This is a genomic window from Arcticibacter eurypsychrophilus, assembly GCF_001730525.1.
Classification (GTDB): Bacteria; Bacteroidota; Bacteroidia; order Sphingobacteriales; family Sphingobacteriaceae; genus Arcticibacter; species Arcticibacter eurypsychrophilus.
The window spans coordinates 1-115,343 of sequence record NZ_MDFN01000014.1; the positions used below are offsets into that span (position 1 = coordinate 1).

Sequence of the window (115,343 nt, forward strand, 5' to 3'; positions counted from 1 at the left end):
TAATCCCGGTTTTACCGGACAACAATAATTAATTTATTTCAGGTGACGCAAAAATAAGCGTATTTAGCGTTTTAAAACAATCTATGACTAAATATATCTTACCTGTTTGGCTTTTTTCTTGTCTTTTTTACTGTGGATGTTCCTCAAATCCGTATGCCAGCACCAACCGTTTATATAGGAAACAAGCTAAAGATTTGGTAAAACAGCTTACCCAGGTGCCCCTCGTATCGAATTATGGAGGCAAAGTTCCTCCTTATAGTATTGGAACGGTCAACTTAAATTTAAGAAAACCGAATTACGTCATCATTCATCATACGGCACAAAACTCATGCGAGCAAACTCTTAAAACATTTACATTACAACGGACACAGGTGAGCGCCCACTACGTGATTTGTAAAGACGGAACCGTTCATCACATGCTCAATGATTATTTTAGAGCATGGCATGCAGGAAATAGTAAATGGGGTTCAGAAACCGATATTAATTCGGCCTCTATTGGGATTGAGCTGGATAATAATGGCACGGAAGCATTTTCGGAAAGCCAGATCAGCAGTCTGATGCAGCTTCTGGCAGTGCTTAAAACAAATTATAAAATTCCAACGGCTAACTTTATTGGCCATTCGGATATCGCACCAGGAAGAAAAGTGGATCCCAATGCCTTTTTTCCATGGCAGGAGCTTTCGAAGAATGGCTATGGAAACTGGCCGGACTCGCTCCTCGATACCGTACCCACTGGGTTTAATGGAGTCGCTGCATTGCGCCTGATTGGTTATAATGTAAGTGATTCTTTAGCTGCAATCCGGTCTTTTAAATTGCATTTCATACCAACGGATCAGTCCCCTGGGCTTACTATTGATGATAAAGCGGTGTTAAATAACCTGTTAAAGAAGTATTAGTAATAGTACTATAGATTTTGTTTATAACCTATTGATAATACGTATAGCATATTAATCTAAAATTGTTGCTTTGGCAACAAAAGCGAGGTATCTTTGAAATATAATTAAAAACTAAGACAATTGATATGATAACAATAGGTCAAAAATTTCCATCATTCGAAAAAAAAGCAGTAGTTAGTATAGAAAAAGGTAAGGAATTTGATACCATTACATCGGAATATCTCACAAACGATGATAACGTATGGTCCGTTATATTCTGGTGGCCAAAGGATTTTACATTTGTATGCCCAACAGAAATAGCTGAATTTAATAAATCATATAGCGAATTCCGTGACAGAGATGCTCGTTTAATAGGAGCTTCTACAGATTCAGAATTTGTACACCTTGCCTGGAGAAACAATCATGATGATCTTCGTGACTTGAAATTCCCGATGCTTGCTGATACATCAAAATCTCTTGCAGAAGAATTAGGCATTTTAGAGCCAACTGAAAAAGTTGCATACCGTGCTACATTTATTATTGATCCTCAAGGAGTTGTTCGTTGGGTATGTGTAAATGATTTAAATGTGGGTAGAAACGTGAAAGAAGTTTTACGTGTTCTTGATGGTTTGCAAACAGATGAACTTTGTCCTTGTAACTGGGAAAAAGGTCAGGAAACAATTGGTGCTTAATTCGTTTTTAGCGTGACAGTATCTACTAATATAGATCCCTTATTAAAATAATACAGATCCCCGCTTTACGGGGATTTTTTATAAAACATAAAATTAATAAAATGAGTGAAACTACTGAAGTAATAGATGAATTGTTAAAAACAATTCAATTAGATACAACCTACCGTACACCTGCTTTAGATTTGCTTGAAAAGGCTGATTCAAGATATCTTCGTGACTTAAAAGTGAACTTTACCAGTACACTTGAATCTGAATATTTGTCTGCGAAAGAAATTGGCCTGATCGGGATCTCTATTTCCGTAAACAACAACAATAAACCTTTAACGGATTTCTACACTGCTTTTGCTGAGAAAAACGAAGCCACTGAAGCAGAAATTGCTGAAGCGGTATCTTGCGCTTCTTTGCTAGCATCCAATAATGTTTTTTATCGGTTCAGACACTTTACACAGAAAGAAAAGTATACGCAAATCCCTGCACGAATCAGAATGCAGATTATGATGAAGCCAATCACGGGTAAGGAATTCTTTGAGTTAATGAGTCTTGCTGTTTCTGCTGTAAACGGATGCGAGATGTGTGTTAATTCGCACGAGGATTCCCTAATGAAGCTAGGGGCTAAGGAGGAAAGGGTTTTTGATGCGGTTCGTATTGCATCGCTGATTACTGCAACAGGTAAAATTATTTACTAAACCTTGCCGATTTTTTGTAATAAAATTATTACTAGTTGTTGCAACATTCTATATATAAAAATAAAATACTTAATTTTACTATAAGGTTAACCGCTTTCGAATTGATTTTACCCCTTTAGAGACAGCACGAAGGATGAATCGTCTGTCTTAGATTCGGAGGATAAAGGTTTTTAATTGTAATCAGTAAAGACCGTCTTGTGGGTAACCATAAGACGGTCTTTTTGTTAATGCGCGTCTACCGGCATCGTTACATTTTTATTAAATTTTTGTAAAAACAATAATGGAATGGAACAGAGCAATACAAATCCGACTACCCAATACGTATCTGTATAAGTAAGAAGTAACGACTGTTTAATTACATTCCCGTTCATGGCTTTAAGTGCCACGTTTTGTGCATCCAGATTGGAATAGCCCTTCGACATAAAATTATGTACCATTTGATTGAACCGTTCTGTAAAAGCTGGATTGTAATTGCTGATATTCTCAATCAGCACATTCCGGTGAAAGCTTTGTCTGATATGGATAAAAGTTGTCAGTGCCGCAATTCCAAAGGAACCTCCAAGCTGACGCATCATATTATTTAACCCGGTACCTTGTCCTAGTTCTGGCCCTTTAAGATCCTGTATGGCCAGTGTAGTTAGCGGTACGAACAGCAGTGACATCCCCAACCCTCGTATTGCCAGAGGCCAGAAGAAATCGGATGTCCCTGATGCGAGCGTTGATTTACTCAGCATATGCGAAAATAAAAAGAAAAGTAACATGCCACCTGCAGCCATAAACTGGGCCGGTACTTTATTCTTTAACATAATCCCAACAAATGGCATCATGACAATGGTAAATAATCCCCCAGGAAAAAGTATTTCCCCTGTTTGCTGTGCCGAAAAGCCCAGCAACTGCTGACAGAATATGGGAAATATAAACACCGATCCATATAACCCGAAGCCTAAAATAAAGGAGGTAATCATCCCTACACTAAAACTTCGGTGCCGCATGATCTTAAAGTTCACAATAGGGTGGTCTGTGCTTTGCTCTCTCCAGATAAATAACAGGAGTCCTACAACAGCCGAAACCGACAATATTGTAATGTAACCGGTTGCAAACCAATCTTCACTTTCGCCTTTTTCAAGTACAGTTTGTAAACTGCCCACGGCAACCGCCAGTAGACCAATTCCCCACCAGTCGATCGGTTTGTCCTTCCCATCTTTAGGCGTGATCCGTACAAATGTGTACGTACAATAGGCCGCTATAATTCCTACAGGTATGTTTACGTAAAAGATCCAGGGCCATGAAAAATGATCTGTGATATACCCTCCGATAGTTGGTCCTACTGTAGGGCCTACCACGGCTCCCAATCCAAACAAGGCTGTTGCAATACCAACCTCCTCCCTGGGCCAGGTTTCAAGTAATATAGCCTGTGCCGTTGAGATCAGTCCCCCTCCGGCAAGTCCCTGTAGAATTCTGAAGGCTATTAGTTCATCTAAAGTTTTTGCATTACCACAAAGAAAAGAAGCAATTGTAAAGAGGATAATGGAGGTTAAAAAGTAGTTTTTCCGTCCGAAACGACTACCCAGCCAACCTGACATAGGCAATATAATTACGTTCGCTACCCCATATCCTGTTGTAACCCAGGCAACATCTTCCAGTGTCGCACCCAGGTTTCCCTGAATCTGGGGCATGGATACGTTTACAATAGTGGTATCGATTAATTCCAACAGTGAAGCGGTAATGACTGTAATAGTAATTACCCACTTCTTTAATCCTACTTCTGCCATTATTTATCGTCTGTGTGTACAGAAACTTTTACACTCATTCCAGGGCGCAATCTCTTCATGAATTGCTCCTCTGTTTGAATTTTAATTTTAACAGGGATCCGCTGAACAACCTTGACAAAGTTTCCGGTCGCATTATCAGGAGGAAGTAAGGAGAATTTAGCTCCGGTAGCTGGAGCAAAATTGTAAACCTGTCCTTTTATGATATGATCAGGGAATGCATCCACTTCCACTTCCACATTGGATCCACTTTTAAGATCTTCCATTTGTGTCTCCTTAAAATTCGCTGTGATATAAATGCTATTATCATTCACGACAGAAAATAAGGTTTGTCCGGCTTGTATAAGTTGTCCGGGTTGGATGCTCTTCTTGGAGATAATTCCTGATGCAGGAGCTTTAATTGTGGTATAGGATAACTGCAAATTAGCAAAGTCTACATCTGCCTGTTTCTGATCCACACCAGTATTTGTTACCTGTAACTGAGAGCGTGTTGTTCCAACTTGTCCTTGTGCGGCACGATATTGATCTTGTGCAGCCTGGTAGGCGGCTTCTGCGGCTTCTTTTTCTGCTTTTGCTGAGTCAAATTGTTGTTGGGTTACTGCACCTTCTTTGACCAGGTTGGCATAACGGGTGTAATTTTGACTGGCCCTCTATAGACGTACTTTCGCTGAAACGGCATTGGATCGTGCTGTAGCCGAACTAGCTGAAGTCGTATTAATTTGCGATTCTGGTACATCTATACCAGCACGTGCGCCTTTTTGTGCAGCAAGTGCTTGCTCCAGCTTAATTTGATAATCCCGCTGGTCTAGTTTAACCAATACCTGTCCTTTTTCCACATGTTGATTATCCTCAAAAAGAATTGTGTCTACATAGCCGCCTACGCGGGATACAACCGGACTGATATCTCCATCCACCTGCGCATCATCTGTATCCACATGGTTTTGCAGATATAGATATTCTCTGATACCAACTATTGCTCCAATGAGTATAACAACTGCAAGAATAATGGGTACTATTTTAATTGATTTTTTACTGTTCTCTTTCATTACCGTGATATCGATGTATTATTTTATTAATCCAGTTGATTTTTGTAAAGTATACCAAGCCAGGCCTTCATCTGCTTTTGCCAGTTCCAGGTTAATCTGTGATTGGAAAAGCTGTGTTTGAGCATCTATTCGGTCGGTTACAGATGCGATATTATTTCGGTATTTAGATTCCAGAATCCGGTCATTTTCCGAAGCCTGTTCAATAGAATTCTGCAAAATACTAATCCGGGATAATGAGCGTGTCAAATTTTGATAATCCCTATTCACCTCTGTTTTAACTAGATCTATAGTAATGTTCCTGGTATTTTCTACTTCTACTTTCTGAATTCTGGCTTCCGAAATCTTATTCTTATTCGTCCAGAGGCGGTCTATATTCCAGGCAACCGTTGCTCCAATACTTACAGGAGCTAGAAAGGTATTGGCGGGAGGAATAAATTTGCCGCTTGGATTGATGTAGTATAGATTAGCTGCGGCACTCAGTGTAGGACTCAAATCAGCCTTAATGGTCTTGATATTCGTTTCCGCCAGTGTATTCCGTAGCTCATATTCTTTTATTTCCTCCCTGGAAGCGATTGCCGTATCAATCAGACTAGTTAAGATCAAGTCACTGGAAGAAGGGGTTTTAAACTCACTCACTTCCAATTCAGTGTTTTCGGGAAGACCTAAGAGGATATCCAGATTATAATTTACAATCTTTTTGTTCGTTTCCAAATCAACACCGGTAAGCTCAATCGTGTTGTGCTGTAACTGGAAGCGTAAAACGTCATTTTTAGTCACTAGCCCCTGACTGAAAAACTGTTGTGCCTGCTTCAGTTGTTGGTCAATCGATTTCAGGTTCTGCACCACAACCTGTTCACTTTGTTGAACCTTGTACAGGTTATAATAAGAATTAATCACTGCGTAAACCACATTGTCTTCCTCTTGGGTAGCACCTAGTTTCGCGATCTCCGTTAAAAGATTAGTGGACTGTTTTGCATACCGCAATTTGTTACCGGCAAAAATAAGTTCCTGTACAGAGACGGTGCCAATAAAAGCATCCGCTTTGGAAGGCAAATCAAAAGCATTACTATCCGCAGTTCCTGGAAGCGCAAATCGACTGCTTAAAAAGTTTGCGTGACTATAGGTATAACTTGCAGATGCCTTAGGAAGAGCCTCATCCAGCGTTTGATTGTAGCGTGAAACCGCTTCATCAATCCTGGATTGTGACAGCTTCAGTTGTTTACTGTTTTGTTTTCCTAGTTCAATTGCTTCTGTAATCGTTATTGCCCTCTTGGTTTGAGCAAAGGATACCTCACTTAAACTGAGAAGTAACAATGCGGTAATAGTAACTCTTGCATATCCGAGTAGCTTGTTTTGCATAAGGTGATAGATATAGTGATTCATGATTATACTTTCAGATGGGCTTCTAATAATGCAGCTAAGTGTTTTTTTATTCGGGGTTTAATATCGTTTATAACGACTTCAGGATTGTGCATATCTACATCAAGTAAGGCTGATGTAATATTCTTTAAATGGACCACATAATACATAGAGCCGAAAATAGTGGCTATGGTCATTTCTGGATCTACTTTCCTGAACACGCCTTCTTTAATCCCTTCTTCTATTATTGATTTGCCAATGTTTATATTCTTCAAAAGATGGTCAACGATGATGTTTGTCATATCTGACCGTTGCTGTATGGATAACTCATAAGTCATCAGGCGATGAAAACAATTATGCTTCACAATCCGATCTGCATATATATCTACATACCGGGTAATTTTTTCCCATGATGAAAATGGACAACTGATAATCTGTAAAAGAGACTCATGAAAACCAGAAAACTTTCGTACGAAAACTGCTTTATATAAACCTTCTTTCGAACCGAAATAATAGTTGAGCATAGCCATATTTACACCCGCGTCTTTAGCTATGGCTCTGGTAGATGCTCCATCGTATCCGTTCTCCGAAAACAGTCTTTCGGCATGATTTAAAATGATCTCTTTTTTATCTTCTTTTATCATTGTTACAATTAATCAATCGATTGATTAATTGTAACAATGATATACCCATTTTAATATTTATGACTAAAGGATGATTTTTAAGCAATTGTTTCAACCGCGAATGAGATTGTGTATCAATCTGATAAATTGTACGCATTAGGATTAAAAAAAAACCTAAATATTTTCTATTTTTGATAAAAGCATTATATGGAAAATTCAAAGCAAGAAAATACAAACGGATATTATTTTATTATCGCAATGGTTTTTGGCGTATTAACGGGATGGGTGACAACTTCTTCACTCCTTTATGCCTTTTTTGGGGCTATTGTAGGTTTATTATTTGCAGGTCTGTTTACGAGCGCTTTTGTAAAAGGAAGACATAATTAAAAAATAAAGCGTCACGAAAAATATCGCAACGCTCTAACCTAAACCTTATCACAATTAAGCCAACAATCACATTGACCTATTACGCAATCAATAACGTTTAATCATTTAAATTGTTATTTAAAAAAGGGAAATAGTCTTTTAATCAGGACAGACTCTCATGATAACGTTTTACTCTTTGATAAGCATGATTAATGGAATCACTAATAATCGTAATCAGCTCTCCTGGATGTCGTTCATTCAGTACAGCTTCCCACGCTTGATCACTTGTACCCGTTATTTGAACCGATTTATCAGGCGCAACTTCTTTGATCCCTTCGAGGAGCAAAGCAGCAATTTCTTCCTTGGTTCGTCCCCGAAGATACTTTTCCTGACAAATAATGATGTGATCAAAGATGCCTGCAGCAATGCGCCCCATTTGCCGGATATCGTCATCTCTCCTGTCGCCTGTTCCTGAAATAACCCCTGTTCTTCTGGATGCTTTCATGCTCATAATGAAATGCTTAATTCCCATTAAACCGTCCGGATTATGCGCATAATCAACCAGGATCTTAAAGTCACTGAACTCAAATAAGTTCATTCTTCCAGGCGTTTGTTCGGTGGAAGGATAAAATGATTCAATAGAAGTACGGATCTCCGCGACTTGAAATCCCCAGAGATAGGCCGCCAAACTTGCTGCCATCGCGTTTTGTACCATGAATGCCACAGACCCATTATAAGTAATCGGAACATTCTGCAGACTGCTCAGCGTTATTTTCAAACTGCCTTTCATCAAAACGATGTTCCCGTTCTCTAAAATAGCAGCAGATCCACCATTCTGGCAATGCGCTATGATAACCGGATTGTCAGCATACATGCTAAAATAAGCAACTTGGCAATGCGTGGTATCCGTGCCAATATTGACACAATACGGATTATCCGCATTTAAAACCGCCCAGCCATTTTTCCATACAGTATCTACCAATACACTCTTTACGCGTTGTAAATCTTTTAAGGTATGGATGTCTGAAATTCCGAGATGATCCTCCTGGATATTCGTAATCACTGCAATATCACAAAAATCAAACCCGATACCGGAACGTAAGATCCCACCACGGGCAGTTTCCAAAACGGCGAATTCAACCGTTGGATCCTGTAGAACAAAAGCTGCACTAGTGGGACCAGTCATGTCACCTTTTTTGTGCATCATATCCTGTATGTAGATGCCATCTGATGTGGTATATCCAACCTTATAACCGCAGTTCTTAATAATATGAGCAATCAATCGGGTGGTCGTAGTTTTGCCGTTAGTGCCGGTAATTGCGATAATTGGAATTCTTGACGACTTACCCTCTGGATAGAGCATGTCTATAAATGGGGCAGCCACGTTTCTAGGTTTGCCTTCCGTTGGTGCTAAATGCATCCTGAATCCTGGAGCTGCATTCACTTCTAATACCACCCCGTTGGTTTGCTGTAAAGGCCGCGAAATGTCCCCTGCCATAATATCTATTCCACAAATATCGAGGCCGATCACTTTTGCTATCCGCTGACAGGTAAATACAGTTAAAGCGTGGATTTCATCTGTCATATCTACTGCCGTACCACCAGTACTTATATTTGCCGTAGATTTAAGGTTAACCGTTTTTCCTTCCGCCGGAACATAATCTAATGTCAAGTCTGCCTTGCGCAGCATCTCATTTGTATCCTGGTCGATCAGAATATTGGTCAGCACATTTTCGTGACCATTACCGCGCTTTGGATTTTTATTCTCTTCTTCAATAAGCTGCTGGATCGTATCTCTTCCATTCCCGATCACATGAGCCGGTTTTCGTAGTGCAGCAGCCACTACTTTATAATTAATAACCAGTACACGGAAATCAGATCCTCTAATAAAACGTTCTACAATTACTTTTGGAGATATCTTTCGTGCCAGTTCAAATGCAACAGTAGCTTCTTCTTCCGAATTCACGTTAATGGTAGCACCCCGCCCATGATTTCCATTGAGCGGTTTAAATACCAATGGAAAGCCAATCTCTTTGATCGCTTTTTTTAAGCCCTCCAGGGTCGTGATTGTACTTCCATCCGCTACAGGAATGGCATGTTCTTTCAGTAAACGCTTGGTCTCTTCTTTATTGCCGGCAATATCGACCGCAATACTACTAGTTTTATCCGTCATCGTTGCGCGGAACCTGACTTGATTTTTCCCTTGTCCCAATTGTACTAGTGATGCTGTATTCAACCGTGTAAAAGGAATCTTTCTTTTTACGGCCTCGTCAATGATTGCACCTGTACTTGGTCCGAAACGATCCGCATCCCGGTATCTTTCCAGTTGCCTGATGTCGGCTTTGAGATCATATTCCTCCCCAACAACCAAAGCCTCAGCAATCCGTACAGCCGCCTGGGCAGCATAGATTCCTGCTTGCTCGGCCACGTAGGTGAACACAACATTGTAAATACCTGTTGTACTGGTGCTTCTTGTCCGGCCAAATCCGGCAAACATACCAGCGAGTGTTTGAATCTCCAGCGCAATATGTTCTACAATGTGACCCATCCAGGTACCATCATGCACCCGCTCAAAAAAACCTCCTTCGTGCCCTTCAGAGCAGTGGTGCTTTTTTAAACTTGGAATGAGTTCCTGTAAGCGCTCCTTGAATCCGGAAATAGTATCGCTTGGCCTATATTCCATTTCCCCCAGGTCAAGGCGCATTTGTATTAATTTCTTTCTTTTTACCGACCAAATATTTGGTCCCTTGAGCACCTGGATACTCTGAATTTGCATAATGTAGAATCTATATTAACGCACGTGTAACCTTAAACAAGTATAAAAGTTTTTTTAATGCCCTCAAAAAAAACTAAATGGTCATTTTTTTGATATATTTAATAGGTACGCATTAAAAAAATTCGAAGTATGGTCCCGAAAGGTAAATTAGTTATCATTGGCGGTGCAGTTGATTTAGGTAGTTACCTGAGTTACAATGAAGATATTAGTCACCCTCACTATATTAAATTCTTTGAACGAGGCATACTTAAAAGAATGATCACGGAATCTGCCAAAGGCGAAGATTCTAGAGTGGAAGTGATTACTACCGCATCTAAGATTCCGGAGATTGTAGGAAAAGAATACATCAAGTCGTTTAACCAGTTGCAGGTTAACCAGGTAGATGTACTTGATATCAGTTCCAGAGAAGGGGCCAATACGCAGGATACGGTTGACCGGATCAAAAAGGCTGATATTGTTATGCTTACCGGAGGAGACCAGTTACGCTTGAGCGCCATTTTAGGCGGAACAGAATTACACCGCATCCTGAAGAGAAGATACATTGAAGATGAGTTTATGATCGCCGGAACTTCTGCAGGAGCTGCAGCCGCTTCTACGAATATGATTTACAGAGGGAGCAGCAGTGAAGCCTTGCTAAAAGGGGAAGTGCAGATCACAGGGGGACTTGGATTCATAGACAATGTAATCATTGATACTCATTTTGTACAAAGGGGACGGATAGGACGACTATTTTATGCCGTTGCCAGTAATCCCGGTATGCTCGGAGTGGGTCTGGGAGAAGATGCTGGCCTTTTAATTACAGGTGGCGATTGTATGGAAGCAATAGGTGCCGGTTTAACAATATTAGTGGACGGGCGATACATCAATGAAACCAGTATCTACGACGTTGAAATTGGTTCTCCTGTATCTATTGATAATCTGAAAGTGCATGTCATGTCAATTTATGACAAGTACGATCTCCAAAAGCATACGCTTATTATTAATAAAGCAATCCAGATTGAGGATGATGTATACCTTAAAATTAAAGATTACGATTAATGGTGCCTAAAATTATCATTCAAGGAGGTTTTTTCAGTGAATCAACAGCCAACAACGAGGTAAAACGCAGTAAGCAAAAGGCTTTAAAAAAGATTGCAGAACAATCCCATGCCTATTTATTGTCTCATACTGCCGTAGAAACAGTTGTATATGCCGTCGCCCTATTGGAAGATTGCGAGTTATTTAACGCAGGTCTTGGCTCTCAAATACAGAGCGATGGAAAGATCAGAATGAGTGCTGCTTTGATGGATGGGCACACGCAACGGTTTTCAGGTGTCATAAATATTGAGGATATCCAAAATCCGATTCATGTAGCCAGCCTTTTGATGGATTATAATGACCGTGTATTGGGTGGCCCCGAAGCATTATCTTTTGCCCGGAAAAATGGATTCCGGTTCTATGATCCGGAAACGGTGGAGCGAAGGCTGGATTATGAATTGAAGCTGAAACAAACGGTACGTACAGGAACTGTAGGTTGTGTGGCTCTGGATGCACAAGGCCATTTGGCTGCGGGCACCTCCACTGGAGGAAAAGGCTTTGAAGTTCCAGGCAGAATCAGCGATTCTGCCACTGTAGCAGGCAATTATGCTAATGCTTTTGCCGGGATTTCCTGCACCGGAGTGGGTGAAGATATTGTCAGTGCTGCTCTTGCTGCTAAAATTGTAACCCGTGTAACTGATGGGTTTTCCCTTCAGGAGGCCACTGATAAAACAATGGCCGAACTGAAGCCTTATGATGGCTTTGCAGGAATCATCGGCATTACCTCTAAAGGCGAAATCTATCATTCAGATACTCATCCTTATATGGTATGGGCGGCTTATTCTACTCTAGTTGAAACTTTCTTATAGATACAAGGTTTATGAGTTACTTTCTTTGTATATAAATGAGATCTTTTTACCTTGCTTTAGCCCTCTTCGTATTTTATTCTACCAGCGCATCTGCAAGTAATAATGCAGACACACTGGAGTTGATCCCTGCTGAAATAACGCCTGAACAGAGCCCGCAGGCCAAAATTAAAGCCCTTCGGGAGAGTATCAGTACCCTGAACCATGATATAGATATGGAGCAGGAAGCCAATCTTCACATGGCGATCGCGCAGGTCATGTTTCAACAAAGCTTTACTAAACAGGCAATTTCCGAACTCCTTGCAGCCGAAATGTTATACCACAAGGCCGGGAATACAGCCAAACGGGAAGAGGTTATCGGTCAGATTGCTGCCAATTACAGGAAAAACAATACCCTGATCGAAGCAGAGAAGTATTATATGCTACTTTTACAAGTTCAGGAAATTCAAAAGGAATATGCGAAGGCAGCAAAAACCGTCAATATCCTTATAGCCGTACTGGTCAAACGAAAAGATGTACAAAAAGCAGCGGGATACATCAGTTCCATCCCCACCAATATATACGATGTAATTAATGAAAAAAGTACGCTGGCTGATGCTTACGTTAAGCTTGCTGAAATAAGAAGAATCCAGACACGATATAAACAGGCAGCATCTCTGATATTACAAAATGCGTTAAGCCTATATCGGTCGGCGGACAATCTAAACGGAAGGATAGGGTGTTTTGATTTATTGGGACGTATCTACCTTGAACAAAAAAGGTATTCTGAAGCGAAATGGTTTTTTATTCAAGCCAATACGCAGTCCCGCAATTTAGATAATCAAAAAGGGGTCATCACCTCCCTGGTTAATCTGTCGAAAGTTAAGATAGCTATCCACCATAATAAGCTTGCTTTGCGCGACCTGAAAGAAGCCAATGCACTGGCCCTTAAAATGAATAATTCAACTATGATAGCCAATGTAAAAAAAGGATATTCTTTTTATTATGCCAGTGTGGGTACTAAATCAGCATCCCAAGCATCCCGAAGCCAATCTAACTAGCTAAATGATTCGGTCGGCGTCTTCAAAAGAAAAGCCTCCATACAATAACTTGTAACCTAAATAGTTATATATGCGTATCTTTGATTAAGTTCAGGATTTATATATGATTAAAAATTTATTAACTCTTGCATTAGTGGGTACGCTGATTGCAAATGGATTAGTGAAGGCAGCCGGACAGGATTCTGTACGGGTTACCAGCAATGTAAAACGAGTTGGACCCATCTATTTTGATGCATCGCCTCCAGTAGACTCTGCTCTTTTGCGCAGGCAAGCAATAAACAGGCGTTTGCGGAAAAAAGCGGATGAAACTGCAGATTTAATCAAGTATCAGAATGTGCTGATGCTGCACTCCCTGCTAAACCGAACTGAGATTTCTCAGGAGCCGCAGGAGAATATGTTAACTACCCTGAAGTTTTTACTTGAAGATTATAAATTAAGCAGCGATGACAAAAGTCAGGCTTTGATTTTAAATACCTATGGGGTTTATTACGGTAAAAAAGGCAATATTCCACAGGCTATATATTACTTCAATGAAGCATTGCGCCTCAAAGAAAAGGTAAATGATAAACAAGGAATGGCGTCTATTTCATCCAACCTTGCTGCTCTCTATCAGATCTCTGGTGAGTACCAAAAAGCGCTTGTTCAAAACAAGTCGGTGATTCAATTATTTACCGCTTTAAGAAAACCTGCTCTTGTGGCAGATGCTTATTTGGAACTAGCAGAGAATCAGTTATTGCTAAACAAATATGATGAGGCTGAATATAATATCATCAAAAAAGCGTTACCTGGATTTACTCGTTTGGGAAATAAAGCAGGCAGAATGAAATGTTTTCAAAGCCTTTCTGTCTTGTATTATAGTCAGAAGCGCTATTCTGAAGCCAAGTGGTTCTGTATTCAAACGCATGGCCTTGCCGAAAAATTGAATGACAAACAGGCCTTAATTGGTAGCCTTATTCATATGGCTGAAGTGAAAAATGCCCTTGAAGACCATCAGGATGCTCTTCGCGACTATAAAAAAGCAGAATCACTTGCTATTCAAAATCAATACCCTATAAAACTGGTTGAAATTATAGGTGATATGGGTGAAACGTATAATAAACTTGGTAATTATACCGCAGCAGGCTCTGCCTTAGATGAATATAGCCGACTTAGAGCTAATTTAATAAAAGGTATGACTTTATAATTTTGCTTTTTATTCTATTGAATGTAATATTATTATAGACTACGAAACAATTAATACTATTTTTGATATTGTAGTGTTAGAGAGGCGGTACTTAACTGCCTCTTTTTTGTTTATACATATAATTGGTATAGAATTAGTAGATAGGTTGTAAGAAATGGATTTTAAATCTCTTAAAGAAATGCTGAAAAAAATATTCCTGGCTTTGTTTACAGTGGCATTTATCGCCTGCAATGCCACACCCCGGGTTGACACGGATACGGAGGGATTAAAACCTGATGCCTCACAAAGTTTGGTTGCTAAAGAATTAGTCAAGATTATTGAAGGTGCCCATTACAAAAAGGTTAAAGTTGACGACTCCCTTTCGTCACAGGTTCTGGATAGATACCTGAAACAATTGGACGAAGGACATAGTTATTTATTAGCATCCGACATCAAGAATTTCGAAAAATACCGCTTTACCTTTGATGATGATTTAAGAGATGGAGATCTTTCTGCCTTTTTTCATATTTTCAATGTTTTCCAAACTCGTTATGCAGATCGCTTGAAATATTCGCTCACACAGGTGGATAAACCGTATGATTTTACGAAAAATGAAACGTATACCTACAATCGGGAAAAATTACCCTGGTTAAGTTCTATCGAAGCTTCTAATGAGCTTTGGTCAAAAAGGGTGGAGTCTGATTTGTTGAGCTTGAAATTATCCGGCACAGACGTAAAGAAAAACGGGGAGACTTTAAAAACCAGATATAAAAACCTCTTGTCTCAAACTGAGAAATTAAATAATCAGGATGCTTTTCAGGTGATCATGAACTCCTTTACAGAGGCGATTGATCCACATACCAATTACTTTATCCCGCAACGGGCACAGGCATTCAATGAAGAGATGTCCCGTACCTTTGAAGGGATAGGTGCTAGTTTGCAACTTGAAAACGAAGTGATCAAGATTATTTCAATTGTGCCGGGTGGTCCTGCTTTTAAAGCAAAAACACTACATGTAAATGATAAAATCCTGGGTGTAGCACAAGGGAAAGAGGGTGAGTTTGTAGATGTCAGAGGTTGGCGATTAGACAACTCCGTTTCTAAGATCAAAGGTCCAAGAGGAACAGTTGTACGTTTGAAAATCATTCCTGCAGGTCAGGAGATTTCTTCTCAGCCTAAAATTGTGACTTTAGTACGCGATAAAGTGGTCATGGAGGATCAGTCTGCTAAAAAGACCATTAAAACCATTATCCAAAACGGCAAAACGTATAAAATTGGTGTAATTGAAGTCCCAGCTTTTTATATGAACTTCAAGGATTACCAGGCTGGTGACCCGAATTATAAAAGTACAACCCGTGATGTTCGTATGATCATCGATACCCTGAAGCGCGATAAAGTTGATGGTATTGTTATTGACCTGAGAACAAATGGTGGGGGTTCTTTGATGGAAGCCATTGAACTAACAGGTCTGTTTATTAAGAAGGGACCGGTAGTACAAGTTCGTAATCCAAGATCGACAGAGGTAAGCGACGACGATGATCCTTCTATTTCCTGGACAGGTCCGCTTGGTGTTATGGTAGATCGTTTCAGTGCATCTGCATCTGAAATTTTTGCCGCGGCTATCCAGGATTATAACCGTGGTATCATCATGGGAACTCAAACTTATGGTAAGGGTACCGTTCAATCTGCTTTGGATTTATCCCGTTATATCAGCACGGTAGATCAGTTCCTGAATAAGGTTAAAGACACGGATAAAACTACAACCGCTACGGAAGGGCCTAAATTCGGACAGATTAACTTAACGATTGCTAAGTTTTACCGGATCAATGGAAGCAGTACCCAACATAAGGGTGTAATTCCGGATATTCAGTTCCCGATGATCTTTTCTGCTGATAAATATGGAGAAAGCTCTGAGCCATCTGCTCTGCCCTTTGATTCGATTAGTCCGGCTAGTTACACTGCTGTAGCTAATTTGAAACCCATCAACCTGCAATTGGTTAAGTTGCATGATGCCCGCATGAAGACTTCTTCGGAATATAAATATTTGATGGAAGATATCAGCGAGTTCAAAAAGAGAGAGAATGAGTTTGAGGTTACTTTAAATGAAGCGAAACTGAAAAAGGAACGTGAAGTTCAGGAAGCCAGATCACTTGTCAGAGATAACCAACGACGTGCAATAAAAGGCCTGCCTCCACTTAAAAAAGGTGAAGTGAAAAAGAGTGATGAGTATGATTTTGTACAGGACGAAAGTTTGAAAACAATGGCTGACTTTATCCGGTTAAACCAAACCGGTCAATTTACGATGGTGTATTAGGCATTAGAATACTATTTTAAAATAGGGCATCTTTTCTTTTTGAGAAGGGTGCCCTTTTTTTTGCGGGTTATTTTCCTGAATTACTTTGGAAGATGAAGCGAGAATAGGATAGCCATTATAGAAAAGAAATGGGGAGGACTTGTATGTTCTTTTTTTCTGGCAGCTTACAAGCTTTCTATCTTATTGAATCTTTGGTAGGTATTAGATGATTGTTGATTAATGAATAGCCTAAGGAAAGATTAAGGCCAGCTTACCCTTGAAGCTAGGGTGATACTACGGTGAGGCCACAGTGAAGCCACCTTTTAGTGCAAAAACGTGGCCTCACTGTGGCCTCACCGTGGCATCACTGTGGCATCACCCTTAATCTTTCCTTAATTTCATAATGCTTTGACTTAAGTTTTAATATACCTTTATCAGTAAAACTATATCCGTCAGCCAGTGGTTTATCTTCATATGACCCAACCTCTGCTCCAATTTAATGATAAGGGAATCTACTGTGCTGCGGGAGATTTCTATATAGACCCATGGCGGCCTGTGGACCGTGCCGTAATTACACATGCCCATTCTGATCATGCGTATTGGGGACATAAACATTACCTGGCACATCGTCTTTCCAGGGAAGTGTTGTATTACCGTTTGGGAGAGATCTCTTTGGAAACGTTGGATTATGAGCAGGAAACGCTGATTAATGGAGTTAAAGTAAGCTTTTATCCAGCCGGGCATATCATTGGTTCGGCACAGGTTCGGGTTGAATATAAAGGGGAAGTGTGGGTGGCTTCAGGTGATTATAAGCTGGAAGATGATGGCCTGAGTACCCCTTTTGTACCGGTTAAATGCCATACGTTCATCTCGGAATGTACCTTTGGAATGCCCATTTATAAATGGCAACCTCAGCAGAAGATCTATGACGACATGAATCAATGGTGGAAGTTTAATGCCACTGAAGGGAGAACCACTTTCATTGCTGGTTATTCTTTAGGTAAGGCGCAACGTATTTTGCAGGGGCTGGATCTGTCCATTGGAAAGGTTTATTTGCATGGGGTGATTGCCAATACCAATGAGGCACTGGAGCGAAATGGTATTCATTTGCCGGAAGCGCAACGAGTTACGCCGGAATTTGTAAGGGAAAATGCTCGTGGCGGATTGGTAATCTGTCCCCCTTCGGCAGTGGGTTCAGTTTGGATGAGGCGTTTTCCTTCTGTATCTTTTGGTTACTGCTCTGGTTGGATGTCTATCAGGGGTGCTAAAAAACGGCGGGCAGCTGACCGTGGTTTTGTGCTTTCGGATCATGCGGACTGGGATGGACTGATTACCGCGATAAAGGCTTCTGAATGCGAATCAGTCTGTTTAACGCATGGTTCAACGGCTTCCTTTTCCCGTTATCTAAGGGAACAAGGCTTAAATGCCTTTGAAGCCAATACGCAATACGGACTGGAAGAAGAGGAAAATAACGAAACAAGTTTGGAGGAAAAGGGATGAAGGACTTTGCAAAGCTTTTCGCTGATCTGGATGAAACGAATAAAACAAATGAGAAGATTAGAATTCTAAAGGCCTACTTTATGTATGTTCCGGATGCGGATAAGATCAATACGCTGGCACTTTTCACCGGACGGAAGCCTAAGAGGCAAATCAATTCTACGCTGGTGAAAAACTGGGCAATGGAATTGACGCACATTCCGGTGTGGCTGTTTGAAGAAAGTTATCATGTGGTAGGCGATTTGGGCGAAACGATTGCGTTGCTTTTACCGGAGCCGGAAGGTTCGCAGGATAAGTCCCTAACGGAATGGATTGCAGAAATAAATAGTCTGGCTACGTTGAAAGAAGAGGAGCGGAAGCTGTGGCTGGTGAGTTCCTGGGATGTAATGGATCGACAGGAGCGTTTTGTGTTTAATAAAATATTGACGGGCAGTTTTCGTATAGGGGTTTCCCAAAGTTTAATTGTAAAGGCGTTGGCTGAAATTTCAGGACTGGATGCTTCTGTACTGACCCACCGCATTATGGGAAAGTGGGATCCGCTGCTCTTTAGCTTCTACGATTTAATGCAGGAACAGGATGCTTCAGAGGATATTTCCAGACCCTATCCGTTTTGTCTGGCTTACCCAATTCAGGAAACCTCCACTCAGGTTAAATCGGCAGAGGAGATGGAGCTAGCTTTGGGCAACCCAGAGCAGTGGCAGGCCGAATGGAAATGGGATGGCATCAGGGCGCAGGCAATTTACAGGGGAAAGGAAATCTTTATATGGAGCAGGGGTGAAGATTTGGTAACCGATAAGTTTCCGGAGCTACATCGGTTTATAACGGAACTTCCGGATGGAACGGTGCTGGATGGGGAAGCGATTTGTTTCAGCGGGGAATGTCCTCTTCCTTTTAATGTGCTGCAAACCAGGATCGGCAGAAAGAACCTGACGAAGAAAATATTAACGGATAGTCCAATGGCCTTTATTGCTTATGACTGTCTGGAATTTCAAGGCGATGACATCCGATCGATGCCATTGAAATATCGTCGTTCTATCTTAGAGCAGCTTCATGCGCAGAGTGCGCATCAGGATATATTCAGGCTTTCAGCAATCGTTCCTTTCTCCAACTGGAAGGATTTGTATGCGCTGCGGTTGCAATCCCGGGAGAACGTTGCGGAGGGGTTTATGTTGAAACGGATTGAATCGGTTTATCAGACGGGAAGGAAGAGAGGGGACTGGTGGAAATGGAAGGTGGATCCGCTTTCGGTTGATGCGGTGATGATCTATGCGCAGAAGGGGCATGGCCGGCGGGCTGATTTATACAGTGATTATACTTTTGCGGTATGGGATGGAGATAAATTGGTTCCTTTTGCGAAGGCCTATTCCGGACTTACGGACAAGGAAATGAGTCAGGTTGATCAGTATGTGAAGCGAAATACACTGGAGAAGTTTGGACCAGTGAGAACAGTTAAACCTGGGTTGGTATTTGAAATCGGGTTTGAGGGGATTAATCAATCCAACAGGCATAAATCAGGAGTAGCCCTTCGGTTTCCAAGGATCTTACGCTGGCGGCATGACAAGAAAATTGAAGACGCCGACCATATTGAGGTACTTCGGGCGTTATTGGGTTAAACTTAATAAAGGAATTTTTGTGCAACAGGACTTTTAATGAGTAAAGGAGAGAAAGTAGTATCGGATTGGTTTATGCAAAAAGGATGGAAGCAGTTTGCTTTTCAGAAGGAGATGCAATCTGCTTACTTAGCGGGATATTCCGGTTTGTTAAATGCCCCTACGGGAAGTGGTAAAACCTTCGCTTTGTTCCTGCCAATTATTGCGGAATATATTAACCGTTATCCCGATACCTATAAGACACGTAAGAATAACGGCCTAATGATGCTTTGGATCACTCCTTTGCGTGCGTTGACTAATGATATCCGTAAAGCGATGCAAACGGTGGTGGATGACCTGGAAATGCCCTGGACGATTGCTAGTCGCACGGGAGATACTACCGCAAAGGAAAAGGCGGCTATCCAAAGGAAACAACCGGAGGTATTGCTAACTACTCCGGAAAGCTTGCACCTGATGCTTGGGCAAAAGAATTACCCTAAGCTATTTGAAAACCTGCAGGTGGTAGTGGCTGATGAATGGCATGAGTTATTGGGATCTAAACGGGGTGTGCAACTGGAACTTGGTTTCTCCAGGTTGAAGGCAATCCTCCACAAGGATGAAAGTGTTGGTCGTAAAAGTTTGCGAATTTGGGGCATCAGTGCGACGATTGGTAACTTACAGCAAGCGGCAGAAGTGCTGCTTGGGCATGATGCTGACCCATCGGGTATTAGGCTTATTCGCGCGAACCTGGGTAAAAAGCTTCACATTGAATCGGTGATACCGGAAAATATAGAGCAATTCTCCTGGGCAGGACATCTGGGGATTAAGCTTTTACCCCAGGTGATGGAGATTGTCGCGAAGAGTAAAACTACATTGATCTTTACGAATACGCGTTCGCAATCGGAGATCTGGTATCATGCTATTCTGGATCAGTATCCGGAGTATGCGGGAATTATGGCCATGCATCATGGGTCGCTTGATAATCAATTGCGAAACTGGGTGGAGGTTGCTTTGCATCAGGGGTTGCTTAAAGTGGTGGTCTGTACTTCGAGTCTGGATTTAGGAGTAGATTTCAGGCCGGTGGATTCAGTAATCCAGATTGGAAGTCCTAAGGGTGTCGCCCGTTTTATGCAGCGGGCGGGAAGGAGCGGACATCATCCGGGAGCAACTTCGTACGCCTGGTTTGTGCCCACGCATTCTTTGGAGCTTCTAGAAGGTGCAGCCATTAAGGAGGCGATTGAACAGGAGATCTTTGAAAGCAGGGATCCTATCATACTGGCCATGGATGTGTTGATGCAGTATTTGGTGACGCTGGCAGTGTCCGATGGGTTTCGTGCAGAGGTCATCTTTAAGGAGTTGAAGTCCACTTATGCCTTTTCGGACCTCAGGGAGGAAGAGTATGGGCAGATCCTGAACTTCATTACCAAGGGAGGTAAAACCCTTTCAAAATATGACGAGTATCTTAAAGTGGAGATAGAGGATGGCTGGTATAAAGTGAATAGTAGAAGGGTGGCGATGCGGCACAGGCTAACCATGGGGACTATTGTCAGCGATGTGAGTATCCGGGTCAAGTTTGTTACAGGAGGATACCTCGGTACGCTGGAAGAGGATTTTATTGCCCGGATGAAGGTGGGAGATAACTTTTGGTTTGCCGGCAGGAGCCTTGAATTGGTGCGGGTGAAGGAGATGACGGCTTATGTAAAGAAGTCGAACCGGACAAGTGGTCGGATTCCAAGCTGGATGGGAGGGCGACTTCCGCTATCGTCGCAGCTTTCGGCCATGTTTCGGACGAAGCTGGATGAGGTGGCGCATCATATTGAAAAGGATATTGAGGTGAAGACACTGCGTCCTCTTTTTGATATGCAGGCCAGGATTTCACATTTGCCCACGAGTGAAGAGTTTCTGATTGAGCGTTTTGATTCCAGGGACGGTCATCATTTGTTTTTTTACCCTTTTGAGGGAAGGCTGGTCCATGAGGGAATGGCCTCTTTATTTGCGTTCCGCTTGTCTAAGATCAAGAATGCAAGTTTTTCTATCGCGATGAATGATTATGGTTTTGAGCTGTTATCTGCTGATCCGATATTTCTGGAAGAGGCCATTGCTAAGGGTCTATTTACCTCAGAAAACTTGCTGGAGGACATACAAAGTAGTTTAAATGCGAATGAAATGGCCAGACGGAGGTTCAGGGATATTGCGCACATTGCAGGATTGGTTTTCACGGGCTACCCTGGCAAGACCATGAAAAATAAACATCTTCAGGCCTCTACCTCTCTTCTATTTGATGTGTTTAATGAGTATGAGCCGGATAACGTGTTGGTGAGACAGGCGTATAATGAGGCGCTGCAATTTCAATTGGAGGAGTTCCGCCTGAGGGCCGCACTTCAGCGAATTCAGGGCTTGAAGGTTATTATAACCAATTGTAAAAAACCTTCTCCTTTTGCATTTCCTATTTTAGTGGACCGTTTGAGGGAAAAACTGACTACAGAGACACTGGAAGAAAGGGTGGCAAAGATGACGCTGCAATATGCGAAGGAAGAATAGGTTCGATTTTTCTCAATTTATACAACTCATTTTACATTTCAATGGAACTTTTTCCGAAAAAAGAGGTATGGCAATGTATTTGCATACCTATTCTAAAATCTTCAACATGAACTTAAAACGCACTTTTGGAACTATATTGACTATACTAGGAATTGTGGGACTTATTTACGCAGCAATTGGATTTGTGCAACATTCAGGCACTCCAAGGGAGCTAATCGTATATGGGGTTTTGGGATTAGTATTCTTCTTTACTGGAATTGGCTTAGTAAGAAATACTGGCGATGTAGCTAAAATGTAAATAAAATATAAAAAGGATTGATATGAATAGCTTATGCTTTCAGATCAATCCTCATTTTTGAACAACTTACAATTGTTCTTTCAAAGACTCAATAAGTCTTCCTCCCTTGTAATAATAACGTTGCCAGTAGGATTCGTTAAGATTACTGATTCGAACACCTCTGCTTGATGAAGCATGAGCAAACTTGTTATCTCCCAGATATACACCTATATGCGAAATCGCACGGCTCTTAATCTTGAAAAATACCAGGTCTCCTTCTTTTAATTCATCCTTACTTACAGGGTTAACCATAGTAAAAATGTTTCTGGAGTTGTTTCCGATAACTGTGTTGAACACTTTGTCGTACAGCTGAAATGCAAAACCTGAGCAATCTACGCCTCTTTGAGTGTCGCCACCTAAACGGTACGGCGTCCCAATCCAGTCATAAACAAATTGGTAAAGTTTTACATTTGAAGTAGCCGATGCGGCGATTCCCATAATCTGGGAAAAGTAGTCCTTGGCAAGGTTGTCAGGGTCTTCTACAGTTTTCTTTGTTTGTGCCTGAGCTCCAGACACATAAGTTATAGCAATTAAGACTGCTATGATCGTTTTTTTCACCATTTAATCTCGTTTAACAGTTAAACATTAATACTTTTAAACGCCCTCTTGTGACATAAGATCTGACACGAGCATTGCAAATCTAGCTAAATAAACGAAAGCTGCAAGTTAAAAGTGTATAGTATAGACAAATTTAACATTTGGAGTGTCTTGATTATGATACAATTGTGTAGGTTATTGTACAATTCCCCTTACATGAAGGGTGATTTCTGAGGGATGAAACATATTTAAAGTGGAACCAGGAATTAGGGTTAAATAGTGGCTTAGATAGACGTCAACGATTCCCTGCAGTACTTTTTTTCTTGATTCTTCAAACTCGGGACTCGTTATATATTTGTTAACGCGCATTTTTCCATTTTGATCCACAAGTACGGAAAATGTGTAAAAAAACTTTTTATAGGCTTTGTGAATTGTGATGGAATATTCGGGGAATAGGTAGGCATCGGATGGACTGCTGCTTACTAAATTATCTTTATCCATTTCAACGGGCACCTTATTTACCTGTATGTTTTTATTCGTGCTTGTAAATTGTACAGGATTGCGGGCAGCAAAGCAGCTGTCGGGGTTAAATGAATTACGGAGAGCACGTCTTATCTTACTTCTAATAAACAAAGAGTCCTTCCTGTTGGGATGTTTGAGTTTTTCGGGATCTTGCCTTAAATGCTCCTTTAAATAGGTATAGGAGTAAAATTTCATAGTCACATTAGAGCGTTCTTGTGAAACCTTCTTTTCATCTACGGACAAGAGTTGAAAGGTGATACTGTCCTTATTAATCTCTTTGAGGCGGAGCCATTCACGTGCGATGTTAAATACAGAATCGTGATCATGATATACCGGATAATGAAAATAGACCTTTTTAACCGGATTATAGATCATCACAGAATCTTCGGAAAGGAAGTAGAGTTTCCAGTCGGGTTCTTGCTGAAAGCCCTGATCGTTAAATGAAAGGCCGGTGTTGAATTCCCGTCTCACTTCAATAAACTGAATTCCCAGGATATTTTTAAAGGATGGGCGTTGTTTTTTGCCGCTGTCGCTTTGTTGGCTGCAGGAAAACAATGCGGTCAATAAAGTGATAAACAGGAGGAATGGAAAGGGTTTAACCGAGCTGTGAACATGCATAAGGAACAGCTAAGTTAATACAATCAGTCATTAGATTTTTGTGGAGTGATTTTGAGTTTAGAGATATCAAATCCCTTCCGGTCAGATATGATCAATAGTTTTTTATAGACATCCATCTCCATCCATGGCTTACGACTCAGTATCCAAAGGTACTTTCTATTAGGGTGTCCGATAAGGGCATAGCTGTAATCGGGTGCAAGATCTAAAATCCAATACTTTCCACTAAAGGGCCATTGAAACTGTACTTCGAGCTTTGCATTGGAGTTTTTATCGGTTACTTTAGCTTTACCGAACGCGATTTTTTCTTCTCCATTGGCGATGCAGGAGTTTTTAATCGTAATGGTATCATCATCATTTAAGGTATAATAGGCGGTGGTGTAAGTGCAGCCTTTTTGAAATTTTTGAGGAAAGGAAGCAATTTCATACCACTTACCCAAATACTGCTGGAGATCGACATGTTTTACGGTATCTAAACGCTTTTGGAAAATCTTTCTGATTATAAGAGCCGCTGATCCTAAGATAAGCGACGTGGCTACGATCATCGGAGCTGATTTCTTCATATTGATTTAACAATCATTTACAAGGAAGGTTTAGTAATTTAGATGCTACTCTGGAGGTCAAGTTGATTTTTTTTGGGTAATTTGGAAATAATCAGGTCATAGGAGTCCTTTATCCAGTCTTCCAGCTGTTTATTGGGCACTGCTCCGGAAATAAGAATGGTGTTCCAATGTACTTTGCTCATGTGGTAACCTGGAAGCACGTCACTATATTGTTCCCGAAGTTCTTGCGCATGTTCAGGATTGCATTTTACATTGAAAGAAAAGGGGGTTAAAGAAGCCAGGGTAAATATCTTATCCTTTACTTTCATCACGAGGGTATCATCTCCGAAAGGAAAACTTTCAGTTGCGGCAGGGAGGCTGAGGCAGAACGTTCTGTAATCTTCTATATTCATACCTGGAGAGGGGTTTATTGTTCAGGAACGTTAGCGGTAAAGCCTAACACTGGTTTGCCAATGGATTTATATTTACCATTGCCTTTTAAGATAGAGGCGAGTACTGCTTTATCAGACAATATCGCTTGGGCTGATTTAATCTCTAAATCCGTATTAAAGGCCTGCTCCATACGCCCTTTTTGAAAGTAGTAGCGGGAGACAATTTCATTTTCTAGAATCAGTTTAATTTCTTCTTTAAATTGATTCAAATCATTTTGCTTACTGGTATAGACCTTTTTTTTCAGGGCATCAAATTCAGTTCGTATTTCAGTGAGTTTTTTCTCCTTTTCAGCTTCTTCCTGAAGTTCATTTACTAATTTCTCTGTCTTTGTGAAATAGTTGTAATCCTTGTCTGACATATATTTTACGAAATCAGTGTACTCCGTATCAGTAAGTCTGAAATCTTTGGCACTTGTCAATTGCTTATGTGTACTGCGGTATAATGTGGCGTAATCGAATATGTAAAACTTGCTTAATAAGGTGATCGCAATAGGACTGTACCGTTGTGGGGTGACAAACTGATCGGGATATATGCCACTTCCATCATAAACAAGTCGCCCTGCTTTGGTGTGATATTCAGAGATCAGCGAATCGGCTACTTTGACCACTTCTCCCTGAGCAGAGCGGTGGGTATAGTCCAGCGATTGGATACAACGGCCGGAAGGGGTATAATATTTGGCAACGGTAACTTTGATCAGGCTATTATAAGGAAGGTTAAAACTTTGCTGTACCAGTCCTTTTCCATAGCTCCTCTGACCAATGATGACAGCTCTGTCGAGGTCCTGTAATGCGCCTGCAACAATTTCGGATGCAGAAGCCGAACGGCTATTAACCAGGACAATTAAGGGGATATTTGGTGCTATAGGGGGATTGTAAGTCTTATAGGTATACGATTTTTCTTTTGTTTTACCTTTTTGTGTTACTACAGTTGTGTTTGCGGCAACAAAAAGATTAACAATTTTTACTGCTTCCTGAAGGATTCCACCACCATTGGAGCGCAGGTCAAGGATCAATCCGGAAGGTTTGCTTTTTAGAATGGAGGTTAAAGCTTCGGAAACTTCATTACCTGAATTTTCCAGAAACTTGTCCAGTTTGATATACCCGATGTGATCATCAATAAGTCCGGAGTAACTCACATTAGGCTGTGTAATTTCATCCCTTATGACATCAACAGTTAGAGGAGTATTTAGGCCGGGGCGGTCAACGGTAATCTTCAGCGCAGTTCCTTTTGGACCTTTGAGCATGGTACTCACAGATTCATATGTTTTGCCTTTTAAAAAGAGACTATTGATTGCTGTGATGACATCGCCAGCACGAAGGTCACTTTTTTGGGCAGGAAAACCTTCAAATGTTTCAGCAATGAGAAATTTGCCATCATGCAGCTGAACACTGGTACCGATTCCACCATACTGGGTACTCACATATTTCATGCGGTAATCTTCCATATCCGATTCAGGAACAAACTCGGTATATGGGTCCATGCTTTCCAGCATCGCCTCGATCCCTGTTTGAATCATTTCGGAGGTATTTATTTCATCCACATAGTTGACATTTACTTCTTTATATAGGGAAGTGAAGATCTCGAGGTTTTTAGAGGCTTGAAAGTAGTCGTCGCTAAAAGCAAATGATAGAATAACAAGTCCGGTGCAAGCGGTCAATATTATTTTTTTAGCATGTTTCCTTAGGTCAAGCATAATTATGAGGTTATAAAGCAATACGTAGGATGCGCTTTAGTAGTATAAATATACTATTTGAAGGCAGGTTTAATCCCTTTTGACCTGCATCGAATAAAAAAATTACAATTAAAGGCGGTTATTGTCAATGTTTACCAATCCTTTTTGCAGGGTGAAGACGACATACTCTCTTGTTCTTTTTAATCTGCCCATAAGCCTTAGAATCAATTGTTCTTCTTCGCCGGCATGGAATGCCAAATCTTCTTCAGTGAGGTCTCTGTATTTGCGTTTAACCTTTAATTTTAGTCTTTCCCAGTTTTCCGGAGTGATGCTGATCTCTGCCATAATTTTATTTGACGTAAAATTATGAAAATATAAGTGTTAAATAAAGGCGATTGCAGTGTACATTTACAACTTAATGGAAGAATTGTTGTTACAAATGTATAACACATCTTAATAAACTTTAAAATTGAAATTATGAAAAAGAGTATATTATTTGGAATGATGCTGATGTTGGCAGGATCTGCGACTTTTGCACAGCTACCTACCTTTAATCTGGGACTAAAAGGCGGGATCAATTTCGCGAAATTAAATACTGATTTTGCAAAGGAAGAAAATCGTCTTGGCTATCAGGCTGGTGCCTGGGCACGGGTTGGTATTGCAGGATTTATTATTCAGCCGGAGGCTTACCTTGCAGGGAAAGGCGGAGAGTTTAAAACTGATAATTCAAGTGGTGGGGTAGATGCTACAGGAAAAGTACGCTTTACAACACTGGATGTGCCTGTTTTACTGGGAACTAAAATAGGTTTGGGCCCTTTGGGTGTTCGTTTTATGGCTGGACCAGTTGTTTCTTTTGTATTGGATAAAAATCTTTCATGGGATTCAACTAATGAAGCTTTCACAAAAGACAATTACAAAGATCAGAATTGGGGTGCTCAAATTGGTGCTGGTGTTGACATCGCTAATATTACACTTGACTTGCGTTATGAAGCAGGATTATCAAATGTGAGTAATGATGATTCGTTTAAAAAACAGAACTTATGGCAATTAAGTCTTGGGTTTAAATTACTCTAATCTTATTTTTAAATTTAATAACCGGGGCTGAATGATGAATTAAGTTCAGCATTCGCTAATTAATAATAAATTTTTAATTAGCCTCAGTCTATGTTGTATTTTAACGAAAAACGACAATTTTCTATTTGAAGATTGCCGTTTTTTGTTAAAAGATATGAACCTTGTTAAGTTTTTTGGACCAACTTCCATTAGTTTATTGAAAACTAATTCGAATTTAAATACAGTTTTTAAGATTTTAATTCCTTAAAGAATGAAATGGAAAGAATTCATTTTTGATGGTCAGATCTGATCTAACGCCTTATAATTAGTTTCTCCTATAATTTGTAAGTAGCATTAAATCACTTAGAGCTTGTTTGCTTTTACTTGCTTTGATCCAAATATTAAACTTCTTTGTTCTAATTAATTTGGAATCCAGGAATTGCTTTTAGTTTGGTTCATCCGGATGGTAATATTAATTTAATCTGATTTTTTAAAATCAAACCAGTGCTTTCTCAGATTACTTTGCTGCTTTATAAATAGGCAAAGTAACTGAAATCATAACATTGTTTGAAGCGGCGCTTTCGTTTTTCATTCTGTCAAGGGCAGTGACTACATAATAGTAGCTTCCGGGAATGCTATCCGTGTCAATGAATGTGGTTTTGTTCTCAAAGCTGATTTTTATAATATTTGCAGCGTTTTGAATATTAATTTGTTCGGATGCGCTAAAGCGGTATATCACGTAGCCATAGGCAGTTTCTCCGTCACGGGCACGCATGGGTTCATTCCAGTTTAGCAATACTTTGTTATCTGATTGTAAGGCCACCAAATTAATAGGTACCTGTGGTGGGGTATCATCTCTCCACAACATCTGAGGAGGTAGAGATGGCCTGGAATAAAAGGTTTGCCGGAGGGAATCCTGAAGCCCCGCATAGTTGCCTGTGAGGGATTTGGAACTGAAGTATACACTCCCCTGAATCCGGTTGTTGTTACGTAGATACCTGATCTGATCGGGGATCTGTGATTTGCTATTCCATCCGGGACGCCTTTCAATGGCTCTGTAAGCCGCCTGACCAATATAAACGTGCCTCCCAAAAGCATTATCGCTCCACCAGTCTGTGAGTTTTTCGAATGCCGCAGATCTGTTATGGAAAGGGAAATAAATCTGAGGATTTATATAATCAATCCATCCTTTCTCAATCCATTTTTTTGAGTCCCCGTACAAGGATCCATAACTATCAAGTCCGCTACTCTCCGAACCGGTAGAGTCCTGCGATTTGTTCCGCCATATTCCAAAGGGGCTAATACCAAATTTGACGTATTTTTTCGCCTGGTGAATACTATCAGAAAGCGTTTGAATTAAGGTATCTACATTATGCCGTCTCCAATCGCCTATATCCTTAAATTCTTTACCGTATGCTGCAAATTCTTTAGAGTCGTTAATAAACTGTCCCTTTTCGGGATAAGGGTAAAAATAGTCGTCGAAATGAACTCCATCAATATCGTATTTCCGCACTACGTTCATAATGGTTTGAACGATATAGTTTCGAACTTCAGGAATCCCTGGATTAAAGAGTTTTTTGCCACCGTAATTAAAAAACCAGGAGGGGTTTTGACGGGTAATGTGGTTGAGACTTAACTCTGAGTTAGCCAGTGTAGTGGAAGCGCGGTATGGATTAAACCAGGCGTGTAACTCCATTCCTCTTTTATGGGCTTCTTCGATAGCAAAGGTAAGAGGATCATAAAAAGGAAAAGGCGACTGGCCCTGTTTGCCTGATAAAAATCTACTCCATGGTTCTGTGCCGTTGCCATAAAAAGCATCAGCAGCAGGCCTTACCTGAAGTATGATGGCATTAATACCACTTTTTTGGTGTTCATCTAAGATGCGAAGCAGTTCATTCTTTTGATTTTCTGTGGAGAGACCTGGTTTCGAAGGCCAGTCAATATTGGCAACAGTTGCCACCCAGACCCCTCTGAATTCTCTTTTAGGGTGATCCTGAGTATTGTTTATTTGAGCAAAAGCAGATGAGATAGAGCAAATTAAAAAGAGGAGTATTGTAAAGTGATTTAAAATTTTCATTATCGATAGCTATTGAATGCATGCCCGGAGGTAGGTAGATTTTCCTGGCTAATAAATGGCAAAGATACTTTCTTTAAATTTAAATTGTTAAAAGTTAATTAGGCTAAACAGAAAGGCTTTATGAAGTGTTTTGGATTAAATTATACACATGTTCAATAAAGGCTATTAAAAAAACTGCATATTAGAAGGATATTTGAGCTGTATAATACGCTTAATCTTCTTTGCTTGTACAAAGAAATGAAATATAAATAAAATTGTACTGTTATGGAAAATGACTCCCCCGAACAAGTTCTCACTAAAGATTCGAACAAGTTTTACTTTTTAATACTGTGTATAGTTGCTTTGCTGGGTTCTAATATATATGTATACGTTAACGGTAAAAAATCGGATGATAAAATTATTACACTAACAGATGAGAAATCCCGCATGGAAATTGAGATCGATAGGATTGAAGCCGAACTTGATCGCACAAAGAACTCTTATCTGGATCTTTCCACAGAATTAAAAGAAGGACAAGAAGTAGCAAGGTTAAAAATTACTGAGCTTCGAACTCAATTAAAACAGGGAAAATTAACCCAACAGCAGTTAGCCAGGGCACAAAAGGAAATAAAAGATTTAAAGTCGTTTGTATCCACTTATACCGCTAATATTAAGAAGCTTGAAAATAAGAATGTTTCTTTGGAAATTCAAAGGGATAGTTTACAAACTACTGTGGCGAATATAAATGAGCGGACCTCTATACTTGAAAAAGAGAATTCGGATTTGAATGCTAAAGTCAAGGTAGCCGCGGCGTTGAAGATTGCGAATATTGTTGTATCTGCTGTAAGATTAAGAAAAAACGGTAAGGAAAGTGAAGTGACCAGGGCAAGCACAGCAGGGCGTATTAAAGTAAGATTTACTATTGCTGACAATGCGCTTGCTACCAAGACGACACATGATATTTTTATGCGAATTATTGACCCTAATGGCAACCTTTTAATTGCTGATGGGGGAAGTTTATTTACTGCCAACGATGACGAAATGCAGTATACATATAAAACAACGATAGATTTCGATAATACATATGGGAAGTTGTTTTCTATCGATTGGGATAAGACGGTGCCTTTTCAAAAAGGGGAGTATGCGATTATTTTGTATGCAGATGGTTATACTGTTGGTAAGGTAACAATAGCTTTACGCTAATTTAAAGCAGCTAAATTACTATAGGCAGGCGCAAGTAAAAGGTAGTTCCCTTATCCTGTTCCGTAACGAAAGTAATGGTACCTAGCATGTTCTCTATGGCTTGTTTAACGAAGGCTAAGCCTAACCCTGTCCCCGAACTTTTTGTAGTAAAATTTGGGTTGAAAATAATATCTTTCAAATCTTCAGGGATACCTTTTCCATTGTCTGAAACCGTTATTATGGCAAATTGACCATCCGATTTGAGCGATAAGTTAATGTAACCCGGTTCTGTTTCAGGAATGGCCTCTATTGCATTTTTGATGAGGTTGTTAAATATTCTTAAAAGATGATCTTTACTTCCGTTAAGAAAGAATTCGGGCATATCGTGTTTAAAGGAGATGTTAAGTCCAGGGGAATCTGCATAGATGTCTATCGATCGTTTGATGATTTCTATCAGGTTAATCCTTGAAAACGGGGTGTCTGGAAGTTTAGCAAAGTTAGAGAACTCTGAAGCAATCAATGCAAGGCTTTCAATCTGCTCGATAAACGACTTGCTGAACCGTTCAAACTTTTTACTAAAATTAGGATCATTTTCACGCCATGATTTTTCAAGCAGTTGTACGCCTAGCTTTAATGGAGTAAGCGGGTTTTTTATTTCATGGGCGACCTGTTTCGCCATTTCACGCCATGCTGATTCTCTTTCAGAGCGCGCAAGTTTCCTGGCGCTTTCTTCCAACGCTAAAATCATCGTGTTATACTCTTTGATTAAGCTGCCTATCTCGTCATTGCTTTCCCATTTAATAGGTTCATTTTTTCCATCAATACTAACCTCACTGAGGCTTTTACTCACTAATGTAAGCGGAAATGTAATCTGGTTGGCGAGGAATATGGCAAATATGGCAATGATAATTAGTACAAGCGCATATACATTAATCAATGTATTTAGATAGTGACCAATTCGGGAGTCATAATCGCGCTCAAAAGAAAATTTCGGTATGCTGAGGTAAGCAATTGTTTCGTTCCTATCGTTTCTTAAAGGTTGATAAGCGGTTACATATTTCATTCTGCCCACCAGTTCTTCATTGAGGTATTCTGAGCGTTGAAGCCTCTGGAGATAGATATAAGCCAATGCATTCATGCGGGGCTCTAGAAATCCATTATCGTAGATCTTATATTGTGTAGTAAAAAGTAATCGGCCTTGTACATCATAAAGGGTTAAGTCTGTCGCGTTTATTTCAGAGAATGTCCGCAACATTTCTTCTGTAGCCATTAACTTTTCATTCTTGAAAATTTTATTCTTTTCTAATCCTGAATTGATTTGATTGACTTGTTCGATTACATCTTTCTCCAAGTCATTTTTAAACTGACTACTGATACTAAAATAGGTGATCAAACTAACCATCAATAGCGTAAAAGCAATAGCGACTACAAGTGATGCCTGAATCCTTGTTTTATATAGAATACGATGCCGGGATAAAAGGTATTTCCATCCATTTCGGTCAATTATAAAATTTTCGTCGTGAAAGGTTACCCATAGCTGATACAGCAAGCCGATGAAAACGGTCAAGAGTATCATTACCAGAAACATAAAGGATACAGAAGCCAGCTTCATGATCAATGATGAGATCGGACGGCTTACTACAATAAGTTTCTTGGCATTAGACTGATAGATAAGGTGACTGTACCCATTTTGTTCAGTAAAAATAAACTGATTGATTTTACCCGGAAAAGTATTATTAATTAAATTGTAAGTGTAATTGCCATTTTGATTGAGTAAATGCCCATCCAGGTAAAAGGCAAATGAATAATTACTCAATCCCTTATCGGAAATCATTTTGCTGTCTATCAGCACTTCGGGCAACGTACCCAAATTCTTAAATGTTTTAGATTTTAAAGTAATGATTAGTGTCCCAATCTGCCGATGTTGATCTTTTACCGGAATGATCGCAAAATAGTTCTGAAATCCAAAAGTATTATTTACACGATAGAAATTTTCGGAAACTTTAATAGATCCAGCCAGTACCAGGTTCCTGTAGTTGTGGATTTGGGTGCTATCTGCTGTGTTATATTCCTGCCCTGGAGTAAATGTAAAAGTTTCAAATTCATATCTGGACAAGTAACCTTCAAAATAAAGTTTTTTTAGATTATCATCCAGAATCGCTTTATTTATAGTGTGTTTTCTAAAGTACTCCTTTATAAATTCGTCGTTACTCATCTCTTGCTCCAATGACATAAAAAGTAGGACAGCATTGGGATCATCAGCCGATTCTAATTTGTAGGCAGTTACCTTTCTTAACTCTCTTTCTTTTTCAAATTCAAAGGAAGACAGTTTAATAGAGGCAATGATTGAAAAAAGTAGTACACTAAACAAAAAGATGACCAAACGGTAGTTTTTCTTTTTTGTATAAAAGCAGTATCCTCTAATAAATAGTATAATACAGAATAAAGGGATGTAAACATTTATAGTACCCAGAATCAGATTGATGAGTAGGAGAATAATAACTCCGTTAATAAATATTTTGAGTCTTGTCTGGTTTGAAATAGGTAGTTTATCTCCGATAGCCAGGATAATTTCCAGTACAAGATAGAGGTTAAAGGCGGAAATATAGAGTAGAAAAATAGCGATCCAACTGTGATCTGTTAGATTTAAAATATTGGTAAGGTCGAAGTTAATATTTGATTTTATGATTAACGCATAAAACAAATCACTTTGCTGACTGGCAATCAGATAAATAATCAAGCCTAAAAGGATGAAGATAATGATGCCCGCTATTTTATTTATAGGCAATGTAGTCAGCTTCAAATCCTTACGGAAACTATAAATAAAGCATAAAAACCAACTTATAATAAGTGTGTTGAGCAGATAGTCGCCCAATGAGGGAAGTAAAAATCCGTCATTGAAATGCCTGGGATCGAATAAGCTCACGTTAAATACCTTGTCCAGATAAGGAAAATAGAGCGTACAGACTCTGAAAATCAAAAAATATAGGAAAAAAAGGCAGGTTGCAGCCTTTACATGTCCTTTTGAAGCAATAGAGACACTTAAATAATTAATAAAAATAGTAGCGAAGAGTACGGCAAGAGCCCACATGGATAGCTCTAACGTAGAGTAAAAGGTGTTTGTTAAGGACGATTTTAGTTTAACTGAAAGCATAAAATCGCCTTCAATATTTCTAATGGTATATGTTTTTTTGTCACTGAGACCGGCAATTTCAAGGTTATTGTCTTTAATGAGATCTTCGGCAAATATGTTTTTCAGATACGAATTCTGAAATTTATACTCTGCTTTTAGAGGAATGATACAAACTACAGAGAAGGATCCGGAAGTCTTTTTTATAGCTTCATACCATCCATTGTGCGTTTTTATTCGGTTACTTCCTTCCTTTAAACCAGCATCTGTTTGAGGAGCAACCCTATTTGCTCCCCAGAATACCAATTGGTTATTCTTATAAGTGTGTACATAAATTGTCTTGACATCCCGGAATGTCTGAATTAAATTTATGGCAAGCCTTGGATCTTTGTGAATGGTCCGGAGCGCGTTAAAGTTTACAGAATCGCCCAAATAATCATTGATGAACTTTTCTTTCTTGTGAAGGCGAGTCTCTAACGTTTTAGCATCAAAATCCAGTAACTCATCTTTGCTGTACGTAAAATTAATTAATAAAGCGGTAGCTGTACAGCCTAGTGTTAACAGAAATAAAATGATTCGTATCTTAAAAGTTGCGCTCACAATAAGTATTAAACTTTAAGCATTGAAATTTATTTTATGATGCACTTTGCGTAGGCATAGATCTGTTTACTTTTTTAACTAAACCCTGCAGTACATTACCGGGACCAACTTCTGTAAATGAAGTAGCACCATCTTGAATCATTCTTTGTATGGTTTGAGTCCATTTAACTGGTCCTGTCAGCTGAGCAATCAGGTTGTGTTTGATACTTTCTGCATCTGTATGTGCTTTTGCATCAATGTTTTGATAGATTGAGCATGTAGGAGAAACTACTTTAGTAGATTCGATCGCATGAGCTAGTTCTGCTCTTGCAGATTCCATCAGTGGAGAATGAAAAGCTCCATTCACATTCAGTTTTATAGTACGCTTCGCACCTCTTTCAAGTAGCATTGCACAGGCTTTATCCACACCCTCAATGCTTCCTGATATGACAATCTGTCCCGGACAGTTATAATTTGCCGGCACCACAATCTCACTGATCATTTCGCAAACTTCTTCTACTGTGTAATCATCGAGGCCTAGAATAGCTGCCATAGTAGAAGGCTGAATTTCACACGCCCGTTGCATAGCATTCGCGCGGGCTGCAACTAGTCGCAATCCATCTTCAAATTGAATCGCTCCAGCTGATACAAGGGCAGAAAATTCGCCAAGAGAGTGTCCTGCAACCATATCCGGCTCAAATGCTTCAGCTAAAGATTTAGCAAGTATCACAGAATGAAGAAAAATAGCGGGCTGGGTAACGCTCGTTTGTTTTAATTCTTCATCCGTTCCATCAAACATGATGTCCGTAATGCGGAAGCCTAAAATTTCATTAGCTTGTTCAAATAACTCTTTAGCGGTTTCTTGTTGGTACAGGTCTTTGCCCATTCCTATAAACTGAGCACCCTGTCCAGGGAAAATATACGCTTTCATTCAATCGGGGTTATAGTTAAAATATAGCTGGAATTAATCCAGGCTTGCTGTTATTAACTTAAGAAATTCTGAACGGGTCCTTTCATTTGCAAAAGCACCTGTAAAAGCAGAAGTGGTCGTAACCGAGTTTTGTTTTTGAATTCCTCTCATCGACATACATAAATGTCTGCATTCTATTACAACGGCAACTCCCAGGGGAGCTAAAGTCTTTTGGATACAGTCGCGGATTTCATTTGTCAAACGCTCCTGAACCTGCAATCTTCTGGAATATGCTTCAACCACCCTGGGTATTTTGCTTAAGCCTACGATGTGCCCGTTTGGAATATAAGCAATGTGAGCCTTTCCGAAAAAAGGAAGAAGGTGGTGCTCACACATAGAATACACTTCAATGTCTTTTACCACTACCATCTGGCTGTATTCCTCTTTAAACATCGCACTTCGCAAGATTTCTTCTGGCTTGATGTCGTAACCATGCGTCAGGAATTGTAAAGACTTAGCCACTCTTTCGGGTGTTTTCAACAGTCCCTCTCTTGTTGGATCTTCGCCCAGATCTGCTAATATTTCAGCATAATGCGAAGCTATACGTTCAATTTTTAACGGATTATATCGTTCAATTTTTTCGTATCCCTTTTCATTATCTTCGGTTGAATAATTCAAATCGTGTTCTTTCATTTCTTAAGATATTGGCTGGTGCCCATAGTATTCTACATAGTTGTTTTCTGTTTCTACAAGCTTAACCTGATGTAGAAAAACGCCTTGCGACTCAATGTGAGGTTGTAACTGATTGAAGATCTCGATGCATATTATTTCTGTTGAAGCCATTTTTCCCTGCATGAAGTCTACATCCAGGTTTACATTCTTATGATCCAATTTGTCGGTCACGTGACTTTTTATAATATCTTTCAATATTTTTAAATCAATTACATAGCCTGTTTCCGGGTTGACAGCTCCTTTTACGGTAACAAACAACTCATAATTATGACCGTGCCAATTGGGGTTTGCACATTTACCGAAAACTTCCAGGTTTTTCTCATCGCTCCATTCTTCCCTGAATAATTTATGAGCTGCATTGAACTGTTCTCTTCGGGTGATATATATCATTTAAATTTAATAAAGTGCTAATATACTTAAAACTGATGTCTTAAATGATTATGCAGCCTTCAGCTTTCTGTATATTCGTCCAATGAAATCATTGATTGTCTCAGCTACCGAATTTGAGATTGCACCATTCCTTTCGCGCTTTAATTTAAAACGTGGAATTAATTATATGGGTACTAATCAGGTTTTTATTCTGATCACAGGAGTAGGAATGGTGGCAACAGCCTTTGCAATGGGGCAAGTCCTTTCATCACCATCTTTTGATTTTGCTATGAATGCCGGAATAGCCGGAAGTTTCAACAGAAGCCTTAAACTGGGGGAAATCGTACAGGTAATGGAGGACTGTTTTTCAGAACTCGGTGCTACAGATGGGGCATCATTTATCTCCATTGATCAATTGGGTTTTGGAACAGGAATGGCACATCCTATCCCGTATCAAACCCTGGAATCGCTTACCTCAACTATCACTCAAGCCAAAGGTATTACAGTAAACACGATACATGGCAGTGAACAAGAAATTGCGGTTATTGTTCAGCAATTGCAACCTGATGTGGAATCTATGGAAGGAGCCGCTTTCTTTTACTCTTGTAATAAACTGGGGATCCCCTGTATCCAGATAAGATCGGTTTCTAATTATGTGGAACGACGGGATACTACGCAATGGGATATTCCACTTGCCATTCATACGCTTAATGAGCAGTTAATACAGTTATATCAAACATTATATGAAGCTTAAATTAGGTTTTTCTCCTTGCCCAAATGATACTTTCATTTTTGATGCATTGATCCATCATAAAATAGATACCGAAGGGCTTGATTTTGAGGTTTTTTACGATGACGTGGAAACATTGAACCATAAAGCTTTTCGCCAGGATCTCGATGTTACTAAACTCAGTTTCCATGCCTATGCCTACTGTGTACAGAACTACGTTTTGCTCGATTCTGGTAGTGCCCTTGGTTATGGTGTTGGGCCACTGGTTATATCCAAATACCCGGTTACCGATTCAGGAACCGTATATACCGATAAAACAGTCGCCATCCCGGGGAAGTTTACTACCGCAAATTTTCTCTTTAGTTTGGCTTTTCCGGAAGTAAAGAATAAAGTAGAGCTCGTATTTTCCGAGATCGAAGAGGCAGTACTTTCCGGTAAGGTAGATCTGGGACTGATCATTCATGAAAATCGCTTTACTTATGAACAGAAGGGCCTGCATAAAGTTATAGACCTGGGTGCTTACTGGGAAGAAAAAACAGGCTGTGCTATTCCATTAGGAGGGATAGTTGCCAAAAGAAGTCTGGATCAGGATACCAAACATAAAATAAACCGGGTGCTGCGTAAAAGTGTAGAGTATGCATTTACGAACCCTACTTCGGGTATAGCATTCATACGAAGCCATGCGCAGACCATGGAAGATGAGGTGATGTATAAGCACATTGGACTGTACGTAAATAAATATTCTGTAGATTTGGGCTCAGAGGGCCGGAGTGCTATAGAATTATTGTTTTCTAAAGCGGTCAGTGCAGGTGTCATTCCAGAAGTAAAAGAACACCTGTTTCTTATTTAAAACCCTTTCATAAATTATGATCGTTATTACAGGTGCAGCAGGATTTATTAGTAGTTGTCTCGTTCAAAAATTGAACGACGAAGGTTTTTATGACCTGGTATTAGTAGATGATTTTTCCAGTGCTGAGCAAAATAAAAACTTTGAAGGAAAGCGGTTTTCGCATCAAATTGACCGTAAGGATTTTATCCAGTGGATTCGTGCAAATCATGTACATACCCAGTTTGTTTTCCATCTTGGCGCCCGTACCGATACCACCGAATTCGATCACACGCTTTTAAATGAACTCAATCTGGAGTACTCGAAAGAAGTATGGAATGCCTGTGTCGAGTTCGGCCTGCCTTTAGTGTACGCTTCTTCAGCTGCAACTTATGGACTGGGAGAACAAGGTTACGAGGATGATGAGCGCACACTCAATACGCTTAAACCACTAAATCCTTATGGCGAATCAAAGAATGATTTTGATATATGGGCATTGAAACAACCGCGTGCTCCCTATTTCTGGGCGGGTATGAAGTTCTTCAACGTGTACGGCCCCAACGAATACCATAAGGGTCGTATGGCCTCTGTCATCCTGCATACCTTTAATCAAATTAAGGCAACCGGTAAAATGAAATTATTCCAGTCGCATAACCCTAAATTTAAAGATGGGGAACAGATGAGGGATTTTGTTTATGTGAAAGATGTGATCAATGTCCTGTACTTCTTTATGCACCACAGGAAAGACTCAGGCATCTATAACCTGGGTACCGGAAAAGCGCGGACCTTCCTTGACCTGGCAACCAATACATTTAAAGCTTTGAACAAGGAACCTGAGATCAGCTTTATTCCTACACCCGAAGATATTCGCGATAAATACCAGTATTTTACCGAAGCGCCTATGCATAAACTGCTTGCTATCGGTTATAACAACCCATTTCACACCCTCGAAGAAGGTGTTTCTGATTATGTAAAAAACTATTTAGTTCCCGGAAAATACTTATAACTGCTCCTTCATCTGGCTGAGTGTCTTGATGCTTAGCCTTGATGAAATGCCGGAGGTAATGATGGAGATCGTAGTTACCGTAAGGAAAACAAGAATAAAATCAGTTGCCTGCAATCCAATCGGATAAGCATCGGTGATAAAACTTTTTTCAGACATTTTAATAAATCCAAAGTGTTGCTGTGCAAGGCAGAAAGCAAGACCTGCTGCCATTCCTGAGATACATCCAATCAGCGATATCATCATTCCTTCAAAGAAAAAGATCTTCTGAATTAAGGAAGTACCCGCTCCAATGCTATTTAAAATTACAATGTCCTTTTTCTTATCAATAACCAGCATGGTTAGGGATCCTACAATATTAAACACCGCAATGATGAGCACAAAGGTCAGGATCACAAATATGGCCCACTTTTCCGAATTGAGTATTTTATAGAGCAATTCATTCTGTTGAATGCGGTTTTTTACTACATACTGACTTCCCAGCGCTTTTGCTATCTCTTTTTGAAAGGCCTCAGCAGATACATCCGTTTTCAAATAAATTTCAATGCTCGAAATATTATTTTTCTCCTCCAGCAGTTGCCTTGCAAATTCCAATGAAACCAATACCGTTTCATCAAATTGCTGCTGGATCTGAAACACACCCATGGGGTGTATTGACTTTACGGTAAACTCATCTGCCGGATTTATGGCATTAACGGCACCTTTCCTTGGGGTGTAAATATCCAGCCTCTGAAAATCATCATGAATATTAACAGAAAGATATAGTTGAACCAAAGACCCAACCACAGCATAATTTATGCCATCTTTTTGAAGCGTAAACGCTCCATCTGTCAGGGTGCTGTCTAATTGTTTCCGTTTCAGAAAATCTTCACTTACTCCTTTAACAGTGGCAATATGCTGTCTTTTTCCATATCGTAACAACGCCTTTTCCTGTAAAACCTCCGTATAATTGATAATCCGGGGATCCTTTTTCAGCGTTGTGAAAACGGCTTTTCGAGGATCAAAGCTCTTACCTTGAGCAGGTTCAATCTTGATCTCCGGAGTAAAAGTATTATACATGGATAGCACTACGTTCTCGAACCCATTAAATACCGATAGAATGATGATTAAAGCGGCACTTCCTACAAATACACCCAGCATTGAAATCCCTGAAATGAAGTTAATTGCATGGATAGACTTCTTGGAAAACAGGTATCGTTTAGCTATAAAATAAGGAGTATTCATGTGTTTGGTGGATCAGTTCAAAAACGGATTATGCAATTTTTCAAACCCTATTGTGGTTGCTGGACCATGTCCGGGATAAACCATACAACTATCTGGCAGTTTAAAAAGTGTTTGTGTAATGCTCTGAATCAGCTGATCGTAATTTCCTCCTATCACATCCGTCCGGCCAATACTTTTATAAAACAAAACATCTCCCCCAATCAGGAAGTCGTCCTCTTTATCATAAAAGCATACATGCGCAGGCGAATGGCCGGGAGCAAATAGAATTTCAAGCGAGCTATTTCCAAAAGTAATCGTTCCGCTTTCTCCCAGATAGATTTCTGGTAATGGAGATACTTCATATTGAATGCCCATAGGTGCAGCATAAGCAGATACCGATGTAAGTACCGGTAACTCGCCTTCATTAAAGCGGGGTAGCAAACCATAGCTGTCAAAAATAAATTTATTGCCCAGCACATGGTCAATATGGCAATGCGTGTTCAGCAGCAGTACTGGTTCGAGCCCTTGTGTCCTGATAAAATGAACCACCTCATCTTGCTCATTACCCGTATACATACCTGGATCAATAACTACACATTCCCCTGATTCATCATATAAAATATACGTGTTTTCCTGAAACGGATTACATACAAAACATTTGACCTGTATCATACTTCAAATTTGAACTTAAAAAATGGCTTATTCATCAATTAATTCCAATGAAAGGTTTTAATCATGACATCAATATCCTTTTTGATGAAGCTGAGCACCGGTTGAATGGAGTCAGCTCTTGGTTCTTCATTGAAATATAGAGCAGCTCTTAAATAGTGTCTGCTGCTATCTGTGAGGTAAAACTGAACAGAGGATGCCGTGTTGCCCTCAATGGTATAATAAATGCCGTACAGGCGCCTTTTCGGGTCTGCAATTCTTCCCTCGTCTATAGAAGTCGCTTTAGAAGTGTGTTTAAAGGCAAACGTCCTTGCATCTTCTGTCAGCGCATTAAATGTTTTCTTCGAATCTATCACATGATAGCTGAGATGAAGGGTCGCATTAAACTGAGGATAGTTGATATTTTGCCAGCAAGGTTCGGCCAGTGCAGTGCTATCAGGCCCTATTACGGCATATGCTGGATATTGAAAGCTATAGGGACATGTTCCGTTATACATCCTGTAGCTTTTTTCAGGATAGGTAATTCGGAAAAAACCACGAGGCTTAGGCGCATAGTCTCCCCCGCAAGAACTGAATAGTAGCAGGGTGGCAAAGGCGGTATAAATTACGCCAAACCTCATTTATTATTCCATATTTCCCATGATCTTTCTGCCTGAAGATGTAACATCTCCTCACCATTTTTAATCGTTGCCCCCATTTCTCTGCCTTTTTTTAAAAATACAGTTTCAGCAGGATTATAGATGAGATCATACAACAAATGCTTTTTTGTCAGATGTTCATAAGGAATATCCGGACATTCATTTATGGCAGGCAGCATGCCCAAAGGGGTGGCATTAATAATTAAAGTATACTCTGAAAGTAGTGCCGGAGTAATATCGGTATACAAGATCTGTTTTCGGGACTTCTTTCTCGATACGACCTTGTAGCTAATATTCAACTTATTCAGTACATAAGTAACTGCCCTTGACGCGCCACCACTTCCTAAAACCAAGGCCTTGTTATGGTGTTTATTCAACAGTGGCTTTAAGGAGATTTCAAAGCCGTAACTATCCGTATTATATCCTTCAAGGCGTACTTTTGTGGAAGCAAGTTCACCAGAAAAAATAGATTCCAATGAATTACTCTTAACCACTTTGATGCAATTTACGGCATCAATAGCCTTAGCAATCGGATCAATTTTATCCAAATAAAACATAACCCCAATCTTATGAGGAATGGTAACATTTAATCCGCACAGATCAGGTGTAGAATGTATGAGCTTCTCAAAGTCACTTAAGTTATCTATTGGATACAGTTCGTAAATGCAGTCAGTAAGCTTTTCGTCCTCAAACTTTTTAGTAAAGTAATTTTTAGAGAAAGAATGACTTAAGGGATAACCTATCAACCCAAATCTTTTCATGAATATTGCCCCGCTATGATATGTTATAAAGAATTAATGAAGTGATTAAAGGTATCGCCCCTTAGTCCCAACCTGATCGTTTCCAAAGGAATAACTTCCGCTGGTGCAATATTACCCAGGTTCACATTCGTTCCAATCAGCTTGATAAACCAAACCTGCTGATCTTTTTGTGGTGCTTCCCAAATAATTTTATCCTTCGGGATTTCGGTCAATATTTCATCAATCAGGCCTTCTCTTACTTCTCCTGATTCACGATAGATGCCAACATTGCCACCTTCTCTCGACTCTGCAATAAGTTTCCATGAGCCTGCTTCCAGTTCTGCCTTCATTAATTTGATCCATTTATAGGGCGCAAATATTTTTTGAGCATCTTTAGATCCTACTTCCGAAATTACAGTAACCTGCTCACTGAGCTTGCGGATGTACTCACATTTCTCTTCATGAGGAATATCAATAGAGCCATCAGAAACTTCCGCATGTTTCATACCATATTTATCCAGTATGCGACGGTAATCGTCAAATTGATTACGGATGATAAAGGCTTCAAATAAAGTTCCACCAAAATATACCGGAATGCCGGCATCCTGATATACCTTTAGTTTTCTGCTTAGGTTTGGAGTTACATAGGAGGTTGTCCATCCTAATTTAACAATGTCTATATGTGGACCAGCAACTTCAAGTAAGTCTTCTATTTCCCGAACGCTTAAACCTTTATCCATAACCATGGTAAGACCATGGTCGCGGGGTTTTTCAGTGCGGATAGGAACATTTTTTAGAGTATAATTTAACATACGTTTACAAATCTCAAAAAAAAATCCAATACTCAGCTTAAAAGGTATTGGATTTTTCTATTATTCTGGTGAATGGTGGTTAGATTAAATATTTATTTATCACTTCAATGATCGCTTTGTTTGATTGCAGCTGTGGCAAATACTCAAATAAGATCTCATGTTTGGTTGGATCAATTTTAAGCGCAATCTCCAAAGTCTCAATAGCTTCATTCAATTTTCCTGTTGCAATAATGTAGGCCACCATGCGGTAATACAGCTCTGCCGTGTCCGGATTATTCTTAATCCCTTCCTGAATGGTTTCAGTAGCCTTTTCCAGCTCATTCGATTCATAAAGGACCGATGAGAAGTCAAGCCATGCATCTGTATCCAAAGGATTCAGTTCCACTACTTTCTGATAGGCCTTTTGCGAGGCGGCCAAATTTCCAAGTTTATAATTTGCATCTGCAATTCCAAACCAGTAATCAGGGAAGGACTCATCCGAATCTCGTGCTTTTTTAAAATAATGCAGCGATTCAAAAATCCGTCCTTCCGAATCAAGCGTCACACCAATTCCATACCAGGCGTCACCAAGTTCAGGATTGATCTTTACCGCTTTCTTATAGTAGGACCTGGCTTTCTCCATTTGTTCCAGCTTTTCATAACACTCCCCTAAGGAACAGAACGTGTCCGCATTAGGTGGTTCATAACCCAATGAGAGCTTTAAAGTTTCAATCGCTTCCTCAAATTTATCCATATGGATCAGCGAATTGCCCTTGTTATAGTAGGCAGAAGAAAAGTCCTCCTTAATCAGGATTGCATAATCATAGGCATCAACTGCTTTCTCATATAAATCCATTTTATGATAAGCATTACCCAGATTATACCAGGCCGGATAGGAGTAAGGCTCTTTGTCTATATATTGCATATAGAAATCAATGCACTCATCCTGTCTGTTGGTTACATCATAACAAAATGCCAGTTCATAAAGTGCATCCTGATTCTCCATATTTTCCTCCAAAGCAAGGCGAAGGTTGACAATAGCACTTTCATAATCGTTCAGGTTTTGATAAACCAAAGCAATCTGAAGCAAAATCTCATCCGTGCTTTCTGCTAACGAACAGGCTTTAAAGTAATTTTCTAGTGCCTCATGATGTCTTTCCAGTGATTCGTAGATATTTCCTCTTAAAAGGTAAATATCCGGATCCGATGGCTCTAATGTTTCTGCTTTAACTAAAGAAGCGAAGGCTCTTTCAGGCTCATTAGTGGCCATAAACAGCTGACACTGCTTAAGGAAAAAAGCGGAAGCAAAGGGATGTTGGTTTATAGCAAATTCAACAACCTGTAAGGCCTTAACCGGGTCATTGTGCGAAATGTAATAATCAATGATGCTTTCAAATGCCCTTGAGTCGAAAAAAAGCTGATCTTCATTCCTGATCATCTCTTCATATCGCTCTACTGAAAACTTAGGATCTTCAGAGAATTCAAATTCAAAATCTTCTTCCATATATACTATGTTTAAAGAACGCTTGTACTGGATATTAAGTATACCTTAAATAGTCCTGCAGGTTTTAATTTCAGCAAAATAATAAAAGGAAAAAATATAAAAATAATGAGTTTTCCACAATCGGCTCTCAAAAAAAGTAATCCACTATAAAACAAGGCACTAAAGTTTTAAATGTGGATAATTTCTTTTCTATACTTTAATCATGTCATCAATTTTCACAAAAATAACAATTTTTTTCTTAATAAGATTAATGATCCGGATTATGGCTTAATAGAGACTATTTGCAGATTTCAAGTAATTATGTTTGTTTTGTACCGTTAAACCATATACAAAATGAAACCTGCTGAGATTAATAAGAAGTGGACAGAGTTGCAGGTAAAGATTGCTGCTGATTTTGACACTGACCTGCCCGATATTAAAGTGATGCTCTTTTTAATAGGTGTTCAGGAATTGGGCAAGGGACCCAAAAAGTTCTCCAAAAGACAGAAAGAAGAATTAATGCATATTGCAAACTGCAGGTTATTCAGCGAACTGGGATTCTATGAGCTGGAGGGGCTGGATCAGGACGGCTGGCCGCATTGGAAACTAGCTAAACAGATGCCTAACTATACGCTTATGGAGCAGGAAATGCTCATGAAAACACTTATACTAACGTATTTTGAACAAGAATGAAACAGATAACCACCTTTTTATTAATTACCATATTGTTTTCCTCTTGCGTCCTATTGAAACCGGATGCTTCTCAAAAAAAAGCAGGGCAGGAGAGTAAACCGAACTTCTTCGATAATCTATTCAGCAAGAAAAACCAGAATATTTATGTCCGGATCAGCACTTCGCAGGGCTCATCCATTGTTCGTCTTTATAAAGAAACTCCCAGGCATACGGCTAACTTTGTTAAACTCGCCAGGAGTGGTTATTTTAACGGAACGCTCTTTCATCGGGTGATGAAAGACTTCATGATCCAGGGAGGCGACCCTGATTCAAAACAGGCAAAGCCAGGTCAGTTACTTGGAGAAGGGGGACCTAAATACACCATCCCCGCAGAATTTAATCCTGCTTTATTTCATAAAAAAGGTGTTTTGGCTGCAGCAAGGGATGATAAACCTGAGAAAGCCTCAAGTGCCTCACAGTTTTACCTGGTGCAAGGGAAAACCTATACGGACGAAGAGCTTGACCGCGTAGAGAAAATCAAACTAAACGGAAGAAAAATTCCTGCTTCACACCGAACCGTATACAAAACCATAGGAGGGGCTCCTTTTCTAGATATGAACTACACCGTATTCGGAGAGATTGTATCCGGCTATGATATGGTTGATAAAATTGCTGCCACTGAAACAGACCGAAATGACCGGCCTGTAAAAGATATTCCGATGCAAGTATCCGTACTGAAAGGAAAAGAAGTCCGTAAACTCGAAAAACAACTTACTCAGGAGTCTTTCCGCCGTAAACTCATCATGAAATGAAACTCATTACCTACAACGTCAACGGCATTCGTTCTGCTTTAAGTAAAGACTGGCTTACCTGGCTAGAGGCGGCAAACCCTGATATCATATGCTTACAGGAAATAAAAGCATCTCCTGATCAAATCATTACCGCTCTTCCTTTATTAGAAAAACTAGGGTATGAGCACTATTGGTACCCTGCCCAGAAAAAGGGATACAGCGGTACGGCTATCCTCTCTAAAATAAGTCCCACACATGTAGAATACGGCTGTGGCGATTGCGATTATGATTTTGAAGGCCGCGTGTTACGTGCCGATTTTGAAGGATTTTCGGTGTTAAGTACCTACTTCCCCTCGGGTTCCAGTGGCGATCTAAGACAAGCCTTTAAATATCGCTTTTTGAAAGATTTTCAGGTCTATGTCGATCAGCTGAAACTAAGCCGCCCCAACCTGATCATTTCCGGCGATTATAATATCTGTCATAAACCCATTGATATCCATAATCCAAAATCAAATGCAAACTCTTCCGGCTTTTTACCCGAAGAAAGGGAGTGGATGGAAAACTTTATCAACGCAGGCTTTGTCGACACTTTCCGTGAGTTTAATCCCGATCCGCACCATTATACCTGGTGGAGTTTCAGGGCTGGAGCACGAGCGAAGAACCTGGGCTGGCGCATTGACTATAATTTGGTATCTGAAGGATTGCGAAGTACTCTAAAGCGGTCATCTATCTTGTCGCAGGCAATTCATTCAGATCATTGTCCCGTGCTGGTAGAGTTCGATCTCTAAAAAAACTTACAGATTAACAGTTTACTTGTTCCATTTAGACCTAATCATCCGAGCTAATTTTGTACTATCTCGCTATTAATTTTAGTGCACATTATACGCACCTTGTCCGCACCTTCTCCGCACCTTGTTCGCTCCGAAGCATCAAAACTGCGATGAAGGTGCAACACAGTTGCCTGTTAGATAAAATCAAAACAATAATCAAGTAAGAAGTTTGGATGAATTTAAAATTCCCAGATTTTGTTGGGAGTAACACAGCTATCCAGCGGAATATCAAATGCATCATGAGGAAGGATGGAATCCTCTGGTGGAAAATAAGATAGACCAACTTTTGCTGCATCGGGGCGGCATTCGCTCATGAACCGATCATAAAAGCCCTTTCCATATCCTAAGCGGTTTCCCTCCCGGTCGTAGGCAAGTAAAGGGATGAGGATCATATCTATTTTTTCTGCCGGGATATATTCTTCGGAATGGGGTTCGGTAATACCCCAGGAGTTCATCACCAGAGTGGTGTTGGCTCTCCAGATGACATGCTGAAGGGAATAGTCGACTAAATTACTTTTTGGAAGTACAAGGGTAATGTTTGAGTGTTTTTCGCGGATCTGATTGACAATATGCAGGCAGTTGATCTCCTGTTTGCCAATGATGGGGTAGAAGATATGTAGATACTTTACCTTTTCGAAGTTCATCAAAGAGAACTGATGGGCAATTTCTAAACTCCATTGCTCCAATTGGTTGGGGTGGATCTGCTTTCTTTTTAAGGTATATTGCTTTCTTATTTCCTTCTTGTCCGGCATAAATGAGGTTTTTGATCCGATCAGTGTCTTTTATAGTCCGCTAATTGAAGTTCAAAATTACAGAAATCATATTCAAACTCCTGGTTGGAGCAGATAATCAGGGTACGGTTATTTCCAAATTGGGCCACAAGATCTTTGTACCAGATGATTCCGGCTACATCTAAATTGGAGGCAGGCTCATCAAGCAACACGACAGGCGTGTCGGAGCAGAGTGCGACAGCGAGTTTTACACGCTGTTTCATGCCTGATGAAAAGTATTTAATCAGTTTATCGGCAGACTTTTCCAGTCCCATAAGGGCAATAATGTCCTTTGGTTTAAGATGCTGTAAGGAAGATTTAAATTTAAAATGGAACTCAAGGAATTCGGTAAGTGTAAACTCTTCAATTAATTCCATGTAAGGAGCCGCAATACTGAAATAAGGATAAACCTCGTCTATATCAATATTCTTATCCTGCGTGGTATAGGTTATGGTGCCACTGGAAGGAGTAAGACTTCCGGCAATCACCTGCAATAGGGTTGATTTGCCAGAGCCATTAATTCCTAATACGGCGTATGATTCCCCTTTTTCAAAGGTGTAATTCAGATCCTCAAAGATCCATTCCCGATTAAAGCGCCGGCCAATATGATGTAGTGTGATTTCCATTAGTACCGTACCGGCTTTTGTGTCGTTATGCCCCTTGGTATCCTTTCATTATACCACGGTTTGATGTTCTGATAAAGTCCAGAATCTCATCTCTGATTTCTGTTGGCTGATGTTCTGCTTCGATGATATCGAGCGCTACTGCCGTATTGTAGTTTTTTACAAACAGCGTACGGTAAATATCCTGAATTTCATTGATCTGTGTGTTGGTGTATCCTCTGCGTCGTAATCCTACAGAATTGATCCCTACATAAGAAAGTGGTTCGCGACCCGCTTTTACGTATGGAGGTACATCTTTTCTGACCAGGGAACCTCCGGTAATGAAGGCATGAGAACCTACTTTGCAGAATTGATGAATGGCTACCATTCCAGCTAACACGACATAGTCGCCTATGGTGATATGTCCGGCCAGGGTAGTGCTATTCGAAAAAATGCAATTATCACCTACCACACAGTCATGTGCGATATGGCAGTACGCCTGAATGAGGCAATTTTTACCGATAACAGTTTTCCATTTATCTTTTGTGCCCTTGTTTATGGTCACACATTCGCGGATAGTGGTATTGTCGCCTATTTCGGCTGTTGTATCTTCGCCTTCGTATTTTAAGTCCTGGGGAATAGCAGAGATAACTGCTCCAGGAAAGATCCGGCAGTTCTTGCCAATCCGGGCACCATCCATAATGGTTACGTTGGGACCAATCCAGGTACCTTCTCCGATAACAACGTTCTTATAAATGGTCACAAAAGGTTCAATGACCACATTGTCTGCAATCTTTGCCTCAGGATGTATATATGCTAATGGTTGGATCATTCTTCTTCGTTTTTAACTTTTACAATCTGAGCCATCAGTTCGGCTTCCACAACTATTTTCTCGCCCACTCTTCCCACACCTTTCATTTGTGCAATGCCACGTCTTATCGGAGCCATCAGATCACATCTAAAAACGATGATATCTCCTGGGGTCACCGGAGCTTTAAATCGTGCGTTCTCTATTTTTAGAAATAAAGTAAGCCAGTTCTTTGGATCGGGAACTGTGCTGAGCACTAAGATTCCTCCTGTTTGAGCCATTGCCTCAATTTGCAGAACACCTGGGAACAGGGGACTACCAGGGAAATGCCCACGGAAGAGATCTTCGTTCATGGTTACATTTTTAACCCCGATCACATATGTTTTAGTCAGTTCCATGATCCGGTCGATCATCAGAAATGGCTGTCTGTGGGGCAAAATATTCATGATCTGTACCGTGTCGTATAAAGGGGGTACACTCGGATCGTAGGGTTTGTAGAGATTCTTTTTACGTTCTTTTTTAATCTGTGCTTTGATCTTCTTTCCAAAAGCAATGTTGGCAGCATGTCCCGGTCTGGCTGCCATAATGTGGCCCTTTAATGGAACTCCGATCAGGGCGAGGTCACCGATCATATCCAACAGTTTATGTCGGGCAGGCTCGTTTTGATGTCTCAACTCAATATTATTCAGAATTCCTTCCCGTGCTACATCAATATCTTCGCGGTTGAAGAGTTTGGCCAGATGTTTTAGTTCTTCTTTGCTGACCTCTTTGTCCACTACAACAATGGCATTATTTAAGTCGCCACCTTTAATCAGGTTATGCTCCAGTAAAGTTTCCAGTTCATGAAGAAAGCAAAAGGTTCTGCTTGATGCTATTTCTTTTTTAAACTCAGCGATGCTGGTGATTGCGGCATGCTGACTTCCCAGAATGGGAGAATTATAGTCAATCATACAGGTTAACCGATATTCATCGTCAACAGGCATAGCTACCATTTCTACCTTTCTGTCGGCTTCGGTATAATGGATGTTAAAAGGGATATGATAGTATTCTCTTTCTGCGTCTTGTTCAACAAAACCGGCATCTTCCAAAGCATCGATGAACTGGATAGAGCTTCCATCCATAATAGGAGTTTCAGGTCCGTCAAGATCAATCAAAACATTATCTACCTCTAATCCTACCAAAGCAGCTAAAACGTGTTCTATTGTGCTTACGCTTGCGCCATTCTGAGATATTGTAGTTCCTCTGGAGGTGTCCGTTACATTGTCAACGTCTGCGTCAATAATGGGCTGACCTTCAATATCTATTCGTCTGAATTTATATCCATGATTTTCAGGTGCAGGATTAAAAGTCATATTTACAGGTTGTCCTGTATGTAATCCTGTTCCTGAAACAGTGATTGCTGTTTTAATTGTTCTTTGTTTAACGTTCATATCCTGATGCATGAGTATCAGTTTTTATTTTGTGAATTCCTTTAATTTGCGTTCTAATTCTTCGACTTTACGTTCCAGTTCAGGGAGTCGGTTATAAATAACTTGTGCTCTCATCTGATTATTAAATGAAGTAGCAGGTGAGCCGGCCCACTTTTTATTTTCTTCCTGTATAGAACGGTTCACCCCTGATTGAGCCTGAATTTGTGAGCCTTTTGCAATCGTAATATGTCCCACAATACCAACCTGCCCACCAATAATAGATTGTTCGCCTATTTTAGTGCTTCCGGAAATTCCGGTTTGCGATGCAATGACGGCATTGGTATTGATTTCTACGTTATGAGCTATTTGAATCAGGTTATCCAGTTTTACTCCTTTTTTAATTAGCGTAGAACCCATGGTTGCCCGGTCAATACAGGTATTGGATCCTATTTCAACATTGTCTTCAATAATTACATTCCCAATCTGGCTGATCTTGCTATAACTGCCATCTTCCAGAGGAGCAAATCCAAATCCGTCGCTGCCGATTATAGCACCTGAATGTATGGTTACATTTGAGCCGATCTGGCTGTCGTAATACACCTTAACGCCGGGGAAAAGTGTTGTTCCTGATCCTACAGAGGCATTATCACCTATATAGACCTGTGGATAGATCTTAGCATTATCACCAATAACCACATCAGCGCCGATATAGACGAACGCTCCGATATATACATCGGCTCCTATTTTGGCGGATGGATGTATAAAACAGGGTTGTTCAATGCCCGTTTTAGCAAGTTTAAAGGTATTGTAATGATGAAGGAGAACAGAAAATGCGGTATATGCATTCTCTACACGGATCAGGGTTGATGTTATTGGTGCAGTAGGTACAAAGTCATTACTGACGATTACAATAGAAGCATTTGTATGATAAATGAACTGTTCATACTTGGGGTTTGCCAAAAAAGACAAAGAGCCTTCCTGGGCTTCCTCGATCTTAGCCAGCTGATTTACTGTAACATCCGGATTCCCATCCACACTTCCATTAAGTAATATTCCAATCTGTTGCGCAGTAAATTGCATCGGGTAAAGTTATATGTTATTAGTTTATGATCAAATTTGTAAATAATAGCTTCACAAATGAAGTTAATTTAATTATTTAGCATTATTTAACTCTTTTGTGTAACATAAGATATGTTTCTTCACCGTCTTGGACAAGCCTTCCAAAATGGAGTTGTCTGCTGCCGCTGTTATATCGTTAATTGTTCCATCTTTCATCAGGATATTTATGCTTCCATCGTTTGCCTTATAGGCATGATTCGTTATGGTATCAGTAAATACGAAGTATTTAATGTCCTGGTTTTCAATATTTAATAACGCTGAAGCTTCTTGTTTAAGTCTTTCTACCCTTTGATTGCTGAAGGGTATGTGACTTATTTCTACATGATACAGCGACCGTGTTAACAAATTGTTACATAAGTGCGAAAGTACGTTGTCTTTTTCAGTTACCCAAACTTTAACTGCCGAGTAAATATCATGATCGTCTAAGTTAGAAAAATGATGCAGATGAAGCGGGTTTTCTTCAAAGTCTTTTTTGGTAATGGTTTGTGTTAAGAAATGACGCAGACTTGGGGTGGCAAATAGGTCATGTCCATCATTGCTGAGAGACTTTGCTTTCTTTAAGATATTAACCAGGAGATGTTCTGCTGCCACCGAAGTTTTGTGCAAATAAACTTGCCAATACATGATGCGGCGGGCCACTAAGAACTTTTCTATGGAATAAACGCCTTTTTCTTCTACCACTAAAGAGCCGTCGTAAATATTGAGCATTTTAATAATGCGGTCAAATCCGATGATCCCCTCGGACACTCCGGTAAAAAAGCTATCGCGGTTTAAATAGTCCATACGGTCTGTGTCCAGTTGTCCGGATACCAGCTGATGTAAATAGGGCTTACTATAGGTGTTTTGAAAGATCTGAATGGCCAGATCAAGCTTATGATCGAACTCGATATTGAGGTTATTCATCATGAGCATTGAAATATTCTCATGTGAAATACCGTTTACAATGGTGTTCTCCAATGCGTGAGAATAAGGCCCATGCCCAATATCATGAAGCAGTATGGCCACTTTGGCTCCCTCTTCTTCTTCATCGGTGATGTGGTGCCCTTTCCATCTTAATGTCTCTATCGCAAGATTCATCAGATGCATGGCCCCCAGGGCATGATGAAAGCGGGTATGTACCGCACCGGGGTATACCAGATGTGTCATGCCAAGTTGTTTGATATTGCGTAAACGCTGAAAATAGGGATGCGCTATCAGGTCATATATCAGATCAGACTGAATGGTTATAAATCCGTATACCGGGTCGTTAATTATCTTTTTCTTGTTCAAAATAAATGTTCTCTAAGCAAAAATTGTTAATTTTCATGAATACAAAAGACAAGTTTAATTGTTATAATTTTTTCGAATAAATATAAAAATTCTTTTAGATAGATAATATGCAGGAAACCACCATACTATGGGCTGATGATGAAATTGATTTATTAAAACCCCATGTCATGTTCCTTAATGAAAAAGGTTACAAAGTAACCACAGTGACAAATGGACACGATGCCCTTGATGCTTTTAGAAACGGATATTTTGACATTGTTTTCCTGGATGAAAATATGCCGGGACTTACCGGACTGGAAACGCTTGCTGAAATTAAGAATATTAATCCGGATGTGCCGGTTGTATTAATTACAAAAAATGAAGAGGAGCATCTGATGGAGGATGCCATTGGATCAAAGATTGATGATTATTTAATTAAGCCAGTTCATCCGAAGCAAATTCAGCTGACAATAAAGAGGCTGACGGATAATAAACGCCTGGTAAGTGAAAAGACTTCGATGGCCTATCAGCAGGATTTCCGCACGTTGGGGATGACCTTAAATGATAATCTGAACTATAGTGAATGGGTGGATGTGTATAAGAAGCTTATTTTCTGGGAGCTCTCATTGGAAAAGCTGGAAGACGCAGGCATGCATGAAATCCTGACCATGCAAAAGGCAGAAGCGAATGCTCAGTTTTGTAAATTCATTGAGAAAAATTATATCGGCTGGCTTAAAGACCCTGATAGTGGTCCGGTTACCTCAAATCAGCTTTTGAAAAAGAAGTTGTTTCCCTTGTTGGAACCCTCTAAACCGTTATTTTTTATTCTGATCGACAATTTAAGGTATGATCAATGGAAAATTTTAAACTCGATTATAACGGAGCATTTTCGTTTGGATGAGGAGGATATCTATTTCAGTATTTTACCTACAGCGACACAGTACGCTAGAAACGCTATATTTTCAGGATTGATGCCGTTGGAGATGGAAAAGCGTTTTCCATCGATGTGGCAGAATGATGAGGATGAGGGTGGAAAGAATCTTTTTGAGGAGCAATTTTTAAAAGATCAGATCCAAAGGGTGCTGAAAAAGGATATTAAACACTCGTATACCAAGGTACTAACCTATGAGCAAGGGAAGGATTTGGTGGAGAATTTTAATAATCTGATGGGAAATGATTTAAATGCGATTGTATTTAATTTCGTTGATATGCTTTCGCATGCCCGTACGGATATGGCAATGATCAGAGAGTTGGCCAATGATGAAGCGGCTTACCGTTCCCTTACGCTTTCGTGGTTTGAGCATTCGCCTTTATTAGAATTATTGAAAAAGATTGCGCAGAAGAATTGTAAACTGGTGATTACAACTGATCACGGAACGATACGGGTTAAACATCCGAGTAAGGTAATTGGCGATCGTAATACGAATACGAATTTACGGTACAAGCAGGGTAAGAATTTGAATTTCAATGCGAAAGAGGTTTTTCTTATTAAAAATCCACATGATGCACTTTTACCAAAACTACATGTAAGCTCCAGTTTCATTTTTACCAAGGAGGATAGTTATTTTGTGTACCCGAACAACTATAATCACTTTGTAAATTATTATAATGAAACGTTTCAGCATGGAGGGGTGTCCATGGAAGAGATGATCGTTCCTTATATTACCTATAGTCCAAAATAAGATATGAACGAAATTGTTTCAGCATTGGAGGAACTTCCTGCACTAGCCCGGAAGCTTCTTTTATTTGCAGGAGAACATCGTGTACTGGTTTTCTACGGGGAAATGGGTACCGGTAAAACGACCTTTATAAAGGCGCTCTGTAAGGAATTGGGTGTGGAGGCTACAGTTTCAAGCCCCACATTTTCTATTGTCAATGAATATAAATATCCGCATGGCCTGGTTTATCATTTTGATTTTTACAGACTTAAAGATCAAAGTGAGGCTTTTGATATGGGGTATGAAGAGTATTTTTATTCCGGAGAATATTGTTTAATTGAGTGGCCGGAAAAAATACCTGATCTGATACCCGATCAGGTGGTAAAGGTAACCCTTGAGTTAACAGTAAATAATGGCAGGGTTTTCACAGCCGAAATACAGGGAAGAGATATTAACACGGATATAGTATCAAATGCGTAAATTAGGCTTCAAATTGAACAGATCTCATGATGAATGAACTATCTGACATTGCAAAGCAGGCTATGATGCAGCCTCAGGAAGCAATGATGGAAATTAAACCCAGAAAAAATAGCCTGTATATAGGTATCCCAAAGGAATCATCTTTTCAAGAAAACAGGATTGCTTTAACTCCGCTTTCAGTTGCCGTACTGGTTAGTAACGGGCATCGGGTGGTTATTGAAACTGGGGCAGGCAAGGGCGCTAATTTTTCTGATAACGATTATAGTGAACAGGGAGCCATTATTGAGTACAATAAGAAGGAGATTTTTAATGCCGATATCATCATTAAAATTGGTCCGCCAACGGCTGATGAAATTGAAATGATGAAACCTTGTCAGGTTTTGTTTTCTACGCTTCAAATGGCTTCACTGAAAGCAGAGAGTCTGGAAGCGATGATGAAGAAAAAGATTACCGCTTTGTCTTATGAATATCTTCGGGATGAAGGCGGTTCCTTATCTGTAATCCGTTCAATGAGTGAAATTGTGGGAGCGACTTCTATTTTGATTGCTGCAGAGTATCTGAGTAACGTGTTTGACGGGAAGGGTTTGATGCTGGGAGGAATTACTGGTGTACCCCCAACAGAGATTGTTATCCTGGGTGGTGGTTCTGTTGCTGAATATGCGGCACGTACGGCCATTGCGCTTGGTGCTGAGGTAAAAGTGTTCGATACCTCTATTTACAGACTGCGAAGATTGCAAAATAACATAGGGAGCCGGGTGTTCACTTCTGTGATTCAACCTCTGGTATTGAATAAAGCAATAACAAGCTGCGACGTGGTCATTGGTGCTCTAAGGGCTAATCATGGAAGGAGTCCCTGTATTGTTACCGATGAAACGGTAAGCAAGATGAAGCCAAATTCGGTCATTATTGATGTGAGTATTGATCAGGGAGGCTGTTTTGAGACCTCAAGAATAACGAATCATACGCATCCTGTATTTCGCAAGTATGATGTGATCCATTATTGTGTACCCAATATTGCTTCGAGGGTAGCGCGGACTGCAACCTATGCGCTAACTAATATTTTTACTCCTATTTTATTGGATATTGGTGATATGGGGGGGATAAAAAATGTAATATGGGAAAAACAGGGTGTGAGAAATGCCATTTATTTATATCAGGGTCATTTAACGAACCTGGATTTGGCAAGCCGCTTTAACATGCCACCGAAGGATCTCGATTTGTTGATTATTTCGCATCGGTAGGTTTACGTGTTTCTTCAGGATCCGAAAATATAAGCCTGTCAAAACAATTTAGACGATAAAAGACTTTTCATTAAAAAAATCTGCCTTTTATGCGTTTAAATAAACAGTATCTTAAAGATCTTGGGAAAGTTTTTATGGGCTCTGCCAGTGCGTTTGTAGATGATAAAGCAATTAAATACAGTGCTTCATTGGCCTATTCTACCATATTTGCCTTGTCGCCTTTATTGGTGTTGATTATTTCTCTGGCTAGCATATTTTATGGTAAGGAAGCTATTCAAGGCAAACTGTTTTCGGAGATTAATCAACTCGTTGGTAGTGATGCCGCGCAGCAGATTCAATCTTTGATAGAGAAAAGTGCCTTGTCTGGCGGCTCTACATTTTCACTTATTATCAGTATAGTAGTGCTCCTTATCGGTGCGACTGCCATATTTACAGAGATCCAGGATACCTTGAATATTATTTGGAGAGTAAGGCCTAAACCTAAAAAGGGTATTCAGAAATTGCTTATAAACCGGGTACTCTCATTTTCTATGATTATAAGTCTGGGTTTCTTACTGGTAGTATCCTTGGTAATCAATGGTTTGGTTGCTGGATTGAGTGATAGATTAAGTCGTTTGTTTCCAGAAATCACGGTTATCTTATTGCAGGTCTTTAATATCTTTTTAACCTTTTCTATTATTTCCATATTATTTGCCATTATATTCAAGTTCCTTCCTGATGTTATAATTTCATGGAAATATGTACGTGTAGGGGCTATTGCAACAGCCTTACTGTTTATGCTTGGAAGGGTGTTAATCGGCTTTTACCTTCAGATGGCAGGTACAGGATCTACCTTTGGAGCTGCAGGATCTTTGATCGTCATCCTGACCTGGGTTTACTATACAGCAGCCATTCTCTATTTCGGGGCAGAGTTTACGCAAGTGTATGCGGAGAAGTTTGGAGGAAGCATTAAGCCAGCAGAATATGCTGTACATCTGGTTCAAACGGAAGAGGAAGTTTCTGTTAAAGTACTGCCTAAACAAAATCATTGTGCTCTGGATGAAAATAGTGAGGAAGATTGTGAAGATAAGAGCAAATAATGAGTAATTTGTGCAAATAAATCCATATACTTTTATATGAAATTACAGCTTGCAGCAGGTGCATTATTGATTCTTCTCGTCTCCTGTGTTCAAAAATCTACCAAGAATACGCCACCTGCGCAGAAAGATATATCTGGGTTATTTAGTAAATACTGGGAAAAGCGCGCCCAGCTTTATCCTTTGGATGCTACCCAACAAGGAGACAACCGGTATAATGATGTGTTGCCTGATGATCAGACACAAGCTTACCGGGACACTTTATTAGTATTTTATACGTCGACATTAAACGAGCTTAAAACATTTAAGCGTGATTCATTAAATTCGAACGATCAGCTCAGCTATGATGTTCTTGCTTATGAAATGAATATGCAATTGGAAGGATTGAAACAGAAGACGTGGATGCTTCCATTTAATCAATTTTGGGGATTGCCGATTACTCTTGCTCAGCTGGGTTCAGGGGATGGCTTTCAGCCATTTAAAACTGTAAAGGATTATCAGGATTGGTTGGTAAGAGTGAAGGCATTTGGTCCATGGACTGATACTGCTATTGCAAACATGAGAAAGGGAATTAGTAAAGGAGTGGTGTTTCCTGCTGCTCTTGTTCTGAAGATGATTCCGCAGATACAGGCAATGGTCGTTGATGATCCTTCAAGAAGTGTATTTTATGGGCCATTGAATAAATTCCCTGCGAGCTTTACTGCGCAGCAAAAAAAGGAATTGAAGGCTCAGTACATCCAAATGATTCAGAATGATGTGATCCCTGATTATAAGAAACTGCTTGTTTTTCTGCAGAAAGAATATTTACTTCGGGCAAGAAAGTCTTCAGGGATATCAGCTATTCCAGGAGGTAAAAACATGTATGCCTATTTTGTGAAATATTATACTACCACCAATGAAGATCCGGAAGAGATATATAAAACTGGTTTGTCAGAGGTTACACGGATCCGCTCAGAAATGGAGCTGGTAAAGAATGAAGTAGGCTTTTCTGGTGATCTGCCTGAATTCTTTACTTATTTGCGTACAAATGCTAGGTTTACTCCCTTTAAATCGGCAAAAGATGTGTTAAATGCCTTTAGTGGCATATATGAAAGGGTGAAGCCAAACGTCAATGAGTTATTTGGAACTAAACCAAAGGCTCTGTTTGAAATTCGACAAACTGAAGCATTCCGCGAAGCATCTGCCAGTGCGGAATATAATCAAGGTTCGCCTGATGGAAAAAGGCCTGGAATTTTTTATGTGCCGGTACCGGATGCTGCTAAATTTAATATTACTTCTGGAATGGAATCCTTATTTCTCCATGAAGCAATACCTGGTCATCATTATCAGATTTCACTGCAGCAAGAGAATGAAAGTCTACCAGCATTCCGTCGTTTTGCCTGGTATGGGGCATACGGTGAGGGATGGGCTTTGTATAGCGAATCATTAGGAAAAGAATTAGGACTTTATACAGATCCGTACCAGCATATGGGTGCTTTAGGGGATGAAATGCATCGTGCTGTCCGTTTGGTTGTCGATGTTGCGATTCATTTGAAAGGGATGACCAGAGAGCAGGCTATAAAATACATGATGGAGAATGAGTCCATTACTGAGGATGGAGCTATAGCCGAAGTGGAAAGGTACATGGCTATTCCGGGACAAGCGTTATCCTATAAGGTAGGAGCAATGAAAATACGGGAACTTAGAGGGAAGTATGAAAAGGAATTTAAAGGAAAGTTCAGAGTTTCAGATTTTCATGATGAACTTTTGAAAGATGGATGCCTTCCGTTATCAATTCTAGAAAGCAAAATGAATAAATGGGCTGCTGGTTTAAAGTAGCAACCCATCTGTTTATTTATTTCTGTTTATCTGCATAGCCAAATACCTTTTGCAATAACAAACTGTTTCTGGAAGAGACATTCTGTCTTATTTTAAGCTCTTCTTTTGCTATTTCAACGAAAAGTCCTTGTATTGCTTTTTGTGTTACATAAGCAGTAAGGTCTGGATTAATATCAGAAACTAAAGGAATCTGGTTATAACGAGATACTACATCTCCCCAATACTTGGTTGCGCCTACTTTGCCCAGACTGCTTTGAATGATGGGCTGAAACTTCGCATTCAGCTGTGAATTAGTCACTCTTTGAAAGTATTGAGTAGCCGCATTACTCTGATTTCCCAATAAAATAGAGGAGGCATCGCTGATCGTCATTTGCTTAATAGCAGAAATAAATATCGGTTTAGCCTCTATTGCGGCATCTTCCGCTGCTCTGTTCAGACTGGTTATCACATTGTCGCATAATGAATTAAGTCCTAGTGACCTTAAAGTCTTCTCCGCCTTTTGTGCTTCAGGAGGAAATAGGAGTTTAATCGTCAGGTTTCCTAAAAAGCCATCTCTAGCATTAAGGCGTTCGGTACTGGTATTGGTTCCAAGTTCTAAAGCTTGTTTAAGTCCTAAGGCAATCTCCGAGGATGTAGGGGTTCCCAATGATTGGGATAAAACCTGGGCAGTTTGATTTAACGTTTCGCAACTGCTTAGTAGTACAGTCGAACACAATAGTAACCCTAATAGTGGTCTTCTCATTATTTATTTTGTGTAGAGGAGAGCAAATCCTCGGCCAACAATGAAGAAGCCTTCACTAATCGTACAAATTCACTCCTGAATCCTTCATTATCCGGGCCAATAGAAGAGGCAGCAAGAGCGGCTGACTGCTGATAGTTTCCCTGTTGAATAAACTCAGATTTCTTAAGAAGCATCCCGTAACCGGCAACAGCAGCGGCAAATCGGAAGTCTGTACTGGCGTCCTTTAATTGCCTAGGTGTATCGGCAACCGTAGTGCTAATCAGCTTGCTTTTATCACCATCGGGAGATTTATATCTCAGTTTTATAGTAACCATTTCCTTGTTATCGATAACTATTGGCTTTTTATTGTTTTGATATTTTAAAGGATCTACAGATGCCAGGAATCTACTTTTCAGACCCACTGGAATGATTTCGTATAGAGCCGTTACTGAATGCCCGGCACCCAGATCTCCTGCATCTTTATGATCGTCATTAAAGTCCTCTTTGCTTAACAGGCGATTTTCATAACCGATAAGACGATACGCCTGAACGTAAGCGGGATTAAATTCGAGTTGTAGCTTCACATCTTTAGCCAGAGTAAACAGAGTTCCCCCAAATTCAGTAACCAATACTTTGCGCCCCTCGCTGATGTTATCTATATAGGCATAATTGCCATTTCCCTTGTCTGCCAAGGTCTCCATTTTATTGTCCTTTATGTTTCCCATACCAAAGCCAAGAACAGAGAGAAAGACACCAGAGTTTCTTTTGGCTTCTATAAGATGCTGCATCTGTGCATCACTGGTTTCGCCTATATTAAAATCACCATCTGTAGCCATGATTACCCGGTTATTTCCTCCTTTGATGAAATGTTTTGAAGCTAGATCATAAGCCATAGTTAACCCTGCTCCTCCAGCAGTAGATCCATTCGCTTCCAGATTGTCGATGACATCCTTAATAGCTGATTTTTGATTTCCGGATATAGGTTTTTGAGCAATTGAGGCTGATCCGGCATAGGTAACAATGGATACATAATCTTTTGCCCTCAATTGATTGACCAACATTTTTAATGATGATTTAACCAGCGGGAGCTTATTGTAATCGCTCATAGATCCTGAAACATCAATTAGCAAAACGATATTGGAAGCTGGAATATTTGCAGTATCCATCTTTTTCCCTTGTAATCCAATCCGTAGTAAACGGTGTTGTGTGTTCCAGGGGGCTACAGAGAGTTCTGTATTGATGGAGAAAGGTTGATTGCCGGTAGGTTGAGGATACTCGTAAGCGAAGTAATTGATCATTTCTTCAATACGTACCGCGTCAGATGGTGGTAACTGTCCTTGATTAATAAATCTTCTAATATTACTGTATGATGCTGCATCTACATCTATTCCAAAGGTAGACAGAGGAGTGTTTAGTGGATCTGTAAATCTGTTTTCATTGACTGTCGCATACGTTTCTGTGTTTTGGCCTACTGGATTTGGTAGTATAATTTGGGTGGAAACTATTCCTGGAGCAACAAATGCCATTTTCATTTCCTTATGTGAGGATCGCATTGTTTGTTGCTTGCCATAGCCTGTTACAACTATTTCGTCAAGTAAATGTTGTTCTTCTTTCAGTGTCACATTGATTCTCCGTTGACCTGTATATTTGATTTCTACCTTTTCATAACCGATTAGAGTGAATTGCAGGGTGCTCCCTTCTACAGGAATTTCCATAGTATAATTTCCTTTGGCATCCGTTTGTGTACGCTGTGTGGTGTTCTTTAACGCGACCTGAACGCCCGACAGGGGATTCAGAATCCGAATACCTGTTACCGTGCCCGAAACTTTAATAGTTTCGCTGGTTTTAAATCCGATGAGTAGTATGAATGCTAAAAAAGAAGTTAAGGCGATGGTCGTTTTCATAATCAAGTTTTAATCAGGATGAAATAAATTTGACATTTCCATATATCCGCAAAAAAAAGCTATACTTGGTCAAAGAATTTAAGCTTTGAAGTTTATTAAAAATAAAGAAGGTCATACAAACGTTGAGGAAGCTGATATGCTATCCGCTTATCGGCGAACGGGTGATCTTGAAATTTTGGGAAAGCTTTATAATGACTATATGACCCTCGTGTATGGGCTCTGTTTGAAATATCTGAAGGACGAGGAGCTAAGCAAAGATGCGGTGATGCAGATTTTTGAAGAGCTGATCGAAAAGCTTAAAAAGTTTGAAGTCAGCAACTTTAAAAGCTGGTTGTACACACTTGCGCGCAATCATTGTTTAATGATACTCAGAAGCAATTCTAAGCACGTTTTTGTATCTTTAGATAACGAAAATATGGAAAGACCCGAAGTTGTGCATCTTTCTATAGATACAAATAATGAGAGTCAGTTGCTAAGCATGGAAAAGTGTATAGAGACTTTGCCAGAAGAACAACGACTAACGATAGACCTTTTTTATCTTCAGCAGAAGTGTTATAAAGAGGTTGCAGATAGTACAGGTTTTGATATGAACAAAGTGAAAAGTTATATTCAGAACGGGAAGCGTAACTTAAAAAATTGTATGGAACGCAATGGGAGAAACGAATAAATTAAAATATAACCTCTTACAGCAGTATCTGAATGGACAGCTTGATCCTAAAGGGATGCATGAGCTTGAAAAGGATGCTTTAGAAGATCCCTTTTTAGCTGAAGCCCTGGATGGCTATGAGGCGATTAAAGGGTCGTTGCACCCTCATTTAAGTATATTGCAAAGGCAGTTGGAGGATCGTATTGCGCAGAAGTACGTGAAGAAAAATGCGATGTTCTTTACCTGGCAGCGTCTGAGTGTCGCTGCTGCAGCAAGCTTGTTATTTGTCTCAGCAAGCATTCTGTTTTTTATGAAGGGCACAAATCGTTCAGCTAAAGTTGCAGTTAACCCTAAACAAACAGAAGTAAGACTTACTGCTGCGGATCGGCTAGGTAAGGAGGAATCTGATATTGATATTAAAGAAGAAGAACAACTTGTGGCCGCCACAGTGCCTAATAAAGCGGTTCAATCAGGGTCGTTGCCATTAACGAATTCTCAGGTTCAATCTGCAGTTCCTTCTATTTCGTCTCGGGTGCCTATATCTGGATCTTCAGCTCGCTCCAAGGTTCAAGCTGCTGATGTAAGCGCTACTTCAATTAATGAAAGTTTTGTCAAGATTCCCCTGAGTAGCAATAAAAAAGAGGAAGGAGAAATCATTGCCTCTAGTCGAACAGCTTCATCAGCAGCAATTGCAAATCCTGATTTGCTAGTTGCATCTACTCCTAATGCAAGATTATCTAGAACAGCCAGTACTCAATCCATGGTAATGACTTCAAAAGAGCAATTAAACTCCCTTAATGAGGTGGTTGTATCAGGTTATTCATCCACCAGTAAGCAGGATTTAGTTAAGCCAGCTGCAGGATGGAAGATCTATCAGGAGTACTTAATCAAGAATCAAAATGCAGACCTTAGAACAATATCCCGGGATTCTGTTATCGTCCTGTTTAATGTAGATGTTAAAGGTAATCCTATCAATCTGCTTATTGAAAAAGGGATAGATGAATTACACAATCAGGAAGCGATCCGATTGATTAAACAAGGCCCATTATGGCAATCGAATACTAGTGGAGGTTTGCTTAGAGGCCGGGTGACAGTTCCTTTTTAATCCTGGTAACAGTGCATTTCAAATTACAAATACTGAACCGCTGTAAACGTTTCATACTATTTTAATTTTTCTTATATATTATCCAATCTTTATTAATGAAAAACATCATTTTTCTGCTTTCCTTAGCCCTATTATCCTGCAATCAAAATAAAGTTACTGATGAAAATGGGGTTTCTACTGATCCACATTCCTTTTCTAAACCAGATCAAGCTATTGTTAAACATCTGGATCTGGACTTAAACGTAAACTTTGAAAGTAAGATATTAACTGGTAAGGCGACATGGACCATTGAAAACCATAAAGGTGCTGATTCAATTATTTTTGATACACAAAACCTTCATGTTATCCGTGTTACCTTATCCAATGGAGAGAAGACAGGGTTTTCCTTTGGCCCTGAAAAGAAATATCTGGGTAGCGCACTGAAAGTAGGGATCAAAGATTCAACTAAACAAGTTACGATTTGGTATACGACTTCACCCGACGCATCTGCGCTTCAATGGTTAAGTCCGCAACAGACTGCCGGCAAGGTGTATCCTTTTCTTTTCACTCAGTCTGAAGCTATACTAGCCCGGAGCTGGATTCCTTGCCAGGACAGTCCTGGAATTCGTTTCACTTATAATGCCACTATAACTGTACCCAGCAACCTTCTGGCTTTGATGAGTGCGGAGAATCCTCAGCAAATAAATGTTAAAGGTGTATACCATTTCAAGCAACCTCATGCAATTCCATCCTATCTAATGGCTTTAGCGGTTGGCGATTTGAAATTTAAAGCCATTGACTCGCGAACAGGCATTTATGCCGAACCGATTGCGATCGATAAGGCAGTCTGGGAATTTGCTGATATGGGAAAAATGGTTACCTCTGCTGAAAAGTTATATGGTCCTTATCGCTGGGGACGTTATGACGTGATTGTTTTGCCCCCTAGCTTTCCTTTCGGAGGGATGGAAAACCCGATGCTGACTTTCTTAACGCCTACTGTTACTGCTGGTGATCGTTCCCTGGTTAGCCTCATTGCACATGAACTGGCGCATAGCTGGAGTGGAAACCTGGTTACTAATGCAACATGGAATGACTTCTGGTTAAATGAAGGTTTCACAGTTTACCTGGAAAGGCGGATTGTAGAAGATATATATGGTAAGGATGAAGCTAAAATGCAAGAGGTACTTGGTTATGAAAGCTTAAAAGAAACACTTCAGGATTTGGGTGTTAAAAGTTCGGATACCCGCCTTAAAGGCGATTACGAAGGGCGTGATCCGGATGAAGGGATGACCGATATTGCCTACGAAAAGGGCTACTTCTTATTGAAGACCATTGAAAATACCGTAGGTAGAGCCCGTATGGATGGGTTTTTAAAAGATTATTTTAAAAATCACTCTTTTCAGTCGGCCACTACAGAAGATTTCTTATCGTATTTAGATAGTCAATTGCTTAAGGAAAATGTAGCCTGGGCAGATCAAATTAAAGTTAAACAATGGGTTTATGAGCCTGGGATTCCTTTAAATTTCCCATCTATTGGGTCCGCAAAGTATCAGGCTATCGATTCTTTAGTATCCGGATGGAAGGGTAAAATACATCCGGCGGGATTAAAGGCAAAGCTTCGTTCGGCCAATGAGCAGCTTTATTTAATAAAGGTTCTTCCAGCAGATCTGAATGCTAAAGATATGGCAGGGATTGATAAAGAGTTTGGATTCACAAAATCTGGGAATGCTGAGCTGAATTGTGCCTGGTATGTACTAGCAATCCGCCATCATTATCAAGCTGCTTATCCTGCAGTAGAAAATTTCCTGAATCATGTGGGAAGGCGTAAGTTTTTGATTCCGCTTTATAAAGAATTGGCCACTAGTGCAGCAGGCAAGGAGTGGGCAAAAAAGATTTATAAAAAAGCGAGACCAAATTATCATTCAGTCTCTTATAATACGATCGATAATTTACTGAAGTAATCAGATAAAAATATTGATGATCAGGTAGACTAAACTGGCGAGGATTGCCGATACGGGGATAGTTAAAATCCATGCCCATAAAAGGTTAATGGTAACACCCCATCTTACTGCCGAAACACGTTTAGTAACACCAACACCAATTATTGCACCGGTAATGGTATGCGTAGTAGATACAGGAATAGCAAAATGTTCTGTAATCCCCAATGTGATGGCACCAGCAGTTTCTGCTGCTACACCTTCTAAAGGAGTTACTTTTGTGATCTTGGTTCCCATTGTTTTGATAATTCGCCATCCTCCACTCATTGTACCAAGAGATATGGCACTATAACAGACTATAGGAATCCATTCAGGCATAGGATCAGAGCTGCTCAGTACGTTACTAGCTACCAGGGCTACATAGATGATACCCATAACTTTTTGTGCATCGTTTCCTCCATGAGTGAAACTTAGGGCAGCAGATGAGAGCAGTTGAAGTCCCCTAAACCACTTATCCGCGGTCGCTGGTTTAGACCAACGGCTTAAATTTACTATTATTAAGGTAATGATTATTGAAATAACCATACCTATAACGGGTGCAAGGACTATAAAGGAGATAATTTTAAACACATAACCCAGGTTCAATGCATCAGCTGCAGTAGCCCCCTGAAGCAAAGCATTCGTGACACCGGCTCCTGCAAAACCACCTATAAGGGTGTGCGATGAACTGGAAGGAATACCGAAATACCAGGTAAGCAGATTCCAGCATATTGCAGCAATTAAGCCTGATAATATAACATAGATGGTAATGTAATTCTCTATTACCGTTTTTGCAACGGTATTTGCTACCTTATGATCACTGAAGTAAAAGTACGCTGCAAAATTAAATAGGGCAGCCCATAAAACGGCATGAAAAGGGGACAGAACTTTTGTGGAAACAACAGTGGCAATTGAATTTGCCGCATCATGAAAGCCATTGATATAATCGAAGGCTATTGCCAGAATGACGACAATTACCAGAAGTGGAGTGATCATTTATAAGTTTTTTTAGCAGTTAAGCGTTCTTAACCAGGATGGTTTCTAAAACATTGGCTACATCCTCACATTTGTCAGTAGCTGTTTCCATGGCAGCAAACAGTTCTTTATACTTGATGATAGTTTTAGCGTCATCTTCAAACTCGAATAGATCAGCTACAGCGCGGTCAAAAATCATATCTGCCTGATTTTCCATACTATTAATCCGAACACATGAATCTGTGATTAAACGGATGTTCTTCAAGTTTTTAAGTTCTTCGATAGCTTTATTTACTTCGATACAACCTTGTAGAATCAGTTCAGCCAACTTAATAATGGGAGGAGTAATGTCTGTAATTTTATACAATTCCATTCGGGCAGCAGAACCATGAATGTAATCGGCAATATCATCCAATGCAGAAGCCAGTGAATGCATGTCTTCTCTGTCAAATGGGGTAATAAAGTTTTTACCCATCTCTAAAAAAATCAGGTGAGTAATGTCATCTCCAATATGTTCAAGTTTTTCAATATCCTTGGTCAGTCTTTTCCTTTTCTCTATATCAGGAGTGTTTACGAGTTCGTTAAGTGCTTCAGCTAAGTCGATGAGATTTCCACTAGCTTTCTCAAATAAAGGAAAGAATTTTCTGTCTTTAGGAACAAAGTATTGAATAATGCTATTTAATGACATGTGTCTGTTTAAAAATACATGCAAAAATACCGTTCCAATGTTAAGCCAATGTTAAGTTTTTGTATTGTGCCTAAATTAATTTAAGCATTTGCAATGGTAAATGCGAATGTAGAACCCAATCCTTCCGTACTTCTCACGGTAATGGTTTGTTGATGAGCTTCTAAAATATGCTTTACTATGGCAAGGCCAATTCCAGATCCACCTATCTTTCTGGAGCGACTTTTATCTGTCCTGAAAAAGCGTTCAAATACCCTGGGAAGATATTGTTCTTCAATCCCGATTCCATCATCCGTTACCTCTACGAGAATCTGATCATGTAGCTCAAATATTTTAATACTGGTTTTGCCATGTTTCTTACCGTACTTGATCGAATTACTCACGAGGTTAATCAGTACCTGTTGTATTTTATCCCGATCTGCATTAACCCATGTAGGGAAATTATACTTATCCTTAAATACCAGCTGAATGTTTTGTTTACTGGCCTTTAATTCCATTTGTTCAATAACTTCCTTAATCAGTAAGGAAAGATCAAATTTCTTATAGTTTATTTGGATTTCTCCACTTTCAAGTCTGGATATCGCATCAATGTCTTTTATCAAAAGACTCAGGCGGTCAATGTTTCGCGAAGCCTTATCTAAAAAGCCCCTTGTAGTCTCATTATCTTCCAAACCTTCATCTTGTAAGGCTTCAATATAACCCTGCACGGCAAATAAAGGTGTTTTAAGTTCATGTGATATATTGCCCAGAAATTCCCTTCTAAATTGCTCCTGCTTTTTTAATAAATCAATTTCGTTTTTTTTCACTCTGGCCCATTCTTTAACTTCTGTTTCCACATCGTTAATAGGGTCATCCGTTACATATTCTCCTAAGGCATCCTTAAGTTCCTTACCTAGCTTTAAATTATGTATCAACTTGTAGATCAGCTTAATTTTGCTGTACACATAACGTTCTATCAAGTAATAAAAAACGATATAACTACTTACCAGAGCTATTGCGAATGTTACAATAAGGTGAATCCAGCTATGTTGAAAGTAATAGTTGGCAATGCCTAAAGAGATAGCTACAGCTAATGCATTGATCAGTACGAGTACCCGGAGTTTCATAATGCAATTATACTATAATTCTCCAACCCACTCGGCATGAAATTGTTTCAAATAGCCCTCCATAAACTCATGCCGCTGATTAGCGATTGTTTTGCCACTCGCTGTATTCATTTTATCTTTTAGCAGTAACAGTTTTTCGTAAAAATGATTTAATGTAGGAGCTGTACTATTCTTATATTCTTCCTTCGTTTGATTCAGGTTTGGTGCTATTTCGGGATTATACAACTGCCTGTTTTTATATCCGCCGTAAGTAAAGGCCCTGGCTATCCCTATCGCTCCAATAGCGTCCAGACGGTCTGCATCCTGCACTATTTTCATCTCCATAGAGGAATAGGAGACAGGTCCGAAACTGGATTTAAACGAGATATGTCTGATAATCTGTTCCACGTGATAAACTATATTTTCGGATAGAGCTAGCGACTGAAGGAAGTTTCGTGCCGTAGCAGGACCTATTTCTTCATCACCATTGTGAAATTTAGCATCTGCAATGTCATGCAGAAGAGCAGCAAGTTCTGCAATCAGATGATCTCCAGTTTCTGTTTTGAGCAAGAGCTGGGTGTTTTTCCATACGCGTTCTATATGCCACCAGTCGTGTCCGCTTTCTGCATTTTGAAGCGAATTCTTTACAAAATCAACAGTTTTACTAATGATCTCAGCTTGTTTTATCATATCACTCTGTGATTAATCTACATTTGCGATCAGTGCTTTCAAAAAAACATCAGGTATCTGGAGATGTGGAATATGCCCTACGTTCGCAAACTCAATCAATTTTGAACCCTTTATTTGGGTTGCAGTAGTTTTACCAAGGATGTTGTACTGCCCGTATTTTTGCTGATCTTCCTTCGAGAGTGCTCCTTTTCCAACAATCGTTTTATCAGCGGTTCCAATAAACAGAACGGTTGGAACTTTTAATAGCGGAAATTCATATACAACAGGTTGCTCAAAGATCATAGTAAAGGTCATGGCAGCCACTTTTGCGTACCTTGGGAAATCGGCACTTTTCGTTACGCCGGCAGCAATCTGCACGAGGTAATCGTACTCAGGCTTCCATTCTGGAAAATAAGAGGACTCATAATATTTCTTCACGCTCGCCGCACTTGTTTTCAATTCAGTTTTATACTGATCTTCTGTGCTCGAATAGGGTATTATCGCTCGGTAATCTTCTAATCCGATCGGGTTTTCCAAGAGGAGCTTGCTGGTTGTGCCAGGATACATTAAGGCGAAACGAGTAGCCAGCATTCCTCCCATAGAGTGTCCTAATACAGCGGTCCTGGAAATCCCCAAGCTATCTAATAGTTGTTTATTAAAGCGCGCGAGCAGATGAAAGCTATAATGGATAAAGGGTTTGGATGATTTTCCAAAGCCAATCTGATCCGGAACAATCACCCGGTAACCTTTATCAGATAAAGCTTTAATTACATTCGTCCAGTAATAGCCTCCAAAGTTCTTACCATGCAATAGAATTACACTTTTGCCATTCGGATTCGGTGCTTTCACGTCCATATAGGCCATGCGCATGTCCTGCCCCTCCGTTTGCAAATTGATAAAGCTTACCGGATAAGGGTATTTGACATTTTCAAGCGTAATAGAAAGGGTATCTGTTTGAGCAAAAGCAACCGTACTAATGCTTAGCAATAATAGAAGTACTATCTTTTTCATGTCGTTCAGGTAGTGTTTTAATCCAGTTAATCTTGTATTTTTTGATTAGCTGGACGTTAAGTTCCTCTTTTAACGCTTCGGGAGCAGTTATAGTTTCTGGATTGCCATCACTTACAAAACGTGTCTGATGTTTAATCTGACTATTCATGAAGTTCTCTGGGTTTTCCTGATGTTCGCCGCCTTGTACCCTTTGAATCGCTAATGCATCAAATCTCTTAGAATAAGGCGATACAGAAGTTGCTGATCCGACAAGCATCACTGATTCATGTTTGTAATGAGTTCCTTCAAACTCACCTGAAACCTCAAGTGCCCGGTTCTTCGCATGCATGCCGAGTGGTAAGGCTAGACTTTTGGGTTCATAGTCTGGAAGATATGTCCGCATTTCTTTTACAAACATGCCCAGATGTTTTTGGGCCTCTTCATCACTTAGCTTCGATAGCTGGGCATGAAACCAGGTATGATTCCCTATTTCATAGCCGTTTTTCTGCAGCCACTCTAATTTTTGTTTTTTGTATTCCGGCTGAGCAAAAAGACGAAGGGTTGGTTTTACAGCCGGCAACACATAAAAAGTAGCTGTAAGTGGGAAATCAGGATGCGCTTTTTTGAAGTTTTCCACGATACCTACTGCACATTCAGGATCAATTACCAGTTTACCATTCATTTCTAAATACCGGAACTGCCCTGCACTTGAATCATCAAATGTTAATGCAAAAGGCGTTTTACCCGCTGGAACGTTTAGCTCTCCTGATGCGATGGCATGAACGCTTACCGGATAATAATTGTGATCGTATAATAATTGAAGGTCTTTCTTTAAATTTTCAGGAGTTCTTCTCCATCGTGCTTCGGGAGACCCAATTAAATGATATTCCAGAACCATCACACGGCCTAATTCATTCGGTATAAAGTCTTTGTTCTTGAAATTTTCAGCAGGGGTATTTTTATCCTCATTTTTCGTATCTGATATCTCTTTTACGGTATCAATAGATGAAGTAGTTACTAGCTTAGAAGTCTTAAAACAGGAACTTAACAAAATTAATAGGGGTAGCGTAAAGGCCGAATAGCGTAAAAATGAAATTTTCATGTACTTATTATAATCTAACAAAGGTATAGGTATTAAAAATGAAAATCAGCTTAAAGCAGAGAAATGATTCCTTATGTCTTTAAATAAAATATTTTACTGGAGAGACCAAAAATGGTCTGAATGACACTTAAAGCCGTAATTAAGTCCATAAACAAGAAATTTTAATACACTAAAAAAGACCTCTTTTTGCTGCACAAAAAAATAATCACCTGTTTTTTAACTTTGTAGTGGTGTTGTAGTATAAAAAATGATCTAAATCACTTTCTATACCTGGTCTGTATGGGTTTTGTAGGGGTAAAAAATAGTTATTTGATCCAGTACTACTCTATTTTTGATCTGTTGCAACCAAAGCAACTAAATAACAAACCAGTATAAACTAAATTAAAATCATTCTTATGAAAGGAAGAATTACATTGATTTTCTTCATTTCCTGCTTTCTATGGTGTCCATTATACCTTTGGGCACAACAAGTAGAAGTAACAGGAAGGGTAACTTTAAAAAGTGATGGCAGTCCATTACCCGGAGTTACCATAACCGTTCGTGGAACCCGTCAGGCTACGAGTTCTAATGAGTCCGGAAACTTTAGAATCGGCGTTCCTCGCATTGGTTCTATACTCGTTTTTAGTCAGATTGGAATGCTTGAGCAAAATGTGACCGTATCAAGCAGTTCCCCATTAAATGTTGTCCTCACTGAAAGTACCAGTGCCCTCAACGAGGTAATTGTAGTTGGTTACGGTACACAAAGGAAAAGTCTGGTAACGGGTGCTATTTCATCCGTTCGTGCAGAAGAATTAAAAACAGTTTCATCAGGCAGAATTGATCAGGCACTACAAGGAAGAACTGCAGGCGTAAATATTATGCCTAATTCAGGTTCTCCAGGCGCTGCAATTAGTATCCGTGTAAGGGGAACCGGATCAAACCGGGCATCAGAGCCCTTATACATTGTAGATGGCGTCAGGGCAGGGGGGATTGAATATATAGATCCATCTGAAATTGCCGCTATTGAAATTTTGAAAGATGCCGCTTCAGCAGCAATCTATGGTGCTGAAGGTGCAAATGGAGTTATCATTATCACCACAAAAACAGGAAAGTTAGGAATGGCTCCTGTTGCCAATTATGCTTTCCAGTATGGCGAACAATCACTTGGAAGAAAACTTTCCTTGATGAATGCGCCTCAATACCAACAATATCTTGCTGAAGGTAAGTTGACAGGACCCAGCGCTCAGGATGCTGCTACCATAGGTGACGGTACAGACTGGATTGATGCAGTCACCCAAACCGCTCCTCAACAGCACCATACAATTAATTTTAGTGGTGGCTCAGATAAATCAACTTATCTGATTAGTGGTACTTATTTCACTCAACAGGGTATCATAGGTGGAGATAAGTCAAAATTTGACCGCTATACTTTCCGAGTAAATTCAGACAACAAGGTTAAATCCTGGTTGAACGTAGGTGAGCGACTTTCTTATTCCAACTTTACAAGCCATGGTCTATCTGAAAATACCGAGTATGGATCTGTAGTAGGAAGTATGTTATCAATGGATCCATTTACACCGGTTACCTATACGGGCGATTTACCTGCCTTTGTACAAAGTAAACTGGGTAATCCATTAGTTAAAGATGCAAATGGTAATTATTATGGAATTTCACAATATGTGCAGGGGGAATTTGGAAATCCTCTCGCTATTATTCAACAGACGCAAAGTCGTACTAATCAGAACAAGTTAGTTGGAAATGTATTTGCTGACATTGATTTGTTTAAAGGACTCAAGTTTACTACCCGGTTTGGAATCGATGCGGCTTTCGTTCGAACTCATGGCTGGAATCCTACCTCCTGGTATTCAAGCGAAAGATTAAATTCTACCGCAAATGGATTTGATTCTCAGACTAATTACTTCAATTGGCAATGGGAAAATTTTGCTAATTATACCCGGTCATTTGGTAACCATAATTTGACCTTTTTACTTGGTACTTCCTCTCTAAAGAACTTATATAATAATGTTGGTGGAAGTTATACCGGTATCTTTAAAGAAGAGGATAAATGGGCTTACCCTGAATTTGTATCTGATACACCCGAAAAGCTTGCAAAACTTTATGGATACTATAGGACGGAAACCCTGCTCTCGTATTATAGTCGTTTAAATTATGACTACAAAAACAAATATTTATTTGGTGCAACCATCCGCCGTGATGGATCTTCAAAGTTCTATAAAGATAATAGATGGGGTACTTTTCCTTCAATATCTGCTGGTTGGGTTATTTCAAAAGAAGACTTCTATACTGCCGGAATTTCCAAAGCGGTCAATTACCTAAAATTGCGTGGTAGCTGGGGGCAGAATGGTAGCTTATCTAATGTTGGTAATGGATCTTGGGCCGCATCCATTACACAAGCTCAAAAATATGCGGATGGCAATGGTAATTTTGTTCTTGGAGCTGCTCCTTCAAATCTTCCTAATTATGATTTGACTTGGGAAACCAGTGAGCAGCTTGATTTAGGTTTGGACGCGAATTTTTTTAATAATCAGCTGGTGTTCTCTGCAGATTGGTATAAGAAAACGACAAAGGATTTGATTACCAACGGCTCTGCACCATATTTTGCTGGAAATGTCTTAAATGATGTCAATAGCGGTAATGTTGTAAACAAAGGATGGGAGTTTGAACTTACCTATCATAATGCAAACACAAATGACTTTAAATATGAAATAGCTGGTAACATCAGTCCAATCAGCAATGAGGTTACTTATACAAATCCTTTATATCCGGTGATTTTTGGCGCAGGAGTAGGAACAGGATGGCAAGCTACCCGCTTTGAAAAAGGACTTCCTATCTGGTATTTCTATGGCTATAAAACAGACGGTATCTTCCAGAATCAGGCGGAAATAACCAAATACATTGCAGACAATGGGCTCACCGGCTATAATCCAAAACCTGGAGATCCAATCATTGTGGACGTGGATGGAAACAAAATAATCGCTCCAACTGATCAAACCAATATAGGCAATTCAGTGCCTGACTTTACCTACGGAGCACGGATTAACCTGAGCTACAAGGGTTTTGATTTCCTTGCATTCTTACAAGGGTCAAAGGGAAATGATGTCATTCTTGGCTTTGTACGTAACGACCGCCGTACATCTAATTTACCCGAGTTCTTTTACACAGATCGCTGGACAGGAGATGGAAGTACAAATACCTGGTTTGCACCAAATGCAGATGCTCGAGTATATAATAGCGACATGATGGTTTTTGATGGATCTTATGCGCGCATTCGTCAAATGCAGTTGGGTTACACCTTGCCAAATACGCTGTTAAGCAAACTGAGTGTAAAGAACGCCCGCTTCTATGTATCCCTAGACGACTTTTTTACTTTCACTAAATACAAAGGACTGGATCCTGAAGGTGGAAATAATGGAGGAAATAGCATAGGAATAGATAGAGGATCTTATCCTGTTTCAAAAAAGATACTGGCTGGACTATCCTTTAATTTCTAATCATTCGAAGTCATGAAGAAACAAACTATAAAAACGGTACTATTAAGCATGGTCATAATGCTTACTATAGGAGGATGCAGTAAAGATTTTTTAGATCAGCCACTGCCTGGCAAGCTGACTGAAGATGAGTTTTATAAAACAGATGCAGATGCAAATCTGGCCATTATTGCGGTCTATGATATTATGCAATCGGATTTTTGGAATGGTGGCTGGACCAGCATGCTGATGCTTAAAATCATGCCATCAGACGAAAGTAATGCCGGTGGAGCAAATACCGGAGATCAGCCCGGTTATCAGGATCTGGATAAGTACACCGCAACTCCACTGAATGATAAAGTATCAGCAGCCTGGCAGAAATGTTATACTGCTATATATCGTGCAAACAAGATTATTGTTAAAGTGCCAGCTGATACGGATATCCGTAAAAGAGTCATGGCAGAAGCTAAATTCCTAAGAGCCTATAATTATTTTGATCTGGTTAGCTTATGGGGAGATGTTCCCTTGGTCACAACTGATATTGATCCAGGAAGTTATCCCACAGTTGGAAGAACACCCAAAGCTGATGTCTATGCCTTAATCGAAAGCGACTTGAATGACGCAATTGCGGTGCTTCCTTTAAAAAGTGCTTATTCTAAAGCAGATAAGTTCAGAGCTTCCAAAGGTGCAGCACAGGCTTTACTGGGTAAAGTTTACTTATACGAAAAGAAATGGAAAGAGTCCGCGGATCAATTTGAGCTAGTAATTAATTCCAATGAGTATCAGCTGGCATCATCCGTTGGTGCTGCTTTTTCAAAAGCTGGAGAATTTGGATCTGAATCTTTATTAGAAATCTCTTATTCCAATACTTTAGGCTATGATTATGGTAATTTCCCATGGGGTAACACACCAGAAAGTAACATTCACGTACAACTATGGGGACCACGTTCTGATGCAGGATACGTAAAGGCTCCCGGTGATTCTTTACTTGGAGGTTGGGGAATGAACCTGGCTAAACAAAAACTTTATAACGCTTTTGTAGCAGCAGGTGATGTAGTAAGAAGGGGACAAACCATCATGTCCAGAGATGAATTAATAGCTGCCGGTGGAAAATTCCCAGCCTCAGGTGTTTATGATTTTGATGGCTGTTTCCAACGTAAGTACGGATCTTTCGCTACCCAGTCAAGTACTTCAGCAACTGCTGTACTGGAATTAAATTACGGTACCAACTGGAGGTTTTTGCGCTATGCAGATATCGTTTTGATGGCTGCTGAAGCAAATTACCGTTTAGGCGGAGCTTCTGAAGTCAAAGGTCTGGGGTATCTGAATGATTTAAGAACGCATCGTTCATTACTTCCTTCAACCGGTCTCAGTGGCAATGAACTCTTTACGGCTATCGTAAAAGAACGCCAATTAGAACTGGCCTTCGAAGGGTTCCGTTATCTGGATCTGGTAAGATGGGATCTTGCCGTACAGGAACTCGGTCCGCTGGGTTTTGTAAAAGGCAAACATGAACTTCTTCCAATTCCCAATAATGACGTAGTAACCGGTAAATTAACGCAAAATCCTGGTTACTAGGTCTCTCTAGCAATGGAATGGCTCAACTAGCTATTCTATTGCTTTTATCTATGTATTTGGAGCCCAATACGATATTAGTTTACAATCAGCTTATATCCCTTACCATGAACATTAAGAATTTCAACAGCAGGATCATCTTTCAAGTATTTTCTCAGTTTACTTAAAAAAACATCCATGCTGCGACCATTAAAGTAGTTATCATCATGCCAGATGCTTAACAATGCCTCTTCGCGGGTAAGTACATTATTCTTTTTGAGGCATAGGAGGCGGAGCAATTCGCCTTCTTTAGTTGACAACTTTTGAATTAAATCATCCTTTTTGATCGACTGGGAGGTATAATCAAAATAATACTGGCCAATTTCAAATCTATCGGGAGTCTGTGTGGATGAACTATTCTGATTAGCCACCCGTTTCAATAAAGCATTAATCCGTAAAAGCAGCTCCTCAATCCGGAAAGGTTTGGTAATGTAATCATCGCCACCCAGTGTAAAAGCTTCCGATTTATCCTCAATCATGGCCTTTGCGGTAGCAAAGATGATTGGAATAAGTGGGTTCGATTTCCTGATATCTTTTCCTAAAGAAAACCCATCTTTTTTAGGCATCATGATGTCAAGGATACATAAGTCGAAGCTCTCTTTGTTAAAAAAGATAAGTCCTTCTTCGCCATCTTTTGCGAGTTTTACTTCATATTTGCCCTTTAGTTCCAGGTAATCCTGTAATAGCATTCCCAGGTTAGGATCATCCTCTACCAATAAAATTTTCTTCATTAGATTTAGTAATTAAGCTTCAAAAGCACTGTTTTAAGAGTAATCATAAGCCGGTTCAAGGCATGGATAACTTAGACGGTATGAAAGATAATCTCAAAGTCAGATCCCTTGTCCTTTTCACTCTTCACTTTTATTTCCCCACGATGTCTGCTCACAATGTCATGCACATAGCTTAAGCCAAGGCCAAAGCCTTTCACATCGTGCAAATTGCCTGTAGGAATACGGTAAAACTGCTCAAAAATTTTCGACAAGTGATCTTTACTCATCCCTACACCATTATCAGATACACGGATTACTAATTTTTTTCCTGTATTAAAAGTCGATATTTCAATCTTAGGAACCTCCTTGCTATATTTCAAGGCATTATCGATCAGGTTAAAAATAACGTTACTTAAATGGAGCTCATCCCCATTAATCGCCGCATGCTCTGCTTGCAGGTCTAGATGTACTTTCGCGTTCTTTTTTTGAAACTGAAGCTCCATACTATCGGATATGGCACTGATCAGATCATTCATCTCTACCTTCATAAAGTCGAGCTTCAAATCACCCTTATCCAGCTTTGCAATATTCAACACGCGTTCAATATGGTTACCTAAACGGATGTTTTCATCGTAAATGATCCCCGCTAAACGGCTAATGCGTGACTTGTCTTCCGTGATTTCGGGATCTTTCAGTGCTTCACTAGCAATCATAATCGTGGCCACAGGAGTTTTAAACTCATGAGTCATGTTATTTATGAAGTCAGTTTTCATCTCCGAAAGCTTTTTCTGCCTGAAAATAGTCATGATGGTAAAGGCAAAACACCCTATTAATACCAGCAACAAACTCGCGGAAGAGGCTAGTACTGCATGCATATTTTGAAACATGTACTGGTTTTTGCCCGGAAACATGACTGTAAGTAATCCGGTGTCAGATATAATCCCCTTTGGGAAAAGTGTGGTATGATAGACGCTTAATTCGTCATTTTTACCCTCCACGTTGGAGATACTCGAAAATAGTAACGAATCAGAATTTGCTGTCGAGATTTTATAAGAATAATCCAGATTAATTCCCCGGTTGATCAACTCAGTCTGCAATAGCGTATCCACTGTCCTGGGATTTACCCGTCTTAGCAGTGGAATGTCAAATTGCTCATAGTCGTTTGCCAGGTCTTCAAAAATTGCAGACTTATGATTCACCTTTTTTGCGCTATGAAAGAATTGATTCATGCTTTTCGCTTCTTTATGCCGCTGTTCCCTAAGCTGTTGCTCCCGAAATTGAGTCTCTTTCTGTTCCTTCGTTAGTGCTAATTCATTAATCAGGCTTTGATTTTTTCGTGGCAGTGATATCACCCGTATTCCAGCTACCGGATCTTCAATCAGATAATAAACGGTGTCCTTAACCGATGACCGCGCTTTCTTTAGCATTTGCCCTTCCGCATTATCCACATACAGTTCGTGCACTTCATTCTGAAATACTTGTCCATAGTCATCAACAGACTGATGCATTTTTATTTTAAAATGCACTTTGCTTAATTGATCCGGATCACGGAAATAGGTTTCATAAAAATCATTATCTATAGTCATGATCCTCGGAAACTTACTCCTTAAGGTGCTGTCGCGCTTTTTGAAATCCCTTTCTATATTCTGTGTAAGCGCATTTATTCGAGTAGTAAAGCGTTCAACCTGCCTTTGTGCCTGTATCTTGTCCCGTCTCTTTTCCTCTGCATTTTTTTTTAATTCTTCTGCAATAGCTTTTCTTTTAACAAAAAGCATGGCATCCCGTTTAGCCAGCTTATTAGTTACTTCACTGAGGGAACTGTTTACAGAAAGATCGAATAATTGAGATTTCTGAACGTAAGATTCGCGAATAAAATAATATTGCATAGCTATCACACCAAACAGCGCGGCACTCATCAATCCTAGAATAAGAGCTATACTTCTTTTCTTCATCCTTTACAAAAATACATAAGTGCCTGTCCTGTAATTATCTTTTAACATTATTTAACACAGCTATTTCCCTTTTAAATCTTTTTCTACAAATCTCAGTAAATTTTTTAAATGTAAAAAGGCCCCTTGCATCTCGCAAAGGGCCTTTTTAAACGTTTTAGAATATGATGTTCGTATAAGCTTTTCGTGATGAAAGGCTAGAATGGTAAGTCATCATCCTGTGGTGCTGCATTGAAATTAGCTGGCGGAGCATATTCCGGAGTGTTGCTTTCTGGAGTTTCACCATTAAGTACATTCACTCTCCACACGATCAACGAATTAAAATAGCCTGTTTTACCAGTTTTATCTTTATAAGCACGACCGCGCAGATTGAAAAATACCTCTACCTGATCTCCTACTTTCATACTATCAAGTAAGTTAACCTTATCCTGCAATGCTTCGAATTTTATGTATTCGGGGTATGTAGGATTCTCTGCATATTCTACAACTAGCTCTCTTTTCTTAAATGATTCAGTAACATTCATTACCGGAGAGATCTCATGTACTTTTCCCTTAATATCCATACTTTTATTTCTTTTAAAATCAAAACCAAAACTGGCGAAATTAATTGATTAACTTTGTACATATTTTATGCAAGTTTTCAACACTCCCAGCAGAATCATTATTACCTGCAACAACAGGCTCACGCCTTATCTTATAAATGAGGTAGAAGCATTAGGTTTCGATATCAAACGCAAATTTAATACAGGACTAGAGCTGGAAGGCACTGTCAATGACTGTATCGTATTAAATCTTAATCTGCGCACCGCCAGTCAGGTCTTATACTCCATTAAAAGTTTTGATGCACCCAGTCCAAAAGAACTTTACGACGGTTTAATAGAAATTCCATGGGAAGAGATCATTGATTTCGCCGGTTATTTCTCCATTACTTCCAATGTAGAGAACGAACACATCCGCACGTCACTATTTGCCAATGTAAAAGTGAAAGATGCGATAGTTGACCGGATCAGGGACAAGAAAGAAGTAAGGCCTAATACCGGCTCTTCTATCGACAAAACCGTCGTCCATCTGTATTGGAAAGAGAATGTGGCCGAAATTTTTCTGGATACCTCCGGAGAAGTTATTTCCAAACATGGCTACCGTAAGTTACCCGGAAAAGCACCCATGCTGGAGGCTTTAGCGGCATCGACTATCCTGGCGACCAAATGGGACCGCAAAAGTACTTTTGTGAATCCGATGTGTGGATCGGGTACCCTTGCCATCGAAGCAGCCCTCATTGCTACTGATAGAAGACCTGGTTTATTCCGCATGAACTACGGTTTTATGCATATCCTGGGTTATGATGAGCAAGTGTTTTTTGAAGAACGCAGAAAGCTGAAAGATGCTGTTATTAAGCATGTCGACATCAAGATTATTGCCAGTGATATTTCGGAAGAAGCAATTGAAGAAGCCCGCCAGAATGCGAAGACTGCGGGTGTTGATCAGCTGATCGATTTCCAGGTGTGCGACTTTGCCGATACGGTGATGCCCGAAGAAAAAGGCGTAATCATGTTCAACCCTGAATATGGTGAACGTATGGGAGTTCATTCTCAGCTTGAAATTACTTACAAACGTATCGGTGATTTCTTGAAACAGCAATGCAGAGGTTATTTCGGATATGTATTTACCGGAAATCCTGATCTGGCGAAGAAAATCGGACTAAGAGCTTCCCGTCGTATCGAATTTTACAACGGTAAACTGGATTGTCGCTTGTTTGAATACGAATTATATGATGGCTCACGTCGCGAACCTTTGGTGGAAACGGTAGTTGAACCAGTGGTAGAATAAAATACAAAAAGGCCCCAAAAGCCTGTTTATAGTTCAAAATATAAATCAAAAAACAGGCTGCATCGTAATACGATAGCAGCCTGTTTTTTTATACCATTGAAAGACAAGTTCATTGACTAGGATCAATTTAATCTACTCTTTAAACGCGATTAGATTCATATTGCTTTTATTTTTTTACCCTTTTCTAATAGAGCATTGGATTCATTTATAGTATTGAAAAAGGGTTGTTGTTAGTCGTTTTTCATACCTAAGAACATGGTTTTGATCTATAATGCGACCTTTTTTAATTTTGTGATCAATTCCTCTTTTGTCAGCGACTCTTGTGTTCCCTGCTGCATGTTTTTTAATGTCAGCTTCCCTGATAACATTTCATCACTTCCGATCAGCACAACATAGGGGATATGTTTGTCATCCGCATAAGACATTTGTTTTTTCAACTTTGCAGCCGAAGGATATAACTCTGCAGCAATATTTTGATCCCGTAATGCCTGGATGATCGGCAACGCATACTGCTCAGCCTGTTCATCGAAATTGGTAATCAGTACTTCGGTTGTCGAAGAAGTGCCCGCAGGGAAAAGGTTAAGTTCTTCCAGTACATCATAGATTCTATCCGCTCCAAAAGAGATTCCAGCACCCGTTAATCCTTTGAGGCCAAACATGCCCGTCAAGTCATCATAGCGGCCACCACCACCAATACTTCCCATTGCAGCTTCATTTGTTTTCACTTCAAAGATAGCGCCGGTATAATAGTTTAATCCTCTCGCAAGAGTGATATCAAATTCTAAAAATGAGGACAGCTCTTCCGAAGTCCAAGCCGTTAGTTTTTTTAAGTAATTGATGATTAATTCAATTTCTGCAATCCCTTTTAATCCAATTACAGATGTTAAAAGGACCTTTTTTAATTCGGACAGCTTATCTTCTGTAGATCCCTGTAATAGAATTACCGGTTTCAACTGCTCGATGTCCTGCTCTGTAAAACCTCTTTCCAGCAGTTCTTTGGTAACGCCTTCGATACCGATTTTGTCGAGTTTATCAATCGCCACCGTCATGTCTACAATCAGCTCAGGTTTGCCAATAATTTCAGCAATCCCGGATAGTATTTTCCGGTTGTTGATCTTGATCGTGAAGTCTTTTAGTCCCAATAAGGACAATGCTTCTTTGTAAATCAATACAAATTCAGCCTCATTCAATAAACTTTCGGAACCCACTACATCAGCATCACATTGATAGAATTCCCGGTAGCGGCCTTTTTGCGGGCGGTCGGCACGCCATACCGGTTGTACCTGGAAACGTTTAAAAGGAAATGAAATTTCATTCTGGTGCATCACCACGTACCGGGCAAAAGGAACCGTCAGGTCATAACGTAATGCCTTTTCTGAAATCAGGGGCAACAACGATTTAGAGGTGTATACAAAATCAGCCGACTTTTGCTTTTTACTCTCAGGGTCTGTCCAAAAATCGCCACTGTTCAGCATTTTGAAGATCAGCTTATCGCCTTCATCGCCATATTTGCCGGTCAGGGTGCTCAGGTTCTCCATAGAAGGAGTTTGAATTTCCTGATATCCATATTTACGGAAAACCGATTTTATGGTATCAAAAATATAATTACGCTTCACCATTTCTGGTGGCGAGAAGTCTCTTGTGCCTTTAGGAACAGACGGTTTAATGTTCGCCATGTCGCAAAAATACGAATTGCCTGCTTAATTCAGGTACGGGTGGAAGGATCGAAATGGATTAATGCAGTCTGGAAGATACAATTGAAATAATATTATCCAGATATAGAGATAAAGCTGTAATGGTATTAGTTAGTTTGCAAAACAGATTGCAACAGTATAAATGGATATCAAGTTAAGACAAAGCTTAGATCAGATTATTATCTGTTTACCCTTGATGCCAGAGTGAGTGTACGGTGACGCCACAGTGAGGCCACCTTTTTGCGTTAAAACGTGGCCTCACTGTGGCGTCACGGTGGCCTCACCGTGGCATCACCCTTAATCAGACCACTAGCTAATCTTAATTTGACTAGTTACTAAATACTTGAATTTAGTTAAAAAGGATAAAGAAAGATCCAGTGGTTTTCCTTCGAAAGTAATTCATGATGTTCATTTTAGGATATTTGGACGTGGCTTAGAGTAGCATTTCGTAAAAGTAGCCAATACTGATAATAAATAGGCGCTATCATCGCAAGTTGGGACCTTGAACAATTTTATAATGAAACAGGACCAAAGTATTAAACTACCTTTCCGATTTTAGCTTTTCCCGATGCATGGTTCCCCAGTCTCTCAAGGAGTCTAATACGTCATCCAGCGTATCCGCATAATGAGTAAGCTCATATTCGACTACTACCGGAGTTTGAGTATGTACAATCCTTTTTACAAACCCATTCATTTCGAGTTCCTTTAGTTCGCTTGACAATACACGTGCAGAAATACCCTCTACCGTACGCTGGATTTCGTTAAAACGCTTATTGTCTTCCCTTAAGGCTACGATTACACGCAGTTTCCATTTACCACCAATAACATAAAGCGCGTCGCCAATTGCGGTAAGCGATCCCTTGCATTCTTGTGCTGTGACCGGAGTTTTAAGCTGCATAATTTTTTATATTTAAGGTAGTATACAAAAGGTTACTACTAACCTTTTGTATACTACTAATATTATATAACCAAATATAGATAGATTTGATCATATAAAAATTGAAAAAATGAAAAAGATACTTCATATAATTTCGAGTCCAAGAAATGGCGATTCCTTTAGCATAAAATTGGGAAATGCTGTCATTGAAAAGATCCAAGCTGAATATCCTGGTAGTACAGTAAAAGAAAGCAACCTGGTTAAGGCCAATTTTCCTCATTTGGAAGAAGCGCATCTCTCTTCATTTTTTACCCCTGCAGAAAGCCGGACACCAGAAAATTGGGCAGCTGTAAAACATTCCGATGGGGCGATTCAGGATATTATGGATGCCGATATTATCGTAATTGGTGCCCCTGTTTATAACTTCAATATTCATTCTACCCTGAAGGCATGGATTGATCATATTGCCCGGGCAGGGATAACCTTCAAATACGGTGAAAATGGCCCTGTAGGATTGGTTCAATCAAAGAAAGTCTATATTGCACTAGCCTCAGGCGGAGTTTATTCCGAAGGACCCATGCAGTCATTTGACTTTGTTACGCCTTATTTGAAAGCCGTATTGGGTTTTATTGGCCTGAAAGATATTACTGTTTTCCGTGTTGAAGGTACCTCTATGCCCGACTTAAAGGAAGCTGCACTTGCAAAAGGGATCGGTAGTATTAATTTGAATTAATAGAATAGTACAGCATAAGACAACAACGTGATTAGCACTAAAGTGAAAGGATGCAGATAGTATCCTGCACTTTAGCGTTTGTATTTAGGTATATGATTGGACATACTAGATTGCCTGTTATTACCCTGGATATCATTATTCTTATATTTGAACGATGATTCCATTCCTTATAATGACAAAAATTATTGTGTTATGATTCATATATCTCTCATAATTCATTTCGGAATATGCCGGATGGCAAGAGTTTAGAAAAACTTTGTAAATTTGTTACTGTTGTTTTGACTAAATGGACAGACTTGAAGCTTTCAAACCATAAATTATCAATCTTTGTAAAAGATACAAAGTTAAAAGCTTGTATGCTTTTGGGTCAATCTTGACTAATGAATATAATAACAAGAGTTACATCGATCTAATTGTAGACTTCTCTAAAGTCCCTTTAGAAGATTATGCAGACAATTACTTCGAGTTTAAATTTTCCCTGGAGGATATTTTGAAAAGACCTATTGACTTATTAGAGGAAAAAGCTATCAAGAATCCTTATTTCAGACAATCTGTAAATCAGCATAAACAACTTGTTTATAGACAATGATATCAAAATTTGACATGGTCTGGGTATTGTTATCTGATATTTACCGGTTTTGCAAACCGAGATTCAAGCTTTACTGGACGAATAAAAATACATATTTTAATCCTCAGAATCTTTCAATATGCCTTTTTGAAGCTGATTTTATTCATTAGATTTGAAATGTCAATTTAAATTAAAGAAGCTCTTTAATAGGCGTTTAATAACCCAATACTGATACTTCACTGGGAAATTAGATTTCATTACATCGGGCTGTTTCAAAGATTTTAATACCTAATTTTTATAACCTTTTTATAACCTTATCTTTTCATTGAAATGAAAAAACTACTCATTTGTCTGGCCTTATCTCTGTGCTTCATTCATGTATATCCTGCAGACTTTCCTTATGGCGTGGTTTCTCTTGAAGATTTAAACATGAAGGTTTATTCGAAAGACACATCAGCAAATGCGGTTGTTCTTCAGGAGTTTGGTAATACCCGGATCAGCAGTGGCGATGGTACTCCTCTTATGTTTGAGTATCATGTGCGCATCAAGATCTTTAATGCCAGTGGGTTTAATCAGGGAAATATTGTTATACCAATATATAAGAGCGACAACGAGCGTTATGAGGAGGTTTCAGAAATTAAGGGCTCCACTTTTTTTATCGACCACGATGGGATGATGAGAGAAACAAAACTGGATCCTAAGATGGTTATTCGCGAAAATAAGGATAAGCACCACAATCTGGTTAAGTTTGCGATGCCCGATCTAACTAACGGCTGTGTTATCGAATACGTCTATACGCTTAATTCTCCCTATAGATTTAATTTTCGCAACTGGTATTTTCAGGACGACATTCCGAAGGTTTACAGTGAATATATTGCACATATCCCTGGTGTCTACAACTACAATACCGTGTTAGTTGGTGGAAGAAAATTAACCAAAAACAATATGGAGTTAGAAAGAGAGTGTTTTACTCCTGGGGGAGGAGTTAAGGCAGATTGCTCTAAGATTACATATATCATGGCTGATATTCCCGCATTCGTGGAAGAAGATTATATGACTGCAGCAAGTAATTTCAAATCGGCTATCAGGTATGAGTTATCCGATTACGTGGATTACCGTGGTATTAAACACCAGATTACAAAAGAGTGGAAAGATGTAGACTATGATCTCAAAAAGGACCCATATTTCGGTAATCAGATGCGAAAAAAAGAGCTCTTTAAAACTCAGCTTCCGGCATTGATAGCCGGACAACCTGATGCACTTATACAGGCAAAAAATATCTATTCTTTTTGTCAAAAGTGGTTTAAGTGGAATGGCTTTAACCAGATTTATAGTGTCGACGGACTTAAAAAAGCAGTGGAAACGCATTCGGGTAGTATTGCGGATATCAACCTGGCCTTGATTTCAGTATTAAATGAAGCAGGTTTGAATGCGGATGCTGTTCTTTTGTCGACAAGAAGTAATGGGGTGGTAAATAACCTGTTTCCTATTCTCACTGATTTCAATTATGTGGTTGCCCGGTTAACTATTGCTGATAAAACATATATGCTTGATGCGACAGATCCATTTTTGCCTTTTGGGTTATTACCTATAAAATGTATCAATGATAGGGGTCGGGTGATCAGTATGAGCAAACCCTCTTACTGGATAGATTTGGTTGCCTCGCAGAAAGAAAGTAAGATCTATAACCTGGCACTTGAATTATTGCCTGATGGAAAAATTAAAGGCAATATCATTGAAATTTCTCTTGGATATGAAGCCTATAATAAACGGAAGGCGATTAAGAAGTTTAATTCTGTGGAGGAATACGTTGAAAATCTGGATGAAAGCATGCCTAAGACCAAGATCATTAGTAATAAGATTGTTGGTTTAGATAGCTTGGATGCGCCCTTATCGGAATCTTATGTAGTAGAAATAAACGCTTATGACAATCTCAATAAAGGTCAGTTTGCATTTAACCCCTTTTTTATGGATCGTAAGATAGAGAATCCATTCAAGCTGATGGAACGGAATTATCCGGTAGATTGGGGTGCTCCCTCAGATATACGGATTAGCTTGATATGTAATTTCCCGGAGGGTTTTGAAGTGATTAGTAAGCCTGAACCTGTTGCATTGGCGTTGCCTGCAAAGGGTGGTCGGTTTACAAGTGAAATAACAATTGATGGCAGTCAGTTTATATTTCAGCAAATGACTCTGCTTAATAAATCTATTTATCAGCCAGAGGAATATCCTTACCTGAAAGAGCTCTTCAATAAAATGGTTCAGGTTCAAAAGACAGATGTCATATTCAGAAAAAAACAATGAGACTTTTAAGCTGTGTATTCTTCTTCCTTTTAACAGGTTTTGATACGATTGCTCAACAAAACTATGCAGTAGGCAACATTCCTCCTGAGCTAATGGTGAGGGCAAGTGCGGTGATTCGAAATGATGAGCTGAGTATTGAAGTGAAGGATTTGAATGATGTAGTGATCAGGGTTAAGGCGGCTGTTACTGTGTTGAATAAAAATGGTGATAGAGAGGCTCATATTTATGTGTGGTATAACAAGACCAGGCAGATTAAATTTATTAAAGCTGCTGTGTATGATGAGTTTGGCTTATTAAAGGGCAAAATCGCTGAGAAAGAATTTAAGGATGAGAGTGCGGCAAGTAACTATTCTTTGTTCGAGGATTCAAGAGTCAAAAAGTTTTCTCCTGCGGTGACCACCTATCCCTATACGCTGGAATATGAATATGAAGTACGCTCTAAACAAAGTTTGATCTTACCGGAATGGACGCCTAATACAACTACAGGTGTTTCATTGGAAAATGCAAAATTGACGTTAATTTGTAAGCCGGATTTTGCAATTCGTTTCAAAGAAGAAAACTATGCCGGTAAAGTAAATGTGACGGATACTGAAGAGCTGAAAACCTATACTTGGGAAGTGCATCATCTAAAAGCATTGCGGGATGAACCTTATAGCCCTTCGGCTGATACTTATCTGCCTGTCGTACGTATTGCACCTGTAAAGTTTGCTTATCAGGCGGTTAATGGATCTTTTACAAACTGGTTGGAATATGGGATGTGGATGAATGAAAAACTCTTGCTGAACCGGGATCTTGTTCCTGCTGAAACGGCAGCATATATCAAGGAGCTGGTGAAGGATATCGATGATCCCAGGCTTAAAGCTAAAAAGATATATGAATTTGTGCAAAATAAAACACGTTATGTAAGCGTGCAAATAGGCATTGGAGGCTATCAGCCTATTACAGCAGCAGAGGTAGACCGTTTAGGTTATGGGGATTGTAAAGGACTTGTTAATTATACCAAAGGATTGCTGAAGGTTGTGGGGATCAATTCCTATTATACAATTGTGGAAGCGGGATCGGATAAGAAAAGTGCGATTACTGATTTTGCCAGTATGAATCAGTTCAATCATGCCATTCTTTGCATTCCCTTTCCAAAGGATACGACTTGGGTGGATTGTACGAGTAAAACGTTGCCTTTTGGTTATTTGGGTGACTTTACAGATGATCGGATTGCACTGGCCTGTACAGAAACAGGTGGAAAACTGATTCGTACGCCAGCGTATCCGTCTGACGCAAGTAGCCAAATTCGCAAAGCAAACTTCAAGCTGGACGAAAAGGGTGATTTAAACGGGGAGATGACTACCACTTTTGATGGTTTGCAATATGATAACAGAGCAGAATTGATCAATGAACCCTATACAGAGCAGGTGAAAAAGCTTCAGCAGATTTATACTTTAAACAATCTGGAGATCAAATCCTTTAAACTGGAGGAAGATAAGGGAAGGATTCCTGTTACCACAGAGCGGATGAAATTCTATGCACGGGAATATGCTTCATTAAGTGGAGATCGGTATTTCATCACATTAAATGCTCTAAATCGGGGAAGGAGTTTAAAAGAGGTACATAACCGGGTGAATAAACTGGATATCAGTCGTGGTTATACGGATATAGATGAAATAACCTATACACTTCCAGACAACTATAAGATGGATGGCCTCCCTGAAAACTTTAAAATGGAACAACCCTTCGGTCAATATTCCATTGATATTCAGGAAAAAGGGAATACGTTGGTATATACGCGTAAGTTACATTTAAAGGAGGGCGTATACCCTCCTGAAAAATATGAAGACCTCGTTAATTTTTACCAGCGAGTTGCTGAAATGGACGAAAGCAGGATCAGTATGGTAAAAAGGATTGTTAACCAAAAATAACAATTCCTAAAAATATTCCTACAATCATAATCAGGTACATCAGGATTTCAGTGGTAGCAAAACGTTTATATTGATTCCAGAAAGAAGGACCTTTTTTTTGATCTGACATTGTGTTTTAGTTATGGGCAAATATTTCATTTAATAAGCCTGCAAGCCTTACACCGCCTTTAAGCAGTTGATCGTTCATGGTTTCTACCCATTCATAATTGTATTTATAGCCGTAAGAAGTGTTCGCTTCGGCTTCTTTATACAGCTTTTTACTTATTTGATACGAGTCGAAAACCCAAGTGCTTAAATCATCATGTTGCCATTTTGAGATTTGCTCTGGTGTAGGGTAATTTATAGCATGAGTATATTCCGAATAGCTTAACTGTTGGTATTCGATCAGATTGGAATCCCAAATGCTGTGCAGGTTATCCGGACGGTTAAACCATTTGACGTCAACGTCGTTTCCTCCTTTATCGGCTGCTCTGCCGCAATGCATAGGTTGATGCAGATCACCAACCAAGTGTACCAATACCCGGATGTAGAATTGCTTTAATTCATTTGAAACGGTTTTCTTTTTTAACTCTCCAGAGGCAAAAAGGATTTTGTTATAGGCGTTTGCACTGGTATCCTGCGCAAGTGCAGCCTTTGCCTGCTCATAAGTAAGCCCCTCAGGTAGATTGACATAATGCCAGGTTCCCAGATAGTTAAACTTAGGGTTTGATTTGCTGAAGTCCATCCAATTACTGCTCATGGCTAAACTTTCGTTCCCCATGATCTTTTTTATCTGCTTGCGCGCCTTTGAAGAGAGATGTGATTCTGCAACCTCAGCTACTACACGATGACCGAGCATTCCCCAGGCCATAGATTGTAGGGGAAAGTAGAGGATGAGTCCTGCTAAGATTGTTATTTTGAAAATGTTGTTCATTTTATAGTGGTTGAGGATTACACTTAATTCGTTTTTTTAGTTTAAGTGTTACCGGTAAATGCTGTTGAAGGTTCATCAATTTGACTTGCCCTGGTGCTATTTTCTGAATTAGAAACATAGGTAGGTATTGACCTGTACGATAACAGCCTGATATTTTTTGTTTGAAATTTTCCTTAGTGTAGGTGCCAATGATGTAAAGGGTGTCATGGCTTACTACATAATTGCCTTTAGCATATTCTTTCCAATGGCCATTGTGGTAACATTCGTCCTCATAATAATTTACTTTTGAGGAAGTTTCGAGAGTTACATAAAATGAATCGCAGGTGAATGTAAATGAGTGTCTTGTGTGTGTGAGCAAACTATCCTCATACTTCAATGGTTCTTCCTCCCAAATGCCTTGTAAGGCAGAAGAACCAGGTTTTTGCACTTCAGGGTTGAACCTGCAGGCAGAGAAGAGGAATAAAATAAATAAGAAAGTAACGAGAACCTGTGATCTGTATGTCATAGAAAGTTTATAAATCCCTCCTTGTTTTCAGGGAGGGATTTAATGATTTTTATTTAAGGCTTCCAATCATATCTTCAGGACGAACCCATTGATCAAATTGTTCGCCGGTTAGTAAACCAAGCTCTAAGGCAACTTCACGAAGTGATTTGTTTTCCTTATGTGCTTTTTTAGCAATTTTTGCCGCATTTTCATAACCGATATGCGGATTAAGTGCAGTAACAAGCATCAGCGAATTATCTACATGCTTTTTAATGCCTTCGTAGTTAGGTTCAATTCCAACGGCGCAATGGTCATTAAAAGATACGCATACATCACCTAAAAGGCGGGCAGACTGAAGAAAGTTGACGGCTATTAAAGGTTTGAAAACATTTAACTCATAATGTCCGTTTGATCCACCGATAGTAATGGCTACATCATTTCCCATTACCTGGGCAGCAACCATGGTTACGGCCTCATTCTGTGTGGGGTTTACTTTTCCGGGCATAATGGAAGAGCCGGGTTCATTTGCAGGAATAATAAGTTCGCCAATGCCTGAACGTGGACCTGAGGCCATCATCCGGATATCGTTTGCAATTTTCATTAAGGCTACAGCTAGCTGTTTTAATGCGCCATGAGTTTCGACCATTGCATCATGAGACGCAAGGGCTTCATATTTGTTTTCAGCTGTCACAAAAGGAAGGCCTGTGAATTTGGCGATATAGGCTGCAACTTTAACGTCGTAACCCTGAGGGGTATTGATACCGGTTCCAACGGCTGTACCACCTAATGCAAGCTCAGAAAGGTGGGATAGCGTGTTTTTTATCGCTCTAAGACTATGATCTAACTGAGAAACGTATCCGGAGAATTCTTGTCCCAGTGTTAAAGGAGTTGCATCCATTAAATGGGTACGCCCTATTTTAACCACGTTTTTGAATGCCTCAACTTTTGCTTTAAGTGTATCTCTTAGTTTCTCCACTCCAGGAATAGTGGTATGAAGAACCATTTTATATGCAGCAATGTGCATGGCAGTAGGGTAGGTGTCGTTTGATGATTGTGATTTGTTTACATCATCATTTGGGTGAATGAAGGTTTTCCCTTCGCCCAATTTATGTCCCTGGATAACATGTGCACGATTGGCAATCACTTCATTCAGGTTCATGTTGGATTGTGTTCCTGATCCTGTTTGCCAAATTACCAGCGGAAACTCTTTATAAAGGTCGCCCTTTAGGATTTCATTACATACCTGGGCAATAAGATCACGCTTTTCAGCGGGAAGTACACCACAATCCGTATTTGTAAAGGCAGCAGCCTTTTTTAGATAGGCAAATGCATCGATAATTTCTGATGGCATGGATGCATCAGGACCTATTTTAAAGTTATTTCTTGAACGTTCAGTTTGGGCACCCCAGTATTGTTCTGCAGGTACCTGCACTTCGCCCATGGTATCAGTTTCTATTCTAAAATTCATGATTGTAAAATATTAGTAGGCAAATTTAATTTTTTTATCCTTCATAATCAGTTGAAAAGTGTTTTATGGAATACTCTTGTTAGGGTTATTGTAATAAAATTCTGATTTTCGCCGTTGAATTTCAGTTTTCTTATTGATCTATGACACGAAAATCCCTATTTGTAACAATCCTGCTCTTCTCTTCCCTTGCATTCTCCTTTTGCTCTTCCGAGAAAAAAAAAGAAGTCCGTACTGTTGAGGATGACAAATCAGACAGCCTGATGCTGGTTTATGATCCCAAAAAGGGTGATGTTAAAATAGATGAATTTATGCAAACCCTGCATAAGAAAAGAGGCTTTAATGGCAACGTGCTGGTAGCTAAAAAAGGAAAAATAATATACCAGAATGCAATTGGATGGGCGGATTACCTTCATCGGGATAGCTTGAATATTAATTCGCAGTTTGAACTGGCATCTCTAACCAAAACGATGACCGGTACTGCCATTCTGATACTTGCTGAAAAGGGTAAACTTAAACTGGATCAGACGGTAAATGATTTCTTTCCAGAATTTCCATATCCTGGTATAACCATCAGGATGCTGCTTTCCCATCGTTCAGGAATGATGAACTACGTTTATTTTGTGGATGGGGTTTTTAAAGCGGAAAAGAAGAGTGAAAGTAAGGGAATTAGTAATCAGGATGTAATGAAATTAATCGCGGAGAAAAAGCCTTCCCCTTATACCCGACCTAATGTAAAGTTCCATTATAATAACTCAAATTTCATGGTTCTGGGTGCTATCATCGAGAAAGTAAGTGGAATGCGTTATTCGCAGTTCATGATGGAAAATGTATTTAAACCGGCAGGGATGCATCATACAGCGGTATATTCAAAGGCTGAATATGAAACAATTCCGGTAGATGTGGTGGGACATGATCGTACATGGAGGTATTCGGTGGTGCAGAATTTTCTTGATGGCCCGGTAGGGGATAAAGGAGTATACAGTACCGTTCAGGATTTATTTTTGTTCGACAGAGCATTAAGAAAAGGGAATATATTGAGTAAAGCATGGCAGGATTCTGCTTATACCGCACATAATGAATTGAGTCGTGGTCATTTTAGTTATGGATACGGCTGGAGAACGTTTGATGGAAAGGGCGAAAAGGTGGTCTATCATACGGGCTGGTGGCATGGATTCAGACACATATATTTGCGCGATTTAAAATCGGATGTGACGATTGTGCTATTGAGTAATTTAACAAATGGGAGTCTTTTGCAATTGGATGACCTGTATAAATTGGTAGGAATGCCTGTAGTTCGTAAATCTGCTTATCATGGAAATGGTGATAGTACGGATGAGTGATTTATTTTAAATAATGCTAGAACGAATTCCTTTTTGTATGTTTAGCATTATAGAAGGCATTTATTGTTGAAAGGAATACTCTAATGAAATATATATTTTTATTTATACAAAAATGAGCAAGGTCTTTATCATCGATGATGATGTAATTCATCAAAGGATTGCCCAAATAATGATTGAAAAACATCATACTTATAATGTTATAACCAGTTATACCGAAGCTATTAAGGCCTTAGAGTTTATTAGTGAAAATTTGAATAATAAATCAGAGCTTCCTAATGTTATCTTATTAGATTTAAATATGCCGGTTGTTGATGGATGGGATTTTTTGAAAAGATTTAAGCAGTTTGATCAGGAGCTAATTAAAGATATCCATATTTATATTGTAAGCTCATCGGTAGATGAAACAGACAAAATAAGAGCTCTGGCATATCCACCGGTAAAGGGTTTTATCTCCAAACCATTATCCCCTGCAATTCTTAAAGGATTGATTTAAACTATTTAGTACTTCGTATTGTTTAATTAAAAAAACTGATTATTATGTTTGATAAATTGATGCAGGTACAGCAGCAAGCTGAAGAAATAAAGAAAAGGTTAGATTCTATTAGCGTTAAAGGAGAAGCTGAAGGTGGTAAAATAGTAGTTACTTCAAATGGTAACAAACACATCAGCGCAATTCATATTGAGGAGGAGTACTATAAAAATGCCGATAGGGAAGAATTAGAGGAGCTAATTGCAGTAGCCGTAAATAAAGCGCTTGTGCAGGCCGAAAATGTACATCAGGTGGAAATGCAAGCTTTAAGCACGAATATGCTTGGTGGTCTTGGAAACCTTTTTAATGGCTAATTTTGTATAAGTTTTTATATATAAGAAGAGCGGCTACCCATTTAGGTAGCCGCTCTTCTTATATATATTGTAATTAAATTATGGTTCCATTAGGTAAGATGGCGGCTTTCTTGACGACTACTATTCCATCTCTTACAGTATGGGTTTCGTAGTCACCGTCTTCCAGATGAGGGCCACCGTTAATTTGTACGTCATTACCAATGCGGCAATTTTTATCCAGTATGGCGTTATTAATACAACATCTTTCCCCAACCCCCATTATAGGTGAAGAGCTGGATTTGGCTTCTTCCAGTTGATCCAGTGTTTGATAATAGTCATTTCCCATCACATAGGTTGATTCTATGGTCGTTCCTCTTCCTATTCGTGTTCTGATGCCGATAACTGATCGCTCAATGCGACTGGCATCAATAATACAACCATCAGCAACAAGAGTTTTCTCTAATGTTGTACCCATTATTTTGGATGGAGGCAGCATACGTGCTCTGGAAAAAATACTTTTTTTATCAAATAGGTTGAATGAAGGGATGTCGTCAGTTAAGCCGATGTTCGCTTCAAAGAAGGATGCAATTGTACCTATATCTGTCCAATATCCATCATATTGATAACTAATTACTTTTTTCTTATTAATGGCTTCAGGGATAATCTCTTTTCCAAAATCAGTATGCGGGTCATTGGTTAGGATATCAAAAATTACATCTTTATTAAAGATATAGATTCCCATGGAGGCTTGGTATAGACGTCCCTGTGCTTTCATTTCGTCGCCTACTTCTGATGCCCAGTCTTCTAATCCTGTTTTAGGCTTTTCAATGAAAGAAGTAATGTTTGAATTTTCATCTATCTTCATAATTCCGAATGAAGAAGCGTCTTTGGCATTAACAGGGATCGTAGCGACCGAAATATCTGCTTTATTGGCGGTATGTTTTTCGAGCATATCATTGAAATCCATCTGATATAACTGATCTCCGGAGAGAATCAATACATACTCGAACTCAAAAGGAGCGATATGATGCAGACATTGTCTTACGGCGTCTGCTGTTCCCTGATACCAGCCACTATTGCCCGGGGTTTGCTCCGCTGCCAGTATATCAACAAAACCACTGCTAAAAACATTGAAGTGGTAGGTGTTTTTAATGTGCTTGTTAAGAGATGCTGAATTGAATTGCGTTAGGACAAAAATCCGGTCGATTCCAGAGTTAAAACAGTTGGATATGGGAATATCAACTAAGCGGTATTTACCGGCTATAGGAACCGCTGGTTTGGAGCGGGTTGCAGTAAGAGGATGAAGCCGGGACCCTTGTCCGCCTCCCAGAATTACTGAAATAACTTTAGACATATCTATATTATTTAAGGCTGTTATAAAGATCTATGTATTGGTTTGCTGAACGAGTCCACGAGAAATCCAGTAACATCATTCTTTTACGTAACAAGCGAAGGCCACCTGTGTTTGCATATAATTCAATTGCGCGGTTAATTGATTCGGTTATGGTATCAGTGTCCAGATCTTCAAAACAAATCCCATAACCTTCAGGCTCTGAAATGTCAATTACTGAGTCTTTTAGTCCTCCTGTACTTCTGACTATAGGCATTGTTCCATATTTCAATGCATACAGCTGATTCAGTCCACAAGGTTCAACACGCGAAGGCATCAGCAGAAAATCTGCACCTGCATAAATGCGATGCGATAGTGCTTCATCGTATCCTATAAAAACAGCATAATCCTTGTTGTATTTTTCTTTTAATACCATTAATTGTTCTTCAATGACTGGATCTCCTGAACCAAGGATAAGGATGTTTACTTTTCCTTTTGACGTGTCTAGAATTTGTTCTATTGCTGCAGAGAGCAGGTCGGCACCTTTTTCATCTACTAATCTTCCAATAAAAGCGACTATTGGTTTCGATAAAGTGAAACCGAACTCTTTGCAGAGGACCTTTTTGTTTTCCTGCTTTCCTTTACTTACATTATCCAGGTTATAGGTTTTTGGTATCAAAGGGTCAGTGCCCGGATTCCATACATCAGTGTCTATTCCATTAAGGATACCTGTACCTTTTCTCTGTTCGGCAATAAACAAAGCTTCAAGTCCTTTTGAACTGATTTTAAGTTCTTCGAGATAAGTAGGTGATACCGTTGTGAATTTCCAGCTTGCTTTAACAGCTGCAGCTAATGGATTGATGGCTCCTCCCCAATCGAGTATTCCTCTTGTCCAGGGATCTGTATCGGGTAGATAATCAAACTTATCCCAACCAAACCAGCCTTGATACTGTCCATTATGTATGGTCAGGATAGAAGGGATCGTAGAAAGAAATCGATAACGGTATGCGTGAGATAATAGGTAGGGGACAAGACCTGTATGGTTGTCATGGCAATGAATTATATCCGGTTTAGTAGTAAAAGTTAATAACCACTCCAGAAAGGCCAGTTGAAAAGCAATAAATTGTTCTGTTTCATCGGGATAAGAATAGATTTCAGAACGGTCAAGAAGTCCTGGAATGCGGATCGTATGAAGGAAGAAACCTAGCTTATTGGTGCTTTCTTTCAAAACTTGAAAGGGGAGAAGCCGGTCACCCATTCTTACTACCGATTCAAACACTATTTCGAAATTATTCTCCCTGGTAAATTTCCTGTCATAATAAGGAGTTACTACAAGTGCCGTAATACCCAGTTCTTGCTGGTATTTTGGTAATGATCCAACTACATCACCCAATCCACCCACTTTAGCTAAGGGGTAACATTCTGCGCTCAAATGAATTACAACCATCGTAAAATAAGGATTTAATTATACTATTTAGCTTGAAAATGTAAACCTAACAAACACGGTCATATTCAACAAAATATGGCTTATTTTTACTTATTGAAAAGTTAACGAGTTAAATGTATTGATTATTTTACGTGTATTTAAACATTTTAATGAATTAAAATTTTAATGTGCTTTGAGCCAATTTGTTCCTGAACCCATTTCTACGAGAATAGGAACAGTGGTTTTAATAGCATTCTTCATCCGGTCTTCAACAATCACTTTAACTTGTTCTAATTCAGGGATAACGACATCAAAAACCAATTCATCATGAACCTGCATAGTCATTTTTGACTTTAGTTTTTGTTCCTTAAAATCTTGATGAATATGAATCATGGCGACTTTAATCAGGTCGGCAGCTGATCCCTGAATGGGAGCATTAATGGCATTTCGTTCGGCAAAGCCACGTACTGTAGCGTTTGCTGAATTGATATCTCTTAAATACCTTCTTCTTCCCATTATAGTTTCCACATAGCCATTCTCACGTGCAAAGTTCATGGTATCGTTCATATACCGTTTAATGCCTGAATATTGATTAAAATATTCTTCGATAATAGCAGCGGCTTCCTTTCTTGGAATATTTAAACTTTGTGAGAGGCCGAAAGCAGACTGTCCATAAATAATTCCAAAGTTTACAGCTTTTGCATTGCGGCGCTTGTTTGAATCAACCTCTTCCAGCGCAATACCATATACTTTGGCAGCAGTAGCGGTATGAATATCTAATCCCTGAGCAAAAGCATCCATCATATTTTCATCCCTGCTAATTTCCGCGATCAGACGTAATTCAATTTGGGAATAATCTGCAGAAAGCAGGATATGGTTTTCATCCCTTGGGATAAATGCTTTGCGCACTTCTCTACCTCGCTCAGTGCGTATTGGAATGTTCTGCAGGTTGGGGTTATTGGAACTTAAGCGCCCGGTTGCGGCAACTGCCTGGTTATAGGAAGTGTGGACGCGTCCTGTTTTGGGGTTGATCAATAAAGGTAATGAGTCCACATAGGTAGATTTAAGTTTTTGCAATTGCCTGAAATCAAGTATGTCACGTGCGATATCGCTTTTGTTTGATAGTGCACTTAACACATCTTCACCGGTTTGGTATTGCCCTGTTTTTGTCTTTTTTGCTTTAGGGTCGAGCTGCAACTTATCAAACAGTACTTCGCCAAGCTGTTTTGGCGATGCTATATTAAACCGAACACCAGCTTTATCGTAAATAGTGGTTTCAAGAAGGCGGATATCAGTTTCCAACTGTATAGAATATTCAGCAAGAGCAACTTTATCAATCCTTACACCTTCCCTTTCCATGTCGGCAAGGACATAAATTAAAGGTGTTTCTACGTTTCTGAATAAAGCATCGGCATTTGCAATGTGAAGCTTGGGCTCAAATACTCCTTTTAGTTGTAAAGTAATATCGGCATCTTCAGCTGCATATTCCTTGATGCGCTCAATCTCTACATCACGCATGTTTCCCTGGTTTTTTCCTTTACTCCCGATCAGTGAGGTAATTTCTACGGGCTTATAACCCAGATAGTTTTCGGACAGGATATCCATGTTATGCCTTGTATCGGGATCTAACAGATAATGCGCCAGCATGGTGTCAAATAATTTACCACGCACATTTACACCATACCAGTTCAGTACAAGGATATCGTATTTTAAATTTTGTCCGGTCTTCTCTATATTTTCATTCTCAAACAAGGATTTAAACTGAGAAATCAGCGCTGCTGCCAATACCTGATCTTCGGGTACGGGTACATACCAGGCGTCTGCGGTTTTTATAGAGAAGGAGAGTCCTACAATTTGGCAATTATTAGCATCAAGACAAGTGGTTTCACTATCGAAACAAAAAGATTTAGTGGAGGATAAAATAGTTATGAGCTCTGTTATGGTTTCAGGACTGTCAGCCAGATGATAGGTGTGCGGAGTGCTTTCAATGTTTTTCATGACCAAGGTTTCCTGCTCAGGCTCTTCGATAAGCGTTTTAGGCTCTGGTATTGCTATCGGTTGTCCAAAAAGATCGGTCTGCTGTCCATACCCCAGGATTGGTGGGATTTCTTCATGAAGCAGTTCAGCAAAAACGCGGCGTCCGATAGTCCGGAACTCCAGTTCAGCAAATAAGGGTTCAAGCAATTCTCTACTGGGAGATGAAAGGAGTAGGGCATCTTCATCTAGTTCTACGGGTGCATTCAGTAAAATGGTAGCCAGTTTTTTTGAGACAAGTCCTTGTTCGGCAAATTTCTCTACATTCTCTTTCATTTTGCCTTTCAGCTGATGACTGTTGGCAATCACTCCTTCAACGGAGCCAAATTGTTTAATCAGTATTTTGGCTGTTTTTTCCCCTATCCCGGGAATCCCTGGTATGTTATCTACTGCATCACCCCACATGCCTAAGATGTCGATCACCTGCAATACGTTCTCAATTTCCCATTTTGCCAATACTTCTGGGACACCGATAATCTCCATATCGTTGCCCATTCTGGAGGGTTTATAGACAAATATATTTTCAGATACGAGTTGTGCAAAATCCTTATCAGGAGTCATACAAAAGACAGTATAACCTGCCTTTTCAGCTTTTTTAGCGAGTGTTCCAATGATGTCATCTGCTTCATATCCGTCAGAAGTGATTACAGGGATTCTAAATCCTTCAATAACCCGGAATACATAAGGTATAGCTGCGGATAAGTCTTCAGGCATGGCCTGCCTGTGCGCTTTATAATCAGTAAACTCAATATGTCTTTCAGTTGGAGCTTCCGTATCAAATACAACTGCAATATGTGTAGGGTTTTCTTTTTTAAGTATCTCCAATAATGTGTTGGTAAATCCCATCACAGCGGATGTGTTTACACCATCGGAAGTAAATCGGGGATTTTTGCTAAGTGCAAAATGCGCTCTGTAAATAAGAGCCATGCCATCTAAAAGAAATAATTTTTTCATTTATACTGTATATGTTTTGGAGTTCCCATAAGTGTCAGCAGCCAAATCTTATGTCTGGCAATCCGATATAAGCAACTTTTACAAAGGTAAAAACTAGGGTAATAGATTGTTATTAAAATTTAACGGAAAGAGCAAGATTCTATATGGTCATTTACTATGCCTGTGGCCTGCATGAAAGCATAACAAATAGTTGTTCCAAAGAATTTGAGTCCTCTTTTCTTTAAGTCTTTTGAAATAGCATCAGATATTTCGGTACGTGTGGGCACTTCTGAAAGTGCTTTTCGCTTACTCTGTATGATTTGGTTAGCTGGCATAAAGGAATACAAGTAAGCATAAAATGATCCATACTCTTGTTGAATCTGGATAAAGAGTTTTGCATTACTTATTGATGAAGTGATTTTTAGCCGGTTACGGATAATACCTTCGTTTTGCATCAGTTTTTCAATGTCTGAAGAATCAAATTGGGCAACCTTCTCCACATCAAACTGTGCGAATGCATTCCTGTAATTTTCACGGCGTTTGAGGATGGTGATCCAGCTTAAGCCAGCTTGAGCAGATTCAAGAATCAAAAATTCGAAAAATATATGGTCATCTGAAACCGCCTTTCCCCATTCTTTATCATGATATTCGATATATAAGGGGTCTTTACCACACCAGCTGCATCTGATTAAGTTCTCCGAAGTTTCCATCATGCATTCAGTTCATCCCAATATTCTACTGCACGCCGGTAATGCGGTATTACAATTGAACCTCCAACTAGGTTTGCAATCATAAAAACTTCATTCAGTTCGGCAGTACTTAGACCAGCTTCATGACATTTGCCAAGATGGTACTTGATACAATCATCACAGCGGAGGACCATTGATGCTACAAGGCCTAACATCTCCTTCGTTTTTACATCTAAGGCGCCTTCAGCATATGATGTTGTATCAAGGGCAAAAAATCGTTTAATATTTGTATTTGCAGTTTCCATTACCCGGTCATTCATCCGGCTGCGATAGTCATTAAAATCGGTTACTAATTTTCCCATTTATTATTGATTTAAGGGGTTCCAGAATAATTCATTAAAGTTAACTACCTGATCATTTTTCACTTCGACACCTTCGCTTTTAAGCATTTCTTCCATAAGGCTATTTGTAGCGAATGCTTTCTTGCCGGTTAAAAGTCCTTGTCTGTTTACTACCCGATGGGCAGGTACAGGAGGATTAGCTGTTCCAGAGGCATTCATTGCGTAGCCAACCATACGGGAGGAGCCTTTTGTTCCAAGACTTTCAGCTATTGCACCATAAGTGGATACTCTACCATAAGGGATTTGCCTGACTACTTCACATACCTTGTCGAAAAAGCTAATCTGATCCATTACTTAAAGCTAAAGCTTAAATAATTGATATTTTTATCATTAGCCAGATATTTTTTTTCATAATAGGTCTTAATGGAAAGGACATCTGTTACTAAGTCAGAGTGATAAAGATCTTCCGTGCGCTTCAGTAAATTCATGTCGTGTTCACCGATCATCTTTAGCGTAAACTCATGAAAAGCATCGCTATCGGTTTTCAAGTGTAAAATCCCTTCAGGAGTAAAGATAATTTTATATTTATTAAGAAAACGAGTGGAAGTAAGCCTTTTTTTCTCCCTGCTTAGCTGTGGCTGTGGGTCAGGAAAGGTGATCCAAATTTGAGCTATTTCACCTTCATCAAAATAATCCAATATGTTTTCTATCTGAATACGAAGAAAAGCAACGTTGCTGATATTTTCTTCTATTGCAGTTTTAGCACCTCTCCAAATGCGATTGCCTTTATAGTCTATCCCAATGAAGTTATGGTCGGGAAAGAGTTTTGCCAGGCTCACGGTATATTCACCTTTACCACATGCAAGTTCTAAAATAAGTGGTTTATCATTTTGAAAATGATCTTTGCTCCAGTTTCCCTTAAACGGTTTCCCTTCATCTAATTGCATTACGTTCGCGAACGTTTCTATCTCAGCGAATCGTCTTAATTTATCTTTGCCCATTGATTTGAATTCGGTGCAAAAATAGAGTTTTATTTATTGGGAAGGAATTGCCCAATTGGGGAAACTAATAGTAAAAAATTCCCATATAAAATTAATATTATTAAATTCTACCTGCCTTAGTGTTCCAGACAAAGAGATTATAAGAAACATTCTCTTATGGAATAAATTTTGCTTAATAGTTTACGAGCGAGACATAATTTAAAAAATATTTCTCTCCAAAAATAATTTGCATTTTTATTGGATGCAGATTATTGCAGATTGATTAACCTAATATTAATTTATCAACGACAACTAATTCATGAAAATTCTAATTATTTTATTCTTAAGCTCGGCACTTTTTGTATTCATCTGTTCATTAGGCCATTTACCTCAGAATAGAGATATTGAAATTTATTTTGATGTGATTGCTTTAATAGGTTTCGTTGGAGTTGGTGTTTTTGTATCAAAATACATCAAAAAGATGTTTAGTCTATAAAATCCGAAAAATTAAACGCAATAATATTAAAAAAGCATCAGCTATACGTACATGCTTTTTAATATAGCCTAATAACTTTCACTGTCGGGAGGTATTCCATAATCACGGGGAGCTGCTTTTTTCTTAGTAGTAGGAATAAACTTTTTAAGTATTCCCTGAAATTTATCCACCAGGCCTGTTACTGTATTTGAAGTCACTTGCTTAGCAGCCTTTTGAGACAAGAATGTAATTAACATCTTGGCTACAAATCCAGATTTTTTAAAAAGAAATCCATTCATTACTAAAGGAATACCTACACGCGCTAAATTTGTAAACAAGTCTTGATTTAACAGCGTTTTTGTAAATGATTGATTGTTGCTGCTTCCATTTCTAAATAAGCTGGTTATCGTATGAAATATAGCTGAAGGACTATTTATTCTTTCTTTAATAACCTCCTCTTGTTGAAAATTTTTAACCTTAAGGAGTTGAATCTCCGCCTGTAACTCTGCCAGACTAATAAAGCTCTTTTCCATTATTTCCCCTTTTTGTTAAATATTTTTTTAATCATAAAATCCTGAAGGAATTTAGTGATGTATTTTTCTTTAGTAGCGTTGGCAATTAAAGCTAGAGCAAGATAAAGGAGTGCAATAATCCCAAAGCCAGCAGCATACGAATTCAATAACTCACCTAAAAAAAGTGCAAGTGTCAGAGATGCAAATAGAAAAGTCAATAACATAGCAATTACGATAAAGGCATCTGTTATTAAGCTCGCTATCAAAACGGTAAGTTTGTCAATAGCGGTTAGTCTGGTAAGTTCTACTTTAGTAGAGATATATTCTTTTATTAAAGAAACAAAGTCTTCACTTTGTTTCTGATCATGAGATTCGGGCATAAGCGTATAATAAATGAACAAATTCCAATAAGCAAACTCCTAAGCGGGCTCTGATTGAGTATTCTTTACTTCATCAATATCGTCCTCTAATGATCCCAGTGTGCTTTTTATGTTATCAACTATTTTATCTTTAAGAGAAGCAAGATTATCGATTTCTTCAGCAGCACGATCTTTAATTGTATCACCAAGATTTTTTAAAGCATCATTGAACTTGTCACGTGTTTCTGTTCCTTTTTCTGGAGCAAAAAGAATTCCTAGTGCTGCGCCTGCTGCTATTCCTGCTAATAATGCTAATAATACTTTTGAATCGTCGTTCATGGCTTCAAAGTTTAAGTTTTGATGGTAATTTAATTAACTTTTATAAATACAATGAAAGCTAATAACTGTTTTGATTTAATTTTCTAAAGTAAGGTACTATAATACCATTATACTCGATGGGCAAGTTATCAATTAATAGCGAAGAAAGACGATGATTGAAGTTTTTTTAAGGACTAGCCGTCAGCGAGTTTTCAGTGTTTGAACAAATCTCGTTTAGAAAAACGTAATTAAGCACGAGTTCACCATGTTGAGGAATCACTGAAAATGCGCTCACTCTGCAAGTTTTTATCTCTCCAAGGAGGGTGATAAAATTAATGATCATATTTGCTGTACCTTGTTCTTCCATTACTTCTATTAACTTCTCATAGGAATACTGATTCTGAAAAAAAGTATCAAAATTAATAGCATACAGATTGTTTTCCGCTATACCGAGCAAGTTTACTGCTGAATAGTTGGCTCCATACACACGCCCCGTATTATCCGTTATAAGTATGGATTCTTTAGAGCGTTCAAATAGTGTTCGAAATGTATATTCACTTTGTTTTAACTTGCCTAAGTTTTGCGATTGTTGCGTTGCATAAGAAATCGCCCGTTCTAAGGCTACAGTCGTTAATTGTTGTTTGATCAGGTAGTTCGCTGCGCCATTTTTTAAAGCTTGTTCATCGATTTTTTTATTTTCCTGAGAGGTTAGAATGATGACAGGTTCATTGCAATTTGATTTTAAAGCTTCCTTCAATAGTTCAAGACCAGTGTTATTATCCAGATTGTAATCGATTAGGTAAAGGTCGTAGAAAGACTTTAACATGGCATTAATAGCCTCTTTGTAATTATTGCACCAGGTCAGCTCATATAGATTTTGGCTGATTCCAAAAGTTAAATAATCACGTACAAGATTATAATCATCTTCATTGTTATCAATAAACAATATTTTAATGGTTTGCATCTTGTGTTATTTAACGTAGGGAAGTATTCTGGATATAATAAGTCTCCATTTAGATTTTAAGCCATAAAAAATAATTCCTTCCAATAGCTCTTTTGAATATAAATGATGAAACATACTTTTATAGTGATAATCAAATTTAATGCCATTAAGCACTGATTATCCCAGCTGTTAAAGAATCAGATAAGTAGCAATCTGCATTAAAATGAAGAAATGATTTAACCGGAGAGAGAAACTTCCGGGAAGTCAGTTAAGAAGTAGATATAGATCAAGCTTAATAAGCTAAATTTATTCCAAATTAATGGCTTTCATCTTATTGTATAGCGTCTTTCTATCTATATTCAATAGTTGTGCAGCCTTAGTTTTGTTAAAATTAACTTCTTTAAGAACCCGTAAAATGGTCTCATATTCAGCTTCAAGTGCAGCGTCCTTCAATCCGCGTTTATGATCACGTAAATGAATGCTGTCTACAGCTGTTTCAATTGCTGATACTTTTGCAAAAGTTGAAATCTCAAGGGGAATAGACTTCAGTTGAATTTTACTGGACTCAGATAATAGCGTAGCTCTTCTAATCACATTCTTTAATTCACGAACGTTTCCGGGCCAGTTGTATGTCATCAGGCATTCTATAACTTCATCCGAGAACCCCTCTACGTTTTTATTCAGCTCTTTATTAGTAAACTTTAAAAAGTTCTGAGCAAAAATGATAATATCAACTTCTCTATTTCTTAGAGGGGGAAGAAGGATATTGAATTCATTAAAACGATGGTAAAGGTCTTCTCTAAAACGGCCTTTTTGAATGGCCTCCTGAAGATTTTCATTTGTTGCAACGATAAGACGTACGTCAAGATCAATTTCTTTTGTGCCACCAATTCGTTTGACTTTTCTTTCCTGCACGGTACGTAAAAGTGCCGCTTGAATCTCGTAAGATAGATTTCCTACTTCATCCAGGAAAAGAGTTCCTCCGTTAGCCAGTTCAAAATGGCCTATCTTCGTGTACAGCGCTCCTGTAAAAGAACCTTTCTCATGTCCGAAGAACTCACTTCCAGCCAATTCTTTAGTAAGAGAGCCACAGTCCATAGCGATAAACGGCTTATCTCTGCGATTACTTTTTAAATGTATTGCATGAGCAATAGATTCTTTTCCTGTTCCACTTTCACCTGTTAAAATAACACTGTAGTTTGTAGGAGATATTAATTCAATTTGCTTGAGTAATTCTTTAGCTGCAGTACTCTCTCCTATAACATATTGTTCGGGATAGTCGCCTGTCTTGTTGCTTCTTTCATTCTGATTAAAATCGGAAATAACACTTGTCCTTGGAGTTGACAAAGCAACCTGTGTTTCAAAAGCTTTATTGATTGTATTTAAAATTTCGTCGGGATATAGTGGTTTCGTAATGTAATCATAGGCCCCCATTTTTATTAATTCAACGGCAAGTTTGATATCTGAGTAGCCCGTTATAATAATTACACCTGTACCTGGATAAAGCGTTTTTATTTTCTTTAAAATTTCCCTTCCATCTGTATCCTCAAGTCGGAAGTCGCATAATACTAAATGATAGGTTTCTTTGGAAAGTAAATCCATAGCTGAAGCCCCACTTAACGCTGTATTTACCTCATATCCGTTCCTTGTTAGGAACTTCGATAATAAAAGGCCAATATTTACTTCATCATCAACTATTAAAATCCTTTTCATAATAAATTTACAAACGGAAATAAAGATAAATTATATATTCAACATGGGAAATTATTTCTACAACTAATGTAAAGATTAACCAATTTTGCCACAGTTTCGATGTTAGACACCGTTATTTAATTAATATTTACCATAATCACACTCCGTTTTATAATTATTTTTAATCTTTGTGACACCAGGTAGAGCTCAACTAGGTCCCGCGTTCATTATTACAAGGCTTTTTTTCCCTGCTATACTCCTTCTTTCTTCGCTAGTTCTTCGACTAAACACGGAACAACAGCGAAGCTGCAACGAACAAGCAAGCTCTATGAATCGAACCACCAAGCCAGTTGTCTTCAAGATGGTTCCTCGCTTTAACGAATTGATATTATCGTAATTTATACTGCCGAAAAGTTTGATGCTATACCTAATTCCATATTAATAGAAGAATTCTAATCGCTAAAGCTTAAATGTTTAGTACTTTTGTAGCCTTTTTAAGGCATATATGAGCGAAGAACGGTCACTGAATTTTATAGAAGAAATAATAGAAGAAGATATAAGGAATGGGAAAAATGATGGACGTGTGCATACGCGTTTCCCGCCTGAACCTAATGGCTACCTGCACATCGGTCATGCTAAATCAATCTGTCTGAATTTTGGACTCGCCCGAAAATATAACGGCAAAACCAATCTTCGTTTTGATGACACTAATCCGGAGAAGGAAGAAACTGAATATGTAGAAAGTATTAAAGAAGATGTCAGATGGCTTGGGTTTGAATGGGAAGAGGAGTTATATGCTTCTGATTATTTTGATCAGATCTATTCTTTCGCGGTAAAGCTTATTGAAAAAGGACTTGCCTACGTAGACGATAGTAGCCCCGATGAAATAGCTTTGCAAAAAGGTACCCCAACGGAAGCCGGTGTTGCAAATCAATACAGAAGCCGTAGTATAGCCGAAAACCTTCTTTTGTTTTCTGAAATGAAGGAAGGTAAGTATAAAGACGGCGAGCGGGTATTACGTGCGAAAATAGATCTCGCATCACCAAACATGCATCTGCGTGATCCTATTATGTACCGGATCCGTCATGTAAATCATCACCGTACAGGGGACACCTGGTGCATTTACCCGATGTATGATTTCGCTCATGGTCAGTCAGATTCCATTGAAAAGATTACACATTCTATTTGTACACTAGAATTTATACCCCATCGTCCTTTATATGATTGGTTTATAGATGAATTGGAAATATTCCCTACCAAACAATATGAGTTTGCACGGTTGAATATGACCTATACCGTGATGAGCAAGCGCCGTTTACTGCAATTAGTAAACGAGGGGTTTGTGAATGGCTGGGATGATCCACGGATGCCCACCATAAGTGGTATGCGCCGCAGAGGATATACGCGTGACTCTATTCTGGAGTTTTGCGACCGTATTGGTGTAGCCAAAAGAGAGAATGTAATTGATGTAAGTCTGCTTGAATTCTGTGTCAGGGAAGATTTAAATAAATCTGCCTGGAGACGGATGGCTGTGCTTGATCCTCTTAAGCTGGTGATCACTAATTATCCGGAAGGACAGGAAGAAATCTTTGAAGGCGAAAACAATCCGGAAGTAGAAGGTGGGGATGGCTCAAGGGCAATTCCTTTCAGTCGCGAGTTGTGGATTGAGCGGGATGACTTTATGGAAATCCCCTCTAAGAAGTATTTTAGACTCGGTCCAGGTTTAATGGTCAGATTAAAAAGCGCGTATATCATTAAATGCGACGATTTTGTAAAGGACGAACAAGGTAATGTAACTGAGGTTCATTGTTCTTATATCCCGGAATCTAAATCAGGCCATGATACATCAGCCATTAAGGTTAAGGGTACGATCCACTGGGTCAGTATTCCTCATGCCTCAAAAGCTGAGGTAAGGTTATATGACCGGCTTTTCAATGATGAAGATCCAATGTCCAATGGAAAGGATTTTTTAGAAATTATTAATCAGGCAAGTTTGCAGGTAATGCCTGAAGTATATATGGAGCCGGATATGGCACATGCAGAAATGGGTCGTGGATACCAGTTTATACGTAAAGGATATTATACCTTAGATAAAGATTCCGTAGAAGGAAATCTTGTTTTCAATCGTACGGTAACATTAAAAGACACCTGGGCAAAGGAAGTTAAGAAAGGATAAATGGCTACAATACCTCCATTAGCAGAGCGTATGCGTCCGGCAACGCTGGATGATTACTCTGGACAACAGCATTTGGTTGGCCCGAATGCTGTGTTGCGCAAGGCTATTGAGAGTGGAAACCTACCCTCTATGATCTTGTGGGGGCCTCCCGGTGTAGGTAAAACTACGCTGGCTTATATTATATCACAACGATTGAGCAGGCCTTTTTTTAGTCTGAGTGCAATCAATTCTGGCGTTAAAGATGTCCGTGAGGTAATAGAAAAGGCGGCGAAGCTTAAAGAAACGGAGGATAACCTTCCTGTGTTGTTTATAGATGAAATCCATAGATTCTCTAAGTCGCAACAAGATTCTTTACTTGGGGCGGTAGAAAGGGGACTGGTTACTTTAATTGGTGCGACCACAGAAAATCCATCTTTTGAGGTGATATCTGCCCTTTTATCAAGGAGTCAGGTTTATATTCTTAAGAACCTGACGGAAGAAGACCTGCTTGAATTAATCAACAGGGCAATCACACAGGATCAATATCTTTCAAAAAAGAAGATTCTTGTTAAGGAGCACGAAGCCCTGATGCGCCTTTCAGGGGGAGATGCAAGGCGTTTACTGAATGTGCTGGAGCTAGTAGTCAATGCAAGTGGAAAAGACGAAGTAGAGATTACGAATGAGATTGTATTGGCACATGTGCAGCAGAATATGGCGATGTATGATAAAGCAGGGGAGAATCATTATGATATCATTTCCGCTTTTATCAAGTCCATACGAGGGAGCGATCCCAATGCAGCCGTTTATTGGCTGGCACGCATGATTGCCGGGGGAGAAGATCCTTCCTTTATTGCACGTCGTTTATTGATCCTTGCTTCAGAAGATATTGGCAATGCGAATCCGAATGCATTGCTATTGGCCAATACCTGTTTCCAGGCGGTGAATGTAATAGGGTGGCCTGAATCGCGTATTATTCTATCGCAGACGGTTACCTACCTGGCTTCCTCTGCGAAAAGCAATGCAAGTTATATGGCCATTGCTATGGCACAAGAGCTGGTGAGCAGCACTGGCGATCTGCCCGTTCCCCTTCATATCCGGAATGCTCCTACCAAGCTGATGAAAAACATTGGATATGGTAAAGATTACAAATACGCCCATTCTTACGAAAATAATTTTAAGGAGCAGGAGTATTTTCCAGCGCCATTAAGTGGTACCAAACTGTACGATCCTGGAGATAACGCCAGTGAGCAAAAGCTCCGTGAAAAGCTCCGTTCCTTGTGGAAAAATAAGTATAAATATTAAAAAGATATTTTTATCTTGGATGCATGATCTTATCCTTTTTGCAACACCAGTGGAAAGCATTCTGGCGATCTAAAAATACGGGTAAAAGTGTAGCAGTACGAGTTGTAATGGCTTTTCTACTGCTGTATCTCTTTCTTAATGTAGTAGTTGTCGCCTATTTTTTAGATGAAATCCTAGATGAGCTCTTCCCCTTAGAGCGTGTACTTGATGCCTTCAATGGTATTTTACTGTATTACTTTATTTTTGATCTGCTGATGCGTTTCCAATTGCAGGAGCTGCCTACCTTAAGTGTCAGGCCTTATCTTGCCTTGCGTGTTAGCCGAGATCAGATTGTGAATTATTTAAGCGTGAGTTCACTGTGGACAGGATTCAATCTGGCTCCCGTTATGCTTACCCTACCCTTCCTTTTGAAACAGGTCTTACCTTACCATGGAGTAGGGATCTTTTGGGGCTATCTTCTGGCAATTATAGGCTTAACATTGTTTAATCATTTCTTCAGTCTTTGGTTTAAACGAAAAGTAAACCTGAACAGTTGGTTTTTATTAGCCTTTGTAGCAGTAGTGGCAGGTTTAGGCTTGCTGGATTTTCACTGGCATATCATTTCGATCTCCTATGTATCCAAATTGCTTTTTACTCATTTATATCAGCTGCCGGTATTGGCTTTCATTCCTTTATTTATGGCCATAGCCATATTTTTTATTAACTATAAATTTCTAAAGAATAACCTCTATCTGGATGAACTTCGATCTGATCACTCCGGAGAGAAAACAAGTACGGATATTTCGTTCTTCAATAAATTTGGCGTTGCCGGACAATTGGCCGCAACAGAACTTAAATTAGTACTGCGAAATAAAAGACCATCATCATCCCTTAAAATCTGTGGTTTGATGATGTTTTATGGTTTGCTGTTTTACCCAAACCCAGCATATGGTGTTGGTTTCGGATGGAAAATTTTTGCGGGCATGTTCATGACCGGGATCTTCATTATCAACTACGGGCAGTTCATGTTTAGCTGGCAGGCCAGTCACTTTGATGGTATTATGGCGCATAAAATTAAGGCTTTGGATTTTTTTAAGTCTAAGTTAATCCTGTTTTATTCCTTTTCTTCCATTACTTACATCCTGACGATACCTTATGTATACTTCGGTTGGAAGGTGTTATTAGTACAATCAGCCATGCTTTTATGGAATCTGGGAATAAATACACTGATTGTATTGTACTTTGCTACCCGCAATTATAAGCGGATTGATTTATCAAAAGGCGCTTCATTTAACTGGGAGGGGGTAGGTGCTTCTCAGTGGATTTTAAGTATTCCTTTGTTTACCCTTCCATTTGTTGTTTATGCCCCATTCAGTCTTTTGGGGCAATCTATGGCCGGAGTATTATGCATCGGATTTGTTGGTTTAGCAGGCATGATGACCAGGAACTTCTGGCTCGGCTTGCTGGTTAAAGAGTTTAGTGAAAAGCGTTACCAAATTGCAGAAGGGTTTAGAAACGAATAATCATGATGATCGAGATAAAAGATTTAAAAAAGACATATAACGGGATAACTGTAGTAGATATTCCTTCCTTGCAGATTAATAAGGGCGAATCGATTGGCCTTGTAGGGAATAATGGTGCCGGAAAAACCACTTTATTTAGGATTATCCTAGACTTGATCCGTAAGGATAGTGGTGTGGTGCTTTCTAAGGATAGCAATGTTTCTGATACGGATACCTGGAAGGATTATACAGGTTCTTATCTGGATGAAGGGTTCCTGATTGAATACCTGACTCCCGAAGAGTATTTTTACTATATAGGCTCCTTGTATCAGGTCTCTCGTGCAGATATTGATGTTAAATTGGAAGCCTTTACCGATTTCTTCAATGGAGAGATTCTGGGGAAGAAGAAGTATATCAGGGATCTTTCGAAAGGAAACCAATGTAAGGTGGGTGTAGTTGCCTGCCTGATGCAAAACCCTGAAATCATTATGCTGGATGAGCCTTTTGCAAATATTGACCCCAGTACACAATTCAGACTGAAAAATATGTTAAAGCAGGTTGCAGCTGAAGGTCAGATTACTTCAATTGTCTCTAGTCATGATTTAAACCATGTAACGGATGTTTGCAAGCGGATATTGTTGATGGAAAAAGGACTGATTATTAAGGATATTCAGACAGATGGGAATACGCTGGAAGAATTGGAATCTTATTTTTCGGTAATGAAATAAGGATCCTTTTTAGGCAGATTAAGATACCAGATATGAATTAGCGCTGATATAATCTATTTAGTTAAATACGTCCTGAAATAACTAAAAATGAATGATTGCAAATTCTATAAATGCTAGAATGACTATCTATAGGTTGCAAATCGGAATAATTCACTTGTCTATATAAAACTGCTACTTTATCAATAATTCATTTCTAAGTGAAATCTTTTAGTTAATCTACCATAGCTTGATCCTCTAATTAAATATTAGAATAGAATGATTAAAAAGTACTTGACCAAGATAAAAAAATATCATTTCGTCCTTTTTGTAAATATCACTTTAATACTCTCATAGAGTATTTTTTGATAATAATTAGTTAAGTATAGCTAAAATAATATTATAGGATAATAAGATTTGAGCATACTTTTGAAATACTAATTATTCAACCTGCAATGCAAATAACTATATCAATAAAACATCTGTTAGCTATCTTTTCTGTTGGTTATTATTTTAGTGCATCATCTGGTTAAATGCTATTTAAACGGTGTTAACAGATTTGATTTTATAACCTTAAGCGCTTAAGCTAAAATCTTCTCTTTAATCATTAAATAGACATTACAAACAATAACCTAGTATTTATACAAGTACGAGAAGTATAATCAAATCAATTTACAACCATTCAAAAGGTGATTATGTAAAATTAAACCATGGTTCTAAGAAATGTTCAAGGAAGAATTCTTAAGCAAGTGTCTCGTGTCAGATATCAGCTCCTTATAGTACTGCTGAAAATCTAAATTAAAAATTATTAACCTGCTCTTTTTGATGATATTAAAATTAATCTACTCTGAAAAAGAAGATTAATTACATGAAAAAAGGGAGAAAATCTTTTCATTAACTAATTCAAATAAACATGCGAAAAGTTTTACTACTAATGGTACTGTTTGCATTAACCGCTGCAAATCCTTGGGTCCAAACAATGGCTCAAACTAGTCAACGTGTTATAAAAGGAACAGTTTCCGACGACAAAGGGGGCACACTTCCCGGAGCCTCCGTTACAGTCAAAAATACCAAGTCATCCACAATGACCAATGTAAACGGGCAGTTTACATTAACGGTTCCTCAGGGAGGTACCAGTATTGTTGTATCATTTGTTGGAATGACTCCTCAGGAAATTTCAATAGGTAACAAAACTACTATTAATGTAGCATTGAAAGATGCCAATACCAACCTGAATGAAGTGGTCGTTATTGGATATGGGTCGATTAGACGATCTGAGGTGACATCCTCTATCTCTTCTATTGGTGAAAGAGATATAAAAAACTTACCGGTATCAGGTATTGATCAGGCTTTACAGGGAAAGGTATCAGGTGTAACCGTTACCAGTAATGGCGGACAGCCAGGAGGAGGGGTATCGTTAAGGATTAGAGGTATTACATCTGTTAATGGAGTTGAACCTTTATATGTAATAGATGGAATCCCAATTTTGACATCTACAAGTACTATTGCCCAGGATCAGTTGGGTGGTAAAGCTGGACAGTCTTCCCAAAGTGTGTTGTCAACCTTAAATCCGAATGATATTGCTTCAATAGATATCTTAAAAGATGCATCTGCTCAAGCCATATATGGTTCATTGGGAGGAAATGGAGTTGTGATTATCACGACTAAAAAAGGGAAGAGCGGCGAAAGTAAAATTAATTACGATGTTTATTATGGTGCACAAACCGTACCTAAAAAACTGGATGTAATGAACTTGAGTCAGTTTGCTACCTATTACAATTCTCTTATTCCAGAAGTGGCAGCTACTGGAGGTGCTTTAAATGTAATTGATGAATTTGCTAATCCTTCTCTATTAGGAGCAGGAACAGATTGGCAGGATGCCTTATTTCAACGAGGAAATATGGCTAATCATCAACTGTCTTTTTCTGGTGGTCATGAGAAAACAAATTATTATTTTTCCCTTAACTATTTTGATCAAGGTGGTACTATTATCGGATCTAAATTTAATAGATACTCTTCCAGAATCGGTGTTGATCAACAAGTAAATAAGTGGCTTAGGGCAGGGGTAAGTGGCAATTTGTCTCGCAGTAATCAAAAAATCACATTGACAGATGGTACTGAGACTCCTACTACAATTGTATTATATAATAGTCCGGCAACTCCAGTTCGGAGTGCAGACGGGCAGTTTATTACCACAACCTCTTTAGGAAGTAACGCCTTTGGAACCAGTACAAGCAATCCAATAGCTACAGCCTTATTGCGGGATGTTGGTTCAATTCAGAACAAGGTCTATGGAAATCTTTATGCAGAGATTGGATTTACAAAATATCTGACGTTAAGAAATGAAGTGAATTATGATTTTCAGTTGGCTCAAAATCATGCTTTTCAACCTTTAATAACAAATACAATTACAAAGCAATCTATATTATCTCCTAGTAGGTTGAGAGAAGATGATAATTCGAGTTTCTTTTGGGCAGTTAGAAATTACCTGAGCTTTAATAATGCCTTTGGGAAGCATGCTATTAATGCTGTAGCTGGACATGAAGCACAAGTGTCTCGTTGGGATAATAAATACATAACCGCAACTAACCTGCAGAAAAACCTGATGTCCATAAATGCTGGAACAATTGATCCAGCAGGTACAGGTGCTCCTAAAGGAGATGGAAGTATGGAATCGTATTTTGGAAGGGCTAGCTATACCTTTGATAGTAGATATTCGATAAGTGGTTCCTATAGAAGAGACGGATCTTCAAGTTTTGGTACAAATAACAAAGTGGCTTATTTTACAGCTGCATCAGGTGCCTGGACAATTACAAATGAGCAATTCGCAAAGAACTGGAAATTTGTAGATTATTTGAAGTTACGTTTAGGTGTAGGTTCAGTAGGTAATCAAAACTCACGTGTTGCAAACGCATATACTACAAATATTAGAATCTTTAGTATATCTCCATTTGGTGCTGGTGGAGTTCCCGCTAATGTAGGTAACCCTGATTTGAGTTGGGAATCTGTAACCACCCAGAATGCTGGTATTGACGCTACCCTATTTAACAAGAAGCTGGAGCTATCAGTTGATATCTATAATAAGAAAACTACTAATATGATCCTGTCTACTACTTTACCTGTTTTTGCAGGATTAGACCCTAATCCACCAACAAATTCGTATAAAGACATCGAGCCTCCTGTAACAAACGCAGGGGAAATGAGTAATAAAGGGATCGATATTGGATTAACCAGTTACAATATTCAAGGTAAAGAGTTCAACTGGAAGACCAATGTGGTATTTAGCAGATATAAGAACTTACTAGTAAAATTAAATTCTCAAAATGCGATTCTAAAAGGTATTGAACAAGATTTCACACCTGCATCAGTAGTTAATTTTACGCAGGCAGGTGGTCCGGTTGGTACTTTTTATGGATATGTCACCGATGGACTTTTTCGAAGTCAGGAAGAACTGAATGCAATAGGTCAGGGAATACCAGTAGGACAGACAGGTATCTGGCTGGGAGATGTTCGCTTCAAAGATATCAGTGGTCCCAATGGTGTTCCTGATGGTAAAATAGGAAGTGAAGACGTTACCGTAATTGGTAATCCAAACCCTGATTTTACCTATGGTTTAACGAATACATTTAATTATAAAGGGTTCGATCTTTCAGTTTTC

102 protein-coding genes (1 of these 102 running past the window's edge) are annotated in these 115,343 nt (G+C 39.3%); 44 read left to right on the forward strand and 58 right to left on the reverse strand.

All coding sequences use genetic code 11. The annotated features are described in order from the left end of the window. Positions 1-83: 83 nt before the first annotated feature. The 3 genes from BFL47_RS09070 to BFL47_RS09080 all read left to right on the forward strand — a co-directional run bounded on the left by BFL47_RS09070 (position 84) and on the right by BFL47_RS09080 (position 2,253). Positions 84-896 (forward strand): N-acetylmuramoyl-L-alanine amidase, encoded by an 813-nt coding sequence (locus tag BFL47_RS09070; protein ID WP_069659478.1) that lies wholly within the window; start codon positions 84-86, stop codon positions 894-896. Between the two features lie 125 nt (positions 897-1,021). Continuing rightward, positions 1,022-1,567, forward strand: a complete 546-nt coding sequence (locus BFL47_RS09075; RefSeq protein ID WP_069659479.1) for a peroxiredoxin — start codon at positions 1,022-1,024, stop codon at positions 1,565-1,567. A gap of 101 nt (positions 1,568-1,668) precedes the next feature. Next, entirely contained in the window at positions 1,669-2,253 is a 585-nt protein-coding gene (locus BFL47_RS09080) for a carboxymuconolactone decarboxylase family protein (protein ID WP_069659480.1), read from the forward strand. A 224-nt stretch (positions 2,254-2,477) separates the two neighbouring features. On the opposite strand, the gene BFL47_RS09085 is transcribed toward BFL47_RS09080, so the two are convergent. The 5 genes from BFL47_RS09085 to BFL47_RS09100 are packed head-to-tail and all read right to left on the reverse strand — an operon-like array spanning position 2,478 to position 7,071. Next, positions 2,478-4,025 (reverse strand): DHA2 family efflux MFS transporter permease subunit, encoded by a 1,548-nt coding sequence (locus tag BFL47_RS09085; RefSeq protein WP_069659481.1) that lies wholly within the window; start codon positions 4,023-4,025, stop codon positions 2,478-2,480. Further along, positions 4,025-4,639, reverse strand: a complete 615-nt coding sequence (locus BFL47_RS20230; RefSeq protein ID WP_245681341.1) for an HlyD family secretion protein — start codon at positions 4,637-4,639, stop codon at positions 4,025-4,027. The genes BFL47_RS09085 and BFL47_RS20230 overlap by 1 nt, the downstream gene beginning before the upstream one ends. Positions 4,640-4,672: 33 nt before the next feature. Continuing rightward, positions 4,673-5,068 carry a biotin/lipoyl-binding protein gene (locus tag BFL47_RS20235; RefSeq protein ID WP_245681338.1) on the reverse strand — a complete coding sequence of 132 codons (396 nt, stop codon included), beginning with the start codon at positions 5,066-5,068 and terminating at the stop codon, positions 4,673-4,675. A gap of 18 nt (positions 5,069-5,086) precedes the next feature. After that, a complete protein-coding gene (locus BFL47_RS09095) occupies positions 5,087-6,427 on the reverse strand; it encodes a TolC family protein (protein WP_245681339.1) in 1,341 nt (446 codons plus the stop codon). 26 nt (positions 6,428-6,453) lie between these two features. After that, positions 6,454-7,071, reverse strand: a complete 618-nt coding sequence (locus tag BFL47_RS09100; protein WP_069659483.1) for a TetR/AcrR family transcriptional regulator — start codon at positions 7,069-7,071, stop codon at positions 6,454-6,456. Between the two features lie 186 nt (positions 7,072-7,257). Between BFL47_RS09100 and BFL47_RS09110 the strand changes: the two genes are divergently transcribed. Next, positions 7,258-7,437, forward strand: coding sequence for a hypothetical protein (locus BFL47_RS09110; protein WP_069659485.1), 180 nt, complete (start codon positions 7,258-7,260; stop codon positions 7,435-7,437). A 142-nt stretch (positions 7,438-7,579) separates the two neighbouring features. On the opposite strand, the gene cphA is transcribed toward BFL47_RS09110, so the two are convergent. Then, a complete protein-coding gene (gene cphA, locus BFL47_RS09115) occupies positions 7,580-10,192 on the reverse strand; it encodes a cyanophycin synthetase (protein ID WP_069659486.1) in 2,613 nt (870 codons plus the stop codon). 129 nt (positions 10,193-10,321) lie between these two features. Here cphA and BFL47_RS09120 point away from each other — a divergent pair, with 129 nt between their 5' ends. The 9 genes from BFL47_RS09120 (at position 10,322) to BFL47_RS09160 (ending at position 22,495) form a co-directional block, all read left to right on the forward strand. Then, a complete protein-coding gene (locus BFL47_RS09120) occupies positions 10,322-11,230 on the forward strand; it encodes a cyanophycinase (protein ID WP_069659487.1) in 909 nt (302 codons plus the stop codon). Continuing rightward, on the forward strand, positions 11,230-12,078 hold the full coding sequence (locus BFL47_RS09125) for an isoaspartyl peptidase/L-asparaginase (RefSeq protein ID WP_069659488.1): 849 nt from the start codon (positions 11,230-11,232) through the stop codon (positions 12,076-12,078). The genes BFL47_RS09120 and BFL47_RS09125 overlap by 1 nt, the downstream gene beginning before the upstream one ends. A gap of 35 nt (positions 12,079-12,113) precedes the next feature. Beyond that, entirely contained in the window at positions 12,114-13,115 is a 1,002-nt protein-coding gene (locus BFL47_RS09130; RefSeq protein WP_069659489.1) for a tetratricopeptide repeat protein, read from the forward strand. A gap of 103 nt (positions 13,116-13,218) precedes the next feature. Then, positions 13,219-14,298 carry a tetratricopeptide repeat protein gene (locus BFL47_RS09135; protein ID WP_069659490.1) on the forward strand — a complete coding sequence of 360 codons (1,080 nt, stop codon included), beginning with the start codon at positions 13,219-13,221 and terminating at the stop codon, positions 14,296-14,298. Positions 14,299-14,476: 178 nt separating this feature from the next. Then, positions 14,477-16,591 carry a carboxy terminal-processing peptidase gene (locus BFL47_RS09140; protein WP_245681340.1) on the forward strand — a complete coding sequence of 705 codons (2,115 nt, stop codon included), beginning with the start codon at positions 14,477-14,479 and terminating at the stop codon, positions 16,589-16,591. Between the two features lie 453 nt (positions 16,592-17,044). Beyond that, on the forward strand, positions 17,045-18,070 hold the full coding sequence (locus BFL47_RS09145; protein WP_069659492.1) for a ligase-associated DNA damage response exonuclease: 1,026 nt from the start codon (positions 17,045-17,047) through the stop codon (positions 18,068-18,070). Then, positions 18,067-19,680, forward strand: a complete 1,614-nt coding sequence (locus BFL47_RS09150) for an ATP-dependent DNA ligase (RefSeq protein WP_069659493.1) — start codon at positions 18,067-18,069, stop codon at positions 19,678-19,680. Before BFL47_RS09145 ends, BFL47_RS09150 begins: the two co-directional genes overlap by 4 nt. 36 nt (positions 19,681-19,716) lie before the next feature. Next, positions 19,717-22,197 (forward strand): ligase-associated DNA damage response DEXH box helicase, encoded by a 2,481-nt coding sequence (locus BFL47_RS09155; protein ID WP_069659494.1) that lies wholly within the window; start codon positions 19,717-19,719, stop codon positions 22,195-22,197. 106 nt (positions 22,198-22,303) lie between these two features. Then, entirely contained in the window at positions 22,304-22,495 is a 192-nt protein-coding gene (locus tag BFL47_RS09160; protein WP_069659587.1) for a hypothetical protein, read from the forward strand. A gap of 66 nt (positions 22,496-22,561) precedes the next feature. Here BFL47_RS09160 and BFL47_RS09165 read toward each other — a convergent pair whose 3' ends face one another. From BFL47_RS09165 to BFL47_RS09190, 6 genes are all read right to left on the reverse strand, one after another. Beyond that, entirely contained in the window at positions 22,562-23,095 is a 534-nt protein-coding gene (locus BFL47_RS09165; RefSeq protein WP_016196011.1) for a C40 family peptidase, read from the reverse strand. A gap of 171 nt (positions 23,096-23,266) precedes the next feature. Next, positions 23,267-24,211, reverse strand: coding sequence for a hypothetical protein (locus BFL47_RS09170; RefSeq protein WP_069659495.1), 945 nt, complete (start codon positions 24,209-24,211; stop codon positions 23,267-23,269). A gap of 23 nt (positions 24,212-24,234) precedes the next feature. Beyond that, positions 24,235-24,771 (reverse strand): lipocalin family protein, encoded by a 537-nt coding sequence (locus BFL47_RS09175; RefSeq protein ID WP_069659496.1) that lies wholly within the window; start codon positions 24,769-24,771, stop codon positions 24,235-24,237. 38 nt (positions 24,772-24,809) lie between these two features. Continuing rightward, complete coding sequence (locus tag BFL47_RS09180; protein WP_069659497.1) at positions 24,810-25,163, reverse strand: MmcQ/YjbR family DNA-binding protein; 354 nt, start codon at positions 25,161-25,163, stop codon at positions 24,810-24,812. A 14-nt stretch (positions 25,164-25,177) separates the two neighbouring features. Beyond that, positions 25,178-26,896: a S41 family peptidase gene (locus tag BFL47_RS09185; RefSeq protein WP_069659498.1), complete on the reverse strand. Its 1,719-nt coding sequence runs from the start codon at positions 26,894-26,896 to the stop codon at positions 25,178-25,180. Between the two features lie 108 nt (positions 26,897-27,004). Next, positions 27,005-27,220, reverse strand: a complete 216-nt coding sequence (locus BFL47_RS09190; RefSeq protein WP_069659499.1) for a CsbD family protein — start codon at positions 27,218-27,220, stop codon at positions 27,005-27,007. Between the two features lie 132 nt (positions 27,221-27,352). Here BFL47_RS09190 and BFL47_RS09195 point away from each other — a divergent pair, with 132 nt between their 5' ends. Further along, positions 27,353-27,949 (forward strand): porin family protein, encoded by a 597-nt coding sequence (locus BFL47_RS09195; protein WP_069659500.1) that lies wholly within the window; start codon positions 27,353-27,355, stop codon positions 27,947-27,949. 496 nt (positions 27,950-28,445) lie between these two features. Here BFL47_RS09195 and BFL47_RS09200 read toward each other — a convergent pair whose 3' ends face one another. Then, positions 28,446-30,005 (reverse strand): glycoside hydrolase family 10 protein, encoded by a 1,560-nt coding sequence (locus BFL47_RS09200; protein WP_069659501.1) that lies wholly within the window; start codon positions 30,003-30,005, stop codon positions 28,446-28,448. A gap of 264 nt (positions 30,006-30,269) precedes the next feature. Here BFL47_RS09200 and BFL47_RS09205 point away from each other — a divergent pair, with 264 nt between their 5' ends. Next, entirely contained in the window at positions 30,270-31,187 is a 918-nt protein-coding gene (locus BFL47_RS09205) for a hypothetical protein (protein WP_069659502.1), read from the forward strand. 10 nt (positions 31,188-31,197) lie between these two features. Here the strand turns inward: BFL47_RS09205 and BFL47_RS09210 are convergent, their stop codons facing one another. The 4 genes from BFL47_RS09210 to BFL47_RS09225 are packed head-to-tail and all read right to left on the reverse strand — an operon-like array spanning position 31,198 to position 36,907. After that, entirely contained in the window at positions 31,198-34,896 is a 3,699-nt protein-coding gene (locus BFL47_RS09210) for an ATP-binding protein (protein ID WP_069659503.1), read from the reverse strand. Positions 34,897-34,930: 34 nt separating this feature from the next. Further along, positions 34,931-35,806, reverse strand: a complete 876-nt coding sequence (gene fabD / locus BFL47_RS09215) for an ACP S-malonyltransferase (protein ID WP_069659504.1) — start codon at positions 35,804-35,806, stop codon at positions 34,931-34,933. 33 nt (positions 35,807-35,839) lie between these two features. After that, on the reverse strand, positions 35,840-36,478 hold the full coding sequence (gene folE / locus BFL47_RS09220) for a GTP cyclohydrolase I FolE (protein ID WP_069659505.1): 639 nt from the start codon (positions 36,476-36,478) through the stop codon (positions 35,840-35,842). Between the two features lie 3 nt (positions 36,479-36,481). Further along, positions 36,482-36,907, reverse strand: coding sequence for a 6-pyruvoyl trahydropterin synthase family protein (locus BFL47_RS09225; RefSeq protein ID WP_069659506.1), 426 nt, complete (start codon positions 36,905-36,907; stop codon positions 36,482-36,484). 82 nt (positions 36,908-36,989) lie between these two features. Here BFL47_RS09225 and mqnB point away from each other — a divergent pair, with 82 nt between their 5' ends. The 3 genes from mqnB to rfaD are packed head-to-tail and all read left to right on the forward strand — an operon-like array spanning position 36,990 to position 39,448. Further along, positions 36,990-37,640, forward strand: coding sequence for a futalosine hydrolase (mqnB, locus tag BFL47_RS09230; protein WP_069659507.1), 651 nt, complete (start codon positions 36,990-36,992; stop codon positions 37,638-37,640). Continuing rightward, positions 37,630-38,466: a 1,4-dihydroxy-6-naphthoate synthase gene (locus BFL47_RS09235; RefSeq protein WP_069659508.1), complete on the forward strand. Its 837-nt coding sequence runs from the start codon at positions 37,630-37,632 to the stop codon at positions 38,464-38,466. Before mqnB ends, BFL47_RS09235 begins: the two co-directional genes overlap by 11 nt. A 16-nt stretch (positions 38,467-38,482) precedes the next feature. Further along, positions 38,483-39,448 (forward strand): ADP-glyceromanno-heptose 6-epimerase, encoded by a 966-nt coding sequence (gene rfaD / locus BFL47_RS09240; protein ID WP_069659509.1) that lies wholly within the window; start codon positions 38,483-38,485, stop codon positions 39,446-39,448. Here rfaD and BFL47_RS09245 read toward each other — a convergent pair. From BFL47_RS09245 to BFL47_RS09270, 6 genes are all read right to left on the reverse strand, one after another. Then, on the reverse strand, positions 39,443-40,669 hold the full coding sequence (locus tag BFL47_RS09245; protein WP_069659510.1) for an ABC transporter permease: 1,227 nt from the start codon (positions 40,667-40,669) through the stop codon (positions 39,443-39,445). The two genes, rfaD and BFL47_RS09245, sit on opposite strands and share 6 nt — an antisense overlap. A gap of 12 nt (positions 40,670-40,681) precedes the next feature. Further along, complete coding sequence (locus tag BFL47_RS09250; protein ID WP_069659511.1) at positions 40,682-41,320, reverse strand: MBL fold metallo-hydrolase; 639 nt, start codon at positions 41,318-41,320, stop codon at positions 40,682-40,684. 38 nt (positions 41,321-41,358) lie between these two features. Continuing rightward, a complete protein-coding gene (gene gldD, locus BFL47_RS09255; protein WP_069659512.1) occupies positions 41,359-41,937 on the reverse strand; it encodes a gliding motility lipoprotein GldD in 579 nt (192 codons plus the stop codon). Beyond that, complete coding sequence (locus BFL47_RS09260) at positions 41,934-42,716, reverse strand: shikimate dehydrogenase family protein (protein ID WP_069659513.1); 783 nt, start codon at positions 42,714-42,716, stop codon at positions 41,934-41,936. Before BFL47_RS09260 ends, gldD begins: the two co-directional genes overlap by 4 nt. A gap of 23 nt (positions 42,717-42,739) precedes the next feature. Then, complete coding sequence (locus tag BFL47_RS09265) at positions 42,740-43,507, reverse strand: phosphosulfolactate synthase (RefSeq protein WP_069659514.1); 768 nt, start codon at positions 43,505-43,507, stop codon at positions 42,740-42,742. 79 nt (positions 43,508-43,586) lie between these two features. After that, positions 43,587-44,990, reverse strand: a complete 1,404-nt coding sequence (locus BFL47_RS09270) for a tetratricopeptide repeat protein (RefSeq protein ID WP_069659515.1) — start codon at positions 44,988-44,990, stop codon at positions 43,587-43,589. 333 nt (positions 44,991-45,323) lie between these two features. Between BFL47_RS09270 and BFL47_RS09275 the strand changes: the two genes are divergently transcribed. Genes BFL47_RS09275 through BFL47_RS09285 form a run of 3 tightly spaced genes read left to right on the forward strand, consistent with a single transcriptional unit; the run spans position 45,324 to position 47,220 of the window. Continuing rightward, positions 45,324-45,662 carry a hypothetical protein gene (locus BFL47_RS09275; protein ID WP_016195655.1) on the forward strand — a complete coding sequence of 113 codons (339 nt, stop codon included), beginning with the start codon at positions 45,324-45,326 and terminating at the stop codon, positions 45,660-45,662. Further along, entirely contained in the window at positions 45,659-46,453 is a 795-nt protein-coding gene (locus BFL47_RS09280; RefSeq protein ID WP_069659516.1) for a peptidylprolyl isomerase, read from the forward strand. The genes BFL47_RS09275 and BFL47_RS09280 overlap by 4 nt, the downstream gene beginning before the upstream one ends. Further along, entirely contained in the window at positions 46,450-47,220 is a 771-nt protein-coding gene (locus BFL47_RS09285) for an exodeoxyribonuclease III (protein ID WP_069659517.1), read from the forward strand. The genes BFL47_RS09280 and BFL47_RS09285 overlap by 4 nt, the downstream gene beginning before the upstream one ends. Positions 47,221-47,441: 221 nt before the next feature. On the opposite strand, the gene BFL47_RS09290 is transcribed toward BFL47_RS09285, so the two are convergent. From BFL47_RS09290 to BFL47_RS09315, 6 genes are all read right to left on the reverse strand, one after another. Continuing rightward, positions 47,442-48,014 carry a 5-formyltetrahydrofolate cyclo-ligase gene (locus BFL47_RS09290; protein WP_069659518.1) on the reverse strand — a complete coding sequence of 191 codons (573 nt, stop codon included), beginning with the start codon at positions 48,012-48,014 and terminating at the stop codon, positions 47,442-47,444. A 20-nt stretch (positions 48,015-48,034) separates the two neighbouring features. Beyond that, positions 48,035-48,658 (reverse strand): ABC transporter ATP-binding protein, encoded by a 624-nt coding sequence (locus BFL47_RS09295; protein WP_069659519.1) that lies wholly within the window; start codon positions 48,656-48,658, stop codon positions 48,035-48,037. A 25-nt stretch (positions 48,659-48,683) separates the two neighbouring features. Then, positions 48,684-49,466: an acyl-ACP--UDP-N-acetylglucosamine O-acyltransferase gene (gene lpxA, locus BFL47_RS09300; protein ID WP_016195650.1), complete on the reverse strand. Its 783-nt coding sequence runs from the start codon at positions 49,464-49,466 to the stop codon at positions 48,684-48,686. Beyond that, positions 49,463-50,872 carry a bifunctional UDP-3-O-[3-hydroxymyristoyl] N-acetylglucosamine deacetylase/3-hydroxyacyl-ACP dehydratase gene (locus BFL47_RS09305; RefSeq protein ID WP_170827297.1) on the reverse strand — a complete coding sequence of 470 codons (1,410 nt, stop codon included), beginning with the start codon at positions 50,870-50,872 and terminating at the stop codon, positions 49,463-49,465. Before BFL47_RS09305 ends, lpxA begins: the two co-directional genes overlap by 4 nt. 24 nt (positions 50,873-50,896) lie before the next feature. Further along, positions 50,897-51,931 (reverse strand): UDP-3-O-(3-hydroxymyristoyl)glucosamine N-acyltransferase, encoded by a 1,035-nt coding sequence (gene lpxD, locus BFL47_RS09310; RefSeq protein WP_069659521.1) that lies wholly within the window; start codon positions 51,929-51,931, stop codon positions 50,897-50,899. Positions 51,932-52,003: 72 nt separating this feature from the next. Next, a complete protein-coding gene (locus BFL47_RS09315) occupies positions 52,004-53,239 on the reverse strand; it encodes an HD domain-containing protein (RefSeq protein WP_069659522.1) in 1,236 nt (411 codons plus the stop codon). Between the two features lie 107 nt (positions 53,240-53,346). Here BFL47_RS09315 and porX point away from each other — a divergent pair, with 107 nt between their 5' ends. From porX to BFL47_RS09340, 5 genes are all read left to right on the forward strand, one after another. Then, complete coding sequence (gene porX / locus BFL47_RS09320) at positions 53,347-54,900, forward strand: T9SS response regulator signal transducer PorX (RefSeq protein ID WP_069659523.1); 1,554 nt, start codon at positions 53,347-53,349, stop codon at positions 54,898-54,900. Positions 54,901-54,903: 3 nt separating this feature from the next. Continuing rightward, a complete protein-coding gene (gene tsaE, locus BFL47_RS09325; RefSeq protein WP_069659524.1) occupies positions 54,904-55,356 on the forward strand; it encodes a tRNA (adenosine(37)-N6)-threonylcarbamoyltransferase complex ATPase subunit type 1 TsaE in 453 nt (150 codons plus the stop codon). 29 nt (positions 55,357-55,385) lie between these two features. After that, positions 55,386-56,597 (forward strand): alanine dehydrogenase, encoded by a 1,212-nt coding sequence (locus tag BFL47_RS09330; RefSeq protein WP_069659525.1) that lies wholly within the window; start codon positions 55,386-55,388, stop codon positions 56,595-56,597. 89 nt (positions 56,598-56,686) lie between these two features. After that, complete coding sequence (locus BFL47_RS09335; protein ID WP_069659526.1) at positions 56,687-57,676, forward strand: YihY/virulence factor BrkB family protein; 990 nt, start codon at positions 56,687-56,689, stop codon at positions 57,674-57,676. Between the two features lie 36 nt (positions 57,677-57,712). Continuing rightward, positions 57,713-59,491, forward strand: coding sequence for a DUF885 domain-containing protein (locus tag BFL47_RS09340; RefSeq protein WP_069659527.1), 1,779 nt, complete (start codon positions 57,713-57,715; stop codon positions 59,489-59,491). Positions 59,492-59,507: 16 nt separating this feature from the next. On the opposite strand, the gene BFL47_RS09345 is transcribed toward BFL47_RS09340, so the two are convergent. Continuing rightward, positions 59,508-60,233, reverse strand: coding sequence for a DUF4197 domain-containing protein (locus BFL47_RS09345; protein ID WP_069659528.1), 726 nt, complete (start codon positions 60,231-60,233; stop codon positions 59,508-59,510). Next, the gene (locus tag BFL47_RS09350) at positions 60,233-62,116 is read right to left on the reverse strand and encodes a vWA domain-containing protein (RefSeq protein WP_069659529.1); all 1,884 of its coding nucleotides are present in this window, start codon (positions 62,114-62,116) and stop codon (positions 60,233-60,235) included. Before BFL47_RS09350 ends, BFL47_RS09345 begins: the two co-directional genes overlap by 1 nt. Positions 62,117-62,201: 85 nt before the next feature. Between BFL47_RS09350 and BFL47_RS09355 the strand changes: the two genes are divergently transcribed. From BFL47_RS09355 to BFL47_RS09365, 3 genes are all read left to right on the forward strand, one after another. Next, the gene (locus tag BFL47_RS09355) at positions 62,202-62,783 is read left to right on the forward strand and encodes an RNA polymerase sigma factor (RefSeq protein ID WP_069659530.1); all 582 of its coding nucleotides are present in this window, start codon (positions 62,202-62,204) and stop codon (positions 62,781-62,783) included. Beyond that, the gene (locus BFL47_RS09360) at positions 62,767-63,867 is read left to right on the forward strand and encodes a hypothetical protein (RefSeq protein ID WP_069659531.1); all 1,101 of its coding nucleotides are present in this window, start codon (positions 62,767-62,769) and stop codon (positions 63,865-63,867) included. Before BFL47_RS09355 ends, BFL47_RS09360 begins: the two co-directional genes overlap by 17 nt. 95 nt (positions 63,868-63,962) lie before the next feature. Beyond that, a complete protein-coding gene (locus BFL47_RS09365) occupies positions 63,963-65,807 on the forward strand; it encodes a M1 family metallopeptidase (protein WP_069659532.1) in 1,845 nt (614 codons plus the stop codon). Here BFL47_RS09365 and BFL47_RS09370 read toward each other — a convergent pair whose 3' ends face one another. The 6 genes from BFL47_RS09370 to BFL47_RS09395 form a co-directional block, all read right to left on the reverse strand. Then, positions 65,808-66,818 (reverse strand): inorganic phosphate transporter, encoded by a 1,011-nt coding sequence (locus BFL47_RS09370; RefSeq protein ID WP_069659533.1) that lies wholly within the window; start codon positions 66,816-66,818, stop codon positions 65,808-65,810. It lies immediately after the preceding gene. 19 nt (positions 66,819-66,837) lie between these two features. Then, complete coding sequence (locus BFL47_RS09375) at positions 66,838-67,485, reverse strand: DUF47 domain-containing protein (protein ID WP_069659534.1); 648 nt, start codon at positions 67,483-67,485, stop codon at positions 66,838-66,840. Between the two features lie 80 nt (positions 67,486-67,565). Beyond that, positions 67,566-68,588: a sensor histidine kinase gene (locus tag BFL47_RS09380; RefSeq protein WP_069659535.1), complete on the reverse strand. Its 1,023-nt coding sequence runs from the start codon at positions 68,586-68,588 to the stop codon at positions 67,566-67,568. 12 nt (positions 68,589-68,600) lie between these two features. Beyond that, positions 68,601-69,257: an HD domain-containing protein gene (locus BFL47_RS09385; protein WP_069659536.1), complete on the reverse strand. Its 657-nt coding sequence runs from the start codon at positions 69,255-69,257 to the stop codon at positions 68,601-68,603. A 12-nt stretch (positions 69,258-69,269) separates the two neighbouring features. Next, the gene (locus tag BFL47_RS09390) at positions 69,270-70,247 is read right to left on the reverse strand and encodes an alpha/beta fold hydrolase (protein WP_069659537.1); all 978 of its coding nucleotides are present in this window, start codon (positions 70,245-70,247) and stop codon (positions 69,270-69,272) included. Further along, positions 70,210-71,328, reverse strand: coding sequence for a polysaccharide deacetylase family protein (locus tag BFL47_RS09395; protein ID WP_069659538.1), 1,119 nt, complete (start codon positions 71,326-71,328; stop codon positions 70,210-70,212). The genes BFL47_RS09390 and BFL47_RS09395 overlap by 38 nt, the downstream gene beginning before the upstream one ends. 395 nt (positions 71,329-71,723) lie before the next feature. Here BFL47_RS09395 and BFL47_RS09400 point away from each other — a divergent pair, with 395 nt between their 5' ends. Both BFL47_RS09400 and BFL47_RS09405 read left to right on the forward strand, forming a co-directional pair. Further along, positions 71,724-74,819, forward strand: coding sequence for a SusC/RagA family TonB-linked outer membrane protein (locus tag BFL47_RS09400; protein ID WP_069659539.1), 3,096 nt, complete (start codon positions 71,724-71,726; stop codon positions 74,817-74,819). Between the two features lie 12 nt (positions 74,820-74,831). After that, positions 74,832-76,373, forward strand: a complete 1,542-nt coding sequence (locus BFL47_RS09405; protein ID WP_069659540.1) for a RagB/SusD family nutrient uptake outer membrane protein — start codon at positions 74,832-74,834, stop codon at positions 76,371-76,373. Between the two features lie 74 nt (positions 76,374-76,447). On the opposite strand, the gene BFL47_RS09410 is transcribed toward BFL47_RS09405, so the two are convergent. The 3 genes from BFL47_RS09410 to BFL47_RS09420 all read right to left on the reverse strand — a co-directional run bounded on the left by BFL47_RS09410 (position 76,448) and on the right by BFL47_RS09420 (position 79,631). Then, positions 76,448-77,140 carry a response regulator transcription factor gene (locus tag BFL47_RS09410; RefSeq protein ID WP_069659541.1) on the reverse strand — a complete coding sequence of 231 codons (693 nt, stop codon included), beginning with the start codon at positions 77,138-77,140 and terminating at the stop codon, positions 76,448-76,450. 71 nt (positions 77,141-77,211) lie between these two features. Beyond that, positions 77,212-79,071 (reverse strand): sensor histidine kinase, encoded by a 1,860-nt coding sequence (locus tag BFL47_RS09415; RefSeq protein ID WP_069659542.1) that lies wholly within the window; start codon positions 79,069-79,071, stop codon positions 77,212-77,214. A 194-nt stretch (positions 79,072-79,265) separates the two neighbouring features. After that, positions 79,266-79,631 (reverse strand): DUF3127 domain-containing protein, encoded by a 366-nt coding sequence (locus BFL47_RS09420; protein WP_069659543.1) that lies wholly within the window; start codon positions 79,629-79,631, stop codon positions 79,266-79,268. A gap of 67 nt (positions 79,632-79,698) precedes the next feature. Here BFL47_RS09420 and BFL47_RS09425 point away from each other — a divergent pair, with 67 nt between their 5' ends. Beyond that, positions 79,699-80,895 carry a THUMP domain-containing class I SAM-dependent RNA methyltransferase gene (locus BFL47_RS09425; RefSeq protein WP_069659544.1) on the forward strand — a complete coding sequence of 399 codons (1,197 nt, stop codon included), beginning with the start codon at positions 79,699-79,701 and terminating at the stop codon, positions 80,893-80,895. Between the two features lie 266 nt (positions 80,896-81,161). On the opposite strand, the gene hisS is transcribed toward BFL47_RS09425, so the two are convergent. Both hisS and BFL47_RS09435 read right to left on the reverse strand, forming a co-directional pair. Further along, a complete protein-coding gene (hisS, locus tag BFL47_RS09430) occupies positions 81,162-82,571 on the reverse strand; it encodes a histidine--tRNA ligase (RefSeq protein WP_069659545.1) in 1,410 nt (469 codons plus the stop codon). 559 nt (positions 82,572-83,130) lie between these two features. Beyond that, on the reverse strand, positions 83,131-83,487 hold the full coding sequence (locus tag BFL47_RS09435; RefSeq protein ID WP_069659546.1) for a winged helix-turn-helix transcriptional regulator: 357 nt from the start codon (positions 83,485-83,487) through the stop codon (positions 83,131-83,133). 109 nt (positions 83,488-83,596) lie between these two features. Here BFL47_RS09435 and BFL47_RS09440 point away from each other — a divergent pair, with 109 nt between their 5' ends. The 4 genes from BFL47_RS09440 (at position 83,597) to BFL47_RS09455 (ending at position 88,984) form a co-directional block, all read left to right on the forward strand. Beyond that, complete coding sequence (locus BFL47_RS09440) at positions 83,597-84,199, forward strand: FMN-dependent NADH-azoreductase (RefSeq protein ID WP_069659547.1); 603 nt, start codon at positions 83,597-83,599, stop codon at positions 84,197-84,199. Between the two features lie 319 nt (positions 84,200-84,518). Continuing rightward, positions 84,519-84,788, forward strand: a complete 270-nt coding sequence (locus BFL47_RS20495; protein WP_394332407.1) for a nucleotidyltransferase family protein — start codon at positions 84,519-84,521, stop codon at positions 84,786-84,788. Between the two features lie 309 nt (positions 84,789-85,097). After that, complete coding sequence (locus BFL47_RS09450; protein WP_069659549.1) at positions 85,098-87,071, forward strand: DUF3857 domain-containing protein; 1,974 nt, start codon at positions 85,098-85,100, stop codon at positions 87,069-87,071. Continuing rightward, entirely contained in the window at positions 87,068-88,984 is a 1,917-nt protein-coding gene (locus BFL47_RS09455; protein WP_069659550.1) for a DUF3857 domain-containing protein, read from the forward strand. Before BFL47_RS09450 ends, BFL47_RS09455 begins: the two co-directional genes overlap by 4 nt. Here BFL47_RS09455 and BFL47_RS20360 read toward each other — a convergent pair. From BFL47_RS20360 to fumC, 4 genes are read right to left on the reverse strand one after another with little or no spacing between them, the layout of a single operon-like run. Next, the gene (locus BFL47_RS20360; protein WP_262482886.1) at positions 88,971-89,093 is read right to left on the reverse strand and encodes a hypothetical protein; all 123 of its coding nucleotides are present in this window, start codon (positions 89,091-89,093) and stop codon (positions 88,971-88,973) included. The two genes, BFL47_RS09455 and BFL47_RS20360, sit on opposite strands and share 14 nt — an antisense overlap. A 6-nt stretch (positions 89,094-89,099) precedes the next feature. Beyond that, positions 89,100-89,897: a S1/P1 nuclease gene (locus tag BFL47_RS09460; RefSeq protein WP_069659551.1), complete on the reverse strand. Its 798-nt coding sequence runs from the start codon at positions 89,895-89,897 to the stop codon at positions 89,100-89,102. Between the two features lies 1 nt (position 89,898). Further along, positions 89,899-90,402 carry a hypothetical protein gene (locus BFL47_RS09465; RefSeq protein ID WP_083257091.1) on the reverse strand — a complete coding sequence of 168 codons (504 nt, stop codon included), beginning with the start codon at positions 90,400-90,402 and terminating at the stop codon, positions 89,899-89,901. Between the two features lie 49 nt (positions 90,403-90,451). Next, positions 90,452-91,849 (reverse strand): class II fumarate hydratase, encoded by a 1,398-nt coding sequence (gene fumC, locus BFL47_RS09470; protein WP_069659553.1) that lies wholly within the window; start codon positions 91,847-91,849, stop codon positions 90,452-90,454. Between the two features lie 140 nt (positions 91,850-91,989). Here fumC and BFL47_RS09475 point away from each other — a divergent pair, with 140 nt between their 5' ends. The 3 genes from BFL47_RS09475 to BFL47_RS09485 all read left to right on the forward strand — a co-directional run bounded on the left by BFL47_RS09475 (position 91,990) and on the right by BFL47_RS09485 (position 94,032). Then, positions 91,990-93,189: a serine hydrolase domain-containing protein gene (locus tag BFL47_RS09475; protein ID WP_069659554.1), complete on the forward strand. Its 1,200-nt coding sequence runs from the start codon at positions 91,990-91,992 to the stop codon at positions 93,187-93,189. Between the two features lie 112 nt (positions 93,190-93,301). Further along, complete coding sequence (locus BFL47_RS09480) at positions 93,302-93,682, forward strand: response regulator (protein ID WP_069659555.1); 381 nt, start codon at positions 93,302-93,304, stop codon at positions 93,680-93,682. A gap of 44 nt (positions 93,683-93,726) precedes the next feature. Beyond that, positions 93,727-94,032 carry a YbaB/EbfC family nucleoid-associated protein gene (locus BFL47_RS09485; protein ID WP_069659556.1) on the forward strand — a complete coding sequence of 102 codons (306 nt, stop codon included), beginning with the start codon at positions 93,727-93,729 and terminating at the stop codon, positions 94,030-94,032. 73 nt (positions 94,033-94,105) lie between these two features. Here BFL47_RS09485 and BFL47_RS09490 read toward each other — a convergent pair whose 3' ends face one another. The 12 genes from BFL47_RS09490 to BFL47_RS09545 all read right to left on the reverse strand — a co-directional run bounded on the left by BFL47_RS09490 (position 94,106) and on the right by BFL47_RS09545 (position 106,064). Then, positions 94,106-95,365 carry a glucose-1-phosphate adenylyltransferase gene (locus BFL47_RS09490; RefSeq protein WP_069659557.1) on the reverse strand — a complete coding sequence of 420 codons (1,260 nt, stop codon included), beginning with the start codon at positions 95,363-95,365 and terminating at the stop codon, positions 94,106-94,108. Positions 95,366-95,372: 7 nt separating this feature from the next. Next, complete coding sequence (locus BFL47_RS09495) at positions 95,373-96,788, reverse strand: glycogen synthase (RefSeq protein ID WP_069659558.1); 1,416 nt, start codon at positions 96,786-96,788, stop codon at positions 95,373-95,375. 162 nt (positions 96,789-96,950) lie between these two features. Further along, positions 96,951-99,755 carry a DNA polymerase I gene (gene polA / locus BFL47_RS09500; protein ID WP_069659559.1) on the reverse strand — a complete coding sequence of 935 codons (2,805 nt, stop codon included), beginning with the start codon at positions 99,753-99,755 and terminating at the stop codon, positions 96,951-96,953. Positions 99,756-99,874: 119 nt separating this feature from the next. After that, positions 99,875-100,444, reverse strand: a complete 570-nt coding sequence (locus BFL47_RS09505) for a DNA-3-methyladenine glycosylase I (RefSeq protein WP_083257092.1) — start codon at positions 100,442-100,444, stop codon at positions 99,875-99,877. Continuing rightward, positions 100,444-100,785, reverse strand: a complete 342-nt coding sequence (locus BFL47_RS09510; protein WP_069659561.1) for a carboxymuconolactone decarboxylase family protein — start codon at positions 100,783-100,785, stop codon at positions 100,444-100,446. Before BFL47_RS09510 ends, BFL47_RS09505 begins: the two co-directional genes overlap by 1 nt. A 3-nt stretch (positions 100,786-100,788) precedes the next feature. Further along, positions 100,789-101,115, reverse strand: a complete 327-nt coding sequence (locus tag BFL47_RS09515; protein WP_069659562.1) for an MGMT family protein — start codon at positions 101,113-101,115, stop codon at positions 100,789-100,791. Next, the gene (trmB, locus tag BFL47_RS09520) at positions 101,115-101,765 is read right to left on the reverse strand and encodes a tRNA (guanosine(46)-N7)-methyltransferase TrmB (RefSeq protein WP_069659563.1); all 651 of its coding nucleotides are present in this window, start codon (positions 101,763-101,765) and stop codon (positions 101,115-101,117) included. The genes BFL47_RS09515 and trmB overlap by 1 nt, the downstream gene beginning before the upstream one ends. Before the next feature lie 543 nt (positions 101,766-102,308). Next, positions 102,309-102,752 (reverse strand): hypothetical protein, encoded by a 444-nt coding sequence (locus BFL47_RS09525; protein WP_069659564.1) that lies wholly within the window; start codon positions 102,750-102,752, stop codon positions 102,309-102,311. After that, positions 102,752-103,111 (reverse strand): hypothetical protein, encoded by a 360-nt coding sequence (locus BFL47_RS09530; protein ID WP_069659565.1) that lies wholly within the window; start codon positions 103,109-103,111, stop codon positions 102,752-102,754. Before BFL47_RS09530 ends, BFL47_RS09525 begins: the two co-directional genes overlap by 1 nt. 39 nt (positions 103,112-103,150) lie before the next feature. Further along, on the reverse strand, positions 103,151-103,429 hold the full coding sequence (locus tag BFL47_RS09535; protein WP_069659566.1) for a YtxH domain-containing protein: 279 nt from the start codon (positions 103,427-103,429) through the stop codon (positions 103,151-103,153). A gap of 166 nt (positions 103,430-103,595) precedes the next feature. After that, complete coding sequence (locus BFL47_RS09540) at positions 103,596-104,372, reverse strand: response regulator (protein ID WP_069659567.1); 777 nt, start codon at positions 104,370-104,372, stop codon at positions 103,596-103,598. Between the two features lie 285 nt (positions 104,373-104,657). Beyond that, the gene (locus BFL47_RS09545) at positions 104,658-106,064 is read right to left on the reverse strand and encodes a sigma-54-dependent transcriptional regulator (RefSeq protein WP_069659568.1); all 1,407 of its coding nucleotides are present in this window, start codon (positions 106,062-106,064) and stop codon (positions 104,658-104,660) included. Between the two features lie 484 nt (positions 106,065-106,548). On the opposite strand from BFL47_RS09545, the gene BFL47_RS09550 reads away from it, so the two are divergent. The 5 genes from BFL47_RS09550 to BFL47_RS09570 all read left to right on the forward strand — a co-directional run. Next, positions 106,549-108,219: a glutamine--tRNA ligase/YqeY domain fusion protein gene (locus tag BFL47_RS09550; protein WP_069659569.1), complete on the forward strand. Its 1,671-nt coding sequence runs from the start codon at positions 106,549-106,551 to the stop codon at positions 108,217-108,219. Beyond that, positions 108,220-109,500 carry a replication-associated recombination protein A gene (locus BFL47_RS09555; RefSeq protein ID WP_069659570.1) on the forward strand — a complete coding sequence of 427 codons (1,281 nt, stop codon included), beginning with the start codon at positions 108,220-108,222 and terminating at the stop codon, positions 109,498-109,500. Positions 109,501-109,523: 23 nt separating this feature from the next. Then, complete coding sequence (locus BFL47_RS09560) at positions 109,524-111,002, forward strand: DUF5687 family protein (protein ID WP_069659571.1); 1,479 nt, start codon at positions 109,524-109,526, stop codon at positions 111,000-111,002. 2 nt (positions 111,003-111,004) lie between these two features. After that, positions 111,005-111,709, forward strand: coding sequence for an ABC transporter ATP-binding protein (locus tag BFL47_RS09565; RefSeq protein WP_083257093.1), 705 nt, complete (start codon positions 111,005-111,007; stop codon positions 111,707-111,709). A gap of 889 nt (positions 111,710-112,598) precedes the next feature. Further along, positions 112,599-115,343, forward strand: partial view of a SusC/RagA family TonB-linked outer membrane protein gene (locus BFL47_RS09570; protein ID WP_069659572.1) — the 5' portion only. Its footprint extends 441 nt past the window's final position; only the first 2,745 of its 3,186 coding nucleotides appear in the window; its start codon is at positions 112,599-112,601; the stop codon falls past the right edge of the window.

Excerpts from the sequence above, each read along its gene's own strand:
- gldD (WP_069659512.1), bottom strand. The coding sequence starts at position 41,937 with ATGAGGTTTGGCGTAATTTATACCGCCTTTGCCACCCTGCTACTATTC.
- BFL47_RS09265 (WP_069659514.1), bottom strand. The coding sequence starts at position 43,507 with ATGTTAAATTATACTCTAAAAAATGTTCCTATCCGCACTGAAAAACCC.
- BFL47_RS20235 (WP_245681338.1), bottom strand. The coding sequence starts at position 5,068 with ATGAAAGAGAACAGTAAAAAATCAATTAAAATAGTACCCATTATTCTT.
- trmB (WP_069659563.1), bottom strand. The coding sequence starts at position 101,765 with ATGGGCAAAGATAAATTAAGACGATTCGCTGAGATAGAAACGTTCGCG.
- BFL47_RS09405 (WP_069659540.1), top strand. The coding sequence starts at position 74,832 with ATGAAGAAACAAACTATAAAAACGGTACTATTAAGCATGGTCATAATG.
- BFL47_RS09175 (WP_069659496.1), bottom strand. The coding sequence starts at position 24,771 with ATGAAGAAATCAGCTCCGATGATCGTAGCCACGTCGCTTATCTTAGGA.
- BFL47_RS09190 (WP_069659499.1), bottom strand. The coding sequence starts at position 27,220 with ATGGCAGAGATCAGCATCACTCCGGAAAACTGGGAAAGACTAAAATTA.
- BFL47_RS09550 (WP_069659569.1), top strand. The coding sequence starts at position 106,549 with ATGAGCGAAGAACGGTCACTGAATTTTATAGAAGAAATAATAGAAGAA.
- BFL47_RS09235 (WP_069659508.1), top strand. The coding sequence starts at position 37,630 with ATGAAGCTTAAATTAGGTTTTTCTCCTTGCCCAAATGATACTTTCATT.
- BFL47_RS09345 (WP_069659528.1), bottom strand. The coding sequence starts at position 60,233 with ATGAGAAGACCACTATTAGGGTTACTATTGTGTTCGACTGTACTACTA.
- mqnB (WP_069659507.1), top strand. The coding sequence starts at position 36,990 with ATGAAATCATTGATTGTCTCAGCTACCGAATTTGAGATTGCACCATTC.
- BFL47_RS09420 (WP_069659543.1), bottom strand. The coding sequence starts at position 79,631 with ATGGATATTAAGGGAAAAGTACATGAGATCTCTCCGGTAATGAATGTT.
- BFL47_RS09395 (WP_069659538.1), bottom strand. The coding sequence starts at position 71,328 with ATGAAAATTTCATTTTTACGCTATTCGGCCTTTACGCTACCCCTATTA.
- BFL47_RS09495 (WP_069659558.1), bottom strand. The coding sequence starts at position 96,788 with ATGGTTGTAATTCATTTGAGCGCAGAATGTTACCCCTTAGCTAAAGTG.
- BFL47_RS09440 (WP_069659547.1), top strand. The coding sequence starts at position 83,597 with ATGAAAAAGATACTTCATATAATTTCGAGTCCAAGAAATGGCGATTCC.
- lpxA (WP_016195650.1), bottom strand. The coding sequence starts at position 49,466 with ATGATCCAACCATTAGCATATATACATCCTGAGGCAAAGATTGCAGAC.
- BFL47_RS09260 (WP_069659513.1), bottom strand. The coding sequence starts at position 42,716 with ATGAAAAGATTTGGGTTGATAGGTTATCCCTTAAGTCATTCTTTCTCT.
- BFL47_RS09335 (WP_069659526.1), top strand. The coding sequence starts at position 56,687 with ATGCGTTTAAATAAACAGTATCTTAAAGATCTTGGGAAAGTTTTTATG.
- BFL47_RS09450 (WP_069659549.1), top strand. The coding sequence starts at position 85,098 with ATGAAAAAACTACTCATTTGTCTGGCCTTATCTCTGTGCTTCATTCAT.
- BFL47_RS09305 (WP_170827297.1), bottom strand. The coding sequence starts at position 50,872 with ATGAACGTTAAACAAAGAACAATTAAAACAGCAATCACTGTTTCAGGA.
- fabD (WP_069659504.1), bottom strand. The coding sequence starts at position 35,806 with ATGAAAGCGTATATTTTCCCTGGACAGGGTGCTCAGTTTATAGGAATG.
- BFL47_RS09290 (WP_069659518.1), bottom strand. The coding sequence starts at position 48,014 with ATGCCGGACAAGAAGGAAATAAGAAAGCAATATACCTTAAAAAGAAAG.
- BFL47_RS09535 (WP_069659566.1), bottom strand. The coding sequence starts at position 103,429 with ATGAACGACGATTCAAAAGTATTATTAGCATTATTAGCAGGAATAGCA.
- BFL47_RS09525 (WP_069659564.1), bottom strand. The coding sequence starts at position 102,752 with ATGGAAAAGAGCTTTATTAGTCTGGCAGAGTTACAGGCGGAGATTCAA.
- BFL47_RS09505 (WP_083257092.1), bottom strand. The coding sequence starts at position 100,444 with ATGGAAACTTCGGAGAACTTAATCAGATGCAGCTGGTGTGGTAAAGAC.
- BFL47_RS09375 (WP_069659534.1), bottom strand. The coding sequence starts at position 67,485 with ATGTCATTAAATAGCATTATTCAATACTTTGTTCCTAAAGACAGAAAA.
- BFL47_RS09330 (WP_069659525.1), top strand. The coding sequence starts at position 55,386 with ATGAATGAACTATCTGACATTGCAAAGCAGGCTATGATGCAGCCTCAG.
- BFL47_RS09195 (WP_069659500.1), top strand. The coding sequence starts at position 27,353 with ATGAAAAAGAGTATATTATTTGGAATGATGCTGATGTTGGCAGGATCT.
- BFL47_RS09150 (WP_069659493.1), top strand. The coding sequence starts at position 18,067 with ATGAAGGACTTTGCAAAGCTTTTCGCTGATCTGGATGAAACGAATAAA.
- BFL47_RS09485 (WP_069659556.1), top strand. The coding sequence starts at position 93,727 with ATGTTTGATAAATTGATGCAGGTACAGCAGCAAGCTGAAGAAATAAAG.
- rfaD (WP_069659509.1), top strand. The coding sequence starts at position 38,483 with ATGATCGTTATTACAGGTGCAGCAGGATTTATTAGTAGTTGTCTCGTT.
- BFL47_RS09130 (WP_069659489.1), top strand. The coding sequence starts at position 12,114 with ATGAGATCTTTTTACCTTGCTTTAGCCCTCTTCGTATTTTATTCTACC.
- BFL47_RS09100 (WP_069659483.1), bottom strand. The coding sequence starts at position 7,071 with ATGATAAAAGAAGATAAAAAAGAGATCATTTTAAATCATGCCGAAAGA.
- folE (WP_069659505.1), bottom strand. The coding sequence starts at position 36,478 with ATGAAAGAACACGATTTGAATTATTCAACCGAAGATAATGAAAAGGGA.
- BFL47_RS09400 (WP_069659539.1), top strand. The coding sequence starts at position 71,724 with ATGAAAGGAAGAATTACATTGATTTTCTTCATTTCCTGCTTTCTATGG.
- BFL47_RS09480 (WP_069659555.1), top strand. The coding sequence starts at position 93,302 with ATGAGCAAGGTCTTTATCATCGATGATGATGTAATTCATCAAAGGATT.
- BFL47_RS09280 (WP_069659516.1), top strand. The coding sequence starts at position 45,659 with ATGAAACAGATAACCACCTTTTTATTAATTACCATATTGTTTTCCTCT.
- BFL47_RS09285 (WP_069659517.1), top strand. The coding sequence starts at position 46,450 with ATGAAACTCATTACCTACAACGTCAACGGCATTCGTTCTGCTTTAAGT.
- BFL47_RS09385 (WP_069659536.1), bottom strand. The coding sequence starts at position 69,257 with ATGATAAAACAAGCTGAGATCATTAGTAAAACTGTTGATTTTGTAAAG.
- polA (WP_069659559.1), bottom strand. The coding sequence starts at position 99,755 with ATGAAAAAATTATTTCTTTTAGATGGCATGGCTCTTATTTACAGAGCG.
- BFL47_RS09110 (WP_069659485.1), top strand. The coding sequence starts at position 7,258 with ATGGAAAATTCAAAGCAAGAAAATACAAACGGATATTATTTTATTATC.
- BFL47_RS09560 (WP_069659571.1), top strand. The coding sequence starts at position 109,524 with ATGATCTTATCCTTTTTGCAACACCAGTGGAAAGCATTCTGGCGATCT.
- BFL47_RS09185 (WP_069659498.1), bottom strand. The coding sequence starts at position 26,896 with ATGCTTGACCTAAGGAAACATGCTAAAAAAATAATATTGACCGCTTGC.
- BFL47_RS09555 (WP_069659570.1), top strand. The coding sequence starts at position 108,220 with ATGGCTACAATACCTCCATTAGCAGAGCGTATGCGTCCGGCAACGCTG.
- BFL47_RS20360 (WP_262482886.1), bottom strand. The coding sequence starts at position 89,093 with ATGTCAGATCAAAAAAAAGGTCCTTCTTTCTGGAATCAATATAAACGT.
- BFL47_RS09225 (WP_069659506.1), bottom strand. The coding sequence starts at position 36,907 with ATGATATATATCACCCGAAGAGAACAGTTCAATGCAGCTCATAAATTA.
- BFL47_RS09295 (WP_069659519.1), bottom strand. The coding sequence starts at position 48,658 with ATGGAAATCACACTACATCATATTGGCCGGCGCTTTAATCGGGAATGG.
- BFL47_RS09145 (WP_069659492.1), top strand. The coding sequence starts at position 17,045 with ATGACCCAACCTCTGCTCCAATTTAATGATAAGGGAATCTACTGTGCT.
- BFL47_RS09540 (WP_069659567.1), bottom strand. The coding sequence starts at position 104,372 with ATGCAAACCATTAAAATATTGTTTATTGATAACAATGAAGATGATTAT.
- BFL47_RS09475 (WP_069659554.1), top strand. The coding sequence starts at position 91,990 with ATGACACGAAAATCCCTATTTGTAACAATCCTGCTCTTCTCTTCCCTT.
- BFL47_RS09205 (WP_069659502.1), top strand. The coding sequence starts at position 30,270 with ATGGAAAATGACTCCCCCGAACAAGTTCTCACTAAAGATTCGAACAAG.
- BFL47_RS09135 (WP_069659490.1), top strand. The coding sequence starts at position 13,219 with ATGATTAAAAATTTATTAACTCTTGCATTAGTGGGTACGCTGATTGCA.
- BFL47_RS09465 (WP_083257091.1), bottom strand. The coding sequence starts at position 90,402 with ATGACATACAGATCACAGGTTCTCGTTACTTTCTTATTTATTTTATTC.
- BFL47_RS09170 (WP_069659495.1), bottom strand. The coding sequence starts at position 24,211 with ATGCATGTTCACAGCTCGGTTAAACCCTTTCCATTCCTCCTGTTTATC.
- BFL47_RS09155 (WP_069659494.1), top strand. The coding sequence starts at position 19,717 with ATGAGTAAAGGAGAGAAAGTAGTATCGGATTGGTTTATGCAAAAAGGA.
- tsaE (WP_069659524.1), top strand. The coding sequence starts at position 54,904 with ATGAACGAAATTGTTTCAGCATTGGAGGAACTTCCTGCACTAGCCCGG.
- BFL47_RS09545 (WP_069659568.1), bottom strand. The coding sequence starts at position 106,064 with ATGAAAAGGATTTTAATAGTTGATGATGAAGTAAATATTGGCCTTTTA.
- BFL47_RS09120 (WP_069659487.1), top strand. The coding sequence starts at position 10,322 with ATGGTCCCGAAAGGTAAATTAGTTATCATTGGCGGTGCAGTTGATTTA.
- BFL47_RS09250 (WP_069659511.1), bottom strand. The coding sequence starts at position 41,320 with ATGATACAGGTCAAATGTTTTGTATGTAATCCGTTTCAGGAAAACACG.
- BFL47_RS09530 (WP_069659565.1), bottom strand. The coding sequence starts at position 103,111 with ATGCCCGAATCTCATGATCAGAAACAAAGTGAAGACTTTGTTTCTTTA.
- BFL47_RS09425 (WP_069659544.1), top strand. The coding sequence starts at position 79,699 with ATGCAAGTTTTCAACACTCCCAGCAGAATCATTATTACCTGCAACAAC.
- BFL47_RS09390 (WP_069659537.1), bottom strand. The coding sequence starts at position 70,247 with ATGAAAAAGATAGTACTTCTATTATTGCTAAGCATTAGTACGGTTGCT.
- BFL47_RS09160 (WP_069659587.1), top strand. The coding sequence starts at position 22,304 with ATGAACTTAAAACGCACTTTTGGAACTATATTGACTATACTAGGAATT.
- BFL47_RS09370 (WP_069659533.1), bottom strand. The coding sequence starts at position 66,818 with ATGATCACTCCACTTCTGGTAATTGTCGTCATTCTGGCAATAGCCTTC.
- porX (WP_069659523.1), top strand. The coding sequence starts at position 53,347 with ATGCAGGAAACCACCATACTATGGGCTGATGATGAAATTGATTTATTA.
- fumC (WP_069659553.1), bottom strand. The coding sequence starts at position 91,849 with ATGAATTTTAGAATAGAAACTGATACCATGGGCGAAGTGCAGGTACCT.
- BFL47_RS09360 (WP_069659531.1), top strand. The coding sequence starts at position 62,767 with ATGGGAGAAACGAATAAATTAAAATATAACCTCTTACAGCAGTATCTG.
- BFL47_RS09140 (WP_245681340.1), top strand. The coding sequence starts at position 14,477 with ATGCTGAAAAAAATATTCCTGGCTTTGTTTACAGTGGCATTTATCGCC.
- BFL47_RS09125 (WP_069659488.1), top strand. The coding sequence starts at position 11,230 with ATGGTGCCTAAAATTATCATTCAAGGAGGTTTTTTCAGTGAATCAACA.
- BFL47_RS09180 (WP_069659497.1), bottom strand. The coding sequence starts at position 25,163 with ATGAATATAGAAGATTACAGAACGTTCTGCCTCAGCCTCCCTGCCGCA.
- lpxD (WP_069659521.1), bottom strand. The coding sequence starts at position 51,931 with ATGCAATTTACTGCGCAACAGATTGGAATATTACTTAATGGAAGTGTG.
- BFL47_RS09380 (WP_069659535.1), bottom strand. The coding sequence starts at position 68,588 with ATGAAACTCCGGGTACTCGTACTGATCAATGCATTAGCTGTAGCTATC.
- BFL47_RS09245 (WP_069659510.1), bottom strand. The coding sequence starts at position 40,669 with ATGAATACTCCTTATTTTATAGCTAAACGATACCTGTTTTCCAAGAAG.
- BFL47_RS09515 (WP_069659562.1), bottom strand. The coding sequence starts at position 101,115 with ATGGATCAGATTAGCTTTTTCGACAAGGTATGTGAAGTAGTCAGGCAA.
- BFL47_RS09455 (WP_069659550.1), top strand. The coding sequence starts at position 87,068 with ATGAGACTTTTAAGCTGTGTATTCTTCTTCCTTTTAACAGGTTTTGAT.
- BFL47_RS09075 (WP_069659479.1), top strand. The coding sequence starts at position 1,022 with ATGATAACAATAGGTCAAAAATTTCCATCATTCGAAAAAAAAGCAGTA.
- BFL47_RS09275 (WP_016195655.1), top strand. The coding sequence starts at position 45,324 with ATGAAACCTGCTGAGATTAATAAGAAGTGGACAGAGTTGCAGGTAAAG.
- BFL47_RS09415 (WP_069659542.1), bottom strand. The coding sequence starts at position 79,071 with ATGAAGAAAAGAAGTATAGCTCTTATTCTAGGATTGATGAGTGCCGCG.
- hisS (WP_069659545.1), bottom strand. The coding sequence starts at position 82,571 with ATGGCGAACATTAAACCGTCTGTTCCTAAAGGCACAAGAGACTTCTCG.
- BFL47_RS09510 (WP_069659561.1), bottom strand. The coding sequence starts at position 100,785 with ATGGGAAAATTAGTAACCGATTTTAATGACTATCGCAGCCGGATGAAT.
- BFL47_RS09270 (WP_069659515.1), bottom strand. The coding sequence starts at position 44,990 with ATGGAAGAAGATTTTGAATTTGAATTCTCTGAAGATCCTAAGTTTTCA.
- BFL47_RS09200 (WP_069659501.1), bottom strand. The coding sequence starts at position 30,005 with ATGAAAATTTTAAATCACTTTACAATACTCCTCTTTTTAATTTGCTCT.
- BFL47_RS09490 (WP_069659557.1), bottom strand. The coding sequence starts at position 95,365 with ATGTCTAAAGTTATTTCAGTAATTCTGGGAGGCGGACAAGGGTCCCGG.
- BFL47_RS09095 (WP_245681339.1), bottom strand. The coding sequence starts at position 6,427 with ATGCAAAACAAGCTACTCGGATATGCAAGAGTTACTATTACCGCATTG.
- BFL47_RS09085 (WP_069659481.1), bottom strand. The coding sequence starts at position 4,025 with ATGGCAGAAGTAGGATTAAAGAAGTGGGTAATTACTATTACAGTCATT.
- BFL47_RS09080 (WP_069659480.1), top strand. The coding sequence starts at position 1,669 with ATGAGTGAAACTACTGAAGTAATAGATGAATTGTTAAAAACAATTCAA.
- BFL47_RS09365 (WP_069659532.1), top strand. The coding sequence starts at position 63,963 with ATGAAAAACATCATTTTTCTGCTTTCCTTAGCCCTATTATCCTGCAAT.
- BFL47_RS09435 (WP_069659546.1), bottom strand. The coding sequence starts at position 83,487 with ATGCAGCTTAAAACTCCGGTCACAGCACAAGAATGCAAGGGATCGCTT.
- BFL47_RS09565 (WP_083257093.1), top strand. The coding sequence starts at position 111,005 with ATGATGATCGAGATAAAAGATTTAAAAAAGACATATAACGGGATAACT.
- BFL47_RS09340 (WP_069659527.1), top strand. The coding sequence starts at position 57,713 with ATGAAATTACAGCTTGCAGCAGGTGCATTATTGATTCTTCTCGTCTCC.
- BFL47_RS09070 (WP_069659478.1), top strand. The coding sequence starts at position 84 with ATGACTAAATATATCTTACCTGTTTGGCTTTTTTCTTGTCTTTTTTAC.
- cphA (WP_069659486.1), bottom strand. The coding sequence starts at position 10,192 with ATGCAAATTCAGAGTATCCAGGTGCTCAAGGGACCAAATATTTGGTCG.
- BFL47_RS09410 (WP_069659541.1), bottom strand. The coding sequence starts at position 77,140 with ATGAAGAAAATTTTATTGGTAGAGGATGATCCTAACCTGGGAATGCTA.
- BFL47_RS09350 (WP_069659529.1), bottom strand. The coding sequence starts at position 62,116 with ATGAAAACGACCATCGCCTTAACTTCTTTTTTAGCATTCATACTACTC.
- BFL47_RS09460 (WP_069659551.1), bottom strand. The coding sequence starts at position 89,897 with ATGAACAACATTTTCAAAATAACAATCTTAGCAGGACTCATCCTCTAC.
- BFL47_RS09165 (WP_016196011.1), bottom strand. The coding sequence starts at position 23,095 with ATGGTGAAAAAAACGATCATAGCAGTCTTAATTGCTATAACTTATGTG.